The following is a 115,343-nucleotide window of genomic DNA, read 5'->3' as shown; positions in this document are numbered from 1 at the left end:
TCTAATTTATTGACTTGTTGCTTCAATTCAATCACCAAAGTTGCAAGCCGATCGAACATCGGATCTTGCTGTGATAAGTTTCTTCTAGAACCAGTTGACTGTCGTGGGGTAAGTGTTGTTCTTGAAGATGGAGACTGCCGAGTTTTACCTAGCTGAGACTCTAACTGATTTAACCGCGACTCAACACGATTCAAATCCGCTTCCAGATTATAGATGCGGGACTCTACTTGCTGCGATGAGGCAGTTTGAGAAAGAAAACTGCCCCAGATAATTGTTACTAAAATCCCGGCGATTACTAGCACCTTGATTTTTTTCATACCAATAGCTGACTTGTTAGAACAGTCTATCTAACCAGATTTGCTTGAAATAATTTACAGACTAAAAATCTGTAGATATTTCATCTCTTATCTGGTTGTAAGTTAGAAAATAAACTCTGCAAATCGATATTGACAGTATTTTCTCCCTGTTTAACCTCAAATGTGACGTTAGACGCTTTTCCTATTTTTAGCGCTTGTACGCAAAGTTCTGCCACATCCTCACGGCTGATTTTGCCTCTAATATTGTCACCTTGCTCAAATATTAATTCCTTACCACCTGTGTCTTCAGTTAAGGCACAAGGTCTAATAATTGTATAAGGAATTCCGCTTTCTCTTAAACTATCTTCTCCCTTCAATTTCCAAGTTAGAATTCCTCCCAATTGATCGTTTAATTTCACTGCTGGCGGTTCTTCATCTAAATTAATGCCAGGGCGGCCGGGACGAGTGACACCTGCTGAACTGACGAGGATAAATTGTGGTAAAGTTGTCTCGCCATAAGCTTTAATTGATTCCAACTGGAAAGCAAAACCACCTGGAGAAAATTTAGGATTTAAAGCACCATCATGTTCAAATTTGCTTAACATCAGTTGGAATGAGCAAATTCTACTTTGCTCAAGTGGCGGCGCATCTTTAACAACTTTTGCTCGAAATACGGGAATCAAATCGGCAAAGGGAATCTGAATATCTATCCAGGTATTAGCTACGGTATCGAAAGAATAGCTGTAGCCAATACCATCCCATGTTGTATCTGTCCGCAGAAAGATTTTATAACGCTGACCGTCACCTTTGACGCGCAATTTCACTCCTTCATAACCAGATAAGTTAAAGGGTGGATCAAAATTCTTCGTTCTGACAGAAGCAAATCCGCCAGAGTTAGCGGTGGATACATTACCCGCAAATAAAGCTGTATTTTCTACTAATTGGATATTACTGGCACTCACGCCACCCATGACAACATCATCCAGCGCTCCCCAGTTATCCTTTAATTCTGCTGATGGCTTGGTGAAATCAAATATTAGTTTTTCGTTTGCTTGGGGTAAATATTTTGCCGCAGCTTGGACTAAGTTTTTGACTCCTTGATATTCTACATTTTCGGGAGTGTCGCCCACAATTTCTGGTTGGTAAAATTTAACACCTTGATAATATTTGGCTCTATCTGCTGTATCTCCCTCTACTGGTTGTACGCGCACTGCTGTACAACAAATTACAGCTTGGATATCAGACAGAACTAAAGGAGTTAAAGTTTCTGGTTGCGTGATATCCGCAACTACTAAATCGATATCATTACCAAGAATTGACCGCGCTTTGTCGATATCTCGAACTAGGGCGCGAACTTTATAACCTTGTTGGAGCGATCGCTGCACTACTCGTTTACCGACACCACCTGTTGCACCTGCTACTAATATTACACCCACGTTTCTTCCTCCATTGGGTCTATATTGATTATCCTTAGGACGACCTTGGATTAATTGCTGTACCCAGTTAAGGAAAGGAATTACCTCAAAGTAAGTCAGGGTTTCGATAAACCTGCCTAAGTCCCATTGAGAACGATTTTTGTCAGTCATATTTGCGTCCTCATAACTTTATTTACTCTAACAATTTTAGAGGGAGTGGCGAGTCAATACTTTTTGGGTTTTGGGGGAAAGGGGAAAGGGAAAGGGTTTGATATTTACCTTTACCCGCAAACCCATTAACCTTTACCCAGACCAAAAGAGAGATTGTTGGATTTATCCGAAAAGTATTGAGTGGCGAGTAGTGTAGTTCAATTACTTGAAAAACGCTGTCATTTTTTCAGAGCGCAAGAGTATGATCAGCAATATCTAGAGAAGCATGGACGCGCTTCTTACAGAATAGGCTAATCTTTCATTGGATTGAGGGAATATATAAGCGCTCAGTTAGAATATTTGTACTTCATAAACATTACAAAAGATTTTGTTAACCTCTTTCGTAATTGAGATAGTCTAAACTTGGACTTGAGGGATGGTGGTAAGTCTTGAAAGTTAACGGATACAAAACCTCTTTGAATGTAAAAATTCACCAATTGATGTTTTAAGCATTTTAAATAAAGCGGTTGACTAGCTTGAGTAATTAAATGCTGCATTAGAACAGTCCCTAAACCACAGTTCCGCCAAGCAGGTGCAACAAATAAACTACCTAGTTCTTGTGCTAAGTGAAAGTTTCGGATCTGCCCGAAGGCTACTAAATGCCCATCACATTCAATGACCCAAAATTGCTGCCATCTGAGTTGACTGGGATCTAGCTTTGCTTTAAACACAAAAAATACTATTAACCACATATCAAAAGGCTTGGCCTTACGAAGAACATACTCAGGTGGCAACGAGACATTAGACTGTATCATCTATCCAGCAATAATTAGACAATCCCAATTTACCTTGACTGGTTGAAATTTTTTGAGCAAAACAGGGTGTGGGCTGTAGGGGAAAGACGAAATGGTAAGCTGAGATTGTAGTTATCTCCAACAACAGGCATCAATTAGTATCGCTACCAGAGCAGTAAAGCAGGCAAAATATAGCTTCCGGGCAATAATGCAAAAACTCCTTTTTAATGACAAAGATAGATTTAGAGCGCAGGCCCTATTCCTTGGTAAAGGTATTAACTTAAAGACGCTGGATAATTACGTTTCCTTGGCGAGTATGCCACTAATGATTAGAGCCGGTGAAGAAGGCTACGCTGTATTGCTGGCCTATGGTGCAGTCGTCCTGTTTAACCTTGAACCTGGAGAAAAGGTAGCCTTTTTGACCAAACTATCCTCTCAAATCAGCGGCCCTTTTGCCGACCCAGAAACAGAAGAGGTGGAAGTTCATCTCAGTATTAGTGAGAGCGAACGAGCTAAGGAAGGAAAAATTTTACTGCATGAATTGAGTATAGAACGCTTGCAGATAGTGGCTGATATTCTCGCTAAGAGTGTTGTGCTGTCTCACTATGAAACCAGCCTAGCAACTGTATTCGATCAAATTGAACCGTTTGCAGCTAGTCTCCAGCGTGAAAACAGGAGTAGACAACAAAGCCGGGAATTACTGCGTCAACTTGGGACTACTCTATTAGTTCAACATAAGATTGTAGGTCAAGTAGAGATTATCGATAAGCCGGAGTTGCTTTGGGAATCTCCACAGCTAGAAAATTTATATCTGCGCTTGGAGGATGAATACGAAATTCGCGAGCGTCACCATGCTCTAGAACGTAAACTAGACCTAATTTCCCAAACCGCCCAAACAGTACTGGAGTTCATGCAGCATAGCAGTAGTCAGCGAGTAGAGTGGTATGTGGTGATTCTGATTGTGGTAGAGATTCTGCTGTCACTTTATGACATCCTTTTCAAAAACTAATCCTAAATTTGGGGTTGTGAGATGGCGAGGGAGCGATCGCAACTACTCAAAATTCAGTGCGAGAAATCGCTCCTCAGAGCGACACTGTTAATAAGTTGCAAGCTCGGCTACGAACTAAAACTAGGCAGAAAAAAGCAGCGATTGCCTTGCTTGATAATGCTAAGTTGAAGTATCAACTCCTTCTCAAGTCGTATATGTGAGATATGACTAATACCTGAAAATTGCTTTAAGAAGAGGGGTAGTGGTAAATATGTAGTGAAAACTGATATTTACCACTACCCAGCAATGTTCTTGCTAACTTACTGGCAAACTGGAATACGGATTTGAAACTCCGCTCCCTCGCCGGGTTCTGAAGTGCAAGAGAGCGAACCACCATGTTTTTCGGTAACGATTTGGTAGCTAATCGACAAGCCCATACCTGTTCCTTTACCCACAGGTTTTGTGGTGAAGAAAGGATCGAACAGGCGACGGCGAACAGGCTCTGGTATACTCATCCCATTGTCTGCAATCCGAATTTCGACTCGATCGGCATCAATTTGCTCAGTGTGAATAGTAATGGTTGGAGTTGTAATTTGTCCTTGATTGTTCGTTAATGACTCTTCTAAAGCATCGATCGCATTACTCAACACATTCATAAATACTTGATTTAGCTGCCCTGCATAGCATTCCACTTGAGGCAAATTACCGTAGTGTTTAATAAGCTCAATAGCGGGACGATCTGACTTGGCTTTGAGGCGATGTTGGAGAATCATTATGGTACTGTCAATGCCCTCATGAATATTAACAGCTTTAATTTCGGCTTCGTCCATACGTGAGAAAGTTCGCAGAGAAGCGACAATTTGCCGAATCCGGTCTGCCCCAACCCACATAGAAGACAGTAGCTTCGGCAGGTCTTCTAGTACGAATTCTAAATCGATCGCCTCTGCTTCCTCCTGAATCTCTGGATGGGGAGATGGGTAATGCTTCTGATAAAGTTCCAGCAGTCTTAGCACCTCTTGGGTGTAACTGTTGGCATGGGTTAGATTGCCAAAGATAAAATTGACTGGATTGTTGATTTCGTGAGCAACCCCAGCTACCAGTTGACCCAAGCTCGACATTTTCTCGGTCTGCACAAGTTGAGCCTGAGTTTGTTGTAGTTTATACAGAGATTTTTCGATTTGTTCGGCTTTTTCTCGCTCTCGCGTTTCGGATGCTTGCAAAGCTTCATTTTTAGTTTCGAGTTCTTGTGATTTAGCTTCCAGTTGTTCTGAGTAAGCTTGCAGATTGGTGTAAAGACGGGCGTTGTCGATCGCAATCGAAATTTGTGCTATCAACAGACTCAGCACATTCACCCGTTCTGGGGTAAAAGCACCAGAAATGAGATTATTTTCCAGGTAAATAATCCCAGTAAACTTGCCAGAGTGAATCAGCGGCAAACACAAAATTGACTTGGATTGGTAAGTGGTGATATAAGCATCAGCCACAAAACGGGAGTCTTTAACAGCATTGTCTAAAACCAGATTGTTTCTAGTTCTTTCCACATAATTGCATAAGGCAACCGGGAGTAAGGATGAATTAGTTTTATCCTCTGTGTTAACAACAACGCTAACCTCGTTACCTATAACTATTCCCGTCGCTTCTAATATCCATTGATTCTCGTGCTTGGCAATAAAGTAACCTTGTTGAGCGCCAGCATTTTCGACGACAATCCTCATCAATTTTTCGAGCAACTGAGTTAGCACCATTTCTTCTGACAGCACCTGTGCAGCTTTCATCACTGTCATGAAGTCGAGAATATGAGCGCCTCCTGTAGTCGTAGAGCTTGTTTGAAGAGTGTGCAGGTAATTCGTTTCTATTTTTTCTGTATTTGACCGCAAAATTAATTGCGGATAGCGTGTTTCTAAATCTTTGACTTTAGCAACAGCACCCCAATGACTATAGGCGTAGTAAGCATTAGTCATGTAGGTTTGAGCGATCGCTTCTTTACCCCATGACAAATAGAATTTGGCTGCGAGTTCGTGGGCGAGAGCTTCCTCGTTGATATACTCGTTTTCTTTAGCAAGTGCGATCGCTTTTTCATACATCTCGATCGCTTCGATTTTTTCGCCTAAAACCCGATGCCGTTCTGCCTCTACCAAATAGAATTTGTGTAAATGATTCATTGGGGCATAATCCGCCCATTTTTGGATTTTTTCTTGATTAGCTTGGACGCGATCCAGGATGGCCTTTTGCTCTGATTCTTGGCTATTGGGATACACCGCTAGCCGCACTAAAGAATCGTAAAAATTCAATACAGGAACAAGGGGCATTCCTACCACTGCATCTAAATACTTCTCTGCTATAGCGAGATTCTCAATCGCTTCTGAGTAATTTTCAAACCAATAACAAAGCAAAAATTTGTTCAAATATATGTAGCCAACTCCCCCATTGTCGTTTGCTTGCTGGTGCAGTGGCAACCTTATTTGTTCATCGCAGGCTTCACCCTTGAGAAGGCAGGGATTTTCATTTTTTCCCAGTAGATTTAAGATAGCCTGCCAATAGATTTCTATATAATAAAGCGCTGTTTCTTGCTTGGTTTTATAAATAGCATCTCTGCTTCTTGCTATTTCTCTTTCAAGGACAGTTAGTTCTTTACCGCTAAAGTAAGCTAAACAGGAGTACTGGAATAGACTATAGCCTGCATATTCTAAATCTCCTGTCTCCATTCCGCTAGAGTAAGCTGACAGCAAAGGCTCTAAGGTTTCTCTCAGATGCTCTTTCCAATGTCGGATAAATAGATTTACGATAAAAACTGTCTTGGCTTTGATTTCTTGAGCATTTAACTTTGACACTAGATTTAAAGCCAACTGACCAAATTTATAACCTGAATCAATATCTCCCACAATGGCACAAAGAAGAAAACCATAATTGGCATAAGCAAAAGGAGAAACGGCAGCATTACCATATTCGACGGATAATTGTACTTGTTTGCACACCGTCAGGGGCAACAGTGCAGGAGCAACAATATATGCAGGAGCAAAGATACTTGACAAAAGTCTAATGGCTGCTAATCTATAGCGATCGCTCATTTGAGGTAGTTCAATTAAATCCTCAATTCGCCTTCCACTCAAAATTGCCGCAGTGTCCGCCAATCCTTGCCCAATGTCTGACGCGTTCGGTTCTTGAGGAAACTCTACCCCTAACAGCTTTAAAACTTGTAACGCTGTGTTAACCGCTTCTAGTAGCCTGTTCTGCGCCATATAAGCTTGCATCTGGACTTCATACACTTTAATTTTGTCCAATAGCGTCACAGCACGGTTTTGGACGATCTCAAACAATCTCTGCATTTCTTCAAAATCACCGCTCAAAAAAGCTGCCTCTGCCGCTTCTGAGTGCAGTGTTAATGTCAGTTCATATTCACACTTCCAGCTTTCTTCTGCTAACAGTCCCAAACCCACTTGTAAATATTTGATGGCGGAATCGTGCGCTGTGGCTGCTTTTGCTCTTTGACCTGCGATGAGATTTAGTTCTGCAAGTTGGCATTTTTCTGCTTCAGAAATCAGTAAATCAGTACCATAATTGAGTTGATTAACTAAAGCAAATATATTTTCTTTGCGTTCTTCTGGCGTCGTATTTTGCAGCAGTAATTGACCAATTTTCAGATGCGTTGCTTGTTTGCGATCGTCGGGAATTAGAGAATACGCGGCTTGCTGTACTCTGTCATGTAAAAACTTGTAATCAACTTTGATATCAGTTAAGGTAATGCCACCTGACTCTTCTTGACTAAATGCTAAAGGAATTTTGTAATCCTGACTTAACGGTAGAATTAACCCAGCTTGCAGGGCTGACCACAATTGCGCCGCAGTTATTAGAGAAGATACTTCGTTGACGATCGCTAATACATCTAAGTTAAAAGTATTACCAACACAAGCAGCCAGTTTTAGAACTTGTTGCGTTTCTAATGACAGTTTGCGAATATTTCTCGCTGTCAGTTCAACAACATTCAGGTCAGTAATGCCGATCGCTTGAATATGTTGAATATTCCATTGCCATACTCCTGAATGGAAGTCATACGTTAACAAGTCTTCTTGGTATAGGGTTTTCAGCAATTGTGTTAAGAAGAAAGGGTTCCCCCCGGTTTTATGGAATAGTAATTCTGCTAGTGGCTGACTGTGTTCTATGTGATTCAATGTATCGCTAATTAACGCTTCCACATCCGTTAACTGCAATGATGACAAGACGATGTTATTCACCACCGCACCAGAAGATTGAATTTTGGACAAACTCATCATCAATGGATGGGTGGATGACACTTCGTTATCACGGTATGCCCCGATTAGCAATAAATATTTGCGTTCAGTATCGGTCATCAATAGCTCAATTAAGTTCAGTGATGCCGAATCTGCCCACTGCAAGTCATCCAGAAAGACAACTAAGGGATGGTCTTGGTTCGTGAATACCCCAATGAATTGCCCAAAGACGCGATTGAAACGATTTTGAGATTCTGTCGCTCCCAATTGTTTTACAGGTGGCACAGTTCCAATAATGAGTTCGACTTCGGGAATCACATCAATAATTACTTGCCCATTTTCTCCCAACGCAGCTAACAGTTTCTCTTTCCACCCTTGAATTTGGGCAACGCTTTCGGTGAGTAATTGCTGAATCAAAGATTGGAACGCCTGAATCAACGACGTGTATGGAATATTGCGTTTGAACTGATCGAACTTGCCTGCAATGAAATAACCTCTGGCTCCGACAATCGGTTTATGAACTTCATTGACGACACTCGTCTTGCCAATGCCCGAATAACCAGAGACGAGCATGAGTTCGCTGCTACCACCTGCCACACGCTCAAATGCAGTCATTAATGTTGTTACTTCTGCTTCGCGTCCGTAGAGTTGTTGTCCAATCAAAAAATGTCCAGATTTGTCCCGTCTCCCGGGTACGAAGTTTTCAATCTTGCCAATCACTTGAAGTTGAAACAAGCATTCCTCTAAATCCGCTTTCAGTCCCCAAGCGCTTTGATACCGCTCCTCTGCTGTTTTCGCTAACAGTTTCAAAATAATTGCACTAATCGCCTCTGGCACATCTTCCAGAACACGGCACACGGTTTCACTACAGGGTGCGACTGGCATTTTGGCAATGTGACAGTGGATCAACTCCATCGGGTCATTAGCATAAAACGGCAGCGTACCAGTTAGCATTTCATACAAGGTGACACCCAATGAATAAAAGTCGGTGCGATAGTCGCACACCCGGTTCATTCTGCCTGTTTGTTCAGGCGACATATAGGCAAGAGTACCTTCAAGCAAATTTGGATTGCTCAAAGTAGGATTTTCTCGATCGAGGCGAGAGGAGATACTGAAGTCAATCAGTTTTATTTCTCCTGATTCGGGATTAATTAGAATATTGTGCGGCTTAATATCTTTATGTATAATTTTTTGGGCGTGTAGCTCTCCTAAAGTGTGCGCCAAATTAATCGCCACCTTAAGAAAAGTAATCAAGGTAGTTTTTTGAGTCACAATCATTTCTTTGAGCAAGCAACCCGGAATATCTTCCAAAACCAAAGCCAGACCATGCTGATAATTCTTTAACTCGTAGGCTTTAACAATGCCAGGAATTCGCAGGGACTCAATGATTTGATATTCGTGGCGCAGTCGAGCAATATCTTCCAGTGGTGGATGTTCGCACAGAAGAGTTTTAATCGCCACAGAGACATTATCGGTTTCTCGCCGTCCACGATAAATGACGGTTTTACTACCGGAGTGAAGGGTTTCGAGGAGTTGATAACCAGATAAAGTAGCTGTCATTGTTTTTTCTTGCAATATAAGCATTCTTAATTTGCCCATGCAAGTTTAGCTTTGTAACATCTGAGACAAAAATAAGCATATTTTTACGAGATGTTACATAATTAATTTTGATTAAAAGTGTTTATTATGACTTGATTTTCACGGTATTTTGCATGTTTTTGACCTGTAATGAACTAACGCTTATCTTATCGCAGCCGCAAGTAAAGACATGACGCAACGAATCAAAGCCAACGCCTATTTTCTCTGCAACAGAAGAATCGTTGGATTTTCGTGGGAGTCAGCTTCTCGATAAAAGATATTTGTAGGATAAAAACTGGTGATATGGTCGTTATCCTCCAGTTTCTCAAAGATTGAGATCGGACAATCCAGGCTAATCATCAAGACGACGGCCCAGTATCCAGTGGTATTTGCGAATAAACAAGCAGATATTCCTTAATCATACAGTTTTTTGAAATGAGGCGATCGCATTCGTGTATTCTCCAAGTATGAATACTGCACCAAAACCAGCAAAAAAGGTGGATGTGTGGCATGAATATGTCGGATATTGTAAATTCAAACCATAATTTTATATCTAGCAAAATTAACGAAAATTAGTCAGAGGGTAAACACATTTTGGAGATTACTTTATATAGTATTTATCTAGAAGTTTAAAATATCTAATGATTCTTCTATTTCTAAATCTAATATTATTTCTCGTGTATCTTTGAGTGCTTCTAGCTTACCTTCTTTACGATAGATATCTGCCGCTTTTTGAAAATCTTCAATTGCTCCCTGTTTATCTGCAATTTCTAAATGAATATTACCACGGTTATAATAAGCATCAGCATAGCTAGGATTAATCTGGATTGCCTGAGTATAATCTTCAATTGCACCCTCAAAATCTCCTAAATCTGAACGAGCATTACCACGGTTGTAATAAGCATCCGCATAACTAGGATTAATCTGGATTGCCTGAGTATAATCTTCAATTGCACCCTCAAAATCTCCTAAATCTGAACGAGCATTACCACGTTTTTTATAAGCTATAGCATCTTGAGGATTAATCTTGATTGCTTGAGGAAATCCGGGCTGAGAATTTAATAAATAACGAGCAATCCCACGGTTTTTATAAGCATTAGCATAATGAGGATTAATTTTAATAGCCTGGGTATAATCCTCAATTGCTCCTTGGTTATCTCCAACATGAGAACGAGCTTCCGCGCGATTTTTATAGGTTACGGCAACATTAGGATTAATTCTAATAGCTTGAGTATAATCATTAATCGCTTCCTCTAATCGCCCCAGTTGATAGAGAGCTAAACCTCGTTTATTGTAAGATTTAGCATCATGAATATTCATCTGGATTGCCTGGGAATAATCTGCGATCGCGGCTTCGTAATCTCCTATTTGATAGTGAGCTAAACCTCGTTTATAATATAAAACATCAATATCGCCTTGATTAACTTGTAAGGCTTGATTATAGTTAGTAATTGCATTTGTATATTCTCCTTTTTGAAAGCATTCATCACCCAGTTTTACATAAAATATATTTAAATCTCCATTATCATATTCAGGCTGGAAAGGAGACTTGAGTATCTGATGATTGGTTGATTTAGATAGAATTTCCTGTTTCGGAAGATATTTATAAATAGGTGGTTGTTGGCGAGAAGAATTATTTATAGAAGATTGTAACTGTTCTAGATAGCACCATAAACCACCACCATATAGTAATTGTTCTATTCCAAAAGAAATTTTACCAGTCTTCAACTTAATCATCCGCGTTGGGAGAAAGCCAGCCACAAAAAGGTGATACTCAGATTGTGCTTCACTCACATCTTCTTGAATTAAAATGCAAACTACAACTGCATTTTTTTCAACTTCTTCAGAACTAATTGACCATCTTACTCTGTCAATTCGACCATGACGAGATTTTACCTCGATACCAATAGATGGGTCAGAAGTCAAGGTAAAATCTATATTACCATCACCGCCAAATCGCTTTTCATAGTCGACTTCGGTAATAAAATCAGCTAAACGTTCTTTGACAACTTCCTCACCCAACTTCCCTTTGAGATAGCTAAGAAAAACATCACGGACTGGTAAAACACGCTTATATTTCTCAGCCATCAACCAGCAAAATTCCCGTAGTGCCTTTAACCTCTCTCCAGAAATTATAGTTAATTCACTATATTGACCTTCTGTTTCACAATGAAGCAGACAACCAGATGCTAACCTTTTAATAAAATCAGACTGTAGCGATCGCAGTAGTGTAATCCAGTCCATTTATGTTTCTGCGAATCTTTTGATGAGATTATTCTATTAAAATATCCATTCGGCGTAAAGCTTTTAATTAGCTCTTTAGGCGCAGCCATGTCTAATTATGCCAGAGTTTTGAAGAGTTGGGAGAGTGCGATCGCTGGGAATAATACATGAAATATTAATTAGCTAACCACCCAATACGGTTCGGTTAAAGGGGAAAGGGAAAAGGGAAAGGTTTTGAATACATCCTTTACCCTTTACCCCTTCCCCTTTTCCCAGACCGCAGGGTGGTTTCATACAAGCAGAGAATAAATTAAAACTGGGCTTCAAAGCCCCCGTGGGGGAGAGGAATGGAAGTGAGGGAAAAAACCTGGACACAAAACGAGAAATCAAGACTTATGTATTTTTCTTTTTTCGTATGAAACCACCCTGCTCCTCGCAAGCGGGGAGAGGGTTGGTGGTGGGATTCTAAGAACAACTAGTGAGGGCTGCACCACATTGTTCTTCCCTTGTCAACCAACCCTTAACACCTTGATATTCTACCTGCGCCCAATCTCCCTGACAGCCTAACAATTTGACGGGCATATTAGCAGGAATTCTTCTCAGTTTTTGGCTTTTTTGACTGCTACTAGCATAGAAATCTACGCTGTTAGTACCGTAGCCTCGCGTTGTTAAACCTAACTTTGGCACAAATACCCATCCAGTTCCTTGAAAACCATTGCTAGCATTAGTAATCTGCACCCAATTTCCAGCAGCACCAATAACATGAACTGTTTCCTTAATGGGTATTTGTCCTATAATTACGTTATTTGTACTTGCACCACTCCGCACATTTAACCCTTGGGAATCTGTATCAGTGACGTAGGCAAAAAGATTGCACTTTTGAGAATTACTTGATTTCGCTAAACTTATTTCACTAGCTATACCAGTATTGAGTATCACACTAATACAACTGAATGCCAATCCGATCGCTAACTTTGATGCTGGATTTTTCACTTTTTTTGTCATCATTTCTTCAAGTTTCTGGCATCAGTACCCAAGGCTGGAGTTTTATTGATATGTCCGAATCTACCTAAACAAATTCTGGTTAACTTTGTAAGGTAGTTCTATTCAAGAAATTTTAGTACTGCATAACACTTTTAATTTTACAAAATTTAGTCCTGCGATCGCAGATGGCTGCAATCCAATGTTAAACTCACCATCCCAGGTTTTTACGGTGCAAAGGTTATCTGACTTTGTTGGGCCAACTGCTGGTTTTGAGTTGTAAATTTTTAATCGTATACATTTACTATTTTTGTTCGAGTTGTTTTATCAATTCTTCAGCTTTACGAACATCATATTTACGTCCTTGCTGCTCGAATAAATCTCGGCAGCACCGCATATAAGCTAGACCTTCCGCCTTTTGCCCAGATAGCACTAGAGCGTTACCTAAGTTTCCGTATGCTTCGGCAAAAGTTGGATTGAGGCGAATTGTTTGTTTATAAGCTGCGATCGCGCCTGCTAAATCGCCTTGTTGGTCGAGGGCAACTCCCAAGTTGTAGTAGCCTTTCCAAGACGAAGGATTGCTCTTGATTTCGCTTTGATAAGAAGCAATTTTATCGGCAAGTACGCCAAGACCTTCCGGCAATCCTAATTCCAAACTGAGTGCAGAGCGTTTGGAATCTGGGGCAGTTGGGAGTTGTTTGGTAAACTCAGCAGTTGCAGCTTGTAAATCCCCTTTTTTTTCTAAAGTAAATCCTAAGTTAGCCTGTGCTTCACCGTAGTTAGGAGCAAGTTCTAGGGATTTACGAAAAGCAACAATGGCTTGGTCTAGTTGCTTTTGCTTGACAAGTATCACTCCCAGGTTGTTGTAAGCAGACGGCAGGTTGGAATTAGTTTTAATGCTAGAGCGAAAAGCAAGTTCAGCTTGAGCAAAATTTCCCTGCTTGTAAGCCGCAATTCCCCGCTCCAGATAGCACTTGCTATCGCACATCGGGTTGCAAATTAAAACCAGCACTAATGGCGCAATTGCGACCAATAGAATTAATTTTTGTAAAACCAAGATTAGCTTAGAAGTCATATAAATTTTTTTTCTTTTGATATCAAAAGCATCCAAAGTTGCGGTGTAGAGCCAAAGCAACTGGTATTTCCGAGATCGCCAGTAAAAATGCTCCAACAATAGTAGCCTTGCTAGCTAAGTAGTGTATGTAACTATATTAAGTTTTCAGTATTATAAATAACTTAAAAAATTTTATTAACTCGTGATCTAGATCAGTGCTAAAAGCTCAAGATACTTCCCACAATAGATCGGGGCAAAGTCTAATTTCGTAGCTAATTTGCATACCCCAAATTTTTTTGTATATTTAAACATTGGTATTAATTTTATGAGAGAAGTGATCCCAGAAGAAAAGACATATTTAGAGCTTTCCGAAGCTAGTGGAAGTTCTCACAAGTTTTATGAAGTGATAGTTCAAGATAACCAATTAACTATACGTTACGGTCGTATTGGCGACTGTGGGCAAACTCAAACAAAAGCTTATCCAACTTCTGAGAAAGCGAAAGCAGAGGCTAATAAAAAAATTAAAGAAAAGCTCAAAAAAGGTTACGAGGTAGCTGTTATGGGTGTTCGCCAGAAGCGCCCTGTGACACGCCGCCAAGTCAGCAGCACTATTTCCACCGCAAAACAAGCTCCGATTATTTGGAAGTTTGCTTCTAATTCAGCTGCTTTTGGAATTTTCATTGATGCCAAACGTTGCTGGGTTGGAAATCAAGCAGGTCAAGTTTTTGCTTTGAATCATCAAGGTCAAACGATCAATCGGTTTAAGCTTCCTGATGGCGTTAAATGTTTAGTTGCCGATGATATTTGGATTTATGCTGGTTGCGATGACGGCAATGTTTACGACCTGACTGGCAAACTACCGCGTCTGAGCTACAAAATTGATGAAAATGTCGATATTTTTTGGTTAGATATCAAAGATGGATTGTTAGCCGTCTCTGATGCCAATGGTGGGGTAACGACAATCGATCATGATGATGAATCACAGTGGACTCGTCTAAGTCAAGGCGATTCCGGCTGGATGGTACGTTGTGACCAATCTGGGATTTATCACGGTCATAGCAAAGGCGTGACAATGTACGATCGCCTTGAAGGTCGGATGTTATGGCATCAAAAAACTCAAGGCAGCGTACTGTTTGGTTGGCAAGAGGCATCAACAGTCTATGCCGGAACAAGCGACCATAAAGTTTACTGCTTTAATAAAAATGGGGAAGTTGGCTCCGTTTTCAAATGTGATGCGTCAGTTTACTCTTGCGCTACCGCACTTAACGGGAAGTATGTGTTTGCTGGAGACAATAGTTCTTCCATTTACTGCTTTGATCGGCTAGGAGAGCGTCTTTGGAAGCTTTCTACAGGGTGTGGCTCGGCTTTATCTATGCAGTTTTTCAACAACTATATTTATATTGTTACAACAGATGGTTATTTGGCTTGCATTGATGCTAGTGAAACTGCGATTGGCTCTGCTCAAACAGGCACAGTTCCTGAAGCTGTAGTAATAAAAGCACCATTAGGTGAAGGAGCAGCACCCTCATCTGTTCTAGAAACTACTACAAATACAAGCTCTGGGGTTATTGTTGAATGCTTTCGAGAAGGAAGTAAATTGAGAGTTCGTGTTGTTTCTGATGGTTACAACCACAACTGGAAAGTCCAGTTTCCCAAAGATATTCGTGTTGAAGGTGCGCGTTACCTTGTTCAAGAAATACGTGAATCAGCCAGTGGCGGATTTTACCGTACCTATGGTGATATTCAAAAATTAGTTTAACTAGATAGAGCGTCAGCTTCAGCACTACAACGCTCGGCATTTGAGACGATCGCAACGTCTCTCGAAAAGCGCCGACACTAAAGCATTCAGTCCCAGGTTAAACCGTAAAGACTGAGACTCAATCTCGCACAGCTTACGATAACCTCAAAAATGCTTTGGAAGTAGCGAATTTCCCTGTATAAATTAACTAACATTATCAACCTTTGTAATTAGACAGTTTCGAGGCGAAAACGCTTAAATGCTCTAGCTGCTTCAGGAATTAGCTCAATGTACCAATATCCATTCGTTTCATCTGCAAACCAATTAACTATTGCAAGTGCTGGTTGACCAAATTCATCATTTTTACTCCAAAAAACTTGCAAAAACTTGCACCTATATGACCAATTTGTCCAGGAGAATCACCATCATATTCAGCAGCTTCAGATAACTCCCAAGTACGTAATCTGCGATTATCTTTCATAAAGTAACAATGCTGATATAACTTATCCAAGATAGCTTTATGTCCTAGAGTTAATCCCTCATAAATTGAATGGAATGCCTCTAGATATTCTTCTTCGGAAAAAATTCAACGTTCAGCATATTTAATCACTTTATTATTCCCCTTTCTTTTTGCCAGAATACCAACATTGAGCAAAACAAAGCTTGATGCCAACGGCAATATTTACTATATCTCAGGTTTGAGATTGTCAAATCGCAGCAGAGGTTTATGATACCTTTGCTGCGATTTTAACCTTAATTGCGTGTAGCTTCCAGTAGGCGAGAAAAATAGAAGCGAGTCTTCGTCATTGCCCGTCGTTGCAAAGAAAAGCCATTGCTTTCTAAGATTTTCACCACATCAGCCTCACGATGCAAATATGCACGAGTGGCTTTACTTGGCCCAGGAAAGAAACTGCCAATTTTCTTGAGTATACTCAGGGCGCAAGTCTTCGGCGCAAAACTGAGAATTATCCGCGACTGTGCCAAAGAACAGAGGTGAGATATCATCTCATCGGCTTTTTCTTGAGGGTAATGGATGAGAACATCTAGGCAAATAACAGTATGGTAGCTACCACTCAACGATTCCAAATCCTGCACGGCAAAAGTAGGATTTTCGGTATTTCCCAAAGTTTGCTTTGCTCTATCTCTGCCTTCTTCTACCATTTTTTCTGAAATATCGGTGGCATAGACTTTGGCACCATCTACCGCCAGGGGAATGCTGAGACTACCAACACCACACCCAGCATCACAGATTGATAGCTCTGGTAAATTGTTATCAGCCTTTAGCCAACCGAGAACTGTATCCACAGTTTGCTGGTGTCCATTGCGGATGTCTAATTGGACTTTGTTGACTTCGCCATCGCCGTAGATTCGCTTCCAACGGTCAAACCCTGTGGAATTGAAATACTCGCGAACAATCGTTTTGTCGTCGGCTGCGTTCATAAACTTCGATTTTTAGGAGTTCCCAATGCTTAAAATTATCATTGATAGGAACCCATAAGAGCGGTCTTCCAGATTTTTCCAGATGATAGTTGGCCGATAAGCAAGGATACTTACGTGCACAGAAGAACTCAGGGTGTCGAATTCCAGCCCAGACGCGCAAAACTCAATAACAGGCAAAATACTTAATTTAACTTAGGTTTCATTGGAGTCAATGCAAGTAAAAACAATTGCGATCGCTTTTGTCTCAGTGATGGGAATCGACAAGAGCGATCGCGTGGTTTTATAGCTATTCTCCAAATTGCTCTTGAGATAATAACGGCTCAAATGACTGATAAGCATGATAATTATGAAAATGTCGAGCATATAAATCAACAATATCCTCAGATGAATCCAAGTCATCATACAAAACTGAATTTACGTCTACTACTTGCTGCAAATACCAAGTAATAGTTTCTCCATTTTCATTTGTATAGCTTACACTTTCATTTTTACCATAATTCAAAGCCTTAGCTTTTGCTTGCTCTAAAGAAGCAGCTTTAATCAAAACAAAGCTTTCTTGGTACAAAGGTTGACGATCGGGTTTATCTGAAGATGATTTGTAGAGAATTATAGCAATGTATAAAAATTCCGCTTTATTTGCACTTTCAGTTTTCATCTCATGTTCTCCACAGCTACTTTTTAAATCTATTATCATTCAATAATTTCCAAGCTTTTTTACCACTAGCCGATTTGTTTTTCTTGATGTCTTCTAAATAAGAGTTCAGAAACTCGCTCGGAAACTCTACTTTGGGATATAACTTAGTCCAAATAGCTTTGGCTTTATTCCAAACATCCTCACCTACTTTTTGAGATGCCCCTTCTACGACTTTCTTACCCACATTCAACAAAAATGGCAGACAGGGAGCGAGAAATTTAACAAGTAAAGCTATATCCATTAGTTTATGATGTCTATCTCAGAAATGTACATTTTTACTAAGTAAATTAACGCTTCTTTCCCTGTCACCTTGACGCGAAATTTAGCCCAATAATCGCTGCCAAGTTAGTTCTTTTGTTTCCTCATCCCAATACCAGCGTAATAAATTAGCGGCTTGACTCTTGACAATTCCAGGCAAACCAATTGCCTGTCTAGGTGCAGTGGTAGCTAGTAAAATGGCAGTCTCCACATCACAAATCCCCCACTTCACCAAATTCTGCACTCCCACTAATAAAGGTAAAGTCGTCCCCGATAAAGTGCCATCCGCCAGTCGTGCTGTACCGTTTTTAACTTCAATTTGCCGACTGTCCCAAGGATACACGCCATCGGGTAGCCCCAGAGGTGAAAGGGCATCGCTGACGAGGAACAGCCCTTTTTCTTCATAGCTAGCGCGAAGTAATATTTGCAGCATCGTGGGCGAAACGTGTTCACCATCAGCAATAAAACCACACATCACATCAGGATGAGTAATTGCTGCCCCTAATAATCCTGGTTCGCGGTGATGCAATGGTGGCATGGCATTGAAAGCATGAGTTACCATCGTTGCACCGAGTTCAAATGCAAGTTGCGCTTGGGCAGATGTTGCCTGAGAATGTCCTAAACTAACGGTAATTCCCAAAGAACGCAAATATGGAATTACTTCGCCAGTGGGATCTAACTCCGGCGCTAAAGTTATGACTTTTACGACGTGGGCATAATCTCCCAAAACCCGTTTTACCTCGTCAATTGTTAAAGGTAACAAGTACTCTGCTGGGTGTGCGCCGCGCTTTTGGTAATTCAAAAATGGGCCTTCTAAATGGACTCCGAGAATCTTGGCACCTGCTTGTTTACTGGGGATAATATCAGCGATCGCAGCAAGCGATCGCTGAATTTTTTCTACTGAAGTTGTCACAAGTGTCGGTAAAAATCCATCTACCCCCACATTCCACAAAAATTGCGTTATTTTCTGGAGTATATGAGCATTTTCAGCCGTTAAATCAGGAAATGCCAAACCCAATGCACCGTTAATTTGCAAATCAACGCCACCTAATGAAATCCAGTCACCTACAACATCGATCGCAGATGCACAGATGTCTTTCCCGACTGTATCCATTGGCAAGATTTGCTCTATTATGCCCTCTTGATTAACCAAGAGCATCTGCAAATCTTTGTAACCAGGTACTCTAGCATTGATAATATCTACAGGATTTTGTGTTGCTTGGGTCATCACACTGGCTAGGGAATAATTAAACCTGACCCGATTTTAGATGGAACAATCGGCAATTAATCCAAAATCCAAAACTTGTACTGAGCGAAGTCGAAGTATCCAAAATCCAAAATTCTATGACTCCCCTAGTTGGTATTATCATGGGCAGCGATTCCGATTTGCCCACTATGAAAGATGCGATCGCAGTTTGTGAAGAATTTGGCGTTGAAAGCGAAGTTGCGATCGTTTCGGCTCACCGCACCCCAGAACGCATGGTGCAATATGCTCAACTTGCACACCAACGCGGTATTAAGGTAATTATTGCTGGCGCCGGTGGTGCTGCCCATCTACCTGGAATGGTAGCGTCTTTAACTCCCCTTCCTGTGATCGGTGTTCCTGTACCCACTCGGAACTTACAAGGTGTAGATTCTTTGTATTCTATTTTACAGATGCCTGGTGGTATTCCTGTGGCAACAGTAGCGATCGGTAATGCCAAAAATGCCGGACTTTTAGCAGTACAAATCCTCGCAACTCATCAACCAGAATTGTTAGAAAAAGTGCAACAATATCGTCAAAGCCTATGTGAATCAGTAATTGCAAAGCAAGCAAAACTAGAAGAACTAGGCTATGAACAATATTTACAGCAGATGTTTTAATAAATATTAATACCAGAGCAGCAGAGGAGCATACTTCGACTGCGCTCAGTAACCGAGGAAGCAGAGGAGCAGCGAAAGAATTCCTAACTCTTGACTTAATGACAAATGACAAATGACAAATGACAAACCAAACTATTCAGATTGTTGCCCGTGTTATTGCTTTGCCTAACAAAGTAGAAGAACTAAAAGCTGTACTGTTGGAACTTATTGAGCCAACCCGTCAGGAAGCAGGTGCGATTAAGTATGAACTTTTGCAAAACCAATACGATCCAACAGACTTTACTTTTGTAGAAGAGTGGGCTTCTCATGAAGCCCTAAATACTCATCTAGATTCACCTCATTTCCAAACGGCAGCAGCTAAACTCGAAGGTTTAGTGACTGCTGCACCAGATATCCGCCGCTACCATCTTTTAGCATAGTGTCATCACACTAACTAAAAGCAGACTCTTTACTTTTGGGGATCGTTATGGAATATCTCAGCCTTAAATTCTAAGATTGAAGCGATCGCTCCAGAATCAATGCAGCATTCTGAAGTATCTTGATCCTGAGACCTTAGTCAAAAATTGAGAGCTAATGTGCCAATTGCTCGGAATGAATTGCAATGTTCCAACGGATATTTGCTTTTCTTTTGAAGGGTTTTCTGCACGGGGAGGAAAAACAGATGACCATAGCGATGGTTGGGGCATTGCTTTCTTTGAAGGAAAGGGATGTCGAATGTTTTTAGACGCTCAACCTTCTGTTGCTTCTCCGGTAGCGGAGTTTGTGCGGAGTTATCCCATCCACTCAACCCATGTCATAGCCCATATCCGCAAAGCTACTCAGGGTGAAATTGCCCTACACAATTGCCATCCTTTCCGCAGAGAATTGTGGGGTCAGTATTGGGTGTTTGCCCACAACGGTAATTTGCCAGATTTTGATCCAGAAAATTTGGGCTTTTATCAAGCTGTAGGTGATACCGATAGTGAAAAAGCATTCTGTACGATCCTAGAAACATTGCGATCGCGCTTTCCTAAAGGTAAGCCCGATATCAAGGAACTGTACTTTGTGCTGCAAGAAATTACTGCTGTAATTGCGAAAGTAGGTATATTTAATTACTTATTATCAGATGGAGAACACTTTTTTGCTTATTGCTCAACTAAACTCAGCTACATTATTCGCCAAGCGCCCTTTGCTGCTGCCCATTTAATTGACCAAGACATGACCGTAGATTTTCGGGAAGTGACTACTGAACGCGATCGCGTCGCTGTCATTGCTACCACGCCCCTGACTGACAACGAAGTTTGGACACAAATCCAACCAGGGGAATTACTAGTTTTTCAGGACGGTTTGCCCCTGAAATATGCATTCAGTTAATAATAAATAGTTGTTCGATTTTCCCCATTTAGATAATTTCTAAATGGGTTTTGTTTTTGATGCTCAGGACTGACTTGATTTTGTTGCCCTACATTGAGTAAAGGCGATCGCTAGAATAAACTGTCCTGAAAAATTAGCTATTCCCTAGCAAGTTGCTTGATGCATCAGATAGCTAATTGCGATGCTTACGGTGGGCTGCGCCTACGCAATTTGATAGTTGAAAGTAAAAGCATTTTTAATTTTTCATAGAACTGGTAAAATCACCATGTTCTTGATAAAGAATCTGAGGTTTTTTGGTGTTTGCAACTAGATACATGGAATCATCCAGTATTATAAACAGTATATAACCGTATTCCCATCAATTATCTGTAGATTTAGTGGAGGAAATAGAATGAGTTTGTGGCAACGCCTACTGAAAAGATTACAAGCGATGTCTTACGACAAGCTGCTTCTGTGCGAGACGCTCCGCGAACGCATCTACGCTGAACATAGAACGTATCGGTTCAGACTAAGTTCGCTCAAAGGCTTTGTATCACTCTTTTTGGTAGGTACTGTATTGAGTGTAGCCCTTGCCGCCTGCTCTGGTGGAGGAACTGGGAGTACTTCTTCCTCTGAAACCCCTGCTGCTAATGCTACTCCTGTGGCTGCAAGCAAAGATAATGTTGAACTGACTCTAGTTTCCTTTGCTGTCACCAAAGCCGCTCACGAAGCAATTATTCCTAAGTTTGTAGAACAGTGGAAAAAAGATCATAATCAAACTGTTGTCTTCAAGCAAAGCTATGGTGGTTCTGGTTCCCAAACTCGCGCTGTTATTGATGGTTTGGAAGCAGATGTTGTCCACTTGGCACTAGCTGGAGATACCACAAAGATTGAGAAGGCTGGATTAATTCAGCCAGGATGGGAGAAAGAAGTTCCCAACAATGGTATCGTCTCCAAATCAGTTGCAGCATTAGTCACCCGTCCAGGAAATCCTAAAGGCATCAAGACTTGGCAAGATTTATCTAAAGACGGTATCAAACTAATCACTGCCGATCCTAAAACATCAGGAGTTGCTCGTTGGAATTTCTTAGCTCTTTGGAATTCAGTGATTAAAACTGGTGGAGATGATGCAAAAGCGACTGAATTTGTTACTAAAGTCTATAAAAACGTGCCTTTGCTGACAAAAGATGCCCGTGAAGCTACTGATGCATTTTTCAAGCAAGGTCAAGGTGATGCCCTAATTAACTATGAAAATGAGATCATCTTGGCAGAACAAAAGGGTGAAAAGTTGACTGCGATTATCCCTGATGTCAATATATCTATTGATAATCCCATCGCAGTGGTAGATAAAAATGTTGATAAGCACGGTACGCGTGAAGTTGCCGAAGGTTTTGTCAAATATCTATATACCCCAGAGGCTCAACAGGAGTTTGCAAGATTGGGATTCCGACCAGCGGATGATACTTTGACCCTAAGTAAAGAAGTTGCAGACAAATTTCCTAAAGTGAAAACCTTGGGTACAGTTGCAGACTTCGGTGGTTGGGATGGAATCAATAAGAAATTCTTCGCAGATGGAGCTATTTTTGACCAAATTCAAGCCAAGAAAAAGTAATTAGTCATTAGTCAATCGTGGGTTGGGTGGTTAGTAGAAAAAACACCCAATCACTAACAAAAAACTTCGGTGTTGCTGAATCGAGTTATGAAGATGGATGTAGAGACGTTGTAATGCAACGTCTCTACAAAGATTTTAAAATGACGCAAAATTATTTTTCATATCCCAATCAGCAACGCCAAAACTTCTTATGAATTTTAGATTTTGAATTTTTGACTATGACGACTGTATCTCCGTCTGTGGAAGTTGAACGCAAAACACCGTTCTGGAAAAAATTGGGGCGGGTTCCTTGGACTTGGCGAATCACCATAGGATACCTGACAGTGATGTTGTTTATCCCCATAGTTGCCATGTTCTTGAAAGCAAGTACGGAACCTCCGGCGAAATTTTGGGCGATCGCAACCAGTGATATCGCATTAGCAACATACAACGTAACTTTTGTGACGGCAATATTTGCTGCCTTACTCAATGGCGTATTTGGAACTCTGATTGCTTGGGTTCTGGTTCGCTACAACTTTCCCTTCAAGCGCTTGATTGACGCCACAGTAGATTTACCCTTTGCACTACCAACTTCTGTCGCTGGGCTAACCCTGGCAACAGTTTACAGCGATAACGGGTGGCTAGGTTCGCTACTAGCACCACTGGGAATTAAGGTATCTTTTACCCGCACGGGAGTAGCGGTAGCAATGATATTTATCTCACTACCTTTTATTGTGAGAACTGTGCAACCCGTGCTTCAGGAAATGGAACATGAAATTGAAGAAGCCGCTTGGTGTCTGGGTGCTTCTCAATGGCAGACCTTCTGGAAAGTGATTTTGCCACCTTTATTTCCCACAATTTTGACTGGTGTTGCCTTGGGTTTTTCCCGTGCAGTTGGAGAGTATGGTTCGACTGTAATTATTTCTTCCAATACGCCCTATCAAGATTTAATCGCACCTGTGTTGATTTTTCAACGCCTAGAGCAGTATGACTATTCTGGTGCAACAGTAATTGGCATAGTTTTACTATCAATTTCGTTGGTACTGCTATTGGCAATTAATTTCTTACAAGGATGGGCAAGGCGATATGACAGTAGATAAGCCAAGTTTTCACTCATCATCTGGGTCTGATACAGATACAGCCAAGCCGAAAGAGCAGAAGAGTTGGGTGCCAATAGTTTTAATTGGGATAGCGATCGCCTATTTAGCCTTAGTTCAATACATCCCGGCAATTAACGTTTTTGTCCAAGCCTTCAGCAAAGGAACTGGGCCGTTTCTGTCCAACCTGACGCGACCAGCTTTTATCCATGCAGCTTGGCTGACACTGTTGTTAGCTGTGATTTCTCTACCTTTAAATACGGTATTTGGTTTATGTGCAGCTTGGGCGATCGCTCGTTATAAATTTCCTGGACGCGCCGTAGTTTTGAGCATTATTGACCTGCCCTTTTCAATTTCGCCCGTAGTTGCAGGATTAATGATTGTCCTACTTTACGGCCGCAATGGGTGGTTTGGCCCTTGGCTTCAAGCCCATGATATCAAGATTATCTTTGCCTTTCCAGGTATGGTACTGGCTACAGCCTTCGTGAGTATGCCCTTTGTCGCGCGGGAAGTGATTCCGGTTTTAGAAGAGTTTGGTAAGGATCAAGAAGAAGCTGCTAGAACTCTAGGTGCGAAAGATTGGCAGATATTTTGGCGCGTCACTCTACCCAGTATCCGTTGGGGTTTACTCTACGGTTTAATTTTGACCAACGCCAGAGCAATGGGTGAATTCGGAGCGGTTTCAGTGGTATCTGGTAACATTGCTGACCAAACCCAGAGCCTACCACTGTTTGTAGAAGACGCTTACAAACAATACGAAACGGAAGCGGCTTTTTCTGCGGCTGTACTGTTAGCGTTGTTAGCAGTAGTAACCTTGGTGCTGAAGGAGATTCTAGAACGGAAAACCCGCATTAAAGATGTTGAATAGAAAAATCAAGCAATTATAGTTATCTTTTGAATAGGATACAAGCAAATCATGGGACATGGTACGATCTACCTAGTACCTATCAGGAAATTACCGTTAGGGTTAAGAGTAGTTCTGTACCAATCCCGATTAGGGATTGAAATAACTCAGATATGGCTACTGACAATACACTTACCAATAAACGGATTCGACTCAGAATTCCTAAAGATTATCACCAGGAACCTGTCATTTCTCGCCTGGTGTCTGACTACGGACTGATTGTGAATATCACGGCAGCGATTTTGGGAGCTAATGCTGTCGGAGATGGTTGGTTTGACCTTGAACTACAAGGAACAGATGCACAAATTCAAAGCGGGTTAACTTATCTCCGCGATTTGGAATTGGAAGTCTGGGATGATACTAAAGCAAGCGATTGGTAAGAGTTATAGCAACACAAACAGTTTATTTATCTGGTTTTAAGAGTCTTGCAACCCGCAGATCCCTGACTTTATAAAAGTTGTTGGGGATCTTGTTTCTCATGAATGATTCAGAATTGCTGTAGTGATTTCTCTACAAAAGGGTATACCAAATACCGTTATTATTTTGACGTAAAATACGGTATCTTCCCTCAAGAAATTCCAGCATTTTTGGGAAATTTTTGTTGATAGTAGGCTGCTGAATATCATCAATAAAGATATAAGGAGGCTTAGATGAATCTAACTCTTCTAAAAGTTTTGTCCATTGCTCAGGCAGAAAATATTCAAGTGCCCAACCACGTAGTGATGTTGCCTGAGTTCGATTGGAGAAGTAGTAAATAGATGGATCGCCAGCTACATAAATCTTGCCAGGAAGACTTCCTGGTTGGGAGATAAATTCAGCCTCTGAACGAAGAGATGGATATTTTTCTCTAAAAACAGTCTGATATTTGAATCGTGCCTCTTCAGTTAAAGCAAAGTTATTATTAGCTAGAACAACACTCTTTTTTATCAAAGTGTGCGATAAAGGGAAGAAAAACAAAAATATCAGCAGAATTGTCGTAAATGGGGAACTCAATTTTCTTAAAGACTCCCATAAAACATCTAATCCTTTAGTAGCTAAAATACCTAAAGGTACAAATAATAGTAAATAATGGTATTCCCAAAATGCGCCACGTTGTAGAGCAATCACACCCCAAGCAAAAATACACCAAATAACAAGTAGCAAAGTCAATATATTCTTAGACTTACGTAATGATACATCTATTGCAACAGTAGCGGCTAAAATTAGAGGGTAAAAATTATTTAAGAACCATTTGATTCCTGCAAAAAGCCCACTTGGGTTAAATTGAGAATTAGCAACAATCCGAGGTGGATATAAAAAAAATGTCTCATACAAAATTGGTAAACTATTAAACCAGGCAAAATAGCTAACAATACATAAAATAGGAAATATAATTCCCATAAAAATGGGAATAAAAATTTCTACAAATACTTTTGGAATTGGCTGCTGTTTGATAAGCAAAGAATATATCAAAATAGTTAGCCAAAAGGAAAGTAATACTAGTAAAAGTATTAATTTAAATGTGATGACAATTCCACCAATCAAGCCTGATAGTAAAAGTATAAAAATTTTTTTTCTACCTTCATGTTTAAAAGATTGAGAAGTTAACCAAACACAAGTAAATAAAGGCAAACTAACTAATGCCTCTACTTGAGTAAGATGCCAAGGCTGTGAAACAGTATAGTAAACGCCAACTGTTAACAAAGGTACTAGACTTGCGATTATTGGATGCTGAAAATAGCTTTTTAGACTCAGCAACATTATTATAGATAGAAATACCATGTAAATAAGTTCAAAGAGATGGATGCCAATCTCATTAAAACCAAATAAAGTTCCTCCTAAAAAGTAAAAGCAAAAAATCCCCGGTTGCTTCACATCCCAAAAATCACGATAGAGTAACTTTCCTTGTTGCATCTCCAAAGCACCAAGCCTAAAAAATGCTTGATCTCCATCAAATGGAAAAGGTACATGGATAAGACCAATAATTACAATTGCAATCAAAACTAAAAAGTCAATTTTATTTAATTTAGTAATATTAATCATTAACCTTTATCATCAAAGTCAAAGCGACTATTCTACAGTCATTAATATCCTAACAGAGTAAAGATCAAGGCAATTTTAGGATATGAACTTAAAGTTTAAAGTTTCTGCGATCGCGTCAACACTAACTTTTCATTTTATTAAAAATTAGCTGAAGCATCAAAAATATTTAAGTAAGTAGGTAAGAATAAATTAAAGTACATTAAGTAATGTAAAAAGCATAATTTTTCTCTACTTTGAAGGCTCTAGTCCCCAAAGTAGAGCTAGAGCCGCTTAATCTAAACCTTTAATTATTAACACCGTTCTACTTCTCACAAGAGATGGCAGTTATTGCTGGAGGAAATAAGTATGAATAAAAACTTTCCTTCCAAGTAGAGCATCTAACATCGTCCACTGCCTAAGTCTCAAGTTGCGGGTGGATTACTCAAACTAGACTATCTCTGGAAAAGCTACTTCTATAGTATTTTGGTAAAAATGTCAACCGTATTAACCTCAAACCAGTCAAAATATAATGAGTTTGATTTACGTTATTTTACCCATTGTATTTTTTCAGTCTTTGTGGGAGTCTCCTTTACATAACAAGTAAGTACATAAAATCGATAGAGTTGCAGTATTTTAAAAAAAGCTAGAAATATGAAAATTTTTATGAGGCTGACATTCAAGCAGGCACAGTTGAGTTGTGAGGGTACGGCATCAGCAAGATTCTCTGCCAAACCCAAAAATTGCGATAGCTATTGGGAATTAATCTGATGTCTCAGAGTAAATCTGTAGAATCCGCTTCAGTCCACAGTCGAATTCTCGTGCCTCAACGGTATAACAGGCAACCTGTAATTTCTCGACTGGTTTCTCGTTATGATTTAACCGTCAATATCAAAGCTGCATCCCTGACATCTGACAGTGACAGCGATGGCTGGTTTGATTTGGAACTTTCAGGAAATCCTCAAAAATTGACAAATAGCCTATCTTACTTGCAAGGATTGGGAGTGAATTTACTGCAACTAGCGATCGCTAACCAAATTCAACCCAACCAGCACACTCTACCTTTCCCAAATTCAGCTATCAAACTGAGTCCCAAAGACTCTGCATGGCTGACAAATAAATGGCAAGAACAATTCCAGCAATGGATTTCTCAGGGTCAAACCAATCGATTACGCTTGCAACTGTGTATCTTAAAATCTTATTACCAAGAACCAGTAATTTCCGAGTTAGTTTCTAGTTATGGACTAACAGTCAATATTACCAGTGCTATACTTCAACCCGATACGCAAGATGACGGCTGGTTTGACTTGGATTTGTGGGGGAGAACAAAGCAACTCTACTCTAGCTTGAGTTATTTAGAAAAACTGGGACTACCGATTTGGCTAGATTTGTCTAGCGTTTATAGCGATGTCTACGACGGGCTACGCCTACGCTAATTAATAAAATTATCACTATCCAATGGCAGCACTAAATAACCAAAAAAACAATTCCCAAAACAGATTATCACTGGTTTCTTCAGTTTCTGAAAAAAGCCAAGTTACTCAGATTCGTCTGCGGATACATATTCCCAAATGCTATCTGCAAGCGCCCGTGATTTCGCAGTTAATTTCTACTTGCGGCTTAGTAGTTAATATTACCAAGGCTATGCTACAACCAAATGCAGAAGGATACTTTGACATTGAACTGCGGGGAACAGTGCCACAAATTTATCGCGGTTTAGCTTACCTAGAATCCTTGAATCTTAGAATTGTGGGCAAGCCGAATGCCGACGGCGATAGCTGGTTTTACTAAAATAATTTAAATTTCATAGTACCAAATTTCTTCTTCTCGCAACACAATTCGATGTAGGGAGAGGCGATCGATCAAGCCCTCTTGCTCAAACTGCCCAAGAACACGGGTGATAGTAACACGAGTTGAACCGAGCATTTCCGCCAGGTCTTCATGAGTCAGACGCATATCTATTAAACGTCCCTTCTCAACTTCCGAACCAAACTTTTTGGATAACCATGCCAATAGCTTGATGAGCATAGTATCCACTTTTTTATGGCTACGAATGATCATCAATTCTTGAGCCTGTTGAATATGGGCAAGTAGAGTTTCTGTTAGTTCAGTGCATTTCTCTAGAGGTAAAACTGTTGCCTCCACTTTAGTTAGGCATTCCATCTGATAAGGTTCTAATTTTGACAACCTCTTACCAACGATATCTCCAGGGCCCCACAATCCTAAAGCAACAGTTGTACCATCTTCCAGATAGCTAAAAGTTCTCACAAAACCCGTTTCAATCTTCCAAAGGTCGTTATGGTGCTCTGGCAGAAATGATCTACGGGCAAAAAGTTGCTTAGTATTGTTACTGCTTGAACTAGATAAGCTTGTGTACAAAGACACCATATTATAATACTCTTCCCCGATAAATTAACCGTAGTACTACATTTATATCAGGTTATAAGAACCTATGGGTATTTTAAAAACGGGAGTGGGGAGCAGAGGAGACAAGGAAGACAAGGGGGACAAGGGGGACAAGGGGGACAAGGGGGACAAGGAGACAAGGAGACAAGGGGGAATTATTGAACAAGTCTCTCCCTTGTCTACCCCCTCTTCCTTGTCCACCTTGTCTCTTCTCCATACCCAATTCCCTAAATTAAATTCCTGCACCATCAAGAAAATCTTCAATCATCCCATCAGAGTTTTTGCTCTTAGGGTTGTCGGTTAATTCGTCGCCAAGCTCAGTTGGGGACAAACTTGATTGTTCCAACTGCTCAAACTGTTTCTCTAGAGACTTGACGCGTTCAAATAAAGCGCGGATTACTTCAGCTTCTACGTCGCGTACTTTATCATGATCCAGAACATTGCTATTTAAGTTGTTCTGACGAGTTACGCGCCCTGGAATCCCAACTACAGTCGTGTTACTGGGGACATCTCGTAGTACCACTGAACCGGCTCCGATACGGACGCGATCGCCAATTTGAATATTTCCTAATACTTTCGCCCCTGCTCCCACAACTACATGAGAGCCTAAAGTTGGATGGCGTTTGCCGCTTTCTTTCCCAGTCCCGCCAAGGGTGACACCTTGATAAATCAGAGCATAATCCCCCACGATCGCAGTCTCACCAATCACAACTCCCATACCGTGGTCAATAAACACTCCCTGGCCAATTAATGCCCCAGGATGGATTTCAATTCCGGTTAAAAACCTACTAATATGAGAGATGAATCTTGGTATGAAGGGAATTCCAATTTTATACAGCCAGTGCGCCAATCGATGAAATACTAGAGCTTGGAGTCCAGGGTAACAGAACAATACTTCTAGCCAGTTACGGGCTGCTGGGTCACGCTCAAAAATGGTTCGCAAATCAGTTAGTAGCATACTCTGTTGAGATTTTTGTTGGTAGGTGAGGCTCTGAAAACAGAAACTCAGGATGATTCCCAGAAAAAGATCGAGTCCTTATATGGGAATTGTGTAATATCAAAATCTACGGTAAATCGATAGAGTATAGTGTTTTTGTGGGTAATAAGTGGGATGCTATCACATTCCACAGTTGAAAAAAATTAATTTCGCATAAACTGCGAAAAGTCCCTCAATTCACCGTAGTATGTTGAGTACAGTGTTGAATAGCCAAAACTACGCTCTCTTGGATCTGTCTTCCAAAGTGGAATACGCGCTGCTGGCACTATTAGAACTGGCAAGCCACCACGGAAAAAAACTTCCTTTAACTATGAGCGAGATTGTTGCCAAGCAACCCATACCTGAGCGCTATCTGGAACAAATTTTGACCAACCTCCGGCGTGCTGGTGTGGTGCAGAGTCAACGCGGCTCTAAAGGAGGTTTCGTTTTAGTTCGGGAACCTTGGCAGATTACAATACTTGAAATTGTCACTTTGGTTGAAGGCGAGCGGAAAGAGAAAGATACCTCTAACTCTCCGACTCTAGAAAAGACTCTGGTTTATGAAGTTTGGGAGCAAGCTAACGCTGCCTCAATAGAAGTTTTGGGTCGTTATACACTCCAAGACTTGTGCGAGGAAAGAGAAACTCGCGCCCAGCAGAGTCCAATGTATTATATTTAGACACGACGGAGTACCCACATGCGGATAGCGAAAGATATCACAGAGTTAATCGGCCGAACTCCTTTAGTTCAATTAAACAAGATTCCCCAAGCGTCAGGAGCGGTTGCTCGGATTGTGGTGAAGCTAGAAAGCATGAATCCAGCATCTTCTGTGAAAGACCGGATTGGCGCGAGTATGGTGGAAGTGGCAGAAGAAGCAGGCTTGATTCACCCCGGAAAAACTGTTTTAGTAGAGCCGACTTCTGGAAATACAGGAATTGCGCTAGCGATGGTAGCAGCTGCCAAGGGCTACCATCTCATTCTAACGATGCCTGACACAATGAGCCACGAAAGAAGATCCATGCTCAAAGCTTATGGCGCTCAACTAGAGTTAACCCCAGGGGTAGAAGGGATGCGAGGAGCGATCGCTCATGCAGAACAGCTTGTAGCTAAAACCCCCAATGCTTATATGTTGCAGCAGTTCCGCAACCCTGCTAACCCGAAAGTTCACGCTGAAACCACAGCCGAAGAAATTTGGAATGATACCGATGGAGAGGTAGATATTCTCGTGGCGGGAGTGGGTACTGGTGGGACGATTACGGGAGTTTCAGAAGTTATTAAAAAACGGAAGCCGAGTTTCCAAGCGATCGCAGTTGAACCAAGCAACAGTCCGGTATTAGCAGGCGGTAAATCAGGCCCTCACAAAATTCAAGGTATCGGCGCGGGATTTGTCCCAGCAATTTACCGTTCAGAACTGGTAGATGAAGTGATTCAGGTAGCAGATGAGCAAGCGATCGCTTACAGCCGCCGCCTAGCAAAAGAAGAAGGATTGCTATCGGGGATTTCGACTGGCGCTGCTTTATACGCGGCTATTCAAGTAGCACAACGGCCAGAAAACGCAGGTCGCCTCATCGTCATGATCCAGCCTAGCTTTGGCGAACGCTACCTCAGTACCTCACTGTTCAAAGACCCAGAGGAGAATGAGTGGTTGAGTAAAGTTTGATTTCTTATAGTAAGTAAGCATTCTCAGGATAAGACTCTTAATGAGGCAACTTAGAATCGTGAATTAAACTAAGTTCCAGGATTAGGTAGGGGCGGGTTTCCTTGATACGATCGTGAACTGTTAATTAGATCGTCAAATCCGCCCTTCCTTGCAGTTTGGGGAGTTATTTAATCCTGATTCCTTAGTACAAGAAGGCAACTATACTGGGCTGGAGGCACAAAGAAGTTCGAGCCGTTCAAAACCAATAACAGTATGATAATACAGAATACACCAGAACTGGGTAGGTTAAATGGATACATGGAAGCTATGAGTTGTTGCCTACAAGGTTCCAACTATGTCATCTGGTTCAGTGCCAAGGGGATAAAGCTTGAGGATGGTGATTTAGAGCCTCAAACATTGGACAAACTAGCCATTCAAAAGACTTCTCAAGAAGCAACGCCAGATTTAGAAATGCAAAGATTAATCCAATTGGCTTATCCCGGAGCAAAGCCAGAACTGGCGACCATGTGTGAGTGTTATCATGCTTCCACAGTACTGACTACCAGAATTAATACTTTTATTGCACGCATCAACCCATCTGACGGATTCAAAAATGTTGAAAAATCCAAAAAGCGCAATCTGATTACAAGTTTTTGGCGGAATGTAAATGAGTGTATTGATTACCAGAATGCAAGAGTTTTTCAATATAATCCAGCCTTTGATGTCGATGACGAACTGTGGGATTTTATTATCTGGGGATTTACATTTTTGATAGTTAATCAAGAACAAAGGCAATGTTTATTAATACACGCTGGAGCATCTGATTAACAATAGCGATCGCCTAATCTTCTGTTGTTTTGAAATATTGCGATTGCTTCGACACACTTTCCTGCTGTTCTACTGTGTACGCACAGCCGTTAGCTGATACAGAAACAGAAATTTTTTCAAATATCAATCCTTTTGGAAATTTCCGCCACATCCGTCGTACTAGTTACATTCATTTACTAGAATTTTCGCCAATTTTATCGTTACTTTCATTATTTTTCACCAAAATCATCAAACAGACACCACTAGCAGCTAGCTTTATTGGACTTAAAGCTTCACTTTTTAATACAATAAAAACCCCTAATCCGATCAGAATAAAAGGTACAAGATTATTAATATAGTGAGTCAATACATCAGCTAGGACTCTGTTGTTAATTAATTTGTATGCAACGTAGCACCAAACTCCTAACAAGAGAAAAAATAATCCGATAATTACCAAAAAATTCTCTAAGTTGCAGCTAGCAAATAAAGGCACATAGACACTAATATTATCGCTACCATTGGCAATGGTAACAACTGCCACACTATAAGCTTGGGGAGATAAAAAGCTAGTAATTGTTGATGCTTCAGCTTCTTCTGTGGCAGCTAAAACTTCTTTTGATGAATCTTCTTCCTGATTCACTAAGCTACTGATACCTATAGACATTGGTAGTAAACCAAGTAATCCAATCCAGTTTTTTGATAAAACTAACCCACCGAATAAACCCGAAAGGCTAAGGATTAACAGAACTGTAAAACCGAGAAACTGACCAGCAACTATATGCCGGGGGCGAAAGTTAGCATTTATTTGAGAAAAAAACAACAATAGAATGACAATATCATCAATGTTAGTGGCAATGAACGCAATTGCCCCTGTAGTAATTTCAGTAACTAACTCGCTCATATTTAACAGCAGTTTTCAGGTATTTAGACTACGACTGAGATGCAGAATAGGGAGTGGGGAGTGGTGTCAATACTGTTCGCTTTGTGCATTTTTAACTTGAAATTGGGTTTGGGGAAAAGGTTAAAGGTTTTTCTTTTCCCTTTACCCCTGCCCCTTTTTCCCTTAACCGAAAGGTATTGGGAGTGGTGTAGTTCAATTACTTGAAAGGTTAATTTGGTATGGTGGTAAATCGTAGATTCTAAAAATCCAGCATGAGTCAGCTAGGGACAGCCTTCAGTGAAGGGATAATTGCCTTCATCGCCACTAACATAGATGACATCATTATCTTGTTAATATTTTTTTCACAAGTAGATGCTAATTTTCGGCGGCGGCATATCTTACTCGGTCAATATCTGGGTTTTACAGCCATTATCATCGCTAGCTTACCAGGATTTTTTGGTGGATTGGTTGTACAGCGAGAATGGATAGGATTGTTAGGACTACTACCAATAGCAATTGGTATTCAACAATTAATATCTAGAAAAGAAGAAACTATAACAGTTCAGACAGTCAGTAGTGATTTTAGAGAGCCTACACCTACTAACCCGGTATTGTCTTTTATTTTGAGTATTTTGCACCCCCAAACCTATAAAGTGGCGGCAGTAACGATCGCTAATGGTGGTGACAATATTAGTATATATATCCCTTTGTTCGCTGGTCATAACCTTGCCAGTTTGGGAGTAATTTTAGGTATATTTTTTATCATGGTAGGGGTTTGGTGTGCGATCGCTTATTTTTTAAGCCGTCAACCTACCATTGCTAATATTTTAAGTCGCTACGGTAATGCTGTTGTACCTTTTGTGTTAATTGGTTTGGGTCTATTCATTATGTATGAGCGAGGTACATTCACTCTACTACCTTGGGTCAGAAGTTAATCAATATTGGATATTGAATGCTGGATTTGGAATTGAAAATCTCAAATTGGTTACACCTGATGAACTAATTTCCAACTCACCATCATTAAAATGGCGTAAATAATAAACCGTAGTGGGCGTTGCGGAGCTACTTGGCAGATTTTAGCACCTAGTAACACCCCAGGCACAGAGCCTAACCATATAGGCAGTACCAAACTCCAATCAACTGTTCCCAGGCTGAGATGACCAAGGGCTGTAAACATCAGTAAAATTGCTGCGTGTGAAATATCTGTACCCACTAGCTTCCGTGCATCAAGGCGGAAAAACCCAATCAGCACTAGGGCAAACATTGAACCTGAAGAGACGCTAGTTAGACCAACAAAACAGCCTAAAATTGCTCCCAAAGTAATTGTTATAAATCGACCAAAGTTAGTTTCTAAGTCTAACTTTGGCAGTTCGGGTAAATTAAATTTTGGGAAAAAAGTCAATAACAACAATTGCACTAGTGCTAACACTGTGACTAGCAAAATCATCCCACCCAGCAAACGGAGCAAGATATTATCCAGGCTATACTCACCTGTATGTTTAATGAAGTGCAAAATCCCCACTCCGAACAATGAGCCTGGAACACTTCCAAAGGCTAACCATTTGACAACTTCTGTATCCAGGGTTTTTTGTTCCCAATGCTTGACGCTACCAACAACCTTCATCAATGTGGCAGCTACAACATCAGAACTCACGGCGATAGAAGGTGGAACCTGAAAAACAAAAATCAGCATTGGGGTGATGAGAGAAGCTCCACCAATTCCCGTCAAACCAACTATGATGCCAACGAAGAAGCTTAAGAATGGTAGTAATAAATAGTGCATACTCTTTGGGGGTTTGAGAAAGTCAGCTAGAACTTCACTACTAGAGAGCAATAACTCAGCCGAATCACAGCCCAGTGGTAGATAGAGCTGGTCATGGCAAGTTATTGTGTTTCTCAAAAGATGAGTGACACAAGGAAAGGTTATCCAGCTAAAAGTTAGGGCAGAGGATTACTGGACAACTTAAAACCTGTCTGGAAGTTTTTGGAAGTATGACAACTGGTATTTAGCTGAAACAGACTTTGATAACTGCTTATAGGTCAGTTGTTTGACTAAAATCAACTTCTTACTGGTTTTTTTGCGGTTTTACATACCAAAGCCGGTAAAGCGATGTACTTACCGTATTTTACTTGTAAATGCGATCAAACGTCCAGCGTATTCGCTTTGTATATCGCTATATTCTCTGGATAATAGACCGCAAGCCTAATAACTCATGGAAAATTTTGTTTTTACAACCCAGTCAAAATCCTGTTTAGCAAAGCTCAAGTCGCCAATATTGCTGCTGAAATTTCTGTTGATGCCAAAATTTATCATTACTGACAGTGGAGGTAGCATCAAAACTAATAGTATTTATGACCAGGTGAAATCTGCGTTGTCTTCACTTCAAATGCCATCGTGCAAATCTATGTATACCTTGACTTCATCGAATAAATCCTTGTTCAGAACTCGGCGTTGAAAAATACTTGACCTGCAAGCATATATCATGATAATAATAAAAAAACTGTTCGGTCGGTAATTTTCAATTTACAGTAATTTTTAGTTCAGTAAATTTACAATTCTCTACTCTAATAAATCGCTGTAATGTCCAAAGGCGAAGAAACAAAAAATAGAATTCTCCACCAAGCAGCCGAACTGTTTAACCAACAGGGATATGCAGGCTCATCGATGTCAGACATTATGCGTGTAACTGGATTACAGAAAGGAGGAATTTACAATCACTTCCAAAGCAAAGACGATCTGGCACTACAGGCTTTTGATTTTGCGATCGCTCGCATTAAGAAACATACTAGATTTGCATTACGAAGCAAATTCCATGCAGTAGAACGTCTGCAAGCAATCATTGGGGTGTTTAGTAGCTTCACAGAAAATCCACCGATCAAGGGAGGATGTCCACTGCTGAATACTGCTGTGGAAAGTGATGATGCTCATCCGGCGTTGCGAGAACGTGCTCAACAAGCGATGAACTCTTGGCTACATCTAATTTGTCGAATTATTGAAAAAGGAATTGAAAAAGGTGAAATTAGCCCTGAAGTGAGTGCTGATGAAATCGCTACCATCATAATCGCAACGCTGGAAGGAGGCATAATGATGAGCAAGCTTTATGGAGATTCAATTCATATCCATAGGGTAATTAATCACCTAAATCAATACTTGGAAGCTTCACTTGAATTGAACAGACCAAGCAGTATTAAAAAATATCAAGAGAAATAATGCTAGAAAATAATAACTTACACAGACCGTTAGAAGTAGTATTAACAATTCCAGTCAAAACATACGACATTGATTTTATGGGAATTGTGAGTAATATCGTGTATATCAGATGGCTAGAGGATTTACGTCTAAAGTTTTTAGATGAACATTGGCAACTCAATCAACAAATTGAGCAAGGATATACACCAATTATCGCTGGGACTGAAATTGAATATAAACGTCCAATAAAGATTATCGATCGAGTGATTGGACGTTTATGGCTAAGTGGTTTAGGACGCTTAAAGTGGACTGTGCAAGCTGAAATTTTATCTAACAATGAGTTAGCAGCAGTGGCTAGCCAGAAGGGTGGTTTTGTTAGTCTGCAAAATAATCGTCTTATTCCCATTCCAGAAGAATTACAAAAAAAATATTTACAGTATCAACAAGGGATTCATAAAATTCAATAATTAGGAATACTTCAATATTTTTTTTAATTTTTTACAGACTGTTCGGTTTGTTTGTATGTAAACATAGTCTAGACTATAACACCGATTCTTGATGAATACGCGAAATAACCCCCATGCCTACGGCATCTCCCCTTGCTAATAGCAGATGGGGAGGTGTCTTCTCATTCCCACTTCTTGCAAAAGTGAGTGGGGTAAAGAGTCAAGGTATGGAATTTTCCCTATTATTGCCAATATCGTAAATATACGGGAACTTCTTGTTTGGAGTTTTGGTCACTTTATGTCACTTTGAACAGCAAGGCGTTTCTGACTCCAATAGATTAGGTATAGTCCAACTCAGGCATTACAGCCTTATATGTCGTTCAATTTAACTGACCCTAACTCTTCGCTAAACTACTGTACCCATCCAAAGGTATGTACCAATGCTGTTATCCATTGTCAGCATTTCCTGAATTGTCTTTATATATACAATAATTCCACTTTGTTAGTCAGATTAACGCAGACTTAAAGCACTTTTAAATCGCTAAAATGAATGTTTGCTTATAGAACAATTTCGTCATATCGAACCAAATATTACCATAATTCTTTATATGTATGCTAAAAGTTTATGAAAGCTATATCAAACGACACTTCAAACACTTTTGCACCCAAAAACCTCTATACTAGACTAGACTTTGATAAATTTGAGAGTTTTGTTAATTGCAACACCAAAAACTATCAATTTTTAGATGAAATACTAGCGTATCTTATAGTCTATAGTTTTTAAGGTTTAGTCAAAACTATATCCAGTATCATCAAAAAACTGCAAACTTCATGTGGTGCAAAAATCAAGTGGGGAGTGAAAACATGAATTTACGTAGAGATGCATTGCAAATCCTCAAAGAAACTAGCCGAACTTTTTATATCCCAATTAGTGTTTTACCGCCAGGATTGCAAGAAGCAGTAGCATCGGCATATTTGTGTATGCGTGCCATTGATGAAATTGAAGATCATCCCGAACTGGATAACGCTACTAAAGCAAAGCTGTTAAGAACCATCAGCCTGACATTGCAGGCAGGAGTTGATGGCTTCGCAGTAGATGCTTTCTTTGCAGGATTTAGTGGGTATGAGAATTCATTAGAAGAAGTCACTTTAAGGATTAGAGAATGGTCACTGCTAGCACCAGACACCATTGCACCTCGAATTTGGGATGCCACTGCTGCAATGGCAGACCGAATGGCTTATTGGGCAGAAAAAAACTGGAAAATTTACACAGAATCTGATTTAGATAGTTATACCTTTGGAGTTGCAGGTGCAGTGGGACTGTTACTTTCTGACTTGTGGGCTTGGTATGATGGAACACAAACGAACCGTACCCAGGCGATTGGTTTTGGCCGGGGTTTACAAGCAGTTAATATCTTGCGTAACCATACTGAAGATTTGGGGCGTGGAGTAGAATTCTTTCCAGAAGGTTGGAGTGCAGAAAATATGCAAGAGTATGCCCGGCGCAATCTAGCCCTGGCAGAAGCTTATATCAAAGACCTTCCTACCGGGCCAGCCTTAGATTTTTGTCAAATCCCCTTCACCTTGGCAAACGGCACTCTTGACGCCCTTGCTAATGGTAAAGAGAAACTCAGCCGCAGTGATGTTTTTGCACTTATCGAACAGCTGATTAGTGTGAACATGAAAGCTAGCTAATAATCTCTTAACGACTTATGGAGATAATTCTAAATTGCCTCCAAATTTGGGCATCCAAAATTCTACAGCGAATTTCTGTAGGGTAGCCAGTGCGGTCTTCTCCCTTCTCTACGAGACGCTCCGCGTTCGCGTAGCGTTCCGAAGGAAAGGCGTTAACCTCTCCCAAAGGGAGACGCTACGCGTAGCTTGCTTCCACAAAGTGGTACGAGAGGCTTGTCTGCGACACGCACTCGCGTTCGCCAACGGTATGGCTTCTCTACGAGAGGCTGCGCCAATGCTTAGAGCGAGTCCGCGAGCGTCTGGGGTTTCCCCAAATTAATAACTGGCGTTGGGCACTGCCCTCCAATACCTTTTAATACCAATTCTCCCATGCAAAAACCAGATTAAAGCTGATTTTTTAAATGGGATAATAGCGCGATGAACGCCACAAACCTTGAGAGAGCGTTATTAGGAATTACGAATTGCTAGAAAATAGCATAAACAGTCTTTGCCAATGTAAGTATAATAAATAATCTTGTTTAGCGATCGCTTTAGGTAATCTCAGTTAAACTTTAGGAACTCTTCAAAGGATTTCCAGCAAAAATTACCTGGCAAGAGTTGATTAATGTCTAAATAATTGGAAGGGAGTATAACACTCCCCGTGATTATTCGTGCAGCGAGTTGAGAGTGCATGAGCTACTGCTTAAATCCTACCTGTTCCAATCCAGAAAATTTGGTATATAGCCAAAGGTGTCAGTCTTGTGGCTCGCAACTACTGTTGCGCGATCGCTATCAGACGATCAAACCATTAGGTCAGGGTGGCTTTGGAGCGACCTTCCTAGCCAACGATCAAGGCTTACCAGGAGAACCGAGTTGCGTAATCAAACAATTACGCCCATCAGGAAGCGCCCCACACGTTTTACAGATGGCCAGAGAACTCTTTGAACGAGAAGCCAAAACTCTAGGTAAGATTGGCAATCATCCCCAAGTACCAAGATTGTTAGACTATTTTGAAGATCGCGAGCAATTCTACTTAGTCCAAGAATATATCAGTGGTGACACCTTACAAGAGGAGGTCAAACTTAACGGCATCTTGAGTGAAACTGGAGTTAAGCAATTTTTGAGCGAGATTTTGCCACTGTTGCAATACATCCACGAGCAAAAGGTGATTCACCGTGATATCAAGCCAGCCAACTTAATCCGCCGCACTCAAGATGCCAGAATGGTACTCATCGATTTTGGTGCCGTCAAAAACCAAATTAGCCAAAGTGCCACAGGCCCATCAGGACAGACAGCATTAACTGCGTATGCTATTGGTACTCCTGGTTTTGCACCTCCAGAGCAAATGGCTATGCGTCCAGTCTACGCCAGTGATATTTATGCACTAGGCGTCACATGCATTTATTTACTGACTAGCAAAACTCCTAAAGATTTAGATTACAATCCCAACACTGGCGAGATGATGTGGGAGCAGCTTGTGCAAGTGAGCGATCACTTGGGCAATGTGTTACGAAAAATGTTAGAGGTGTCTGTACGTAATCGCTATCAGTCTGCGGCAGAAGTTCTCAGAGCATTGGAAATAGAACCATACTTAGATAGTTTAGCAAAGGGTTTGCTGACTAAATCTGATAATCGATCTAAAGAGCGAACACATAACCACCTGGAAAATTCTGCTGTTTTATGTAACAACCCTGCTAGTACCAACACTGGAGTAGCACAGGTAGCGGCAGCGATTCGTGCTAGACGAGCCAAGGCAGCTGAAGCCGCGGGATCGCACCAGGGTTCTGGGATGGCCAAATCAACGACTTTCAGTAGCAACAGCAATGGTTCACAAGGTCAAAATTCTAAAGCTGGGCGAAAGTTAGATACCCAAGGTTTATTAACAGCTTATCTGAAGGGAAGACGAGATTTTGCCTTACACAATTTAAATTTGCTTAATCTGCAAGGTGCTGATTTATCTCAAACAAATTTCCATTCTGCGCAATTACAAAAAACCAATCTTCAGGGAGCAAATCTTCACAATAGTGACTTTGGCAGAGCCAGCCTTACTCGAGCAAATCTTAAGGATGCTAATTTAAGCAAAGCATACTTTAACCATGCTGATTTAGAAGGAGCAGACCTGCGAGGCGCAGACCTTAGCAATGCTTATCTCAGCAATGCTAACCTCCGAGGAGCTAATTTGTGTGGTGCTAATCTCACCAGTGCCAAAATTTCTGATGAGCAGCTAGCACTAGCAAAAACAAATTGGATGACCGTGCGTCCCAATGGGAAACGAGGCCTATTATGATTTGAAAGTGTGAACTACCACAATCTATAGACGGATGGAGTTTCCTAGTTTATCGGGAATAGTCTGTTTTGTCGCCGTAGTTCTATGCGAATATTCTCCTATATTAAGTTCTATACAGATTATCCTGAAGGATAAATCCTTTTTATTGAAATCAATTATTTTCGATTAGCAGAATAGCTTCAACCTCCCTGCTTTTTAGTTCTCCATTTTTATTAACAATTTTAAAACACTTATTTTATCAGAATCACGAGGCTGAAATTTTCTGATGTCTAGGAAAATTAGCCCAGATTCTTCTCGATAAAAACTTAGATTTATTCAGAATTGACCAAATATGTATAATGTTTCGGTTGAGCCATAGCCATCACTCTTATCAATATTAAGAAATATCCAAATATCTAGCAGAAATACGTAGATGTTTGTGAATTCTTCATGAAATCTTTATAATGATCATCTGTTACAAATAACAAATGATTATTTACAATAAACAATAAAGCATCATAATAATTTTCTAAAGGTATTTACATGCTTTTTCTGGCTATAAATAACGGAGAATCTCACACCTAAAATTTCTAAAACAGCACAATCCTAAACTACTAAATTTTCAGATGGCAGCAAAAAGCAAAAAATCAATTATCCCTGATTGTCGGCTAGAGATGTATATTACAAGCGAAATCAGGTAGTATAAGGTTTACGTATAATGACTGACTTTGCACAAACGGAAATAGAACGGCGATTAACTTTATATCAAGTATTCCTCAAGTTATATGAACACCACAGCAGCCTTCTAGATGAAATTCTTCAGCTAGAAAACCTATCTCAACCGTCGTTGAGGAGAGTCAAGACGACGGGTTACGTACATGGCGTAGTGGATAGTGCTGCTGTTTATTTGATGACTAACTTGGGCGACAATCAGACTCAGAGTTTACAACAGCCACAACAAATCTGGACGATAGGTCGTAATCGCACCAGTGGTATTTGCATTGCTGACAATCATCTGTCTCGTCGCCACGCTGCTATTCAGCATATTGACGAGCAAGGCTTTTACTTAATTGATTTCAACAGTACCAATGGCTCTTTTGTGAATGGTAATCGCGCTGTGAGGCCGATTAAGCTAAAAGACGGCGATTGCATCCGTTTAGGAAATATGACTTTTGATTTTTTTGTGACTTCTACCTACCGCGTTCTGCCAACTGTGGCAATAGATTTATTGATGCAGCTTGTGCATCGAAAGAATAATCATACAGTAGACATACTTACTTATTCTCAGAATAGACAAAAATCTCTAATTGAAAAACCAGATGCTAATTTAGAGGCTTTCAGAAATTTCGGCATAGTTGAGAAGCTGGAAAATTTTAATGACAACTTCAGTTCAGAACAGAAATCAGAAATTTTAGACCGCCTGTTTACCACACAATTACCGTCTAATACCAACCAGCTAAAAAATTGGAACTTCTAGCAGTTTTCAATTGCTTCAGGTGTGCTGTTAGCGGTAACGTGATAGTTAGTCTGTTAGTCTGTGCTGAGAAGGTAAGGTTTGCTGAGGCAGACAAAATAGTGAAAGTTAAAAGGAAACTCGTCAGACAATTTTGGATTTTAGATTTTGGATTTTGGATTGGCCCTATAGATAAATCTAGGGGCTTGGGAATTTTAGATTTTAGATTTTAGATTAACTCCATAGATGAATCTAGGGGCTTGTACCATCAAGGAATGTCGGTCAAAATATATAAAAAAAATTAAGAATGTGATTAAATATCATAGCAATCATTTTGGAGTGGCGTCTCTAGCTCACAATAAAAAGAAAGCGATTCAGGGATTGAGTGAGTAAGTTATGCTCTATCCTGGCAACAGGAGGATACTCAAGGTCTACCAGCAGTAGCAACAAGAGTAGTGATAGTGATTTACTTTGGTTATGTGCCTCACCGCTACGCGTTTACGGCAAAAAAACCCCCAGTGGGTGTTAACCTACTAGGGGAGTTAGTTATCAGGGTGCATCTACCAATTAAGTGTTCTCAGGTTAGAGACCATACTCCGGATAAATTTGTACAAAGGTCAATTATTTTTTAAATAAAAAACCCCCAGTGGGTGTTAGCCTACTAGGGGAGTGAGTTATCAGGGTGCATCTACCAATAATCTTTTCTAGGGGCAGCCAGCATCTTCCGGGAAAAATGAACTAAATTAGAGTTGATGGCGATGTCTATAACGGGCTGTAACGCTCGTGCCTCTATGGAGAAGCAAGCTATGTGTAGCATCTCTGAGAGAAAAAGACTCGCTAAGATTTCTCTAAGAGAGGCATTTGCGATCGCTATTGGTAACGCAAGTAGTAGAAAAAACTCCCAGTCGGTGTTAACCTATCAGGGGAGTGAGTTATCAGGGTCAGTTATTTTTTTTAATAAAAAAACCCCCAGTAGGTGTTAGCCTACTAGGGGAGTGAGTTATCAGGGTGCATCTACCAATAATCTTTTCTAGGGGCAGCTAGCATCCTCCGGGAAAAATGAACTAAATTAGAGGCGATGTCTACGATGGGCTGTAAAACTCGTAGCCTTATGGAGAAGCAAGCTACGCGTGGCATCTCTGAGAGGAAAAGACTCGCTAACATTTTTCTACAAGACGCATTCGCGATCGCGATCGGTGATGCAACTAGAAAAAACCCCCAGTGGGTGTTAACCAACCAGGGGAGTAAGTTATCAGGGTGAATCTACCAATAATCTTTTCTAAAATAAATGGGTCGCTACCGGATAAATTAGCAGAGGTTGAAGTTGTTACTGTTTGTCGATGGAAAAAAGACCTCAGAGGGGTTAGTTATCAGGACAGACCTGCCAATTAAACGATCGGTGCGCTGCTTTACAAAATCGGTGTTTCAGGGTTAATCAATAGGACTCAATTTTCATAAAAAAACCCCCAGTGGGCGTTAGCCAACCAGGGGAGCTAGTTATCAGGGTGCATCTACCACTTAAATGTTCTAGGTTTAACCACCATGCTCCGGATAAATTTATGAGAAAATTGATTGTTATCGTGTGTCAAAAAAACCAAAGTGGATATTAACTCAATTAGAGGAGTTAAAGATCGAGGGACATCCATCTATTAATCAAGTATTCTAGGATTAAGCACTATTTTCTGGTAGAGAATATCTGCGTCAGAAGTTGCTGTTGTTTGCCAAAAACAAAAAAAACCCCCAGTGGGTGTTAGCCAACTAGGGGAGTTGAAGATCAAGGTGCATCTACCAATTAAGTGTTCTAGACCCAGGTAATCCGATCCGGATAAAGTTGTAAAGGCAGAAAAACCAAAACGACACCGAATCAGAAACATTCAGGGGCAGGATGCATCTAAATTATCAGAGAGAGCGAAAAATCGACTTGAAACTTTCGCGTTTCAAACCAGATTTAGGAGGCGGACAGGAGAAGTTGTGACCCAGGAATTCCATATTTCCGTAACCCCAGTAGGGCAAAATGACTACTTGGTGCGGACGGAACAAGTCGCGCCTGGGGTACCATTGGCAGAAGAATTGGTGACTTGGCCTATAGCTGATTGGTTGATGGCTGCTGGGCATTTGATGAATGACCCGTTGAATTCGGTGTTGCAAGGAGATCCATTTACCTCTGGTGGACATGAAAGCGATATCGCCAGAAACTCTGTAAATTTGGTGGCGTTGGGTCAACAATTTTATAACGCCCTATTTCAAGGCACTCTCAGAGATAGTTGGATTACTGCCCAAGGTATTGCTCAGAACCATCAACAGGTACTACGCTTACGCTTGGGGCTAAAAGACACTAGATTAGCTCGTTTGCCTTGGGAAGTGATGCACGCAGGCGATCGCCCTTTGGCTACTGGGCCTTATGTGGCTTTTTCTCGCTTCCAAAGTGGGATTTTAGGGGCTTCTCCTCTGCGCTCGCAAAATATGCCCACACCACAAGAACAAGGTGGTGTCAGAGTCTTGATGGTAATCGCTTCCCCCTCAGATCAAGTCCGTCTTGACTTACAGAAACAAGAAGCAATTAAACTGCAAGCGGAACTTCACCGTCAAACGTCACGACCTGGTGAAGGTCGCAATCGTTTCCCCGAAATTGAACTCACTGTATTAGACCAACCAGGACGGGAAGAACTGACGCAAGCCTTAGAACAAGGTAGATACCATGTTTTACACTACTCTGGTCATAGTAACTTAGGCGTAAATGGCGGAGAAATTTATCTTGTTAGTCGCAGAACTGGGTTAACGGAAATCTTGACTGGGGACGATTTGGCAGGTTTGCTCGTCAACAATAATATCCAAATGGCAGTGTTTAATTCCTGCTTGGGCGCTTACATAGCAGCGTCCAATCCTTCTGGAGATACTGGCGAACGAAACTTAGCGGAAAGTCTGGTGAAGCGAGGAATTAGAAGCGTTTTGGCGATGTCAGAACGGATTCCTGATGAAGTGGCGTTGACACTCACACAATTGTTTTACCGCAACTTAAGTCAGGGATATCCAGTAGATTTGTGTGTCAGTCGGGTGCGCCAAGGATTAATTTCTGCTTATGGTTCTCACCAGATGTACTGGGCATTACCGATTTTATATCTCCAGCCAGAATTTGACGGTTTTCTGAGTCAGGAAACTGAGGTAGCCACAAGTAGGGAGTCGCTGAATCAGTATAGTTCGCCTTTAGGGGTAACTTCCACGATGTACCCTGGTATACCTGATGATAGCGAGATGCCTTTAGGAATGGAAGATATGATTCCTTCTGGTTTGACGCGGGACTCTTCTGGGTTGGACTGGCTGGGTGAAGATACTTGGGGCGATTTGGTTGATGAAATTGAGTATGATGACCCAAGCTATGAAGAAGATTCTGCGATAGTTTCGGATTTGTTTCGTCAGCTAGATAACCAAAAACCTGCAACTGAACCGGATCGACAAATTCGCGAAAATAGTCTTCACCAAAGTCAAGTTTCAGAGGAAATGACTTCCTCGGAAGAGTCAGCAGATTTGTGGGGAGAAGTTCCACCACCGCCACCTGCAACTCCTGGAAACCTTGAAGAAAATTGGCAAAATTCTAATTTTTCGCAATCGCAACCACCCCCACCAAGAAATCGTACCCGTCGCCGCCAGCTGTGGCCGATTGTCGGTGTTGTGGGGATCGGTGCGATCGCCGCTGCGATCGGTTTAAATTGGTGGTGGCAAAATCGCCCCCAAGCACTGCCTAAAATACCGGAAATTCCTGCCCAGTCTTTACCTGATTCTCGACCGATTCAAAAGCAGCGGAACATCGATTTAGGAATAGAAGCGACTGGAATTGTCACCGCTACTGCTACGGAAAAATTGAGTCAGGGTGACTTGCAAGGTGGGTTATTGGCTGTAGAAGAATTACTCAATCGAGGCGCACTGGCTGCGGCTGAAACTTCTTTAAAACTAATTCCTAGTAAACAAGCTGACGATCCATCTGTAAACTTTTACAAGGGACGATTGGCGTGGCAGTCTATCCAAACTGGAGACAATAACTATAGCGTCGATGATGCCCGCCGTTACTGGGAAACTGCTGCCAAAGCTAAACCCGAATCGTTTTTATATAATAACGCTTTGGGATTTGCCTACTACACAGAAGGCAATCTGAATCGAGCCAATGATTCTTGGTTCAAGGCTTTGAATTTAGCTCTCAAAGAACAGAACACAAAATCAACATCCAGAAACACAGCAGTTCCTCAAGATGCTTTAACTTCTTATGCTGGTTTAGCTCTTGGATTGTATAAATCTGCACTTAGTCAATCTAATGGAAAGGAGACGCAATATTTGAATGAAGCGATTAAGTTGCGGCAAACGGTTCTCAAGTCCGATCCAGAAAATTTCCAGGTAGATAAATTAGCTAAAAATTGGCTGTGGACGGAGAAGGCGATTGAAGATTGGCGATCGCTCCTTCAGGAAAAAGGTGAAGAACAGTAGGGGTGTAGGGACGTTCCAATACAGTTCGGTTAAAGGGGAAAGGGGAAAGGGGAATAAAAAAACTTTAACCGCAAACCCATTCCCCTTATTCCCAAACCCTATTCTGAGTTCAAAATACTTATCCGAACCGTATTGCGGGGCGTCCCGCAGGGATGGAATATTTTTTTAACATCAGTTCGGATTAAAGATTAAAATTCGATCCATTGGACAAAAGAATAAGGGTTTCACACTGTGAAAACTAACGATTAAATCAAGGTTTCAGCTTATCTCGAACTCAGGTTTTTTTTAACTGGAAGTCCCTAATTGTTTTTGACTCAGAAGAGGAGGCGATCGCAAAATAGCAAAAGTAGATTAGTTAAAGTAATTTTAATTGCTAAATTTTTCGTGATTTAGGATATAGTTAAAAGCTAAACAAACGGCTAACTCTCGGCATGACAACAATTGTGATTATGATTTTGAGACTGATAACTATATAGTTTCAATCCCTAATAGGGATTTAGATTAATTGCAATAAAATATGGATTGTCATCAGAATAGGCGTTAGCATAGTTTCAATCCCTAATAGGGATTTAGATTAATTGCAATAATATTGGCGGCAAGGCTGCGGCTGCTGGTATGGCGTTTCAATCCCTAATAGGGATTTAGATTAATTGCAATGATATTTTGGTTTTGAAATAGATATGATTAAATTTTTGTTTCAATCCCTAATAGGGATTTAGATTAATTGCAATAGCGGGAGCCTGAAAGCCAAGCTATATTTAGTTTTCAAGGTGCGGTTGCGCGATTCTGGAGCAATCATAGCATTAGAGAATTCCTTTGGGAAGAGTGCCGGGAAAAGTTAAAGGCTGACATCCTAGTTTTTGTAAGCATTTCAGAGATTGCGCGGATGATAATTGGGTAATGAGTGGGGTGAAATGCTTGCTGGTATTGAAATAGAAGCAATTTTTTGAGGGTGTGGAATTTGTACACCTACCCATTCGCGCATTTGACATACAGAAATTCTGTGAGAAACGCGATCGCTAATAAATAATCTAATGGTGATGGGGGGCGCGATCGCTGCCTTCGGAGCCAGAAATCCCAGTCTTTAATATGCTTATAGCCTCCCACATCACACACAACAACACTTGTAATGCTAGTCTTGAGACTCCTCAGAGATAGATTCTGATTCGGTTTCAAGTTCTTCTGTTTGAACTTTGGGGGCTGGAGGTTTAACGGGTTTTGGGCCACGCGCTAGTGCAGGATTCACCGGTTGTCTGCCTTCATCCCTATATGACGATCCTTTTTTACCTTTGTCAGAGGAGCGTTGGCGCAGCCCGCCTTCGGCATTGCGGCTCGGTTTTGAGTTTTTGGGGTTGGATTCAATAGGGGTTACAGAATCCGAATTTTCGGAATTGCTGTCAGTGCTTTCTTGAGGCTGACGTTCCGATTTCTTGATTGGACGTTCTACCATTGTTGATTTTTGTAAATTTATCTGTATGGTACATCGGTTTGGTGACTATCAGACTGTTGAGTAGCATTTTTAAAGATTTGATTGTTGGAATTTCTGAGTAGCTGTGGAGAGTTATTTTGACAAAAAAGCAGCCAACAAACTTGATTAATTAACTCACTAAATCAAAATATGGGTGCGTTTAGCTATGGATAACGCACCCAACAACTATTAAACAAAATCAGGTCGTGCCTGTTGCCTTGATTTGAACTTTTCCTCTAAAACTGCCCAATTTTCTTGCTCAATTAAGTTAGTCAACTCATCAAGACTTTGACGATATTGTTGTAGCGATCGCAGCAATGCTTGACGATTATACCGTGCCATCATCACGCCCAACTCTGGATTCCCGCCACCTACACGGCTGGTATCCCGGAAGCCTGAACTAGCTAACTTTTGGGCTAATTGCAAAACATCGGGGTCAGTTTCGCTCAAACAAGCAGCAATCAACGAGGAACTGACCATTACAGGTAAATGAGAAATCCAACTCACAGCGCGATCGTGTTGTTCTGGTTGACAATAATAGATATTAGCTCCAAGCGATCGCACAATTTCTTCCACAACTGTAATTGCATTAGTTGGGGTTGTCGCTATCGGTGTTAAGACATAAGGTTTATCAACAAATAAATCTCGCTGTGCAGCTTCTATCCCACTGTCTGTTCTGCCCGCCATTGGATGACCGCCGATAAAATTATCCCAAAGGGGAGTAATATCTTTAACTATCTGTGCTTTGGCCGAACCGACATCAGTCACGATTGTAGTGACAGGCAAATGAGCGATTAACTGTTCAAATTGGGGCACAATAAGCGCTAGAGGTGTACAAATAAATACAACTTCTGCGGCTGCTAATAGGCTCAGATCGACTGATGCTTCATCAACACTGCCCAAGGTAACTGCCTTTTGACAGGTTGCTTCACGGCGACTAACTCCTAAGATATGATGTCCTTGCGATCGCAAATCAAAACCCAAAGATCCGCCTATCAGTCCCAATCCTAAAATTCCAATATTCATTTTTGATTTTGACATTCCGTTTTTTATGACTTTACCAACTATTAAAGTTGGCATCCAAGGGGTAGCATCGATGACTGTAGAGGAATTACTGGAACAATACGCAGCAGGAGTCTTAAACTTTAGTGGTGTTGACCTCCCAGAAGCCAATCTGAGTGGAGTAAAACTCAGTGGCGTAAATCTGAGCGATGCTAATTTGAGTATAGTCAACCTGAGTGGCGCGAATCTGAGTGAAGCTAACTTGAGCAATGCAAAGCTGAATGTAGCTAGACTCAGTGGTGCAAATCTATGTAGCGCTATCCTCAATAACGCCAGTCTCAACGTCGCTAATTTGATTCGAGCGGATTTAAGTCGCGCTCAACTCAGAGGAGCCTCATTAATCCGCACCGAATTAGTTCGCGCTGACCTCAGTCGCGCTGATTTGTCGGAGGCCGATCTCACCAGTGCTGATTTGCGAGAGGCGACACTCCGCCAAGCGAATCTCCGTCACGCGAACTTGAGTGAGGCTATCTTGAGAGGTGCTTCCTTAACTGGAGCCAACTTGGAGATGGCTAACTTAAACGCCAGTGACCTCAGTCGTTCTGACTTGAGCGGTGCAAATTTGCGAGATGCCGAACTCAGACAAGCCAATCTCAGCCATACTAACTTGAGTGGGGCAGATTTGAGTGGGGCGAATCTCCGGTGGGCAGATTTGAGCAGCGCAAATCTCCGGTGGGCAGATTTGAGCGGTGCAAAATTGAGCGGGGCTGATTTAATTGGCGCAGATTTAAGCAATGCCAATTTAACAAATACAAGTTTAGTCCACGCCAATTTAACTCAGGCAAAATTAATTAGGGCAGAATGGATCGGTGCTGACTTAACAGGAGCAACTTTAACGGGAGCCAAGCTTTATGCCACTTCCAGATTTGGTTTAAAAACCGAAGGCATGGTTTGCGAATGGGTCGATCTTAGCCCAAATGGCGATCGCTCCATTGTCCAAAACTTCCATTCTGAAGAGTCACGAGATTTTTTTAACGAAACACCGCCAACAATTCGGATTATTGTTGATGCAGCCCTAGAACACGAAGCCAATTTTGCGATCGCTGGTGCTTACTACCAAATTGCTCAAGAATATCGAGGGCTGAAACAACCTCCAAGCATCGAAAGTGGCCGTCGCCGGACTATTTTTACCTTTCATGTAGATAGCGACGAAGCATTATTTCCCACTGCTTACATTGTCATTCTTCCCTTTCTAGATGCAGTATCTACCCAAAAAAATATTTCCAGTATAGTGGAAATGATTAATAGTGAAGTTGTTGCAAACCAAAACTTAAAATCGCCTCATCTAGTGAAACAATTAAATACTCTTTTAGAACAAGCGATAAGTCAGGCTACAAAAATTAAACAGATGAAAAAAAATATCGAAGTAGCCGCAAAATTAAATTTTTGTAAAGCCCCAGCCCAAATAGTTTTAACCAATTCCAGTGCCCACACTTTGATTGTTTATGACCATCCCAACTTTGGCAAAAGATTTATTAATCGCTCTGTTCTCAATGCTTCAGCTTATGATATATCCAGTGATTTAACAAAAAATATATTACCTTCATTAGATATAGTGATAGATTTTGTCAAAGGGTTTCATTATATTAGTCATTAGTTATAGGGTATTGGGCTTTAGGCATTGAACTAATGACAAATTACAAATTACAAAAAACAAAATTTTGGAGGAAAAAATGAGCAATTTTTTTAATAAAATGATTGGTCGAACTCGCTATGTAGTGTTTCGCCTATTTCTGCACTTAGGGGGAGGTGAAGTAGCGCCAATTTTGGGAGTATTAAATAGTGCTGGACGGGATGCGATCGATGCCGATGGCGACTTAGAAGTTTTAGGAGAAGGATTAGTAGAAATTAGCCAAACCCTGCTGCAATATGATGAATATTGGCTTTCTGCTGCCAACGAAGGTGATGTATTTTTTGATGAGGGCGAAGCGGGGGATTACGTGAATGAATTATTTACTGACTCTGCCGAAAGATATCTCAGCGAACCAAATTACAGTTCTGACTCTGGGTTGAATGAACCTTTATCTATACCTGTAACCCGCAACGTCATTGTGATGATTACAGTAGCTTATGAAGGAGAAGTACCAGATTTGGAAACCGATCTTTCTAACGTTCAGGCGCTCAAGGAAGGATTGAAAGCATTGATAAATTTGCATTATAAACATAGATTAAAGGCAATCCAAGTGCATTTCTCACCAGCACAGTTAGGCGATGAACTCACTAGCGATCAACTGCTGCAATATTACCCAGAATTAATTCCTTTGTAGTCTGTTGGGTAGTCCGTACTTACTACTTAGATGATAAATTGTTAAGCTCAGAGATAGGACAATAATCCAATGATCATGACCATAGTACGTAAATTTACAGCCGTTTTTTTAGCTCTGAGTTTGTGTATCACAACTGTTGCTTGTGGTGGCGAGAACCAAAGTACTCCTCCAGCTAAGAACGTTAGCCAAACCTCTACTAACACCAAGTTGAGTGATGGTGAGTATCAAATACAACAAGCCACTTATGACGATGCAACTGGTGAGTACAGCTTGTTTTTACTTAACAATAATCCCCCAACCTTTGCAACTGAAAATTTGCAAATGGCACGGTTAACTGATGATGAAATCAAGCAGGGTAAAAAAACCTATCTGAAGGTAGAAAAAGGGCAACCAATTTTATATCTGACGGAAGATTTTAAAATTGAGTACGTCCACAACGTTACCGAGAATAGAACCAATCCCCAAACAGGACAACAAGAGACGGTTGTAGTCCGTCGAGAAAATAACTTCTGGGCACCATTTGCTGGGTCTGTGGCTGGTAGCTTGGCGGGACAGGCAATTGGTAGTATGTTGTTTAGACCCCAGTATTATGTACCCCCTGTCTATCAATCAGGACAAGGATTAAGTGGCTTCGGTGGATATGGCGGAAGCTATGGTCAAGCAGTTCAAAGCTACCAAACTCGATACAATACGCAACCCGCAGCCGTGAGAAATCGCACTGCGTTCCGCAATACAGGGACAATTAGAAGGTCATATCCTGGAAATTCAAATATACGCAATACACCGCGTAGCACTACAGGTAATAACCGTCCTTCTGGTTCTGGTTTTGGTGGTAGCACATTGCAACCTTCTGGTAGAGCCACTTCACCCAGACGCAATTCTGGCAGTGGTTTTGGTAGTGGGCGTAGTTCAGCACCCCGCCGCTCAACTGGTTTTGGCAGCAGACGCCGTTAATCAATTCCAAGTTTAATAAATAGACTGCCTAACAAGTAAAGGTAGTTGTGCATAAAGAAGCCGGAGGTTAACAAGTCAAACCTCCGGCTTCTCTTTATATGTATGCAATTTGTGAGGAGGAATTATTAATTATTCGGTTAAATAATATGAAATACTAAATACAAATATTGCTAACAGAACAGGAATCATTTTACTAAAGTCTATGCGCTTTTGTTGAACCATTTCTAAACAAGATATTGGAATCATCAGAGGCCAGAAGATAGTTGTCACCACAAACATCACAACCGAGAAAAATTTATCTTCTGGGTTGGAAGCAGTCTGACGTAGGGAAAATATTAACCAATTAGTTAAAAAATAGCATGTCATTAATAAGTAACCAATAGTCAAAGTCAGTTGGATCTGATTCACCGTGAGTACTCCTGAAGTTATGTAAGCTTTATTAATCATCATTCGTACAAAGTTATAACATATACATTCGGAACCTCACCCCGTATTTGCTGAGGCAAGCACTCCCCTCTTCTTAGTGAGGAGAGGCGTTGGGGTTGAGGTTAAAAGATGTACTTTATATAAACGATAACTGCTAGAGCTGTAGCTATTAAAGCAATCATTAAGTGGTCTTAAAAAATCGAATAATTTCGCGGACATGATCGAGAAATTGCCCGTCGGTGGAAAGTTGCGCGATCGCATTTCTGGCTTCTCTCCCCAAACGCTCATGTTCTGTTTGATTTGTCGCCCGTAATTCTTCTAAATTAGCCGCAATTCGAGCTAAATCTCTACGAGTTTCTTCGGCAAAACGTTGTTGAGTTGCGGGTAAGGAATAGGGTTGTTCAGGGTTGAGTTGATCTTCTAATGACTGGATTTTTTGCTCCAATATCGAGAAGCGATCGCGCAGTTCAAAAATATCTTCACGGGGATACTTCCATTCTTGGCGAATCATTGCTAACCGCGCATATAAATACTCATAAGCGCGAATCGCTGGACGCAGAATTGTTAATAACAAAGCTGCACCAGAACTTATATATCCCACCGTACTAATACCAGTGGCAGCAAGAGTATAAAGACCAACGGCTGAGAATAAGTGTAAAGCAATGGCAACCCAAAGCGATCGCTTTGCCAAAAGTGTGACATACTTCACCTGTTTCTCATCGACTGGAATTCCTTTCTCAGTTGATTGTGCTGCTTCTGCTAAGACTTCTTTGGCTTGAAAATGCACATTCCACGGTACGGTAACAATTACCAACAGCCACCAAAAACTAGCACCACCAATCACCCAATCAAGAAAGTTACCTGTAGGTATGTGCAACCATTGCAGTAAGCCAAAAGCCACCAGCACCGGAACCACAATTCCAATAATGGAACTGATGAAAAAGTTGATATACATCTTACCCTGTCTCCGATGAAACTATCACCTCGATTATGGCTAGTGGTTCTCAATTATACAAATATATTTGTGATGCTTTTTCTAGTTGCACATATCCCGATGTACGTAATTCAAACTTAAAAAATTTTTGTGTTCAGAATCTTGGTGATAGTTTTTCTAGTAGCACATATATTCACTGTACGTAATTCAAAATTTCAAAATCCTTAATATAGTTTTTCCGCAACGGCGATAAACTTAGCTTTATTTATTGAACTTTTTAAGTGTTAATTACCGATAAAAAGTTTCTCCATCCTAAAACTTCGGAACAATAGCCTGATGCAACCATTTATCAAAATTTGGCAGAGGCGGCGCACAACTTTAACCGTGATAAAAAATTTCAATTTATCAAGCAAAACTTAAATAAAAACCTCATATTCAGTATCGTTATCAACTGTCAACTAGCTATTGGTAGATTGACAGTTTTATCTTTTATAAGATATTTTGACGACTAACTATTTAAATATACTCACAAATAAAAATTAAACAGGTAAGATACCTGAGCTATTACTTGATACCTCACTTTCTATCTAAACTCTAGTAATTAACAATTTGTAAAAAATCACTATGTTAATCTTTTTTTTAAATCAAAAAATTCCTAAATTATTCACTAGATTATCAGTTGTAACAGCTAAAACTGCCTTCAGCTTAATACTATTATTCAAAATTGATTCTGCTCAAGCCTTTGCAGCTAAATTCAACATTGACCCCAGTGCAAGTTTTATTTCTTCATATACATTTAGTCCTGATAGCGTACCTTTTTCTCTAACAGACTTGGGAATTAATTCAGGGGAAACAATTAAACTGGAACGGTTTGGCAGTTTTTCACCCTTTGGCGATCCCACTAACGAATACTTTGCTTCAATGTGGGCTACTTTCAGCACAGACAATAGATTGCTACCAAGTAGCGGAATATATAATGGCGCAACGACTGATAGAGTTCCTGGGGCTATTAATGCAATTCTTCCCAACGGTTGTCTTCCATCTCAGTGTTTAGACAATAGTATTTTTTATATATCACGTGGAGATTTTAATGGTGCTATTGTGCAAGTTCCCATTGATGCAAAATTTATATTTATTGGTGCTGCCGACAGTTCATTTGATGATAATGTAGACTCGAATAAAGACTTTGCTGTAGGTATCAATTCTATATCTACTGCTAGTGTTCCTGAACCCAATTTTATGTCAGGTTTACTAGCATTTGGTGTTTACGTTACTGGTTTGCAATTCTTACGTAAACGAAAACAAGCACTGTGATAATACAGTTTTACTCAACTAAATAGCTACGCCAAATTGATTGAGTATTTTTACTATCTTTTTCTGGAAGCAGCAATCGCCAAGTTTTACCTTCTTGCTGAATTTGTAGATAAACATCAAAGGGTTTTTTGGGTTGCGTTAAGCGTCGTTTTGGCAACTTAACAATCAAATCGTAGGTTCCCAGAACGTGAAAAGCTGGTAAATTGTCAATCGTCAGGGGTTGTTCTTGGGTAATTGATAGCCGCTTGATTTCAAATCCTTGAAAATCTAAATCCAACTGTTGGCTAAGTTTTTGTTGAGTTTGTTCTAGCCCAAGTGCGATCGCTTTTTGCACTAACTCGCTAGTTGGTAGCAGTCCAATACTGCCACAAGCTGTCACTAGCACCAGCAATATTGCTGTCAAAACTAACCGCACCATGTTATTCCTGAGATTCCCCTTATCAGCGATAGTATAACTGTAGATTCTCTCAATTCTCTCATCTATCATGCCAAAACAGTCTATAGGTCTTGATAACCAACTCTACAATTATCTTTTATCCGTTTCGCTGCGAGAACCAGAAATTCTTGAAAAGTTGCGCCAAGAAACCGCCAATCATCCCCGGAGTGGAATGCAGATTTCACCAGAACAAGGGCAGTTTATGAGCCTTCTGGTACAGTTAATTGGAGCGAAGAAAACCCTAGAAGTTGGAGTGTTTACGGGTTATAGCTCACTTTCTGTAGCTTTGGCACTACCGGCTGATGGGAAAATTATTGCTTGTGATGTGAGTGAAGAATTTACTGCGATCGCTCGGCGGTATTGGCAAGAAGCTGGGGTTGCTGATAAAATCGATCTCCGATTAGCACCAGCTTTGGAAACTTTAGATCGGTTATTAGCAACTGGGCAAGCCGAAACTTTTGATTTTGCCTTTATTGATGCTGATAAAGAAAATTATGATGGATATTATGAGCGATCGCTGCAATTAGTGCGTCCAGGTGGATTGATTGCGATCGATAATGTTTTATGGTCTGGACAAGTAGCTGATGAGCAAAATCAAGATGAAAGCACCCAAGCAATCCGAGCGCTCAACGAAAAGTTACATCATGACGAGCGAGTTACCCTCTCCCTTGTCCCCATCGCCGATGGACTTACTTTAGCAATCAAGCGACCTTAATACAGCAAGGGCGCACAACTAACTGTGCGCCCTTATTGCATGTTCTACTTCTATTTATCTGAAGTTATAGCCAATTCCTAACTGTAGTCCGACATCAGTATCATCTACAAAAGCAGCATTTACACCACCTGTTAGCGTAAGTTTAGAACCGAGAGGAATGTCTACACCACCTGTTAACAGTAATCCAATATCAGTATTAGCATTAGCTTCAATTGCTACACCAGCACCTATGTAAGGAGATATACTATAGCTTCTGTCACCTACTGAACCTGCTCTGCGGGGAGAAAAATCTAAAGTCACAGGAACTAGAAATATTGTATCGTCCCCAAAGATCACCGATGGTCGCACTGATAGATAGTTTGTCAGACCAAGTTTGCTGATCACTGTAAAGTTAGTGTCGCTCAGAGCTGTATCGTTGCCGCTCAAACCAATGTTACCACCAACTCCGATATAGCTTCTGCCACCACGAGTAGCTCTACCTACGTTAACATCAGGTGTCCCATTTCCTGTTGGTGGCTGATTTAACTGACTGATATTAACATCAGGCGGAATCAGGACTTGGTTAATTGCATGGATAATACCATTGCTAGCTTTCACGTCCGCCTGGAGAACTCTGGCATTATTCACCGAGACTTGACTGTTAGCGGAATCGATTTTAACATTTACAGGTCTTCCTTCATCGGTTGTCAATTCCCCTGCCGAGAGTTGACTAGCAGTTACCGCACCAGGAACCACATGATATCTCAAAATCTTAACTAACGCTTCTCTGTTCTCTGGTTGCTGTAACTGTTCTAAGGTAGCAGCAGGTAAAGCAGCAAATGCGTCATTGGTGGGAGCGAAGACTGTATAAGGGCCTGGCTGTTGAAGAATATCTGCTAGACCAGCTGTCTTCAATAAAGAAGTCAGAGTTGTAAAAGAACTACTGGATGCCGCTAGGGAAACAATATCAGTACTTGTAGGAGTTCCAGCTACAACGTACTGACTAGCTGGAAGATTGCTAGCAATGGGTTGTAACCGTCCTTGTTTAACTAAAGCTTGATATAAAAGTGCTGCTGCTTCAGCACGAGTCAAAGACTGTTGCGGATTGAGTTGTTTTACATCTGGATAGTTGACAACAAGATTACTTACTGTCGCTGCTGCCACACTGCCAACAGCATACTGTGGGATAGCTGAGGCATCGTTGTAGTAAGTAGTGAGAGTACTTGTATCGCCACCAGTTAAACCTAAGCCACTACTTAAAGCAACGATCCCCTGTACTCTCGGAATTTCTTGATTTGGTCTAAACACGTTCCCAGGATAGCCTGCCAAAAATCCAGTTTCGTAGGCGTTTTGAATTGCCGCAGCCGCCCAGTAGTTAGCAGGAACATCACTAAATCCACCCGCACTTAATTGCCGGACTCGGTTTTGGTTACTGAAAGCTTTTTGAATCAAGGCAGCAAACTCAGCACGAGTCACAGGCTGATTTGGTCTATAAGTGCCATCAGGAAAGCCACTAATCACGTTATTCTCAGCTAGGGCTTGAATGAAGGGACGCGCCCAATAATCTGAGGAAACATCAGACAGGTTAACTGTTGAAGTCGGTGATGGTGTCGCAGGTGATGGTGTTGCAGGTGATGGTGTCTCAGGTGATGGTGTCGTAGATGGAACAGGAGTTTGAGATGAAGCTGGGGCAGAAATTACGATGGGAGTTATTGTAGCAGCTGTCATTCCCAGAACTAGCAAAGCAACCTTTGTTGATGACCAACGAGACAAACTAGACATGGAAATATCCTCTTTTCAATTTCTTGGGTTGATTATGTGAAAAATACTGGATGCAAGGTTAAGTGAATACAAATATCTGAGATGATTATTTGGTTCGCCTCGACATGAAAACCAGAAATGAAACCTGTTAGCTCTGGAAAATTAAAATTCTGAACATTATGAGTAGCTGCTTTGATATCTCATAACGTTTATCCTCATGTGCACCACACATAGTATCGAATTCCTATTTTTTTTTAAGAACCGCAGAGCATACTAAAAATAAGCATGGCTCCTGTGGTAATATAATATGTTGCAACAATAAAGAGAATTAATGCAAGTAGGCGATTTTATTCAGTTCTAAAATTGCAGTCAAGCACTAAAATCATTGGCTTTTAATAGCCGTCTCTTTATAATTGCCGAGGAGGGTTAATGCCGTCAAACTCAATGTATCATGATCTTTAGCAATATTTAAGAAATAAAATCAATCTTGGCGATATGGTGTATTGTTAATCTTTTATCGAAATTATACAACTAACTCAGGGCTGGATTTTGAAGAAAAACTTTCACTCTTTAGATAGTTGTCATTGATGGTAAATTTTCAAATACTAGACTGGAAATTAGCGATCGCAATCAAAAATTTCGAGCCTGATTGCCCCAAGATTTTTGCCTAGTAATTATTTTTTTACAAAAGACTATTTTATAAAAGGGAACCCAAAGATAAAATAGGATTTTTGAACGATGGCTAATCTGTATAAATTTTGCTCACAACTCCTCTGGAGGTAAGGCAACAAATCCGGTTTTTAGTCCGCGCTTGAATCCTGCTTTTTCATAGAAGTGCAACGTCTCCTCGTTTTTTGAGCCACTTAGAAGCATCACTTTATAGCACTGTTGCTGCCATGCTAAAGCTAAGGCATAATGTAACACTTTTGTACCAAATCCCTGTTGTCGAAAATCGAGATGGGTGACAACATTTTCAATAATGCCGTATGGACGTGCGCCACGCGTCAAGTTGGGAACAATGGTTAAATTACATGTTGCTACTAGCTGGTTATCAACATCAGCTACAACGTAATACAAACGGGGATCGTGTAAAATCCCATCCCAAATAGATTGTAAAACATCATCAGCAGGTAAAGGCGCATCGATAGGATTTAGGTGGTTATATAAAACCAAAAGTTGGGGAAGTTCGTCGCGTTTAATTAGGCGAACGGTAATTATCGGTTTAGACAAAGCTGTATCAAGGTAATTATTCCAGGAAGTATGTTTGACAATTTCAAATGTCAAAATTAGGGGAATGTCAATTCAGTGCGAGCAACTCCAGCACGTTCATGACGGGCTAGGAGTTTAACTGTACTACCTGAAGGGGCACGCACCACCCATTCAACCTTCGCCCGATCTTTGGTAGGATCGCTGTGCCGTCTAATGGGAGTTGAAGGCTTGTAGGCTCGTCCTTCTAATTGACCTAACTCTTCACGAAGCTTACCCGTTACCAAAGTTCCCCCAGGAGGCAGTTCAATTTCACAGATACAGCCCCGCACCAGCTTTTTTTCTAAGGCTTTTTGGGTAACATTAGTGGGCAACCAGCCTGTATTATGCACAACTAATTGCACCCGATAAGTATCATCACCCAAGCTGTGGATACTGGCTTTGTAAATTTCTAAACGCGGAGATATTAATAGATGCCAAACTAGCCATTCTGGGAAGAGGGCTATTTCTTTCTCCAGAAATTCAGGGGGTGGATTTGTCCAAGCGTACATGGTATCCCAGCCGCCTAGTTCAATTTGACCGAGTTGAGGATGCTCGAAGGGATACCAATCTACGTAGCCTTTACCTGCAAGTTTTTCATCGTTCCAACGCAGCAACTTCAGGTCATCTTCTATAGGGTGTTCTCGTTGCCAATCGATGTATTTATAATCATTAATTCCAGCTTGGCGCTGCGGACTCCAGACTTCTACTGTCCAGGCAAATAGACCTTGATATTCATAAGCCCAATCGTCAAATGTACCTGTAATTACCTCTTTGGGGTCATAGCGGAAATCATGAAAGGCGGAGATGGCTGGGTATTGAGTAAGTTCAGTACCTTTTGCGCCAATGCGTTGATAGGTGCGGAGGTCATTGACGGGGAATTCGTCATCGCTGAGGTGGGTGTAGGGACGGATGAGAACACCGCTAAAGGTATGAAAGGCGATCGCTCCTGTAATATTAGGATGTGTAGTGATAAATTGAACTAGCGATCGCACTTCTGTTTCAGATGTCGGATAAGGGCCAGCCCCCGATTGCTCAGATTCTTGCCGCCACAAAAATGGAAAATTCCGGTTTAAATCTAGTCCTTCTTTAGAAGGCTGAATTTTAATCTGAACTCCGTCATAATTTTCGATATTTCCTTCTGGTAGTACGCGATAATACTGACCACCTGTTTCTGTTGGTTCGCGTCGCACCAGCAGCCGTGGTTCAGTCGGACAAACTTTCCAAGCCCCATTGTCATCGGGGATTCGCATCAGCAAAATCCGACCATCACCATCGATATCTTCCATCACTAACCCGTCGTTGCCTTCCTCATCATGGGGATAGGGACGAGTAGCGGAGCGAATAAATTTCGGTTTGTCAGCCAATGCCAACTCAGCACCATCAGGATTAACGCGGGGGCAAATGTAGAAGGTGCGGGTATCTAAACAACGGGTAATTTCTGGGTGAGTACCGTAAGCTGTCACTAATGTTTGCAATAGGTATAAACAAACACTTGACGGTGCTAGTTCAGTGGCGTGGATGTTCCCATCAACCCAAAGGGCAGGTTTTTCTTGATGTGCGCCAGTGGCAAAGTTGCTAACTGTTAATACCCAGATGTCACGTCCTTCGTAACTTTTGCCAATGCTTTCTATGCGTACTAGTTGGGGAAATTCCTTCGCATAACTGTGTAGAATGCGCGTTAAGTCTTCATAACGATAGTATTTATCAAACCGAACATCTGGCATAATAAACCCTTCAGTACGAATTATTTTAAACCTATTGCCGTTTCAATTCTTGTATCAATAGCTGACAACGCTTACTAGCCTCTTTAGCTTGTTGTCTGAACTGTTTAGCTTGTTCCCGATCTGTCAAACACACTTCAGTTGCTTTTTTACTAAATTTTACAGCTTGACTACTGAGTTCTTTGATCCGAGTTTTTAATTCTTCAATTGTTTTCATTTCTACTCCAATTCTGAGATGATGATTTCTAAATTTTCGACTTCTTCATAAAGTCTATCTGCTCGACTAGCCAACAAACTAGCATCGTCAAAATCATTGTTCTCTATTGCTCTATCATGAGCTTCATATAATTCTTCAATGATCTTATGTAGTTCTGCGTAAGCTTTAAGTAATATATTTCTGGTTTCTGATTTCATATTTATTTTGAATCTTCACTCCTGCCAGAAACTTTCAGACCACAGTGAATTAATACAATTTTTGTATATAATTAAACTAATTTACTGATGATTGAACTTTTAGAAAAGTGAAGCTAAAAATAAGTATTTAGCTAATTTTATGGCTAGAATCAAAGTTTCAAAAGATTAATTCGGCTTACCCGTAATCGTGAATGCTGCCCAGTAATAAGGATGATTATAAAGATTTTTATCTGATGCCATTTTACTATTTCTATATAGTTGTGTCGCTAAATAAGTTTGAATTCTTACTTCTTCTGGATGCAGATTATTCAAAATATCTTCATACCATTTTGTTAGTTCTCCAGCAGTTAGTTCTTTTAGCCATCGTGTGGCTTCCGCTAAGGCAGTAATTGCAGATTTATTAGGCTGTAATCGTCGGTAAAACTCGATCATCACCAAGGCACTAGCCGAAGATTCTACACTCCAGAGAGTACTCACTACATGAGGTACGCCCTGAGTTACAAAACCACTGACTAAACTTACATATTCGCTGCTGATAGTGTAGTTGTTAGTACTTAAATTTTCACACGCAGAGAGGGTAATAAGGTTATAACTATCTAGATTTTGTTGGCAGATTTCATCTAGAGTAAGTCTATCTTCACCCGCTAATGCTAATTCTGATTTTTTCGGTTCAGCTAAATTATTAGTAACATGACCCGTAAAATGCAAGATATTATAATTATCAGATAGGGCATTTTCAACAATACTTTTCGTAGCTTCTGTCCCCTGAATTCGTTGGATATTATTGAACATCTGACTAACAATTTCAGACTCCAATTTGGCAAATTTCAGTGTGGGATAACCTGTACTTTCAGGATGTTCAACACTCAGTAAGAACTTATTTTGCCACTGCCAAATATCCTCAGTTCTGATTGATAAACCTATTTGGGCGCTAGGTAGATAAGTGACACTGAAATTTGATTCCACATTCGGTAACTCTTCCGAATATGGGGAAGAAAGATGGAAAAGTGTATGAATGGGCAATCTGTACAAGTCACGATGAGGAATTAAGACAAGTTGGGTAATGCCTTCGAGTTCTTGTGCAATTGTGGCAATATTCAGGATTTCATACAGTTGCAACAGCTTCTCTTCCATCTCAACTCGCCAAGAATGATGACTTTTACTTTCTTTGTCGTGGGCTGTGCTGCGATATTCTTGGTATTGTTGATGCCAATCTTCTAGCCAAATTTCAAATTCAATTAGGCGTTGCACTGCTTCGGGTAGAGGCAATTCATTGAGACGGATAGCGTCTTCTCCTAAAGGTAATACCCCAGCATCTTGCATGGGTGTAAACAGGAGAATTGGTGATGGCGCTTGGTCTTTGAGAATGAAAGTATGTAGGGCAACTGGACTAATATGCCAGTAAATAATTGCTGTTGTGGGATTGAATAGTTGTTGAATTGCGCCATAGTAAGGCGAGTAAATATTATCATTCCAGCCAGAAAGCAGCCAGTTTAAACAAGCATTTTTACCTTGTTCGGCAATCTCCCAAGCTTCTACTAAATCGCCCGATTCCACAGCTAAATCAACTGCCAATTGATCGAAGCCGGCAAATTTTAAAGCTAGCTGTTTTTTACTTTCATCTGAGCGAGTTTCTTCACTCAGTAATTGTCGCAATAAATCTGTCCCACGTTGCAGCAATTCTTGAACTTGTGTGGTTTGTCCCAAACCCATCAACACTTTGCTTAGAGATTGTAAAACCTCTAAATGCAACTGGGGAAAATATTCTAATGTCAGGGTTAACAGCGCTTGATGGTACTCAGATGCAGCTTTGCGCCAATAATCGCGCGTGTTGGTATGTTTTTTACCTTCTTCGTAGTAAGTATTAGCGATCGCAAAATGCAATCTACCCCAACCTTCTGGATGGGTATCTGTTCGCAGATGCCTTAACCCTTCCTCATAACTGGCTAATTTTCCTTCGTAGCCGCCCTGTTGTAAGGCAGGATTTGTCGCTATGATATTACTCGACAAGTTCAGCAATTCGTCATAATTCACTAAATGACCGATCGCAGTTCCCCGACCAATCCAAGCTTCCCAATAATCTTGTTTAATTTGCAAAGCGTTGTCATAACAAGCGATCGCTTCAGCAAATTGTTCTAAATGAAACAGTGCTATTGCCTGATTATACCAAGCTAAATGGAAGTCGGGTTTAATGGCGATCGCTTGTTGATAGGAGGCGATCGCTTCTTGTCTCCGTCCTAAGTTGTCTAATGCTATACCCCGGTTGTACCAAGCTAAGTAGAAGTCGGCTTGAACTGAAAGTGCTTTATCCCAGGAGGCGATCGCTTCTGACCACCTGCCTAAATTAAACAGCACTACACCCCGATCTATCCACACTTCGTGGTAATCTGGGTTAATTTCTATAGCTCTGTCGTAAGATATAATCGCCTCGGCAAATTGTTCGCTGACAGCTAGGGCTATGCCTCGGTAATACCAGTTTTCCTGGTCTTCTGGTTGGAGTTGTAGCGCTTGGTCATAACTAGCAATAGCTTCTGGTAGCCAACCTAATTTCAGCAGTGCCAAACCCTTGCTAGACCACGCTTCTTGATAGTCTGGCTTGATTTCTATAGCTTTGTCAAAAGAAGCGATCGCTTCTTCAAAGTATCCTAATTCTCCGAGAGTTCCACCTCGGTTGTACCAAGCTTTGTAAAAGTCTGGTTTCAATTCTATGGCTGTTTCATAAGACGCGATCGCTTCATCAAAACGTTCTAAATGGAACAGCGTTAAGCCTCGATTAAACCAATATTCAGAAAATTCGGGTTGCATTTCAATGGCTTGGTCATAAGATGCGATCGCGCCTAGCAAATCGCCTGTTTTCGCTTGCTGAAGACCTTGGTAAAACCACCCTTGAGCGTGGGTAATCGGATTATCGTTATGCCGCTCAATAATACCAGGAGAATTACTGCTTTGAACTGCCAAATCTGAAGCAAGTTGCTGGACTAAATTGGTACTTTGATCCAACTTCACCCACAACTCATCTAAAGTATTAGCCACATTTGGCTCTAAATTCGTCAAAGTGTTATCCCAGGTTTCCACCGAGGGAGACGTTGCTAATTCAGTCTTTTGTCTCGTAGAAAGGAGATTTGCTGGTGTTGTAATTTTAACAACTTCTTCTTCGTCGAACCGAAGTTGGGTTAACAAGCTGATTGAATCTTCCGCTGCCGGCAGAGGGATATTTTCTGGTATTGTGGTTTGGGCGTCTTCACTTTCATATTCTGATACCAGTTCCTCGAAGTTTTTGGGCGATGTCTCCTCAAAAGAGGCAGTTTGAGGTGCTGACGTTATTGGTTCAACATCTGGCACATCATATTCCCATAATTGTTCGCCAAAGCTAACGATTAGCTCTTGTCCAGGAGAAGTTGGGATAATTTCTTCATCGATTGTAGTTTCGATTGCATCTGGCTCATCATACTCCCATAACTGCTCGCCCAAATCGCGGATCAGTTCTTGCCCAGGAGTAGTTTCGATTACATCTGGCTCATCATATTCCCATAACTGCTCGCCCAAATCGCGGATCAGTTCTTGCCCAGGAGTGATTTTTACATCATCTTGTGCCTGATTGTCAGGGTAACTTTCTATTTCTGTAGGTAAGTTTTGCATTAGCCGAATGCCAATGTCATAAGCAACTTCTCCAATTCTGCCAACACCAAGTTCCCCCAATTGCACCATCTGTGTTGCTAAAAGAGGATTTGGTGTAGGTGAAGCTAGTAAGCTTTCACCAAACATCACCAACCAGTCTATCCAACGTTCAGCCGGAATGCGATTTTCGATCCGTTGCAGATACCTCAATGCCCACTGTCGTCCTCGTGCTTGATGCACGCCTTCTAACAATTGGATAAACAATTGTTCCAGATCCGCATTGGTTAGTTCTGGTGGTACCCCCACCAGATTGCGTCCTCTCGCACCCTTGAGAGAAGTATTCTGTTTACTTGCAATGAGGCGCTTTAAAAACCTTTTAAGCGACTGCGATATCCGCCTGAGCATCTGCCACACTCTTGGATTTTGTTTTTCTAGATTGTAGCCATCGTTGTCTTAAAAAAATCATCAATTACGTAAAAACCCATTAGATTCGGACAGCGCTTCCGTAGCAGGTTAGCAAAAAATATACAAATCTTCAAGAGCATAGCATTACAACGTAACAATTCCCAGATTTAACTCTTGAATTTAACTCTCTCCAGCAGTTAATTTTCAGTTTGCTCTGTAGTCGATTGACCAGCAGGATATAACTGACTAATTAATGCCTGGACAAGCACTTGTGGATCGTCTGTTTCAACGGCAAGCTGTTGAGCAATTTGCTGACGTAAATTTTCATCCTCCTGTAACATTACAAACAACTGTTCTAGAGTGACAGTTTGGTATTCTCCTTCTGGGAGGTTCTCTGGCGCATCTGCTGACTCTGATACTGAGGCAGCTACCTCAGAGGGCAAAGAAGTGCTAAAAGCATCTGGCCCTTCATATTCCCAAATTGGTTCGCCTTCATTGCGTGTCAACAACTGCATCCCGATATTATAGGCAACATCTCCAATTTCTCCGACGCCTAACTCACCCAATTGCACTAACCGCGCCGCCATTTCATTATTCGGTGTCGGAGATGCAAGCAATCTGTCGCCAAAGCGCCCTAACCACTCAACCCACTCTTGAGTTGTGATGCGATGTTCGATATTATGCAGCCACTTCTGTGCCCATGCTTCCCCTCGTGCTTGATGTACTCCTTGCAACAGTTCGTTGAAGAGAAATTCCAGATCCGTATCGCTCAAGGGTGGTGGTGGTTCTTTTTCCACCTTCCCCCTAGATTTTGAGGTAGTCTGTTTTCCACCAAACAAGCTCTGAAAAAGCTTTTTGAGCCATTGAAATAGCCGCTTGAGCATCTGCTGCACCATCGAGTTTTACTTTATCTATAAAATTGTAGCGATCGCACTGGACTATGGCGTTAGTTCAGTCAATAAAACGTATAGTCATTTGTCATTAGTCATTAGTCATTTGTCAAGAGTTATTCTTCTCTGCTTCCCAGTCTTCTTTAATAGAACAAATGTACTAAATGATATGCTATAATTCCCATACATTGATGTTGAAATCATAGTAGAGGATAAGCTCTGGTTGCTTGCTTTCCTGAGTGCCAAAATTTACGGCATTAGTTGAGTGCAAGAGCTATGGCAACATCGATAAATAAAGCCAGGTACGAGAGTTTAAAATAATTGAATCCTCAACTCGACTCGGTGCTACTAATTAACGTTGAAAGGCATTGAAGTCTATATTTCCATGTCTTACGAACCCCTGCACCACAAATATCGCCCCAAAAGTTTTGCTGAACTGGTGGGCCAAGAGGCGATCGCCACCACCCTCACGAACGCGATCGGCACATCTAAAATCGCCCCTGCCTACTTATTCACCGGGCCAAGAGGTACGGGGAAAACTTCTAGTGCCCGGATTCTGGCTAAATCCCTCAATTGTCTCAAAGGCGATCGGCCCACGGCTGAACCCTGCGGCGTGTGTGAGGTTTGTCAGGGGATCGCTAAGGGGTATGCCTTAGACGTAATTGAAATTGATGCCGCTAGTAACACTGGTGTCGATAATATCCGCGAGTTGATTGAAAAAGCCCAGTTTGCTCCTGTCCAGTGTCGCTACAAGGTTTATGTAATCGATGAATGCCTAACTGGAGATTCTCTGGTTTTGACTGATGAGGGACTTCACAGAATTGACGATCCCAAAATTAAAGGCAAGAAAGTACTGAGTTACAACGACTCATCTTTTAAGTGGGAATTCAAGAAAGTTGTCAGGTGGTTAGACCAAGGAGAACGGCAAACCCTGGTTATCAAGACAACTAACCGAGAAATTAGATGTACGGGTAATCATTTAATTAGGACAAATCAGGGATGGCTACCAGCAAGGGACGTAAAAGAAGGAGTGAAGATACTATCCCCTGTGAATAGGGAGCTGGAAAACCTCTCTCCTTTTAGGCTACGGTGTACACACAAGTCTGAAACAGTTCACTCATCTGAGTTTAAGCGTAAGTTTTACCCCTCCCTAACCCTCCCCTTGGAAAGGGGAGGGAACTATATTTCTAGTTTCCCCCCTTTCCAAGGGGGGATTAAGGGGGGTAATTCGACTTGTGTGTACACCGTAGCCCCTTTTAGGGGAGAGACTTTGAATTCTTCCTATTCCTTAGTAGAGAAGGGGGCTGGAGTTTCACTTGACGTGAAAAGTCAGGTGAATGTGGATGTGGCATCCTCATGGATTACAAGTTTGGAGACAGTCGAATCTGTTCACCTCGCTGGAGTTGAGCGAGTCTATGACATTGAAGTAGCAGATAATCATAACTTTGTGGCAAATGGGCTTTTGGTGCATAATTGCCATATGCTCAGTACCCAGGCATTCAACGCGCTACTAAAGACACTAGAGGAACCACCGAGACACGTGGTTTTTGTATTGGCGACAACAGACCCGCAAAGGGTGTTACCAACAATTATTTCGCGCTGTCAAAGGTTTGATTTTAGACGCATTCAGTTAGAGGCGATGGTGAAGCATTTAAGTGCGATCGCCTTTGAAGAAAACATTCATATTTCACCCGATGCTGTCACCTTGGTAGCCCAACTTTCTCAGGGGGGATTACGGGATGCCGAAAGTCTACTCGATCAATTGGGTTTATTAGCAGGTGAAGTGACACCAGAGCGAGTTTGGGATTTAGTGGGTACGGTAAGCGAACAGGATTTGCTAGCGCTTTTAAATGCGATCGCTCAAGATAAACCGGAAGCAGTTCTAGACTGTACTCACTACATTTTAGATCGTGGTCGAGAACCCCTAACTATTCTGCAAAATCTCGCTGCTTTTTACCGCGATTTACTCATAGCGAAAACAGCACCCAACCGCCACGATTTGGTTGCTTGTACTCAACAAACTTGGACAGCGCTGGTTGAGTTTGCTCAATACTTCGATATGAGCGTGATTTTGGCGGGACAGAAACACTTGCGAGAAGCTGAAGTACAAATTAAAAATACCACCCAGCCACGTTTGTGGTTGGAAGTAACATTACTAGGATTGTTGCCTAGTGCGACGAATATTCAGCCACAAGCCTCAAGTGTCGCACCACGAGTTAATACACCTGCTGTATCTCCAAGCTATCCTCCAGTCGTTGCCCAAAATCACCCAGTTTCTTCTGTACCTTTAGCTGAATCGCAAACAAATCATAATTCTGCATCTGCCAATCATCAAGCGGCTGCTCAAAATCAGCTCGTCACTTCATCTCCCCCAGAACCACAAACAAATCATAATTCTGCATCTGCCAATCATCAAGTGGCTGCTCAAAATCAGCCCGTCACTTCATCTCCCCCAGTTGAACAGCAAACAAATCACAATTCTGTTGCTAAATCAGTTTCACCACCAACCCCAGAACCTGTTGCTGTTCCTGTACCACCTGCGAACATGGAACCAGTAACTTCAGAAGTTGTTGACGAAGCAGAATATGACTTAACTCAGATTTGGCAACAAGTGCTTGCCAACCTCCAGCCAAAATCAAGGCAAGAAATGCTGCGTCAAATGAGCCAACTCATAGAGTTTGACGGTGTTGTGGCTCGAATTGCGATTAAACAGGCATGGTATGACAAGGGTAAATCTTATCTACCGATGATTGCGGCAGCTTTTCAGCAGACTTTCCAGCGTGAAATCCAGATAAATATAGAAAAAGGAATTTCTTCAAACTCTACCTCAGCTAAAAAAAATCCTCCGCCAAAAGATTCTACTCGCGTTCAGCAACCGCCAACTCCCAGTTACAACCAGCAAATTTCGCCTCCAGCGCCAGCACCACAGCCAACTAATCCACCACCAGCACCGACAGCAGCAAAAAATGGAAATGGTGTAAATGGAAATGGCGTAAATGGAAATGGGGCAAATAGAAACGGGATAAATGGAAACGGGATGCAAACTTTGCCTCCACCCCCAAAACAAACACCCGCACCTGATTGGGAACCAGACGAAGTAGCGATCGCAGCTCAACGTGTAGCAGAATTTTTCAATGGACAAATTATTCGTTTTGCAGATGATTTCCCAGAATTCTCCGATTCCATAACTACACCAGAATGGGTAGAGGAGGCAGACGTGGATGATGAATAAGGGACTTCCAAGGAATAAATTACTCAACAAAAATCAGAAGACGACATTCAAACAATAATGATAATCATTATGATGAAAGAGGTGGCGTAAGCCTAAGCTAGCCTAATCTTATTCTCAACAAGCAGCTGATTTAATCACATGGATAAAACCGCAATAATTCACTTCGATGGCGGCGCTGTGCCCAATCCAGGCAAAGCCGCTGCTGCTTGCATTATCCAGCTAGGGCAAACACACACCTTTAGCCGATATCTCGGTGAACCAATCAGCAATAATGTAGCGGAGTATTGCGGATTGCTTTTGAGAGTAGAAGAAGCACTGAAATGGGCGTAAAACAAGCCAAAATCTACGGTGATAGCCAGTTGGTAGTCAAACAGTTAAACGGCATTTACAAGGTAAGAAAACCTCGTTTACAACCGCTTTATGAGGAAGCGCGATCCCACTGAATCAAAATTTGTCAAGTACGAACTGATTTGGATACGGCGCTCAGACAACGCCTTGGCTGATGCTGCGGTAGGTGAATGTATCGGGAGGGCTGGCAACTAATACATAATCTTCGTTCGTTAGCTCATTGCAGAGTTGAGTAAGATTATCAGTGTCTGCCTCGTAGAGATAAGCCAGTGGTTCTTCATGGGCATCGACCAACGTGAGTCCATAACGCTTGGCGATCGCGCGCCTTTTATCTCTATCCGAAGTTTCTACGAATTGGACAATTATATCTGAGGTGGTCGCAGGCATTTTTCCCTTATAGATTGTTGTCGCTATCTATTATAAGCGCTTAGTCAACGTAACGTTACGCTGACTAGCTTGGGAGTATGGAGGAAGGAAGGTCAAAAAGATTGAGCAATGGGAAAGATTACCAAGCGAACCTCAAAAAGCCTGGTTTGGATTTGTTGCTTAAGGGACTTTCAGTTAAAAAAAGCTCCCTTTGTAGGGGCGCAAGGCCTTGCGTCCCTATAAATGTAGAAATAATTTTGGATAATTTATTTTTTGTTAGTCTCTAAAAAAAAATGCAAAATTATTTTTGGTAATTTTGCATTTTTAATTTTTAATTTTTAATTCCCCAAAGGGGCTATTCCCCATTCCCTGTATGCAAGGTTTTCACCCATTTCAGGCGCTTTGGTCTTACCGACATCCGGGCAGTAGTACTGCTCATGACGACTAACCAGTGCAACATATATAAACTGCCACGTAGGGTTTGCACCAGCATCGTCAGATATGTAGAAAGTGGGAATTTTTGATCTTGACGTACCCGCTTCAGACCTGTAAACATCCCTACCATCGACATAGAAATGGACAAACCTGTGATCGGACTTAACATTGGTGGACGATGACGAGCGATCGCCATTAATAAATCTGGGACTGCTGCTGTCGGTAAGATATACATAATCAGCATAAAAATCAGCAAATCCCAGCTTTTACGCGTTCCCATCCGGTTTTTGAGAATTAAATCCCAATAATCCAAATAGCGCTGATAACCGCCTTCTGCCCAACGGTTGCGCTGATGCCAGAGTGAAACTGCATTTGTCACTCCTTCTTCTTGCACTGCTGGATGGAAAACACACTCAATATCCCATTTATCCAAATGTAAACGGATTGTCAAATCCAAATCATCGGTAATGGTTTCTTCATTCCAGCCACCGCAGCTTTCCAAGGCTGAACGCCGGACAAATTGACCATTGCCCCGCAGTTCGCCAATGCCACCAAGGGCAGTCCGCTGTTGCTGAAACCAGGTATCAAGTGCCATTTCGGCCATTTGACCCTTAGTCCAAAAGTTTGCTTTAGCGTTGGCGATCGCTTTTCGCACCTGCACCGCCCCCACATTTTCTCTTTGAAATAAAGGTACTACCTGTTGCAGCAAGTCTGGTGTTACCTGGGCATCAGCATCAAACACTGCTATAATATCGCCCTTTGTCAGCGGCAATACCTGATTCAACGCCCCCGATTTGCCACCAGTAGCTTCTGCTGAACGCCTTAGTACTTTTAGCTGGTCGTATTTCTGTTCGAGTTCCGCTAATAAATGTGGCGTGCTATCACTGCTGCGATCGTCAATTATCCAAATTTCGTACTGCCCACCTGGATATTCCAGATTACAAAGATTTTTGACTAATTTAGCAATTACCGCTTCCTCATTTTTCGCAGCCACTAGCACCGAAACAGAAGGTAAATCTCCCTGTATTTCTTTTGGATAGCGACGGGATTTTGTAAACACCACCACCAAAGCATGAAATCCTAGAATGGTGGTCAGTCCTAGAATAAAAATGGAAGCCCAAGAAACTAAATGTAGAGCGATCGTGCCACTCCAGACGATAGTCAAGACTAGAGCTGCTTTGCCTCTACGACCTTGAAACCGGGATGGTAGAGACATAGAATCTGTCTCTAACACTGACTCCTCGTCTACTGATAGGTCAGACAACAAGGAGTTGAGCGGATCGAGCTCTTGATAAGAATCTTCTTCGGGCCAGGAATTCGCTGGCATAGGTTAGGTTGCTTGATTCAAAAACCACTATTTGTCTACAGTTAGTAATTTTACGGACAAATATCCCTAAGCTACTTTTTCCGGTATTAATCGGAATGGGCAAACTGCAATACCCGCTATCCCTAAGCCAAAAGCCGCTGGGACTAACTTTGTTGTCACCGCCACTGTGCGTAATTACCTCATATTAACCGCGTTTACTACTCTTAGACAGAAGCTTGATTCCTTTGATAGCCATTTCGGCAGGAAGCTTGTAGAGTCGGACTTTCTCCAATGAGAACTCCGGTTTGGGTAAAGTAATAGCAAGGTAGCAGCAGCTTTTTGTTGGGAAAAACTGCAATAACGGCATCCACCACTGTACAGTAGGGATTTTTCGTGTTAACGTTCCCAGATTCGCTAACAGTTAATGCAGCATCATTGTAACCGAAATTTTAATATTTCTTAGTAGTAACTTCATTTATTAAGCATGGGGCATGAGGCATTGGGCATAAGGGATAAGTCTTTGAACTCTACTCCTCTGCTCTCCAGTCTCCCAGCCCCTATTTCCTATGCCCCATTCCCCATTCCTACTATGTGCTTTAGACACATCTTTGGGGAATACTACTAACATCCACTAATATCCCCAGTTGCTAACTAACTTGAGGAATATTTAACTATGTCTATTGAGCAACTCCAGCCTGCAACTCAACAACAAGCCAGTGTTTACTTACCTTATGTTCAGGGCGCTAGGCGCAATTTCTTACCCTATGCCATCAGTCTTTATCAAAAAGGGGTCTTGGAGGGACATCGGAAGATCGAAGCCAGCGAACATGTCCCCTTTGTCGCCTCCTGGAATGTTGCTACTTTACCGTCAGACTTAACCCGTTGCCGAATTCAGTTTGATGGCAATGCCGAACTGAGTTATGAACTGATGATGGCTAGTTTCGAGTTTATTAATTTTTTAATTGAACTTATGGATAACTATAAACGTTATCGTATAACTGATTTTTCACAACCGTTTTACCGCAAGCTATTGCGTATAGATGATTGATTAAACTCAGCCGGATTTGCAAAAGTCCGGCTTATTTTAAATTGATAGATAAATAAGTTCGTAGTAAGGACTTTAGTCCTTATTCTCTCAGATTATTTGCTAACAAGGCGCTGAATTGTAAATATCAGCGCCTTGTTAGTTTTGTTACAACAGGCTTTCAGTTTTAAAACGTCTTCGTAAGTCTGCTGTCTTTTCTTCTTTTCAGAACGATACCAAAACTAGCAACCATCAGAGTTCCGAGAAGGCTAGCTGGTTCTGGAATAGAAGTTTCATTTATAGGTACTTTGATTCTTAAATTTGCCAAACTAGCGTTAGTTATGGTCAAAGATGTTACACCTGGAAAACCTGGGATATCGGACTGGAAATCAAAGACCGTGGGAGTTAAATTTCCATTGGGATTACTATATCGCTCTCCATATCCACTCACTTCAAAAGTACCTTGATATTTCTTTCCGGTATCTGGGTCGGTGACAGTACCAGTGTAAAAAGCTTTTGTCAGATTAAATTCATCTTGAACTACTCCTTGAAATGTAGTTCCTGGCAATTGTCCCTGGTAAAGAAAGGTAGTCAATTGACCACCAGAAAGAACCGGCGATGTCAGAACACCATTAAACGAGACAATCGGAATACCTTTAAAGTCAACAAAGTAATGCAGACTTCCATCGGAGCGTGTTTCTACCTGTAAATAGTCTGACTGGTATACAGGAACATAATTAGGATTATTATTAGTACCTAAGTTCCGGTAATAAGTTCCAGTATTATCCGTATCAATACGAGTAATACTGTTATTGAAATTGGGATTATTTCTGGGAAGTTCGATAGTTCCTGATAATGTGCCAGTGCTTTCAATTGTGATGAATTGAGCAGCAATTGCACTTGCTCCACTCATAGCGATCGCGACTGCTGCAAGACAACTGCTGCTAACAGCTGCAAAACCTAACTTAATCCCTAATGAACTCACTTTCATTAACAACTTTTTCCTTTATTTGTCGATAGTAAACACACCTAATATGCTGAGATTAATTGCAAGTTTACCTCATGCATGATTTATTATTCCCAAGCTAGTAATGGAAATTTCATCGACAAAAAAAGTCTTATCAGTTGCTATTTTTAGCAAAACAGAATAAAGGCGTCAGAAGTTAGAAAACAGACATGAATTTTGTGCGACTGTTGGATGAATTCAGGGGTTTAACACCTCAACTCAATCTGCATATTTAGTGTTAAACAAAACAGTGGCAGGTCTGAATCCCCCACTGATAGCGAAGCGTTAGCGAGTCATCGAGCGTCTTCATTCTGACCGGAGGCGGAGCGTCTTCGGCTCCGCTCCCGAATTTAGAATAGCTGAATTCTTCTTCATATCGCAAAAAATCAGTGATGTTGGAGTGTTTTGACGAGCAAAATTTTGCCACTCAATTTGCAGGTAGCTTTCAAAGTAGCAGTAATTAACTAATTAAGTTAGTTCATCTAAACTAGAGAGGACTGATAACTGTTGATTTTCTTGTTTCAATCGTTCAACATGAGTATTATTGAAATGCTCACTTTTTTTGAGATATTGTTGGAAATATAAACGATATAATTCACACGCAGGAGTACTGCGTAGGCGTAGCCCGTCGTAGACATCGCCTTCTAAATTAATTAGCCCTATACTTTGTAATTTATATGCCAATCTTGGCTCTAATTTTACATAATTTGTAGTATTAATCACTTCATAAAAAGCATCTCCCAATTCTGGCTCATCTCGAAGTGCTATTACATACTGTCTTAGACACTGGTTATAGATTCCGGCTTCTGTGGGTGCCTGTTGCAATAACTGCCCTAAATCCCCTTTTAATCCACCTTTACCCACAAGGTGATACAATGCCAATCGCACCAAATAAGGATTTCCTCCCACCATTGCCATTAAACTATCGGCATCTTTACCATCTGTCCAATCCAAGCCGTGACGTTGTGCTAAGTCCTGCACTTGCTCTTTCGTAAAGGAAGGTAAATTAATTGTCAAACCAATATTAAATGGCGATCGAGTCAGTTTTATGGGAACAAGAATTTCCGTTGAATAAACTAGAACCAGACGCAATTTTTGCCAAATTTCTTCCCTTTTGGCTTGTTCGTGCCACGATCGCACTAATGGTAGGAATTCTCTAGCAATTTCCTGATACTCAAATACCCAATCCACCTCATTTAATACTAAAACCAGGGGACTTGAGAGCGCAGCCAGTAAATATTTTTGGAAATAGATAGAGCAGCTGACTTTGCTACCCATATTTTCATCCCAATAATCATTGAGTTTTGTTTCTAGCTGTAACTCCCGACTAACATTCGCACAGAACCAGTGCAAAAATTTATCCAAACTGGCAAATACTGCTTTGTCTGCTTGCTGAAAGTCCAAAGTTACGGAGCGAAAGCCTTGCTTGTTAGCGCGTGCAAGCAACCGCAAAACCAGAGAGCTTTTCCCCATCTTTTTGGGTGCTTTGATGCAAATTACACTCCCAGGTTCAGCCATTTCTGCGTAAGCGAGTTCTTCAATTGGCGGGCGAGGGATGTAAAATCTGGAATTAAGAGATACTGGGCCACTAGGAAATTCTAAGGATGTCGCTGTGGCGGCTCGGTTGAATTCTTTAATTAATTGCTGATGCGCAACGCTTTGAGGGTGATTTTCTAAAGTCTGGCGAAAGTTGGATTTATCTATTGGTTCTTTGTAAAAATTACTCAGTACTTGCCATAAATGAGCAGCGATTTTCTTGACACGTTCCTCGCCGTAGTGCGCTTCACTGGCTATGTTGGCGTAGGTTTGTCCTTCCCACGAAGAACGCAATATCAACTCTTGGAGCGTCGTTAAACCGGTTGCTTGACTGGCTTTTAGTAGCAATACTAGTTCATCTATAGTCATTACTCATTGAGTCTATTTCAGTATGATCTTTTCTCACACCATTAAGCTTTGGAAGTCAATGTCGGCTGCCTTGTATGCATAGCAGCCAGCCGTGACTCAAAAAGCTACAAAAAAGCCTTGACAATTTTTGCATCCTGAAATTATTTAGCGTGATTCAATCATAGAATTTTTTTTACAAACTTTTCGGGCTTTTTAGGTAATTATATGTGACTTGAACTACTTTTTTTAGACATATCTTAGAATGTAGATGCACAACAATGTAGCGATTTTTTCTAAAAGATTGCTATTGCGATCGCAACAGAGGTTATACTCGTCCGTTTACTTTTTTCTAAACTCCATCCCAATTTATGATATGGGCTGATATATCCCTGACCTAAGCTACAGCCTTATAAACCAACTAGGCAATTTGTCCATAACTGAATCGTCAGGGTGCTAAAACAGCGTAGAGAGAAAGCTACAGAATATCTTCCTCATCGTACCAGCAGCTATGCATATCCAAGAACCCGCTACCCATGAATCAGAAGCTCCACTTTCAGTACAAGATTCTCAAAGTTTCCCAGAAACCAAAGACTTATCTCTAGAAAATTTAGATCCTTGCCAATGCTCACAAGCCGCCTTACAAATGGCATTAATCGCTAGTGGCTTGGGGTTGTGGGATTGGAATCTGGTAACTGACAAAACCTATTACGATCCCCAGTGGAAAAGTATTCTGGGATATAAAGTAGACGAAATCGACAACGATTATAAATCCTTTGAACAACTGGTACATCCACAGGATTTACCAAGAATTCGTCAGGTATTGCACGATTATCTCCAAGGATGCATACCTGTGTTTGAAGTCGAATTGCGAATGTTGACTAAATCCGGGGAGTGGAAGTGGATTTTGACTTGTGGCAAAGTATTTCAGTGGGATAAATTCGGTAAACCAGTGCGGATGGTGGGAACGCACAAGGATATTAATCAGGATAAGGCGATGTCTACGACGGTCACTGAGCGCAGCCGAAGTGCGGGCTGCGCCTACGCTACTCAACAATACCAACTATTTGAACAACTCCAAACAGAAATTGCGCAACGCCAGTCTAGCGAAGACCAAGTTAAGGAAAAATCACAGCAGCTAGAAACTACTCTCGATGAACTCAAATATACCCAAAAGCAGTTATTGCAGAACCAGAAAATGGCTAATCTCGGTCAACTGGTGGCGGATATGGCTAATGAAATTAACAACCCCGTTAGCTTTATCTCCGGCAATCTCCATCCTGCTAGTAAATACGCTGAAGATTTAATCAGAATTATTGAGCTTTACCAATATTGCTATCCCACACCTAGCCCAGTTATTGCCTTACATTTGCAACACCTTGACCTTGGTTTCGTGAAGACAGACTTTTTAAAATTACTGTGGTCAATGCGAGCCGGTTCTGAGCGCGTCAAAGATATTGTTTTCGCTTTGCGGAATTTTTCCACCTCTGACGAAGGTCAAATGAAAAAGGTTGACCTGCATGAAGGATTTAATAGTGTTCTCAGGATTTTGCAGCATCGTCTCAAAGAAAAACCTGATAGAGCAGAGATTAAAGTAATTAAAACCTTTGGTGAATTACCTTTAATTGAGTGTTATCCTGGTGAACTAAATCAGGTATTCATGAACATCTTAAGTAATGCCATTGATGCTTTAGAAGAGAGGATGAAGCATGATTATTCTTTTACTCCCAAAATTTTGATTCATACAGAAGTTGTTAGCAGTCATTTATCATTGGTCAATAATCATGAATCTTGGGTAAATGACAAACTACTAGGGAAAAAACACAAAGTTATCATTCGCATTTTTGACAATGGCAAAGGTATGCTTCCCCATATCCAAAAACATATATTTGAACCGTTTTTTACAACCAAGCCAGTAGGCAAAAGTCAAGGACTAGGGCTATCAATTAGTCGGCAAATTATTGTTGAAAAACATCAAGGTAAACTTAAGTGTAATTCTCAATTAGGTCAAGGGACAGAGTTGGTGATTGAGATGAATACAACAGCAAGACACTATGCCGCGATTAGAAAACACGCCAGCGTTTAGATAATGAACTTTGGCGAGGAGGTGTTAATTTTTGCAAGTCGATGCATTAACAAGGCGGCCCCTGCATTCACATATCTGATACTAATTCAATTAATGATTGCAACACATCCTTGGGTAAAGATGCGATTGATATAGCACGTGGCGCGACTACACTGCGCCACTTGCTTGTGTAATTTGCATAAGTCCTGATTAAGCAATTTGCTGCAATCCATTAAGAGGTAGATCGAGAATCACTGCTGAATTTGGAGAATAACCAATATCTAGAGAAACACTAGCTTTTATCGTCTGAGAACTACCAATTATAGGAGTTGTAGTACCTAGTGAAAAAGTCCTATCTACTGTTAGATTAGACACTAAGGGAGATGGTTTAGGATTGTCATTTGAGTTAATATCAACGTCAATAATCTGTCCGGGGGTTAACTTTAAGGTACTAAAAACAGCCTGGGCCTGAGCTTTAGCATCTTTAACAGCTTCACTCAGAACTTGCAGGCGTGCCTGCTGCAATACTTCGTCTGAGGCAGTGAAGCTGATATTCTGTATGACATTTGCACCTGCTTGGATAGCTTTGTCAATTGCTGCCCCAGCTTGATTTGTTGGTAACTCAAACTGAAGTGTGTTGAGGCCTTCAAAGCCGGTTAGGGTTTGAGTACTATTTTCAAAACTATAGACAGGATTTAGTTGAATAGATGTAGTTTGAAGTTCTTGCGCCCCAAGCTTTTGCAGTGCATCAACTACCGCTGTTGAACGTTGAGCAACTTGTTCTTGAACTGCGGTTGCAGTTTTTGCCTGGACTTTAATCCCCAATTCTACCTCAGTTAAAGTAGTGGCAACGCTGACCTCTCCTTGACCAGTAACTTCCAATATCTGAGGAGTTTTTGCAGCAGTGCCACCAATGAGGGAATTGGCGATCGCAAGACCCAAATTTCTCACACCGATAAGATTATCAGTAGCCGAAGCAAGAGTCCCTGCTGAATTCGGAGAATAACCGATATCTAGAGAAACACTAGCTTCTATTGTCTGAGGACTACTAATTATAGGAGTTGTACTAGCTGCTGCCAAAACCCTATCTCCTGTTAGATTAGACACCAAGGGAGATGGTCTAGGATTGTCATCTGAGTTAATATCAATGTCAATAATCTGTCCGGGGGTTAACTTTAAGGTACTAAAAACAGCCTGAGCCTGAGCTTGGGCATCTTTAACAGCTTCACTCAGAACTTGCAGACGTGCCTGCTGCAATACTTCGTCTGAGGCAGTGAAGCTGATATTCTGTATGACATTTGCACCTGCTTGGATAGCTTTGTCAATTGCTGCTCCAGCTTGATTTGTTGGTAGCTCAAACTGAAGTGTGTTCAAGCCTTCAAAGCCAGTTAGGGTTTGAGTACCATTTTCAAAGCTATAGACAGGGTTTAGTTGAATAGATGTAGTTTGAAGTTCTTTCGCCCCAAGCTTTTGCAGTGTATCTACTACCGCTGTTGAACGTTGAGCAACTTGTTCTTGAACTGCGGTTGCAGTTTTTGCCTGGACTTTAATCCCCAATTGCACCTCAGTTAAAGTGGTGGCAACATTGACTTCTCCTTTACCAGTAACTTCCAATATCTGAGGAGTTTTTGCAGCAGTGCCACCAATGAGGGGATCGGCGATCGCAAGACCCAAATTTCTCAAACCTATGAGATTATCTGTGTTAGCCATCTTATTTTCCTTGTTTAAATGATGTTTGATACCTGTTGATGTCTTAATCTTAATCGTATCGGAACACTCACTCGTGACAACCAGCATTTTCAACATTCTCATGCTTTGAAGTGTTTTATTAGTCGTGTTCGTCAGCGTGTAGAAGGTGTTTTTCATGAAATTCAAAACACTGGAGTCTCAACCGATTTAATTCACATTAAGCGTAATTTAGCTGCGAACAACCCTAGCCATACCTAAACTGACAGTTAAAACAGCAGATGGTAGACCATTAATGTCAGAATACTGAATCTAATGATGAGAAAATAAAGGTAAGCAATGCCCACCTCCAAACTTGCTGGGCTATTTACCCAAGACAGATAAACAACAAATTTTATCAGTCAAAATTTATGACCTCCAACGTTCCCTCTCCAACTCGAAAGCGACCCACTCAAGCAATAGGAGCCAAAATTTTCCACTGGTGTAACATCATTAGTCTATTTATCATGCTCACCAGTGGACTACAAATTTACAACGCCAACCCTGTTTTTGGTGGACGCTCAGGTTTACACATTCCTCCGATATTTACTTTAGGAGGTTGGCTTGCAGGAGGTAGACACTGGCATTTTGCAGCAATGTGGCTATTCTCGCTGAATCTGTTGTGGTATGGAATTTACATTTTAATTACCCGACGTTGGCGACATCGGTTTGTCGGTGTTAATGACTTGAAAGCATTACAAAAAACTCAAAATTCCCAACGTCTAATTTATGCTTGGCATCGGATTGCTTATACAGCAATTATTCCTATTTTGCTGCTGGCATTATTTACAGGGATAGGAATGTATAAACCTGCTCAATTTCCCTGGATTGTGGATTGCTTTGGCGATTGGCAAGCATTGCGAATTGTTCACTTTGCCTCAGTGCCGATGGTTATCTTATTTGTAGTAATTCACTATCAATTAGGGCGTAAGTCTGGTGGGACTGAATTAACAGAATCAATGTTTTGAGCAACAATCCTTTTTAAACAAAAAAATGAACTTTTTTGATAAATTGAATGGAAATATCTTACAAAATCAAAGCTTACTATTTGTAGGACTCGATCCAAATCCAGAGATGATGCCTGGGCGTTATGAATCTGAAGAACTCATCACTGGTTTGGAAAAGTGGTTACAATTCATTATTGCGGAAACTTCTGATTTCGTTTGTGCTTATAAACCGACACTTGGCTTTTACGAAGCTTTAGGTATTCCTGGTTTAGAACTGCTGTACAAAACTTTAGCAGCTATTCCAGCCCATATCCCAGTAATTTTAGATGCCAAACACAGTGACTTAAATACTAGTACCATCTTTGCCCAGACTGTGTTTACACAATGGCAGGTGGATGCAATCACTCTCAGTCCCTATACAGGACAAGATCACGTAGCACCTTTTTTAGTCTATCCTGATAAAGCGGTGTTTATTTTATGCTGTACTTCTAATCCAGGTGCAGAAGCTCTACAGCAATATCCTACAAACGAATCACCCCTTTATTTACAGGTAGTAAAAGAATCCAAAACCTGGGGAACTCCCGAACAATTGGGTTTAGAAGTGGGAACTACAAATCCTGAAGTTTTAGCACTGATTCGAGCAGTTGCACCCGAACGAATTATTATGGCGCGTAGCATCTGGGCGGAGGGACAAAACCTGAAACAAATTTTAGAAGCTGGCTTGAATAGTAACGGTGATGGTTTACTGATTCCTGTTCCTCAAGATATGTTGGGAAATACGCAATTATCAGAGGAAGTGCAGTCTCTACGTGCAGAAATTAATCAAATCAAAACTGAAATTATTCACGAAAATTCTACTTGTTCTGTGTGGTTTCCTGATGTTTGTTTTCTCAATCAGCACCCCCACCAAGATTTGATTTTACAACTTTACGATATTGACTGCATTATGTTTGGCAGCTTTGTCCAAGCATCAGGAGCGATATTTCCTTATTACATCGACTTACGCAAAATTATTTCCAACCCCCAAGTCTTTAATCAAGTTCTCACAGCTTATGAGGATATTTTGAAGAACCTTAATTTTGATAGATTAGCAGGTATTCCCTATGGTTCATTACCAACTGCGACTGGTTTAGCTTTGCGCCTTCATTGTCCGATGATTTTCCCGCGTAAAGAGGTGAAGGCACACGGAACTCGGAAAGTAATTGAGGGTAACTTTCATGCTGGTGAAACAGTTGTAGTGGTTGACGATATTCTCATTAGCGGCAAAAGTGTCATGGAAGGAGCAGGAAAGTTGGAATCAGCTGGATTAAAGGTTAATGATATTGTGGTATTTATCGATCACGAACAGGGGGTGAAAGATAGGTTACAGCAAAATGGTTATCGTAGCTATGCGGTTTTAACTATTTCGGAAATTACTAATACTCTGTATCAAGCAGGGCGAATAAATGAGGAGCAATTTTCAGCTTTCGCTGAAAGTTAATCATTTCAATAATGGGAAGTGGAGAATCTGGAAATATTTTTCTTATCTACTTCCTGTTGAGCAGATTTAATTAATCGGTTCAATCTAGTAACTAGAATAATTTTAGCCTTGAAATTAATTATGAATTTTCCCCTGAATCAACTACTTAGATGGTTAATTTTTACGTTGTTATTTCCTCTAGTATTTCTCAATGGTTGGCTAGCCTTTTTGCTGGTGAAAAACTTTCAACCTGTCGTCACAATTCTTGTCTTGGCTACCTTGCTTGCATTCGTTTTAAACTATCCTGTTTCGATTCTCCAACAGCGAAAAGTTAAACGCAGCTATGCAGTAGCATTAGTTTTTATATTAGCATTGGTAATTGTTGTAGCTCTGGGTATCACTTTAGTACCCATTGTTTTAGAGCAATTTAATGAAATGGTTAAAGTCTTTCCCCAATGGATTGATTCTAGCGAACAAAAGCTTCAGAGTGTCAATAATTGGTTTTTGAAACATAAAGTGAATGTGAATTTAAGTCAGCTATTAGCACAAATTACTGACCAATTACCTAATGAGTTAGAATTTGTTTCAGATAAACTTTTAAGCATTATCATAGATACAATTGATAGTATTTCTGAGGCGTTAATCACAGTAGTGCTAACTTTTTACTTGTTGTTGGATGGCCCAAGAATTTGGGAGGCAATATTTAAGAAGTTACCTGGAAATCTTGCCCAGCAGATAAGCCAGTCTATTCAGCAAAACTTCCAAAATTACTTAATTGGTCAGGGAACTTTGGCTTTGCTGATGGGTGTTTCAATAACATTATTGTTTTTAGGTTTTCAAGTCCAGTTTGCTTTGCTCTTTGGTTTGGGAGTTGGACTTTTGAGCTTAATTCCCTTTGGTGATGTCGTCAGTCTGGTTTTAATAACTTTAATCATAGCGTCACATGACTTTTGGCTAGCAGCTAAGGTGTTTGCGGTAGCTGTTGTTATCGATCAGTTAATCGATCAAGCGATCGCACCCCGTCTTTTAGGTAAAATTACTGGTATTAGACCAATATGGGTATTAATTGCTCTGCTTGTAGGAACCAATGTTGGCGGAGTCTTGGGTTTACTAGTTGCGGTACCCATAGCTGGTTTTATCAAAGATGTAGCAGACGGTTTTTCTAAATCTGTTAATTCTGATAACCTGGGTGAGGGTGAAGCAGGATCAGAATTGTTGGTAGAAAAATCAATATCGCAATAAGTTATGGATAAAAATTGCTATCTCTAGCGTTAAAAGTAAGTAGCAACGGTGTAATTTAGGTCGTAATTCACTCAAGTCAACCTTATTCCCAAACCTTGTAAATTGGCTAAGGAATTAATATGGACAAATTGCCCCTAAAACAGTTAGTCAAAAACATTTATCAGGAACTACTGCCTAGATTACAGATTGAAAGTGTCAATCCCTGCGATCCAATTAAGGTAAGCTATCTTCCACAACCTTGGCGGCTGCTTGGCAGAGGAAATTACGCCGCAGTAGTTTATCACCCCGATTCTCCTGACTATGTAGTTAAGATTTATGCCCCAGGACGGCCAGGCTTTGAAGAGGAAGTAGAAGTTTACCATCGTCTAGGTTCTCATCCAGCGTTTTCTGAGTGTTTCTACGCTAAAGATGAGTTTTTAGTCTTGAAACGGCTTTATGGAACAACCCTCTACGATTGTATGCACTTTGGTTTACTAATTCCCAAGCAGGTAATAAAGGACATTGATGAAGCTCTTGACTATGCACGAAGTCGTGGACTCCACCCTCATGATGTCCACGGGCGTAATGTCATGATGTACCAAGGCAGAGGATTAGTCGTAGACATATCAGATTTCTTGCATCAAGAAGCTTGCTCAAAGTGGAATGACCTAAAAAAGGCTTACTACTGGTTATATCTGCCCGTGTTTTACCCACTGCGACTGCGCATACCATACCTTGCCTTAGATATCGTCCGCAAATTTTATCGTCTGGGAACTTCTATTAAAACTTTTTGCTGCCAACTACCCTTAAGATTAACTAAAATTAAGTATTTAAAACGTTAAGAGCGATGGATAGACAACTTTTGTGCGATCGCTTCAAGGATATCTTTATTAAGATAGCAGTCTTATCAATAGACCTCTTGCAAAAGTGCTTTTTGCATTCTTGGGGAAAAGGGTAAAGGTTAAAGGGGAAGGGGACAATACACAACTTTTTCCCCTTCCCCCTTCCCCTTTTCCCGACTTATGCAAGAAGTCTAATAAAGCCTAGTATTAATTAAAACGCTGACAGTGGTCTAAGAGCTTTTATCAATAGACCTCTTGCAAAAGTGCTTTTTGCATTCTTGGGGAAAAGGGTAAAGGTTAAAGGGGAAAGGGACTTTTGCAGAACCTTTTCCCCTTCCCCTTTCCCCTTTTCCCGACTTATGCAAGAAGTCTAATATAAGCACTCAAAAATACTAGTTGGTTTACCATCTCCTCAGCCGAACGAGTAGCAACTAACTTGAGCAACCCTTGTAACTGTTGCCCTACGGAATAGCGTTGTTGCTGCAACAAGATAATGCCAGCATGATTTCTTCCTGTGGCTAAAAACTCGTTATGTAAGCAGCAAAAGTCTCTTCGGTTGTAGCTATAGATAACACGCCCTTGCTCTGTTGCCCAAATTAGCTGCTCATCATCAGAATAACTCTGCCTGCTCACATCGGCCACTGTCACAACATCCAAGTTTGCATTACAGAAAGCTTTGATTAGGGACTTCTCAACACTGTCCTCATCTAAATACAAACGAATTTGGCTCACTGTCTCTTCGCCGTGTACTCAGCTTCCAAACGGTCGTATTCTTCAATTTCTGCGGCAATCTCCGTGTCAATTACTTCCTGGTTAGCATAGTAGTAAGCTAGCGCTGCATAAACTTGTGCCAACATTAGCTGTGGTCTTTGGACAACTATCTCTTCCGGTTTCATGCCTGCGTTGAAATCGATCGCAATATTATGTACCGTAATCCGGTGTCCCGCAATCCGAGGACGACCACCACAGGTTCCGGGTGTGCTGACAATCAGCGTGCCAATGTCGGTAATTGTTTGCATAGCTTGTTTACTAAATTTTGCTCTCATAGACAACTGAGCAATTTTAAACTTCTTCTAATCTAGAAATATAAATATCCAGTTGTTTTTTTAGCTATCTACAGCAAAATAAAACATTTATCCCTAATAATTGGGAGTCTACCCAATACTTGTCGGGTTTTGGGGAAAAGGGGAAGGTGAAAGGGGAAAGAAAAAACCTTTAACCTTTACCCTTTAACCTTTTCCCCAAACCCAATTCTAATTTAAAATGCTTAATTGAGCAGTATTGTGAGTCTACCATTAATCCCAAAATACCAAACATCCTGCCTGCATTGGAGACGATAGACTTTTTATAAGAGTAATTTTGGCAAAAACTCGAATTTTCTAACATTTCAAAGCAGGTATGGGGCAATGGTGCGATTAAAACTGTGGCAGTGGGTGGTCTTAGCAATCCCGATCGCGTTTATCATCATTTTCTTACTGGTGTCTGCCGGTTCACAAATTCATGCGTGGGGCATTAATTGGATTTGGGGTGTATTCACCGTTTTATTTGTTGGTTGGCGTTGGCTGCTAGTTAAATGGACTCAACCAGCTGTTAACGAGGTGGAAGCTGTATTAACTCAAGTCCGTGAAGAATTGGAATCGACAGCAGAGGATACAGTAGAGCAACCAGTGGGAAGTGACACCACAAAGCTTGCAGAAACCGCCCTTCAAGAAATTCTCCAAGCAGCACAAAGCGATCGCCCGATTTGGGAAGACTGGCAAACTTTTTGGACGCGATGTCAGGATTTAGTGGTAGCGATCGCTCGTATCTACAATCCTCAGATTCAATATCCCCTGCTGAATATTTACGTTCCCCAAGCTTACGGGCTGATTCGGGGAACGGTAGATGATATGGATCGGTGGATGCAAAATTTATCCCCGATCCTCAATCAGGTAACGGTTGGACAAGCATACCAAGGATATGAGGTCTACCGGAAGTTGGAACCATCGGCTCGGAAATTCTGGAAAGTTTGGAACTGGGCACAGTGGATCTTAAATCCGGTGGCGGCGGTGGCAAAACAAGCCAGTCAGGGTTCTAGTAACCAAGCAACTCAGCAATTATTGGGAAATTTGAGCCAGTTATTTCGGGAAGCTGCCCTGAGAAACTTATGCCTACAAGCGATCGCACTTTACGGACGTAGCACATTACCAGTTTCAACAACCGTAGCTTCCACTCCAACTTTACCCAAGGCAAAAACCCAAACACTCCGAGAAATCCTGACTCAAGCTCAACCAGCCGAGGCGGTTGAGCAAAAACCCGTGAATATTTTGCTGGTGGGGCGCACGGGATCGGGAAAAAGTAGCCTAATTAATACGCTCTTTCAGGCGGATCTTGCAGCAGTTGACGTTTTACCCAGTACCGATCGCATTCAGAATTATCAATGGCAAACTGAAAGTGGCGAAACTCTGACGCTTTTGGATACACCTGGTTACGAACAAGTCAACCGTGCCGAACTCCGAAACTTGGTGCTTGATTATGCTATAAATTCCGATTTGCTGTTGTTAGCCACCCCTGCCCTCGATCCTGCCCTGCAAATGGATGTGGACTTTTTGCAAGCCATCAAAGCAGAAATTGCAGATTTACCTGCGATCGCGATCGTCACCCAGGTAGACCGGCTGCGTCCAATCCGCGAATGGCAACCGCCTTATAATTGGGAATCGGGCGATCGCCCCAAAGAAATTGCGATTCGCGAAGCCACTGAGTATCGCGCTAAACTGCTAGGAAACTTCTGTAATCTAGTTTTACCCGTGGTTACAAGTGACAGCAAAACAAATCGAGTTGCCTGGGGAGTAGAAGCGCTATCGTTGGGATTAGTGGATGCGATCGCACCTACCAAGCAACTCCGTCTCGCCCGCTTTTTGCGTAACCTAGAAACTCGCATCGTCGCTGCCGCCAAAATTATTGACCACTACACCTTCCAAATGACGACAACACAAGGATTAACGACATTGCTTAAAAGTCCTGTCCTTCAGTTTGTTTCTACGCTCTCAACCGGATCTCCGGCTTTAGCGTATATGCTGGCGGAGCAAATTCCTGTGGAACAGTTGCCAATTGTGATTGGTAAACTACAAATGGGATATGAGCTTTTCTCACTCTTGAACCCCAACTCGGTCAAATTTGAATTGCTATCCCTTTGGCCGCTGCTGCTGGAAAACACCGCTGCACCCGATCGCAACGCCTGGGCATTTGGTCACGCTCTAGTGGAGTACTGGACTCAAAATCTGACGGTTGAACAACTCCGGGAGCGATTTGAGTATTATTTAGCGATCGCCAAATAATTTGCATTTGCTTGCGATCGGCGATGTCTACGAAGGATTGTGACGCATCTTCGATTTTCTTGCAAATACTACGTCTAAATAACGAGTTTAAGCTGTTACGTAACCACCGTAGATTAAATACCAAAAGTTGCATTAATAAACAAAAGTAAATTACGAATATTTACTTAGCACTTTTGAAGAATTTCATCCTATATAAGGAAAAGTAAAAATGCGGTAACAGATGGTAATTTCAAGATCGAGGTTAAGATTACGATTAAGAGTAGGTGTCTACTGAACCTACCCGCTTTACCTAAGTTTTTATACAGACATCTTTTTGTTCGGAGTTTTTATGAAAAATATACTACAAACCTCCATCCCTCAAGAACAGAATTCAGATCCGAGCTATAGCATTTCCTCTTACAACAGGCTGCTTGCCGTTGTGAAGGATTTGGCTTGTGTGCGAACTATTGAGGAAATTATTGAGATTGTGCGTTTGGCTGCTCGCGATCTCACAAATGCTGATGGAGTAACTTTTGTATTGCGGGATGGTGAATGTTGCCACTATGTCGATGAAAACGCCATTGGCCCACTTTGGAAAGGTATGCGTTTTCCGCTCAAGTCTTGCATCTCGGGTTGGGCAATGCTGAATAAAAAAGCAGCCGTAATTGAGGACATTTACCAGGATGCGCGAATTCCGATTGAGGCGTACAAGGTAACTTTTGTCAAAAGTTTAGTGATGGTTCCCATTCGGGTTTCCGATCCGCTAGGTGCGATCGGAGCCTACTGGAGTACACGACACTTAGCCACACCCCAAGAGATCGGACTTCTTGAGATTTTGACAGATACTACAGCAGTTGCGATCGCTAACGTGCATCTTTTCCAGAAACTAACGAACCAAAATGCTCTAAAAGACAAATTTATTGCCATGCTGGCTCATGAACTGAGGAATCCCGTTGCCCCCATCTCCAACGGCGTTCAGCTACTGAAGTTGAAGCTAGGACAGACTGGTGCAGTTGGGGAAACAGTTTTAATGATGCAAAACCAGATTAAGCACCTCTCGAAATTGATCGATGAGTTACTTGACGTATCGTCCATCACATACGGGAAGATTTCATTAAATCTTGAGAAGGTTAATCTGGTGGAATTGGTTCGCCAGAGTCTCAATGACCATGCACAAGCAATCAAAAAATGGAACCTTAATGTAATAGAAGACCTGCCAAACACGCCCGTGTGGGCTTATGTTGACTCCACTCGCTTCTTCCAAATCTTTGGGAACCTTCTTGATAACGCCTTAAAGTTTTCCCAGCCAGATGGGACGATCTGGCTGGATTTCTCAGTTATTCCAGGTGAAAATGGCTCAGGTAGTGTAGCGGTTTTATCTGTAAGAGATACAGGCATCGGGATAGACCCGACAATATTACCAGAACTTTTCGAGCCGTTTACCCAGGCCGATCGCAGTTTAGATCGTTCGCGGGGCGGGTTAGGTTTGGGACTTTCGGTAGTAAAAAGTCTTGTAGAACTTCATGGTGGTAATGTTGAAGCTTCAAGTAGAGGGATAAATTTGGGAGCAGAATTCAAAGTCACTCTCCCCGTATGCGAAGAGATTGCAGCCTCGGACAACGAATTAGAGATTACAGAGGCGGCGAAAAAATCGTTGAAGATTTTAGTCATCGAAGATAACGAGGATTCAGCCGTATCATTACAAGCGGTACTTGAGTATTTTGGGCATGAAGTTTCCATTGCCGAGAATGGAATTTTAGGGGTAGAAACTGCAAAGAAACTTGAGCCTCATGTGATTATTTGTGACATCGGACTTCCCGAAATGGATGGATTCGCCGTTGCACAGGAACTGAGTAAAGACTCCAAATTGACTCGCTCAATTCTGATTGCGCTTACCGGCTACGGTAGCCAAGAGGATCGGCAGCTGGCACTGAAGTCTGGTTTCAAATGCCACTTGACCAAGCCTGTAGACTTTGAAATTCTGATAGCAGAAATCGATCGATACTTTGATGAAGTATTATCCAGTTGACATTTGCTACTTGTGGATTTTGACTGAGGAGTATTAATCCATTAAATCATCTGTGATAGACTCACCGGGATAAAAGCGATCGCTCAGAATTCCCTCCAAAGTATATAAACATTGCTGGGGAAAAGTTGAAAATGGCAGATTTGTTTCTCCTGATGCTAAATCCCTACCATTTTCATAAGATTCCTGGAGTGCTTCTTCAATGTAAGGTTTCAGACTAGGATTTTCGTTCAGCAACTTGAGAATTTCCCGTCGTTGTACTCTAATTGTTGCTAACCAACTACGGCTGCGTTGCTTTGGTTGATATTCCCATTTGAGTAAATGTGCAATTAACACACTAAAACGATTTCTCAATTCTTGGCGTTCCTTTCTTCCCAAAGATTCAATTTCCTCAATTAAATTAGGCAGGTCAAGCTGGTTCCATTGATGATGACGCAAAAAGTTAGCCTGTTCTTGAGTCCAAGTGTAAAAGTCTGTTTCATAGGAGTTTGGCATCAGTTTTTTTGCCTTTTTTCAGATTTGTAGTGTCTACATAATTTAAAAACTCATCATTCATAATTATGTTTCAGATAGAGATTTAAACCTTATTTGAAACCAATACAGTTTAGTTAAGAAAAATTGTAGGTTGGGTTAAGCAAAGCGCAACCCAACAAAGTCCTGCAAATGTTGGTTTACCCTGCGGGAAGCAAGCTACGTTCCTCAAACGCCACTTGCTTCAAGTCGGGAAACCGCAAGGGCGCAGTGGCTCCCCAACCTACGTAGTTTAAGGTTTTTGGGGCTAACCCAAGCGTATTGTATTTGAAACAGGATTGTCTGCGTAAGCGTCAGGTACAAATTACGAATTACGAATTACGAATTACGAATTAGAAAGTCACCACACTGCGAATTGATTCACCTTTGTGCATCAATTCAAAAGCATCATTAATTTGCTCAATGGGCATCACATGGGTAATCAAATCATCAATATTTATCTTACCTTCCATATACCAATCAACAATTTTTGGCACATCTGTACGCCCTCTAGCACCACCGAAAGCTGAACCTTTCCAAACGCGCCCAGTTACTAATTGAAAAGGACGAGTACTGATTTCTTGCCCAGCACCAGCAACACCAATAATCACACTGACGCCCCAACCTTTATGGCAGCATTCTAATGCTTGACGCATCAATTTAACATTACCTATACATTCAAAGCTATAATCAGCACCGCCTTTTGTTAAATCAACCAGATAGGGAACTAAATCACCCTCTACTTCTTGAGGATTGACAAAGTGCGTCATACCAAACTTTTCCGCCAAGGCGCGTTTGTTGGGATTAATATCTACCCCGACAATCATATTTGCCCCTACCATCCGCGCTCCTTGGATGACATTTAAGCCAATACCACCCAAACCAAAAACCACAACATTTGCTCCAGGTTCCACCTTGGCAGTATTTATGACTGCACCAATACCAGTAGTCACACCGCAACCAATGTAACAAACTTTATCAAAAGGAGCATCTTCCCGAATTTTTGCCAAGGCGATTTCCGGCAGCACCGTATAGTTAGCAAAAGTGGATGTACCCATATAATGATGAATCATTTGCCCATCAATACTAAAGCGACTAGTGCCATCGGGCATCACACCGCGTCCTTGAGTTAGGCGAATGGCTTGACAGAGATTAGTTTTGAAACTCAAACAATATTCGCACTGACGACATTCGGGAGTGTAAAGGGGAATTACACGATCCCCTGGTTTGAGACTGGTGACACCAGCGCCTACTTCCACTACCACGCCAGCACCTTCATGTCCCAAAATAGCTGGAAACAAACCTTCGGGATCGTCACCAGACAAGGTAAAGGCGTCAGTATGACAAACCCCGCTTGCTTTCACTTCAACTAAGACTTCGCCGGCTTGTGGCCCTGATAGTTGAACGGTTTCAATCGTCAATGGCTTACCTGCACTGTAAGCTACTGCTGCTTTAACTTCCAATGTCAGCGCTCCTGTATAGTTTTGTCATTTGTCATTTGTCATTGGGCGAAACAGTTCCGTTAGCGGAAGCGAGGCGTTTAGCCCATTCTGAGTTCCGAGTAAATAAGTGAGATTCACACCTCAGCACTCAGCACTCCTGAAGGGCATTGGGCATTAGGATTAGGGGAGAGGTGACAGGTGATAGGCAAGAAATAATCTTTACCCTGTAACCTGTAGCCTATTCCCTTGTTTACTCTCCACTCCCTGATAAATATTAAACGCATGATAAACTTTTGTATTACTTCATCGTATTTACTAAGCACGATCGCGGCTAGAACGATAAATATTATTACCTTTGTTAAAATGTCATTCTCTCGCTAGATTGGTTAAAGGCGGCAACAGCTGTTTTGGCAACGATGTAAACTGGATGTCAGCAGCAAACCCCAAATAATTTGTCCACCCTCAATTAATATATTTTGTCACAGCTTATGAACCCTGCCCTAACTCAAATTGGCGCTCAAATGTCCAACCTGACCGGCGTCAGAGCAATCATGAAGGATATTATCGAAACATTACGAGCAGGTGCAGGGCAGCAGTTTATTAATTTGAGTGCTGGTAATCCGTTGATTTTGCCAGAGGTAGAGCAATTATGGCGGGATTGCACTGCACAGCTTTTGGCTAGTCCAGAATATGGTGAGGTAGTTTGCCGCTACGGTTCAAGTCAGGGCTATGCACCATTTGTTGAAGCGATCGCCAACGACTTTAACAAACGCTACGGGTTAAAATTAACCGATCGCAATATCCTGATCACCCCCGGTAGTCAAACCCTCTACTTCTACGCTGCTAATACCTTCGGTGGCTACACCCCTAGCGGCGAGTTAAAACAAATCGTTTTACCCCTCAGCCCTGACTACACAGGTTATGGCGGTATCTGCTTAGTTCCAAAAGCCTTAACTGCCTACAAACCAACTCTCGATATTGATGCAGCTGCCCACCGATTTAAATATCGCCCCGACTTCAGCCAACTTACGATTACAGAAAATACGGGTTGTGTTCTCTTCTCTCGCCCCTGTAATCCTACTGGTAACGTCCTTACCGATGATGAGGTGAAAAAGATTGCTGCCCTAGCTGCGCCTTACAATTTACCCGTGTTAATTGACTCGGCTTATGCGCCTCCCTTCCCAGCATTAAACTTTACCGAAATGACACCAGTCTTTGGTGATAACATTCTCCACTGTATGAGTTTATCGAAAGCCGGATTACCAGGAGAAAGAATTGGTATTGCCATTGGGGATGAAAAGTGGATTGAAGTGCTGGAGTGTTTTCAGGCAAACATGAGTCTCCATTCTTCACGTTACGGCCAAGCGATCGCAGCTTATGCAATCAATTCTGGCGCTTTAGTGGAAATTTCCCACACTGTCATCCGTCCCTTTTACCAAAAGAAATTTACCGTTTTAGAAACCAGCTTAGAACAAGCGATGCCCAAGGATTTACCTTGGTTCCTCCATCGCGGTGAAGGAGCAATTTTTGCTTGGTTGTGGTTACAGGATCTACCCATGAGTGACTGGGAATTTTATCAGCAACTTAAGCAAGTAGGTGTGATTATTGTCCCTGGAAGTACCTTCTTCCCCGGTTTAGACGAAGAGTGGGCGCACAAGCACCAATGTTTCCGCATCAGCCTCACTGGTACAGATGAAGAGATAGCCACTGCTATGCAACGTTTAGCAAAAGTGGCTGAAGAAGCTTATAAAGGTGCGGCTGTGACTGCCTAGTAGCGCCAGGCGGAATTAAAAATTAAAAATTAAAAATTAAAAATGAATACAGCGTAAGCGTTTCATTAATTTGGAATGGTGAGGCAGTCTCATCTTGGGGGTTCCCCCTATGAGGAACTGCGTTACCCGTTAGCGCAGCGTTAGCGAGTCTTCGAGCGTCAGGGGTGGTTTATTTCCGCCGTGTTGTACTAGTAGGGAAAATGGAAATGAAACACGAAGAAGCTAACAAAGAGAAGGGAGGTAGAGGGGCAGAGGGGCAGAGGGGCAGGGGGGCAGAGAGACAGAGAGGCAAGAGACTAGGAGGAAATTCAAAAATTCAAAATGTCCAATCTCCAGCCCCTAATCCCAAACCCTTAGTTCCCAGTACCCAATCCCCAGTTCCCAATCTTGATGATTGGCTAGAAATTGGCAAGATTGTTGCCCCTCAAGGATTGTCTGGAGAATTACGGGTTTATCCTGTATCGGACTTTCCTGAAAGATTTGAGGTGCCGGGAAAACGTTGGTTGTTGTGTTCAGGTGACACAGAACCGCAACCAATCGAATTATTAACAGGACGTTATATCAGTAACAAAAATTTGTATGTAATCAAATTAGCTGGCGTGGAAAATTGCGATCGGGCGGAGGCGTTGCGCGGTTGTACGTTAATGGTGCCAGCAAGCGATCGCCCCCAATTAAGCGAAGATGAATATCATGTCCTCGATTTGATTGGCTTGGAAGTCTTCATGCAAGCATCTGGCGAACTCGTGGGTACAGTGGTAGACATCATCCCCGCTGGGAATGATTTGTTAGAAGTCAAATTGCATGAATCATTTGCTACTGACAAAAAGCAAAAGACTGTTTTGATTCCATTTGTGGAAGCGATCGCACCAGTAGTAGACTTGAAATCTAATCGCATTGAAATCACGCCGCCGCCTGGGTTATTAGAAATAAATAATTAGGTCATTAATTGAACTGTCTCTAGCTAGTTTTGCTGTACTCAACAGTTCAAGATAAAGCAAAGCTTGAAGCATGAAAAAATTAGAGTACATACTCTATTTATCAATCTAGGAAATGTGGCAATGCCAGAAAAACCAACAGCAACTATTCACAAGCAACTACTAGAAATATTGTCCCAATTGCCCAAGTCTAGTCAAGAAGAAGTATTAGATTTTGCTATCTCTCTCCAGAAAAAAAAACTAACTCAGCATTGGGATGCTATTTCTGATGTCGATGCTGCTGCACTGAAAACTGAGTTTGCTAATGAAGATTTAGCTTTTGCAGAATCCGTTTTAACTGATTATCTCTCCCAGCTTCAGCAAGAGGACGCAATTTGATGCGAGGAGATGTTTATTTAGCTGATTTGAATCCGAGTAGAGGCTCAGAGCAAGCAGGTATCCGACCAGTTATTATTGTTCAGCGAAATCGACTAGCTCAGTTTACAACAACATCTGTAGTAGTTCCTTTAACCACTAATTTGCGACGCGCTATTATACCAGGTACAATTGTCATACCTTCAGGTGAAGGCGGTTTAACGCAAGAGTCAGTGGTACTTTCTTATCAAATAGTTGTTATCTATAGGCAGCGATTAATCCGAAAATTAGGAACTCTTTCTGCTAATTATTTATTAATGCTAAAAGTGGCATTAGATTACACTTTACAACTAGATAATTATGACGAAGAAAATGCCGATTGATAGTGTTAATTAATAGCTTTAGATGTAGCCCATAGTAGACATGATTTTCCATCCTGTGCCCAAAACCAAGGAATTTAGTCACAAAGGCTGAAAAAGTTCATCATCGGTTAGATGGCCATAATTTTAAAAATAAGTAGAATTACATACTGGTGAATCCGTCCAAATCCTTTTGTAATGGAGTGTCGCAATGACATTAGCCAGTCCTCTACAAACAAAGCCTTTAACAGATGAAGAATTACGTAAGATAAACGCCTACTGGCGTGCAGCTAACTATCTTTCGGTTGGGCAAATATATCTACTCGACAATCCGCTACTGAGAGAACCGTTAAAGCTGGAACACGTTAAACCCAGACTTTTAGGCCACTGGGGAACAACACCAGGGCTGAACTTGATCTATGCTCACCTGAATCGGGTCATTAAAAAATATGACCTCAACACGATCTATATTGCTGGCCCTGGTCATGGTGGCCCTGGACTAGTAGCCAACACCTACCTAGAAGGCACTTACACCAAGTATTATCACAACATCTCCCAAGATGCTGAAGGAATCCAGAAACTCTTCAAACAGTTCTCTTTCCCTGGTGGGATTCCTAGCCACGTTGCGCCGGAAACCCCTGGTTCGATCCACGAAGGCGGGGAACTAGGTTATGCCCTCGTCCACGCTTTTGGTGCTGCCTTTGATAACCCTGACTTGATCGTTGCGGCTGTTGTGGGTGACGGTGAAGCCGAAACAGGTGCTTTAGCAACTAGCTGGCATTCCAACAAATTTCTTAACCCCGTGCATGATGGGGCTGTACTGCCGATCCTGCACCTGAATGGATATAAAATTGCCAATCCAACAGTATTGGCAAGGATCGGCCATGAGGAATTAGAAAGCTTATTTGTCGGCTACGGCTACAAGCCCTACTTTGTCGAAGGTGACGATCCCGCAGATGTCCACCAGCAGATGGCGGCGACTCTAGATATAGCGATCGCTGAAATTCAAAGCATCCAAAGAGAAGCCCGCGTACATGGTTTCACCAAACGTCCGCAATGGCCGATGATTGTCTTGAAAACCCCCAAAGGTTGGACAGGGCCAAAGGAAGTTGATGGTAAAAAAACGGAAGGTTATTGGCGATCGCACCAAGTTCCCTTAAGCAACATCGCCAAACAGCCAGAACATCTGAAACTCCTAGAAGATTGGATGAAGAGTTACAAACCAGAAGAACTCTTCGACGCTAACGGCACACTAATTCCCGAACTAGCAGAACTGGCTCCCAAAGGTCATCGACGCATGGGTGACAATCCCCACGCTAACGGCGGTCTTCTGCTGTGCGACCTGAAGATGCCCGATTTTCAAAAGTATGCCGTAGATGTTCTCAAACCAGGGCAAGCGATCGCTGAAGCTACCCAAGTTGCAGGAATTTTCCTCCGGGATATCATACAACTTAACCAAGAAAGCCGCAACTTCCGCATCGTCGGCCCCGATGAAACGGTCTCAAATCGCTTGGGCGCTGTGCTAGAAGTCACAGACCGGGATTGGGCAGCCCAGATCCTCCCGGAAGATGACCACCTTTCCCCCGATGGTCGAGTGATGGAAATTCTCAGCGAAACTAATTGTCAAGGATGGTTAGAAGGCTATCTCCTCACCGGACGCCACGGGTTTTTCTCTTGCTATGAGGCGTTCATCCACATCATTGACTCGATGTTCAATCAGCACGCCAAATGGCTGAAAACTACCAGACATATTCCCTGGCGCAAACCAATTGCTTCCCTCAATTACCTACTCACCTCTCACGTTTGGCGGCAAGACCACAACGGTTTCTCTCATCAAGACCCCGGTTTTATTGACCATGTAGTTAATAAAAAAGCAGAAATCGTTCGCGTGTATTTGCCCCCCGATGCCAACACTTTGCTATCGGTAACTGACCATTGTTTAAGAAGCCGCAACTATGTCAATGTCATCATTGCCGGAAAGCAACCAGCATTGCAATACCTAAATATGGATGCTGCTATCAAGCACTGCACCAAAGGCATCGGTATTTGGGAATGGGCAAGTAACGACCAAGACGGCGAACCAGATGTAGTGATGGCTTGTGCTGGGGATATTCCCACCTTAGAAACTTTAGCGGCTGTGGACATTCTGCGTCAGCATTTCCCTGAGTTAAAGGTGCGGGTAGTGAACGTAGTCGATTTGATGACACTACAACCAAAAAGCGAACATCCGCACGGTTTAAGTGAAAAAGACTTTGACACGATTTTCACTACCGATAAACACATTATCTTTGCCTTTCATGGCTATCCTTGGCTGATTCATCGCTTAACCTATCGCCACACTAATCACGATCAGTTGCATGTGCGTGGCTACAAGGAAGAAGGAACCACCACCACTCCCTTTGATATGGTTGTGCTTAACGAGCTAGATCGCTTCCATCTAGTGATGGATGTAATCGATCGCGTACCAAAGCTAGGATATAGGGCAGCTTATGTCAAACAGCAGTTGCAAGATAAGCTGATCGAACACAAACATTACATTGAGAAGTACGGCGACGATATGCCAGAAATTCGCGATTGGAAGTGGCCCTATTAAAAGGGAATGAGGATACAGAGGCAGAGGGGAAACTCTTCTCCCTGCTTCTCGCTTTTTAAGGAATTACTGTAATAAATTGGTACTGAATTACAATTTTCTTAAAATACGATTTAATCTAGGGTTCTAAGTTGTGAAATTTACAACTTCTGGATAAAAAACCACCTTTTGACATATTGGGACTAGTACTGGCTTATCTCAAGTTGCCATCAGTTGCTTTTAAAAGAACAGTTGCACTTGTAGGTTCTTCATGTCAGTATCTAACCAACTTCATCTACCAATAGAAAATCAGCTCCTTGCTGCTCTTTCAGAGGCTGAATATCAACGCCTAGTTCCCTATCTAGAGCGAGTCGAGCTTTCAGTTAAGCAAATCCTCTACAAAGCCAATGAACCAATAACACACGTCTATTTTCCCCATCATTCAATGGTTTCTTTGATCTGTACCCAGAAAAATGGCTCGACAGTCGAAGCTGGCATAGTGAGCAATGATGGCATGGTAGGTGTTCCTGTAATTTGGGGCAGTAACACTACAAATACAACTGCGTTTGTGCAGATTACAGGCAGCTCGATGATGATGAAGACAGAGTTGCTCCAAGCCGAGTTTAACCGAGGTGGAGAGCTTCAAAGTTTGCTGTTGCATTACACTCATGGGCTATTCGCTCAGGTTACACAAACACTCGCCTGCAACAGCCTCCACACTATAGAACGACGGCTGGCTCGTTGGTTGCTCTTCATCGGTGACTGTGTACAATCAGATACATTCGCGCTAACTCAGGAATATATTGCTAAGACGCTGGGCTGTCGTCGCACTAGTGTTACGGAGGTAGCAGGTAGACTCAGCCGAGCCGGAATGATTCGCTACAAGCGAGGAGCGATCGCCATCCTGAATCGGTCAGGCTTGGAAGATACATCTTGCGAATGTTATTTGATGATTAAAGGGGAATACGCTCGATTGCTTGGCGTACCGAGCCAGTCTGCTCTCGAAAATGGGAGCAGGAGGCAGGAGGCGGGGAGAGGTTAAATAGACTTGTCGTCACGTTAATAGACCTCTTGGCATTTGTGCTTTTTGCACTCTTGGGGAAAAGGGTAAAGGTTAAAGGGGAAGGGGACAATACAGAACTTTTTCCCCTTCCCCCCGCCCCTTATCCCCAGAGGGGACCCCACCTTCCCCTTTTCCCCAGAGGGGGCCCCACCTTCCCCTTTTCCCGACAAATGCCAAGAAGTCTAATGTACAGTCAAAGGAATCCCGTTATCTTTGGGTTTCAACTTGAGAATAAATGGCACAGCTTTCAATACCCAATCTGACACGGGTGTATAATTAGCAGCTTCTTCTCCAAAGCTAATAGAGAGCATATCTGTATGAATGATCCCTGGATTGAGGGGTATAGCTGCCATACCAGTCGGCAATTCTTGTGCCAAAGAACGAGTTAATCCTTCTATTGCCCACTTGGAAGCACAGTATGGTGCAACTTGGGGTGAAGTAGAACGTCCCCAGCCAGAACTAAAGTTAACAATAATACCCCGTTTGTTTTTCACCATTGCTGGTACGAAATGGCGAATTATATTCACTACTCCTTTGATATTGATATCTATTAAATCGGAAAAATCTTCGGATGGTATTTCCCACAAAGGTGCTGGGTAATTAGTAATTGCCGCATTATTAATTACTATATCTGGCGGTTCATATTTGTGAAGTATACGTTCTGCCCATTTTTCTACAAGATGTTCATTTGCTACGTCTACAGATGTGAAATCGTTAGGTGCGCTAAACTTCTGGCTTATTTTCTGGATAGCATCTGATGAACGAGCGCAACCAATAACAGTATGTCCCTCTTGAATAAAACGCTCGGTCATCGCATAACCTAGACCTTTGCTTATGCCTGTAATTAAAATGAGCTTAGTCATATTTTTCCACTATTAAACGTATCATTTGTAAACTTTTCGTGCGGAGCTATTTTTACTAAATGCCCTGCATATTGTAAATCAATAACTAATGCACAACCCGGCTTTGCGTCTTCTCTTAACCCTACTGCCAGGATCGTTATATAAATTGCAGCGACACGTCAACAACAAGCAAGTGCGATCGCTCCTTCTAACACTTTGCTAAGATAACTTGCTGAAATTAGCAATTTTCGGCTAGTTGAGTACTAGTGAAACCCAAAAGCATTTACATAATTATTTAACTTTGTAGAGAGAAGTACTTAAAGTTACTTAATGCATCAAAGGCTACTCACTTTCATAGTTAGCGCTAGGATAGCTATGTATTTTATCCAAGTATAAATATGGCTCAAACTTTTTACGTAAATCCAGTATCAGGCAGCAATAACAACCCAGGTAGCCAACAAGCTCCATTCAAAACTATTACGCAAGCCCTTAAGGTAGCTACTGTTGATACCAAGATTCAACTGGCAGACGGTAATTACAATGCTGCTAGCGGTGAAGTCTTTCCGCTAACGATTCCATCTGGCGTGACAGTGGTGGGTAATGAAGCCAATAAGGGCAATGGTATTTTAATTGAAGGAAGTGGTACCTATCTGAGCCGTACTTTTGCTGGTCAGAATGTCACTTTTGTACTGCTGGATAAAGCAGAACTGCGGGGAGTAACTGTAACAAATTTGGCTAGCCGTGGTAGTGGTGTCTGGATTGAATCAACTGCCCCTACTGTTGCTAATAGCACCTTCATCAATAATAAGCGGGAGGGAGTATTCGCTACAGGGGATGCTAACCCTGTGATTTTAGGTAATGTGTTCAGTGAGAATGCAGCGAATGGAATTGCGATCGCTAAAAATTCTAAAGGTCAAATTGAAAATAATACCTACTTCAAAACAGGTTTTGGCATTGCCATTAGTGATACTGCATCACCCATCCTTCGAGATAACAGAATTTATGAAAACCGTTCCGGGATTGTCATCTCTGGTAGTGCCCGCCCCGTATTACGTAATAATGTCAGTGAAAATAACACTGATGATGGGATCACAGTAATTGGAACTGCTCTACCAGATATCGGTAGTATCAATAATCCGGGGGGCAATACTCTACGCAATAACGGTAAATTTGATTTGCAAAATGTCAGTTCCAACAAGCTGATTTCTCTAGGAAATAAAATAGATACGTCTAAAGTCGCCGGAAACATAGAGTTTGCAGATAGTTCGGTTCCAACACCGACACCCACGCCAACGCCAACGCCAACCCCAACTCCAACACCGACACCCACGCCAACTCCAACACCAACACCGACACCCACGCCAACACCGACACCCACTCCAACTCCAACTCCAACCCCAACCCCAACGCCAACGCCAACCCCAACACCTACTATTGAATTAACTGATATTGCAAATCATTGGGCAGGTGGGTTTATTCGGGAATTAGTCAAATTGGGGATAGTTAATGGTTTTCCCGATCGCACATTTAAACCCGATGCGACAATGACACGGGCACAATTCGCAGCAATAGTGGTAAAAGCTTTCAATCCACCACCAAGCCGTGCAGCGATCAAATTCAAAGATGTACCAGCAGACTTCTGGGCAGCCAAGGTCATTCAGCAGGCATATCAAGGTTTATTTCTCTCTGGTTTTCCCGACAATACCTTTAGTCCCAACAAAAATATCCAGCGCGTGCAAGTGATTGTCTCTCTGGTAAATGGACTGGGGTTATCTAGTGATGGTACGGCAACTATTAAAGTTTTCGATGACCAAGCTAAGATTCCTGAATATGCTAAGGATGAGGTAGTAAAAGCTATAGACAAAGAAATTATCGTCAATTACCCAAATCTGAAACAACTCAATCCTACCCGCGATGCTACACGTGCTGAGGTAGCAGCGATAGTGTATCAAGCTTTGGTAGATGCTGGTCGTGTAGCAGCGATCAATTCGTCTTATATAGTGACTGCTTGAGGGAGGCAGGGGGCAGGGGGCAGGGGAGCAGGGGAGTAGGGGGGCAGGGGGCAGAGGAGCAAATTATTTATAGGACAATACAGTTGAGTTAAGCATTTCTTCCTTCTCTTTCTTTACGTTCTTCTCTACGAAACCCAACGCGTAGCTTGCTTTTCCGTAGGAGTATGCATTCTTTGCATTAGCTTACGGCAGTTTTGCATTTACGTTAAAAAAATTGACTTTGCTCCCCGCAATGAAGACTTTAGCTGAACTCACTAGTGGCAGACTCAACCCATACATGGAACAGCATTTTCAAGACTTCGCCCCGCGATTGAAGAGTTTTTTGTTCGCCCAAATCCCACTGCTGTACTAGGACTTGTGGGGGCTTTTGCTACCAAGAAGCCACAGGTGTTGGTGAAAAGTTAAAAGCGAACGCTGGGAAAATGAGCGTTCGCTTGACTGTACTTGCCTAATATGATGGTTAGTTGCTTGTTATTAGCATACCTTGACTTGCTGTTTTTACTTGCTCCACTTTCTTGAAAACCTAAATTAAATCAGGCTTTCTTAATTTTGAATTGGTATTATTACCATATTCCAGTAATAGAATTGATAACGAAGGCTTGTAAAGTCTTCAACTATCAAAAGATAGAAGCTCTAGTAGCAGATTTTACTTGTAAAGAAACGAAAATCTGTATTCAAAGTAAGCTTGTAGCATATAAAACGCTTGTAAGATTTTTATGACTTCCCGGATTCGCTTTTTAATGTGCCCTCCTGACCACTACGACGTGGACTATGTGATTAATCCTTGGATGGAAGGGAATATTCACAAATCATCGCGCGATCGCGCCGTGGAACAGTGGCAGGGACTACATCAAATCCTCAAACAACACGCCATTGTCGATTTAGTACCACCTGAAAAAGGCTGGCCTGATTTGGTTTTTACCGCCAATGCTGGCTTGGTTCTGGGCGATAATGTCGTCCTCAGTCGCTTTTTGCACAAGGAACGTCAGGGAGAGGAGCCTTTCTTCAAGCAATGGTTTGAGGCAAATGGTTATACAGTCAATGAACTTCCCAAAGATTTGCCCTTTGAGGGAGCAGGAGACGCACTGCTAGATCGGGAAGGACGCTGGTTATGGGCAGGATACGGTTTCCGCTCGGAATTAGATTCACACCCTTATCTAGCTAAATGGCTGGATATTGAGGTGCTATCTCTACGATTAATAGACGAACGTTTCTATCACCTAGATACCTGCTTTTGTCCTTTGACAAATGGCTATTTGCTATACTATCCCGGCGCTTTCGATTCTTACTCCAACCGCTTAATTGAAATGCGAGTCGCATCAGAAAAGCGCATCGCAATTGAAGAAGCTGATGCAGTCAACTTCGCTTGTAATGCGGTGAATGTGGATAGCATTGTCATCATGAACAAGACGAGTGATGCTTTGAAAACCCGCCTTGCAAATGCAGGTTTCCAAGTGCTGGAAACGCCACTCACTGAATTTCTCAAAGCTGGTGGTGCAGCTAAATGCTTAACTTTGCGGGTTACAGAACCAGTTAGAGATGAAATTCATGCCAATGTCTCGGTAGAAAGCCGTGTCATTCGCATGGAAGGACATTTGTTAGATGCTGGCTTAATTAACCGGGCTTTGGATTTGATTATAGATGCCGGCGGAAGTTTCAAAGTCCTGAATTTCAACTTGGGAGAACAACGGCAAAGTACTTCAGCTGCCGAGGTGAGAGTATCAGCACCATCCCATGAGGTGATGGAAGAAATTATCTCCCGATTGATTGATTTGGGTGCTGTCGATTTACCGCATGATGAGCGAGATGCCAAACTGGAGCCGGTAATTCAAGATGGCGTTGCGCCTGATGATTTCTACGTCAGTACCATTTATCCCACCGAAGTGCGAATTAATGGTCAGTGGGTGAAGGTAGAAAATCAACGGATGGATGGTGCGATCGCCATTACTCAAACTCCCACAGGTTTAGTTGCTCGGTGTAAAATACTCCGCGATTTAAAAGTTGGCGAACAAGTAATTGTAGACGTATTAGGTATCCGCACCATCCGCAAAACTGAATCGCGCGAACTCCGCAGTACCCAAGAATTCAGCTTTATGTCGGCGGGAGTTTCTAGCGAACGGCGCGTGGAATTAGTCGTTGAGCAAGTGGCTTGGGAATTGCGTAAAATCCGCGATGCTGGGGGTAAAGTAGTTGTCACGGCTGGGCCTGTGGTGATTCACACTGGTGGTGGCGAACACTTGGCGCAACTGATTCGAGAAGGATATGTACAGGCGTTGCTGGGTGGTAATGCGATCGCAGTTCACGACATCGAGCAAAATATCATGGGCACTTCCTTGGGTGTGGATATGAAGCGGGGTGTCGCCGTACATGGAGGACATCGCCATCACCTCAAGGTAATTAATAGTATCCGTCGTTATGGCAGCATTCCCAAAGCTGTGGAGGCGGGAGCAATTAAAAGTGGCGTCATGTATGAATGTGTCCACAATAATGTACCTTTTGTGCTTGCGGGTTCCATTCGGGATGACGGGCCTTTGCCTGATACCGTAATGGATTTGATTCAAGCACAGGAGCAATATGCCAAGCACCTAGAAGGTGCAGAGATGATTTTAATGTTGTCATCGATGCTGCACTCAATTGGGGTGGGTAATATGACTCCGGCGGGGGTGAAGATGGTGTGTGTGGATATTAATCCAGCTGTAGTGACAAAGTTAAGCGATCGCGGTTCTGTAGAATCGGTGGGTGTGGTGACAGATGTGGGATTATTCCTCAGTCTGTTGATTCAGCAGTTGGATAAGTTGACAAGTCCGTATGTAAATAAGGTAGGTTAAGAAAACGTAGACGTAAAGGCGCAGACAAAGGGAGATGACAAGAGTAGCTTTCAGTGAAGAGTTGCAGATTAATTGGGTCAGTTTTATAGCTGATTTCTTGTTGGTAGGGATGGTTTTTGGCCCGCCTATCGCTCCTTTTTTGGCTGCGTCTGGAGTGTCTTTCCTTCCTGGGATTGCGGACATCATTTATTTCATGGGTAATCATGTCTGTCCGCAACCAGATATGGGGTTAGATTTAGCACCACCGTTTATTATGGCTGTGTGTATGCGCTGCTATGGCACTGTAACGGGTTTGCTGATTACTCGTCTGCTGTATGGGATAACTGGTGGTAAAGGATTTTACTGGTTAAATCAGTATGGCTGGAATGGTGTGGCGATCGCCAGTGTGCTGATGATGGCTTATCCTTTGGAATTGGCAGCGCAGGTTTTCGGTTTGTGGAATTTTAATAACTATCTGGTTACGCCTTTTGGGTTAATTACAGGTTTGGCGTGGGGATTGTTTACCATGCCTATCTTACACGGGTGGCATGGTGCTAAAACTAGCTTACGTTATGTGCAACGCCAAAAAAAATAGATAAAATAGCCCAAAATATTTTAAATTCTGGGCAAAGGATTAAGATTTAGCTAACGGCTTTCACCTTTGTTTAAGTTTTCTCTCAGAATCGGGCTAATGTTTCTTTCGCTCCAAACTGATACAACCTGCTTAAATGGTTCGTAACTGCATCAACAAAAAGCGGTGACTGGGACAAATCGCCAAAAATCTCAGTGAGGTTGAGTAATGGTTTGGCATCGGAGCCACTGGTACGAGCTAGTTGTGTCAGAGTACCTGCTATTGGGTCATCAATAGGAATGGTATTACCTTGGTCATCGTTTCCATTGAGATAACGGAACCAAGCAGCAACCGTTAGGCTCATGTAATCAATTGGACTTCCTTGATGCAGCGCGTCACGGACTGAGCCTAAAACAAATTTTGGCATTTTAGCGGAGCTATTCAGACAAAGACGCGGGAGTTGATCTCGAATCTTGGGATTGGCAAAGCGTTCAATTAAGGTTTTTTTGTAATCGTCCAAATCAATCCCAGGTACAGGTTGGAGTGTCGGCGTAACCTCTGCCATCAAACGATCGACGGCTTGCCGAATTAATGGATCGGCCATGACCTCATGAACGTAGGTGTAACCTGCCAAGGAGCCAAGATAGCCAATCAACAAGTGACTGGCGTTGAGCAACCGGATTTTCATCATCTCGTAGGGATGAACATCGCTCGTCATCTGGACGCCAACTGATTCCCAATCAGGTCTACCTGCGCTGAAATTGTCTTCGACTACCCACTGAAGAAACGGTTCGGCAACAACTGGAAAAGCATCATCGATGTTAAACTGTTCCGCCACCATTTTGATATCGGCTGGGGTTGTGGCAGGGGTAATGCGATCGACCATGCAGTTAGGAAAAGCTACCTGTTCGGCAACCCAACCCCCTAATTCTGAATTCTGCATTTGGGCAAATGCGGTTAACATTTTTTGGGCAATATTGCCGTTACCTTGCAGATTGTCGCAGGACAATACGGTGAACGGTGCGATTCCTTGTTGGTGGCGGCGATTAAGGGCTGCTGTTAAAAAGCCATATACTCCAATTGGCTCGTCGGGATGCTGCAAATCGTATTGAATTGTCGGGTGATTGGCATCGAATTCACCGCTACCTTCAATATAGTAATAGCCTCCTTCGGTAATGGTGAGGGTGACGATGCGGCATTTGGGATCTGCTAAGGTGTCAATTACAGCTTGGCGGTTATCTGGGGCAAACAAATATTTTGTAATTGCTCCAATTACACGAGCGCGATCGCCTTCTGTGGATCTTTCAACTAAGGTATACAAACAATCTTGTGATTTCAGTGCATCCCGCATTCGTTTGTCGAATTCTAGTAGCCCAACTCCGCAGATTCCCCATTCACTACCGGGATTTTGATGAAAGTAATTATCCAGGTATAACGCCTGATGTGCGCGATGGAACCCACCCACACCGATATGGACAATACCGTTAGTAATTTGATGGCGATCGTAATTGGGTACGCGAATATTATTTCCTAAATGAGACAGAGATGCTTCATTCAGCTTGATTGCTGATCCTGTGCTGATATTGCTGTTCATGGGATTCATTCTGGGTTAGGTGGTGACGATGAACTTTGGGGATGGCTTCACCGTCGCGATCGAATAAATGGCAAAGCTCACCATTAATGTAAATCGGAACATAATCGTGCATATTGGCTGGATTATCTCCGTCTGTTTGCACAACTATGGTTTCGCCACCCGCAATTTTGATGTAGAGAAAGGTTTCTCCGCCTAATCGTTCTACGACTAATACTTCACCATTCACGCTTGGGTTGCTTTGATCGAGCCGCAGATGTTCGGGACGAATCCCTAATGTTGCTCTATCCCCAACTGAGAGGGTTTTGGGTTTCACCGGAATTGTTACGGTTGCGTCGCCAGGGAGTCTGACTGTTGCCCCAGAGTCGTTGACGGCTGAAACTGTCACCGAAATAAAGTTCATTTTCGGCGAACCAATAAATCCGGCAACGAATAGATTGCGGGGATGATGGTACAGTTCCAGGGGAGAACCCATTTGTTCGATGATGCCGCCTTGCAACACCACAATTTTGTCGGCAAGGGTCATTGCCTCAACTTGATCGTGGGTAACATAAATCATGGTGGCTTGCAGGCTGTCGTGTAAACTGGCAAGCTCAATCCGCATCTGGACTCGTAATGAAGCATCCAGGTTGGACAGTGGCTCGTCAAACAAAAATACTTTGGGATTACGCACCAAAGCACGACCGATCGCTACACGTTGCCGTTGTCCTCCTGATAGTTCTTTGGGCTTCCGGTTCAAAAGTGGCTCCAGTTGTAGGATACGAGCGACTTCACGCGCTCTTTCATAACGCTGGGCTTTCTGCATACCCGCAAGTCGGAGGCTAAAGGCCATATTTTCTGCCACTGTCATGTGGGGATATAAGGCGTAGGTTTGAAACACCATTGCTAAACCACGTTTATCGGGTGGTACATCATTGACTTTTTGTCCATCAATGAGTAAATCGCCGGAGGAAATTTCTTCTAGTCCAGCAATCATGCGGAGTAAGGTTGATTTTCCACAACCGGAGGGGCCGACGAAGACGACGAATTCGCGATCGCCCACATCGAGATCGATGCCTTTGATGATCTCTGTGTCAGCGTAGGTTTTATGGATATTTCTTAAAGCAACTGTTGACATAAAATGTTTCCATTAATGAGTTTAAGTTTTTCTCACGCACAGACGTAGAGGTGCAACATTTAATTAATTCGTAGCAAATTCTCTGCGTACCTTTGCGTTTACCTCTGCGCCCCTACCCTACGGGAAGGCGAAGCGCCTATGCGTTTAAATTTAAAACCTCAATTCGCCAAGATTTTACGCAAAGCTGTAAGAGTGCCTGCCTTCTACTTCACAGCACCAAAAGTCAGACCTCGGACTAACTGTCGTTGACTCAGCCAACCGAAGATTAGGATGGGTGCGATCGCTAGTGTTGATGCTGCCGAAAGTTTTGCCCAAAATAATCCTTGAGGGCTAGAAAAGGAAGCAATAAAGGCTGTAAGTGGTGCGGCATCTGCTGTTGTCAAGTTCAAGCTCCAAAATGCTTCGTTCCATGACAAAATAATCGAAAGCAAGGCTGTGGATGCAATTCCGGGTACTGCTAATGGCAACAACACATGCACAAGTTCTTGCTGTGTGGTTGCTCCATCCATGCGATCGGCTTCGAGAATTTCTTTGGGAACTTCTTTGAAGAAGCTGTAAATCATCCAAACGACGATTGGCAAATTAATCAGGGTATAAATGATAATCAAACCGATGTGAGTATCCAGCAGTCCGGCGTTGCGACACAAAATGTAGATTGGCACTAGCACACCAACGGGTGGCAGCATTTTGGTGGACAGCATCCAGAGTAAAGTGCCCTTGGTACGTTTGGTTGGGAAGAATGCCATTGCGTAGGCGGCAGGTACAGCAAGCAGCAGCGCGACTATAGTCGATCCAAGGGAAATCGCTACGCTGTTAAACGCATAATTAAAATAATTTGCTCGGTCTTGGATGGCAATATAATTCTCCAATGTCGGGCGGAAAAATAACTGCGGGGGAGTTGAAACTGCCGCTACTTCAGTTTTGAAACTGGTGAGAAACATCCAGAAAATTGGAAAAAATAAGATGCAAGCGGCAAGCCAGCCGAGTAATGTCCATAGCCAAATCTTCGAGGTTTTACGTGCCATGTTAGGTATCCAAATTACGAGCAACACTACGCATCAAAAAGATTGCCACGATGTTGGCAAGGATTACGGCAATTAATCCACCGGCTGAAGCACCGCCAACATCGAATTCCAGCAAGGCTTTTAAGAAGATGTAATAAGCTAGATTAGTGGTTGCAAGTCCTGGGCCACCGCCTGTGGTGACAAAGATTTCGGCAAAGATGGTCAGGAAGAAAATTGTCTCAATCATGGCAACCACAGAAATGGCGCGGCTCAGATGCGGTAGCATGACGAAACGAAATAGAGCGATCGCATTTGCGCCATCCATCCGCGCAGCTTCTAACTGATCGCGATCGAGTGACTGAATTGCAGTCAACAAGATCAGCAACGCAAAGGGCAGCCATTCCCAGGACACAATAATAATGATGGCAAGTAAGGGAACACTAGCAAACCAATCGATCGCCCCTAAACCCAAACCTCTGGTGATTTGAGCAAACAGCCCATTCACTGGATGCATGAGCATATTTTTCCAGATTAGGGCGCTAACTGTGGGCATCACGAAAAATGGTGAAATTGCCAGCACCCGCGCCACTCCACGACCATAAAAGTCTTGGTCAAATAGTACTGCTAGTAATGTACCTAGACCAATTGTGATTACTAAAACAGAAACAACCAAAACTATTGTGATAGCGATCGATGTCCATAAAGCTGAGTCACTGAGGATGAAAGTGAAATTTTCAATCCCGATGAATTTGCGTGCATCTGGATTCAGCAAGTTATAGCGCTGAAAAGAAAACCATACGGTCATCACCAGAGGCACAATCATCCACAGCAGTAGGAGAACGACTGAAGGCGCAACCAGAGGTAAGGTTGATACTTGCCGCGTAGTCCGTTGCTTGGTGGGAGGTGGCGTTTCGTGTTGAGGTTTTACCGCTAATGAAGAAGACATAACCTAAAGGAATTTTAGATTTTAGATTTTAGATTTTGGATTCTGAATGTTTTGTAGTTGAGCATTGGCTCTTTTTACCCATGCCCAATGCCCCATTTCAATCGATATAACCCGTGTGTTTCATGAAACGTTCAGTCGATTTCTGCGATCGCTGCAACGCTTGGTCTACTGAAGTTCGATTGGTCAACGCTGCCGCCAAAGTTTGTCCGACTGAAGAACCGATCGCCTGAAATTCTGGAATATCAACGTATTGAACTCCCTTATAAGGAGTTGGTTGTGCAGATGGATGGGTAACATCAGCAGATTGAATTGCTGCCAGCACGATTTCTGCAAAGGGTGCAGCTTTTCGATAGTTGGGATTTTCATAAGTGGAAGTTCGAGTCCCTGGTGGTACAGCAATCCAGCCATTTTCCTTAGCAACCAGTTGAATGTATTCCTTTGATGTTGCCCAAGCAACGAATTTTTGCGCGGCTTCGGGTGATTTTGAGGTTTTTGGAACCGCTAACGCCCAAGCCCAAAGCCAATTTGAACCGTTGGGATATTTTTCAATTGGCGCACGGGCGAAGCCAACTTTGTCATAAACCTGGGATTCTTTCGGATTGGATAACAACCCCGCAGCAACGGTTGCATCTACCCACATACCGCATTTACCAGTCGAGAATAATGCCAGATTCTCGTTAAATCCATTGGAACTGGCTCCCGGCGGCCCGTATTTGTTGAGCAGATCGACATAAAAAGCGATCGCCTCTTTCCAAGCTGGAGTATTGATCGTTGGTTGCCACTTCATATCAAACCACTGTCCACCATAGGTATTAACCAATGTGGAAACAAATGCCATGTTTTCACCCCAACCGGGTTTTCCGCGCAGGCAAACTCCATAAACCCCATGCGCTGGGTCGTGGATTTTGCTTGCCCATTCTCTCATTTGGGGATAAGTTGGCTGTTGAGGAACCGCAATCCCGGCTTTTTCAAACAAGTCTTTGCGGTAGTACAGCATGGAACTTTCCCCATAGAATGGCACGGCATAAAGTTTGCCGTTATTGGAAAGTCCTTCTCGTATGGGCTTTAGCAGGTCATTTACATCATAGTTTGCGCCTAGATCCAAGGGTCTTAACCAATCCCGTCTAGCCCAGATTGGTGTTTCATAAGAACCAATGGTCATGACATCAAACTGCCCACCTTGGCTTGCAACATCTGTAGTTGTGCGTTGGCGTAACACATTTTCTTCTAGCACAACCCACCGGAGTTGAATATCGGGATTAGCTTCTTCAAATTTGCGAGAAAGCCCTTGCATCACCACCATGTCGCCATTATTTACAGTGGCGATCGTTAGTTTAGTTTTCTCTGCGGCTTGGGAGCGCGGTGAGCAAGCACATAGCAGATGCACCAGCATTACTCCAGCGAGAAATGCAGCTAGCACTTTAGCGAAGCGGTGGATACGCATCGCATGACTCCTTTAAAGTAAAAAACCGAACGAAATAAATTTTGGATTTTATGCTCTAAGTTTGGGCAAAAGCTCAATAATAGAAATCATACCAATCTGATTTCCATCACGGTCATTTGCAACAATTCTTCAATAAGAGGTTGAATCTATGACGGCTAAAGCAACTTATCAGTTTGCAGGTAAGACGATCCTAATTACGGGCGGTGCAGGAGATATTGGCAAGGCAACTGCACACCGTTTTGCTGCTAATGGGGCAGGAATAGCCCTGTTAGATTTGAATGAACCGAAGATAGCAGATGTGGCTCAGGAATTAAAAGAGTACAACGTTCCAGTTAGCACGTTTACCTGTGATGTTACATCTAGTGATGATGTTGCCAAAGCCTTTACTGGCGCTGTAAAGCAGCTTGGGCGGATCGATTATGTATTTAATAATGCAGGTTATCAAGGAGTGTTTGCCAAGACTGACGAATATCCTGAAGATGACTTTCAAAAGGTCATTAACATCAATGTTGTCGGCGTTTTCCACATTCTCAAGGTGGCTGCACAGCAACTACGCGATGCAGGTGGAGGCGCGATCGTTAATATGGCGAGTTATGCAGGCGTAGTCGGGCCGCCGAATATGTTAGCTTATGCCGCTTCTAAGTTTGCAGTGATTGGAATTACTCAGACGGCAGCAAAAGACTTGGCTCCTTACGGCATTCGGGTGAATGCACTCTCGCCTGCGTTGATTGGCCCTGGTTTTATGTGGACGCGGCAAACCGAATTGCAAGCAGCAGTGGGGTCACAATACTTTGATGCCGATCCCAAGGTAGTTGAGCAACAGATGATAAATTCAGTGCCAATGCGACGTTTAGGAAGCCTGGAAGAGGTAGCAAATGGAGTAGCGTTTCTGATGAGCGAAGAGGCAAGCTACATTACTGGGTTTAACTTGGAGGTAACTGGGGGATAATAGAAATTTAAAAATAGTTGAGCAAAGATTATTTCTTTGGGCATATAGTCTAAATAATGCAAACATACCTTTGACAGATACATAGTTTTTGCGGGTAGTATATGGGACAACCTTTTTTAGAGCGGCGCGATGCCACCCCCCTTCGGGCGCGCAAATTAGACTTGGCTGCTCATGCTGCTTGGCTCTATTACATCGCTGGTAATACGCAAGAAGAAATTGCCGTCAAGCTCAATGTGTCCCGGCAAGCTGCACAACGCTTAGTGGCACTAGCAGTCAGTGAAAAATTGATTAAATTTCGACTCGATCATCCCCTGAGTGAATGCATTGCTTTGGCTGAGTCGTTACGCGATCGCTTTGATCTGTCACTTTGTGAAGTAGTACCAACTGACGCAGGCAATGGTGATACATTATACGGAATTGGTGTATGTGCTGCTACCCACCTAGAGGCTTACCTGATGGCTAAAACCCCAAGTATACTGGCGTTGTCATCAGGTCGCACATTGCGAACAATGGTGGAGCAGATACCCTCAATGAACCAACCCCAACATAAAATTGTGTCAATTATTGGGAATATGTCTCATTCTGGGCGTGCAGGTCGCCACGAAGTGGTCATGCATTTATCCGATCGCGTCGCTTCTCAAGCTTACCCAGTGCCGACTCCCGTTGTTGCAACCAGTATCGAAGAACGAGAACTTTTGCAGACTCAGCGATCGTTTGTCGCCGTCAAAACTCTTGCAGAGCAAGCCAAAGTAACCTTTGTCGGAATTAGCCACATTGCTTGGAATGCTCCGTTACATCAAGACGGCTTCATCAATGACGATGAGGTGGCTGAATTGATTGAACTGGGAGCAGTCGGAGAAATTGCAGGTTGGGCTTATAGCGATCGCGGAGTATTGCTGCAACAGGGGACAAACAGCCGGGTTGCCAGTGTAGCCCTCGAACAACCCGCTCATCGACTGATTATTGGTGTGGCGGGCGGTGTGAAAAAGGCGGAGGCGATTTTGGCTGCTCTGCATGGCAAGTTAATTACAGGATTGATTACCGATGAAGCTGCTGCCCAAATGATTCTTTCTAAGATTTAGTAAATACTTGGAATTAGGTTAAAGATTTTACACTACTTATCTAACAAAGGGCGACTGTTAAGCCTGCCCTTTAGCTTTAGTGTTCTTGTCCTGTTGGTCGGATGAGGATTTCGTTGACATTAACGCGCGGTTGTATAAGGACATAAACGATCGCAGCAACAATGTCTTCGCTTTGCAGAGGTTGAATCGACTTGCGTCGTTCTTCAATCCGTTGTTTGGCAACGGGATTGGTAATTTGGCTGTCAATTTCCGTATCCACCAAACCAGGTTCGATGATGGTGACGCGGATGTTGTCCTTGTGGACTTCTTGGCATAATGCTTCGGATAGGGCATCGACACCCCATTTGGTAGTTGAAGCAGTCGAGCGATCGCCTTCCTTAATTCTCCCCTAGTTCTCCCCGATTGCACTTTAATCTTAGAAGTCTAGAAGACTTGAAGCTCTAGGCGCTCTCAGGAACGAGGAGAACAATGCAACTAAAACACAGCCACATTTTCCGTCAAGAAGCCTTGGAGCGACTATCTTCACCAGAACAACTGGATCAAGCGATAAATGTAGTTAAGCCTCAAGCTTGGTTGACTCTATCTACTTTAAGTTTTGTCGTTGCTGTAGCTGGCGTTTGGAGTGTGTTCGGCAGAATTCCTCTCACGGTGACAGGCCAAGGTATCTTGATTAAACCGCACCATGTTGTGGAATTTCAAGCACCCAGTTCTGGCCCGTTACTAACTCTGAAGGTCAAGGCGGGGGATATTATTAAACAAGGTGATGTACTCGGTATTATCGACCAATCAGCGCTAAAGCAGCAACTACAGCAAGAGCAAGTAAAGTTGCAACAACTGCAAACCCAGAATCAAGAAACTGATAGGCTACAAAAGCTGCTGATTGACCAACAAATCATCACTCTTGGACAGCAGAGAATGGATTTGGAAAGTAACCTGCGCCGAGAGCAAGATGCGCCCAAGTTACGCGATCAAACCCAAAGAGCGATCGCTCAAAAACGCCAAAGCATTAATTCCCGCAAACAACAAATTAATTACTTACTCAAAACTCTCAAAGGACGGGTTGATAACCGTCGTCACCTTTTTGAGCAGCATGTCATCAGCCAAGATATGCTGGTGCAAGCTGAACAAGAATATTTTAATACTCAAAGTGAACTGTCAGATATTGACGTGCAACTCAAGGATCTTGAAATCCAAGAAACTACTACGCAACGAGAATATCTAGAAAATCTCAACAGAATTGATGAAATTAAAACCAAAATTAAAGATATTAATACTCAAAATACTAAATTACGCGAACAAGACTTAAAGCAATCAATTGACAAAACAAATCAAATTCGGGAAGTAAAGCGACGAATTGCCCAATTAGAACTTCAATTATCTCAAGAAAGTAGAATTATTAGCAAATATAATGGTCACATTCTCGAACTGAGCGCTGTCCCTGGACAAATTATGAATCCGGGTAGTCGCTTGGGGTCAATTGAAGCTGAACAGCCAAATTCAAAACTTATGAGTCTTGTTTATTTTGCGAATAAAGATGGTAAGCAAATTAAGCCAGGGATGGCTGTACAAGTGACTCCCAGCTTTGCTAAACGCGAGCGCGAAGGTGGTATTGTCGGAACCGTTGCAGATATTTCTTCATTTCCGGTAAGTACACAAGATATTACAGCGATCGTTGGTAATAAAGAAATTGCCGCCAGTCTTGCAGGTAAAGGTGAAAATCAGGTGCAAGCTTTTATCCAACTCCAAGAAAACCCTACATCAGTTAGTGGCTACAAATGGTCATCCTCTGATGGCCCAGCCCTAAAAATATCTTCCGGCACAACTACATCAGTCCAAGTGAAAGTTGGAGAAAAAGCACCGATTTCTTATATTATTCCTATGCTACGCTCTTGGACGGGGATTTATTAATTTGGGTATGGGAAAAGGGAAAAGGGGAAAGGGGAAAGGGGAAAGGGAAAGGGAAAAGGAATGGAAAGCAAAAAAATTGAAACTTTGAAGATTTAAGAGTATGGCAAAAAGGTATTGACTTAGTTAAGCAGATATATTTAAGGACTAAAGAAGGTGAACTCAGCAGAGACTTTGGTTTAAGGGATCAATTAAGACGTGCAAGCGTATCAATACCTACAAATATTGCAGAAGGATTTGAACGATATTCTCGCAAAGAATACTTAAACTTTCTAAATATTGCCAAAGGGTCTGCCGGGGAAGTTCGCAGTCTTTTAAGAGTAGCGTTAGAAGTGGGCTATTTAGACCCAATACGGTTCAGTTAAGGCTGAAAGTCGTGTAAATTAAGCATTGTCCAAGAATGAAAATGAGCGTGTGGTGCATCTCAAAGATTTCTTATTGG

94 protein-coding genes and 2 pseudogenes (1 of these 96 running past the window's edge) are annotated in these 115,343 nt (G+C 42.0%); 51 read left to right on the top strand and 45 right to left on the bottom strand.

Going from position 1 to position 115,343, the window contains the following annotated elements; all coding sequences use genetic code 11:
* The 3 genes from V7K45_RS09790 to V7K45_RS09780 all read right to left on the bottom strand — a co-directional run.
* Nucleotides 1-317: the 5' portion of a hypothetical protein gene (locus V7K45_RS09790; protein ID WP_335002773.1), read on the bottom strand. 31 nt of this gene lie to the left of the window's left edge; 317 of the gene's 348 nt are visible here — the first part of the coding sequence; it begins with the start codon at nt 315-317; its stop codon lies beyond the left edge, outside the window.
* An 80-nt stretch (nt 318-397) separates the two neighbouring features.
* Nucleotides 398-1,882, bottom strand: a complete 1,485-nt coding sequence (locus V7K45_RS09785; protein ID WP_335002771.1) for a CIA30 family protein — start codon at nt 1,880-1,882, stop codon at nt 398-400.
* 326 nt (nt 1,883-2,208) lie between these two features.
* Nucleotides 2,209-2,676, bottom strand: a complete 468-nt coding sequence (locus V7K45_RS09780; RefSeq protein WP_335002768.1) for a GNAT family N-acetyltransferase — start codon at nt 2,674-2,676, stop codon at nt 2,209-2,211.
* A gap of 187 nt (nt 2,677-2,863) precedes the next feature.
* Here V7K45_RS09780 and V7K45_RS09775 point away from each other — a divergent pair, with 187 nt between their 5' ends.
* Nucleotides 2,864-3,664, top strand: coding sequence for an RMD1 family protein (locus V7K45_RS09775; protein ID WP_335002766.1), 801 nt, complete (start codon nt 2,864-2,866; stop codon nt 3,662-3,664).
* Between the two features lie 299 nt (nt 3,665-3,963).
* Here the strand turns inward: V7K45_RS09775 and V7K45_RS09770 are convergent, their stop codons facing one another.
* From V7K45_RS09770 to V7K45_RS09755, 4 genes are all read right to left on the bottom strand, one after another.
* A complete protein-coding gene (locus V7K45_RS09770) occupies nt 3,964-9,432 on the bottom strand; it encodes a trifunctional serine/threonine-protein kinase/ATP-binding protein/sensor histidine kinase (RefSeq protein ID WP_335002764.1) in 5,469 nt (1,822 codons plus the stop codon).
* A 639-nt stretch (nt 9,433-10,071) separates the two neighbouring features.
* On the bottom strand, nt 10,072-11,694 hold the full coding sequence (locus tag V7K45_RS09765; protein ID WP_335002762.1) for a tetratricopeptide repeat protein: 1,623 nt from the start codon (nt 11,692-11,694) through the stop codon (nt 10,072-10,074).
* Between the two features lie 444 nt (nt 11,695-12,138).
* The gene (locus V7K45_RS09760) at nt 12,139-12,678 is read right to left on the bottom strand and encodes an SH3 domain-containing protein (RefSeq protein ID WP_335002818.1); all 540 of its coding nucleotides are present in this window, start codon (nt 12,676-12,678) and stop codon (nt 12,139-12,141) included.
* Between the two features lie 280 nt (nt 12,679-12,958).
* On the bottom strand, nt 12,959-13,729 hold the full coding sequence (locus tag V7K45_RS09755) for a tetratricopeptide repeat protein (protein WP_335002760.1): 771 nt from the start codon (nt 13,727-13,729) through the stop codon (nt 12,959-12,961).
* A gap of 316 nt (nt 13,730-14,045) precedes the next feature.
* Here V7K45_RS09755 and V7K45_RS09750 point away from each other — a divergent pair, with 316 nt between their 5' ends.
* Complete coding sequence (locus V7K45_RS09750) at nt 14,046-15,467, top strand: WGR domain-containing protein (RefSeq protein WP_335002816.1); 1,422 nt, start codon at nt 14,046-14,048, stop codon at nt 15,465-15,467.
* A gap of 307 nt (nt 15,468-15,774) precedes the next feature.
* Here V7K45_RS09750 and V7K45_RS09745 read toward each other — a convergent pair whose 3' ends face one another.
* From V7K45_RS09745 to nagA, 5 genes are all read right to left on the bottom strand, one after another.
* Nucleotides 15,775-15,927, bottom strand: a complete 153-nt coding sequence (locus V7K45_RS09745) for a hypothetical protein (protein ID WP_335002758.1) — start codon at nt 15,925-15,927, stop codon at nt 15,775-15,777.
* A gap of 272 nt (nt 15,928-16,199) precedes the next feature.
* Nucleotides 16,200-16,886: a magnesium protoporphyrin IX methyltransferase gene (gene bchM, locus V7K45_RS09740; RefSeq protein ID WP_289797917.1), complete on the bottom strand. Its 687-nt coding sequence runs from the start codon at nt 16,884-16,886 to the stop codon at nt 16,200-16,202.
* A gap of 286 nt (nt 16,887-17,172) precedes the next feature.
* Nucleotides 17,173-17,580, bottom strand: coding sequence for a DUF4288 domain-containing protein (locus V7K45_RS09735; protein WP_335002755.1), 408 nt, complete (start codon nt 17,578-17,580; stop codon nt 17,173-17,175).
* Nucleotides 17,558-17,821 (bottom strand): hypothetical protein, encoded by a 264-nt coding sequence (locus V7K45_RS09730; RefSeq protein WP_335002753.1) that lies wholly within the window; start codon nt 17,819-17,821, stop codon nt 17,558-17,560. Before V7K45_RS09730 ends, V7K45_RS09735 begins: the two co-directional genes overlap by 23 nt.
* An 81-nt stretch (nt 17,822-17,902) precedes the next feature.
* A complete protein-coding gene (nagA, locus tag V7K45_RS09725; protein ID WP_335002751.1) occupies nt 17,903-19,066 on the bottom strand; it encodes an N-acetylglucosamine-6-phosphate deacetylase in 1,164 nt (387 codons plus the stop codon).
* 116 nt (nt 19,067-19,182) lie between these two features.
* Between nagA and purE the strand changes: the two genes are divergently transcribed.
* The 7 genes from purE to V7K45_RS09690 all read left to right on the top strand — a co-directional run bounded on the left by purE (nt 19,183) and on the right by V7K45_RS09690 (nt 25,005).
* Nucleotides 19,183-19,701 (top strand): 5-(carboxyamino)imidazole ribonucleotide mutase, encoded by a 519-nt coding sequence (purE, locus tag V7K45_RS09720; protein WP_335002749.1) that lies wholly within the window; start codon nt 19,183-19,185, stop codon nt 19,699-19,701.
* 119 nt (nt 19,702-19,820) lie between these two features.
* Nucleotides 19,821-20,120 carry a putative quinol monooxygenase gene (locus V7K45_RS09715; protein WP_335002747.1) on the top strand — a complete coding sequence of 100 codons (300 nt, stop codon included), beginning with the start codon at nt 19,821-19,823 and terminating at the stop codon, nt 20,118-20,120.
* A gap of 154 nt (nt 20,121-20,274) precedes the next feature.
* A complete protein-coding gene (locus V7K45_RS09710; RefSeq protein WP_335002745.1) occupies nt 20,275-21,054 on the top strand; it encodes a class II glutamine amidotransferase in 780 nt (259 codons plus the stop codon).
* Between the two features lie 391 nt (nt 21,055-21,445).
* A complete protein-coding gene (locus V7K45_RS09705; protein ID WP_335002743.1) occupies nt 21,446-22,645 on the top strand; it encodes a sulfate ABC transporter substrate-binding protein in 1,200 nt (399 codons plus the stop codon).
* Between the two features lie 218 nt (nt 22,646-22,863).
* Nucleotides 22,864-23,724 (top strand): sulfate ABC transporter permease subunit CysT, encoded by an 861-nt coding sequence (gene cysT, locus V7K45_RS09700; protein ID WP_335002741.1) that lies wholly within the window; start codon nt 22,864-22,866, stop codon nt 23,722-23,724.
* Nucleotides 23,711-24,589, top strand: a complete 879-nt coding sequence (cysW, locus tag V7K45_RS09695; protein WP_335002739.1) for a sulfate ABC transporter permease subunit CysW — start codon at nt 23,711-23,713, stop codon at nt 24,587-24,589. Before cysT ends, cysW begins: the two co-directional genes overlap by 14 nt.
* A gap of 149 nt (nt 24,590-24,738) precedes the next feature.
* Complete coding sequence (locus tag V7K45_RS09690; protein WP_289797696.1) at nt 24,739-25,005, top strand: NIL domain-containing protein; 267 nt, start codon at nt 24,739-24,741, stop codon at nt 25,003-25,005.
* A 130-nt stretch (nt 25,006-25,135) separates the two neighbouring features.
* On the opposite strand, the gene V7K45_RS09685 is transcribed toward V7K45_RS09690, so the two are convergent.
* Nucleotides 25,136-26,647 carry a hypothetical protein gene (locus V7K45_RS09685; protein ID WP_335002737.1) on the bottom strand — a complete coding sequence of 504 codons (1,512 nt, stop codon included), beginning with the start codon at nt 26,645-26,647 and terminating at the stop codon, nt 25,136-25,138.
* A 746-nt stretch (nt 26,648-27,393) separates the two neighbouring features.
* On the opposite strand from V7K45_RS09685, the gene V7K45_RS09680 reads away from it, so the two are divergent.
* Nucleotides 27,394-28,059, top strand: a complete 666-nt coding sequence (locus V7K45_RS09680; protein WP_335002735.1) for an NIL domain-containing protein — start codon at nt 27,394-27,396, stop codon at nt 28,057-28,059.
* A 22-nt stretch (nt 28,060-28,081) separates the two neighbouring features.
* A complete protein-coding gene (locus tag V7K45_RS09675) occupies nt 28,082-28,414 on the top strand; it encodes an NIL domain-containing protein (RefSeq protein WP_335002733.1) in 333 nt (110 codons plus the stop codon).
* Nucleotides 28,415-28,420: 6 nt separating this feature from the next.
* Here the strand turns inward: V7K45_RS09675 and V7K45_RS09670 are convergent, their stop codons facing one another.
* Both V7K45_RS09670 and cysE read right to left on the bottom strand, forming a co-directional pair.
* Complete coding sequence (locus tag V7K45_RS09670; protein WP_335002731.1) at nt 28,421-29,011, bottom strand: Crp/Fnr family transcriptional regulator; 591 nt, start codon at nt 29,009-29,011, stop codon at nt 28,421-28,423.
* A gap of 250 nt (nt 29,012-29,261) precedes the next feature.
* Entirely contained in the window at nt 29,262-29,987 is a 726-nt protein-coding gene (gene cysE, locus V7K45_RS09665; RefSeq protein WP_335002729.1) for a serine O-acetyltransferase, read from the bottom strand.
* Between the two features lie 226 nt (nt 29,988-30,213).
* On the opposite strand from cysE, the gene V7K45_RS09660 reads away from it, so the two are divergent.
* From V7K45_RS09660 to V7K45_RS09650, 3 genes are all read left to right on the top strand, one after another.
* Nucleotides 30,214-30,684: an RrF2 family transcriptional regulator gene (locus tag V7K45_RS09660; protein ID WP_334875083.1), complete on the top strand. Its 471-nt coding sequence runs from the start codon at nt 30,214-30,216 to the stop codon at nt 30,682-30,684.
* A gap of 18 nt (nt 30,685-30,702) precedes the next feature.
* Nucleotides 30,703-31,665 carry a cysteine synthase A gene (gene cysK, locus V7K45_RS09655; protein ID WP_335002726.1) on the top strand — a complete coding sequence of 321 codons (963 nt, stop codon included), beginning with the start codon at nt 30,703-30,705 and terminating at the stop codon, nt 31,663-31,665.
* A 252-nt stretch (nt 31,666-31,917) separates the two neighbouring features.
* The gene (locus V7K45_RS09650; protein ID WP_335002724.1) at nt 31,918-32,472 is read left to right on the top strand and encodes a hypothetical protein; all 555 of its coding nucleotides are present in this window, start codon (nt 31,918-31,920) and stop codon (nt 32,470-32,472) included.
* Between the two features lie 169 nt (nt 32,473-32,641).
* On the opposite strand, the gene V7K45_RS09645 is transcribed toward V7K45_RS09650, so the two are convergent.
* Complete coding sequence (locus V7K45_RS09645) at nt 32,642-33,352, bottom strand: cadmium resistance transporter (protein WP_335002722.1); 711 nt, start codon at nt 33,350-33,352, stop codon at nt 32,642-32,644.
* A 251-nt stretch (nt 33,353-33,603) separates the two neighbouring features.
* On the opposite strand from V7K45_RS09645, the gene V7K45_RS09640 reads away from it, so the two are divergent.
* Nucleotides 33,604-34,266, top strand: a complete 663-nt coding sequence (locus V7K45_RS09640) for a cadmium resistance transporter (RefSeq protein WP_335002720.1) — start codon at nt 33,604-33,606, stop codon at nt 34,264-34,266.
* Nucleotides 34,267-34,316: 50 nt separating this feature from the next.
* On the opposite strand, the gene V7K45_RS09635 is transcribed toward V7K45_RS09640, so the two are convergent.
* The gene (locus tag V7K45_RS09635; RefSeq protein WP_335002814.1) at nt 34,317-35,114 is read right to left on the bottom strand and encodes a sulfite exporter TauE/SafE family protein; all 798 of its coding nucleotides are present in this window, start codon (nt 35,112-35,114) and stop codon (nt 34,317-34,319) included.
* Nucleotides 35,115-35,537: 423 nt separating this feature from the next.
* Here V7K45_RS09635 and V7K45_RS09630 point away from each other — a divergent pair.
* From V7K45_RS09630 to hetF, 7 genes and pseudogenes are all read left to right on the top strand, one after another.
* A pseudogene (locus V7K45_RS09630) lies at nt 35,538-35,709 on the top strand (NADH-dependent alcohol dehydrogenase); the annotation flags it as partial.
* 203 nt (nt 35,710-35,912) lie between these two features.
* The gene (locus V7K45_RS09625) at nt 35,913-36,542 is read left to right on the top strand and encodes a TetR/AcrR family transcriptional regulator (protein ID WP_335002718.1); all 630 of its coding nucleotides are present in this window, start codon (nt 35,913-35,915) and stop codon (nt 36,540-36,542) included.
* The gene (locus V7K45_RS09620; RefSeq protein ID WP_335002716.1) at nt 36,542-36,988 is read left to right on the top strand and encodes an acyl-CoA thioesterase; all 447 of its coding nucleotides are present in this window, start codon (nt 36,542-36,544) and stop codon (nt 36,986-36,988) included. The genes V7K45_RS09625 and V7K45_RS09620 overlap by 1 nt, the downstream gene beginning before the upstream one ends.
* Nucleotides 36,989-37,831: 843 nt before the next feature.
* Complete coding sequence (locus V7K45_RS09615) at nt 37,832-38,662, top strand: phytoene/squalene synthase family protein (protein ID WP_335002714.1); 831 nt, start codon at nt 37,832-37,834, stop codon at nt 38,660-38,662.
* Nucleotides 38,663-39,332: 670 nt separating this feature from the next.
* Complete coding sequence (locus V7K45_RS09610; protein ID WP_335002711.1) at nt 39,333-40,928, top strand: serine/threonine-protein kinase; 1,596 nt, start codon at nt 39,333-39,335, stop codon at nt 40,926-40,928.
* A gap of 697 nt (nt 40,929-41,625) precedes the next feature.
* Complete coding sequence (locus V7K45_RS09605; RefSeq protein ID WP_335002709.1) at nt 41,626-42,384, top strand: FHA domain-containing protein; 759 nt, start codon at nt 41,626-41,628, stop codon at nt 42,382-42,384.
* A 1,947-nt stretch (nt 42,385-44,331) separates the two neighbouring features.
* Entirely contained in the window at nt 44,332-46,836 is a 2,505-nt protein-coding gene (gene hetF / locus V7K45_RS09600; protein WP_335002707.1) for a cell division protein HetF, read from the top strand.
* A gap of 1,132 nt (nt 46,837-47,968) precedes the next feature.
* Here the strand turns inward: hetF and V7K45_RS09595 are convergent.
* Entirely contained in the window at nt 47,969-48,286 is a 318-nt protein-coding gene (locus V7K45_RS09595) for a hypothetical protein (protein WP_335002705.1), read from the bottom strand.
* 207 nt (nt 48,287-48,493) lie between these two features.
* The gene (locus V7K45_RS09590) at nt 48,494-49,330 is read right to left on the bottom strand and encodes a prephenate/arogenate dehydrogenase (RefSeq protein WP_335002703.1); all 837 of its coding nucleotides are present in this window, start codon (nt 49,328-49,330) and stop codon (nt 48,494-48,496) included.
* 70 nt (nt 49,331-49,400) lie between these two features.
* Between V7K45_RS09590 and V7K45_RS09585 the strand changes: the two genes are divergently transcribed.
* From V7K45_RS09585 to V7K45_RS09575, 3 genes are all read left to right on the top strand, one after another.
* Nucleotides 49,401-50,963, top strand: a complete 1,563-nt coding sequence (locus V7K45_RS09585) for a pentapeptide repeat-containing protein (protein WP_335002812.1) — start codon at nt 49,401-49,403, stop codon at nt 50,961-50,963.
* Between the two features lie 76 nt (nt 50,964-51,039).
* Complete coding sequence (locus V7K45_RS09580) at nt 51,040-51,633, top strand: DUF1517 domain-containing protein (protein ID WP_335002701.1); 594 nt, start codon at nt 51,040-51,042, stop codon at nt 51,631-51,633.
* Nucleotides 51,634-51,702: 69 nt separating this feature from the next.
* Nucleotides 51,703-52,587, top strand: coding sequence for a hypothetical protein (locus tag V7K45_RS09575; protein ID WP_335002699.1), 885 nt, complete (start codon nt 51,703-51,705; stop codon nt 52,585-52,587).
* A gap of 129 nt (nt 52,588-52,716) precedes the next feature.
* On the opposite strand, the gene V7K45_RS09570 is transcribed toward V7K45_RS09575, so the two are convergent.
* Entirely contained in the window at nt 52,717-52,995 is a 279-nt protein-coding gene (locus V7K45_RS09570; RefSeq protein WP_335002697.1) for a hypothetical protein, read from the bottom strand.
* A gap of 199 nt (nt 52,996-53,194) precedes the next feature.
* Nucleotides 53,195-53,968: a hypothetical protein gene (locus V7K45_RS09565; protein WP_335002695.1), complete on the bottom strand. Its 774-nt coding sequence runs from the start codon at nt 53,966-53,968 to the stop codon at nt 53,195-53,197.
* Between the two features lie 603 nt (nt 53,969-54,571).
* Between V7K45_RS09565 and V7K45_RS09560 the strand changes: the two genes are divergently transcribed.
* On the top strand, nt 54,572-55,261 hold the full coding sequence (locus tag V7K45_RS09560) for a hypothetical protein (RefSeq protein ID WP_335002693.1): 690 nt from the start codon (nt 54,572-54,574) through the stop codon (nt 55,259-55,261).
* Between the two features lie 10 nt (nt 55,262-55,271).
* Here the strand turns inward: V7K45_RS09560 and V7K45_RS09555 are convergent, their stop codons facing one another.
* Entirely contained in the window at nt 55,272-55,679 is a 408-nt protein-coding gene (locus tag V7K45_RS09555; protein ID WP_335002691.1) for a hypothetical protein, read from the bottom strand.
* 67 nt (nt 55,680-55,746) lie between these two features.
* On the opposite strand from V7K45_RS09555, the gene V7K45_RS09550 reads away from it, so the two are divergent.
* Nucleotides 55,747-56,412 carry a class I SAM-dependent methyltransferase gene (locus tag V7K45_RS09550; protein ID WP_335002689.1) on the top strand — a complete coding sequence of 222 codons (666 nt, stop codon included), beginning with the start codon at nt 55,747-55,749 and terminating at the stop codon, nt 56,410-56,412.
* Nucleotides 56,413-56,466: 54 nt separating this feature from the next.
* Here the strand turns inward: V7K45_RS09550 and V7K45_RS09545 are convergent, their stop codons facing one another.
* From V7K45_RS09545 to V7K45_RS09515, 7 genes are all read right to left on the bottom strand, one after another.
* Entirely contained in the window at nt 56,467-58,173 is a 1,707-nt protein-coding gene (locus V7K45_RS09545; RefSeq protein WP_335002687.1) for a fasciclin domain-containing protein, read from the bottom strand.
* A 741-nt stretch (nt 58,174-58,914) separates the two neighbouring features.
* Nucleotides 58,915-59,436 (bottom strand): GNAT family N-acetyltransferase, encoded by a 522-nt coding sequence (locus tag V7K45_RS09540; RefSeq protein WP_335002685.1) that lies wholly within the window; start codon nt 59,434-59,436, stop codon nt 58,915-58,917.
* Nucleotides 59,437-59,438: 2 nt separating this feature from the next.
* Nucleotides 59,439-61,124, bottom strand: a complete 1,686-nt coding sequence (locus V7K45_RS09535; protein ID WP_335002683.1) for a M14 family metallopeptidase — start codon at nt 61,122-61,124, stop codon at nt 59,439-59,441.
* A gap of 31 nt (nt 61,125-61,155) precedes the next feature.
* Nucleotides 61,156-61,338 (bottom strand): hypothetical protein, encoded by a 183-nt coding sequence (locus V7K45_RS09530; RefSeq protein ID WP_335002681.1) that lies wholly within the window; start codon nt 61,336-61,338, stop codon nt 61,156-61,158.
* Nucleotides 61,339-61,340: 2 nt separating this feature from the next.
* Nucleotides 61,341-61,535 carry a hypothetical protein gene (locus V7K45_RS09525; RefSeq protein WP_179065490.1) on the bottom strand — a complete coding sequence of 65 codons (195 nt, stop codon included), beginning with the start codon at nt 61,533-61,535 and terminating at the stop codon, nt 61,341-61,343.
* 165 nt (nt 61,536-61,700) lie between these two features.
* Nucleotides 61,701-65,558, bottom strand: coding sequence for a CHAT domain-containing protein (locus V7K45_RS09520; RefSeq protein ID WP_335002679.1), 3,858 nt, complete (start codon nt 65,556-65,558; stop codon nt 61,701-61,703).
* Between the two features lie 197 nt (nt 65,559-65,755).
* Nucleotides 65,756-66,442, bottom strand: a complete 687-nt coding sequence (locus tag V7K45_RS09515) for a hypothetical protein (protein ID WP_335002810.1) — start codon at nt 66,440-66,442, stop codon at nt 65,756-65,758.
* A gap of 391 nt (nt 66,443-66,833) precedes the next feature.
* On the opposite strand from V7K45_RS09515, the gene dnaX reads away from it, so the two are divergent.
* From dnaX to V7K45_RS09500, 3 genes are all read left to right on the top strand, one after another.
* A complete protein-coding gene (dnaX, locus tag V7K45_RS09510; protein WP_335002676.1) occupies nt 66,834-69,680 on the top strand; it encodes a DNA polymerase III subunit gamma/tau in 2,847 nt (948 codons plus the stop codon).
* A 138-nt stretch (nt 69,681-69,818) separates the two neighbouring features.
* On the top strand, nt 69,819-70,010 hold the full coding sequence (locus tag V7K45_RS09505; RefSeq protein WP_335002674.1) for a hypothetical protein: 192 nt from the start codon (nt 69,819-69,821) through the stop codon (nt 70,008-70,010).
* Nucleotides 70,001-70,123 carry a hypothetical protein gene (locus V7K45_RS09500; RefSeq protein ID WP_335002672.1) on the top strand — a complete coding sequence of 41 codons (123 nt, stop codon included), beginning with the start codon at nt 70,001-70,003 and terminating at the stop codon, nt 70,121-70,123. Before V7K45_RS09505 ends, V7K45_RS09500 begins: the two co-directional genes overlap by 10 nt.
* Before the next feature lie 40 nt (nt 70,124-70,163).
* On the opposite strand, the gene V7K45_RS09495 is transcribed toward V7K45_RS09500, so the two are convergent.
* Both V7K45_RS09495 and V7K45_RS09490 read right to left on the bottom strand, forming a co-directional pair.
* A complete protein-coding gene (locus V7K45_RS09495) occupies nt 70,164-70,415 on the bottom strand; it encodes a hypothetical protein (protein ID WP_335002670.1) in 252 nt (83 codons plus the stop codon).
* A gap of 334 nt (nt 70,416-70,749) precedes the next feature.
* Entirely contained in the window at nt 70,750-72,156 is a 1,407-nt protein-coding gene (locus V7K45_RS09490) for a glycosyltransferase (protein WP_335002668.1), read from the bottom strand.
* 652 nt (nt 72,157-72,808) lie between these two features.
* Here V7K45_RS09490 and ebsA point away from each other — a divergent pair.
* The gene (gene ebsA / locus V7K45_RS09485) at nt 72,809-73,183 is read left to right on the top strand and encodes a type IV pilus biogenesis protein EbsA (RefSeq protein WP_322678892.1); all 375 of its coding nucleotides are present in this window, start codon (nt 72,809-72,811) and stop codon (nt 73,181-73,183) included.
* A gap of 163 nt (nt 73,184-73,346) precedes the next feature.
* On the opposite strand, the gene V7K45_RS09480 is transcribed toward ebsA, so the two are convergent.
* Both V7K45_RS09480 and V7K45_RS09475 read right to left on the bottom strand, forming a co-directional pair.
* Entirely contained in the window at nt 73,347-74,150 is an 804-nt protein-coding gene (locus V7K45_RS09480; RefSeq protein WP_335002664.1) for a PEP-CTERM sorting domain-containing protein, read from the bottom strand.
* Nucleotides 74,151-74,633: 483 nt separating this feature from the next.
* Nucleotides 74,634-76,070, bottom strand: a complete 1,437-nt coding sequence (locus V7K45_RS09475; RefSeq protein ID WP_335002662.1) for an AAA-like domain-containing protein — start codon at nt 76,068-76,070, stop codon at nt 74,634-74,636.
* Nucleotides 76,071-76,557: 487 nt separating this feature from the next.
* On the opposite strand from V7K45_RS09475, the gene V7K45_RS09470 reads away from it, so the two are divergent.
* On the top strand, nt 76,558-78,132 hold the full coding sequence (locus V7K45_RS09470) for a PAS domain-containing sensor histidine kinase (RefSeq protein ID WP_335002660.1): 1,575 nt from the start codon (nt 76,558-76,560) through the stop codon (nt 78,130-78,132).
* Between the two features lie 189 nt (nt 78,133-78,321).
* Here V7K45_RS09470 and V7K45_RS09465 read toward each other — a convergent pair whose 3' ends face one another.
* Nucleotides 78,322-79,821 (bottom strand): SIMPL domain-containing protein, encoded by a 1,500-nt coding sequence (locus tag V7K45_RS09465; protein WP_335002658.1) that lies wholly within the window; start codon nt 79,819-79,821, stop codon nt 78,322-78,324.
* Between the two features lie 386 nt (nt 79,822-80,207).
* Between V7K45_RS09465 and V7K45_RS09460 the strand changes: the two genes are divergently transcribed.
* The 4 genes from V7K45_RS09460 to V7K45_RS09445 all read left to right on the top strand — a co-directional run bounded on the left by V7K45_RS09460 (nt 80,208) and on the right by V7K45_RS09445 (nt 84,305).
* On the top strand, nt 80,208-80,804 hold the full coding sequence (locus tag V7K45_RS09460; RefSeq protein ID WP_335002655.1) for a cytochrome b/b6 domain-containing protein: 597 nt from the start codon (nt 80,208-80,210) through the stop codon (nt 80,802-80,804).
* Between the two features lie 25 nt (nt 80,805-80,829).
* Nucleotides 80,830-82,263 (top strand): bifunctional orotidine-5'-phosphate decarboxylase/orotate phosphoribosyltransferase, encoded by a 1,434-nt coding sequence (locus tag V7K45_RS09455; protein ID WP_335002653.1) that lies wholly within the window; start codon nt 80,830-80,832, stop codon nt 82,261-82,263.
* A gap of 120 nt (nt 82,264-82,383) precedes the next feature.
* Nucleotides 82,384-83,484: an AI-2E family transporter gene (locus tag V7K45_RS09450; RefSeq protein ID WP_335002651.1), complete on the top strand. Its 1,101-nt coding sequence runs from the start codon at nt 82,384-82,386 to the stop codon at nt 83,482-83,484.
* Nucleotides 83,485-83,603: 119 nt separating this feature from the next.
* Nucleotides 83,604-84,305, top strand: coding sequence for a serine/threonine protein kinase (locus V7K45_RS09445; RefSeq protein WP_335002649.1), 702 nt, complete (start codon nt 83,604-83,606; stop codon nt 84,303-84,305).
* Nucleotides 84,306-84,662: 357 nt separating this feature from the next.
* On the opposite strand, the gene V7K45_RS09440 is transcribed toward V7K45_RS09445, so the two are convergent.
* A complete protein-coding gene (locus V7K45_RS09440) occupies nt 84,663-85,037 on the bottom strand; it encodes a DUF5615 family PIN-like protein (RefSeq protein WP_335002647.1) in 375 nt (124 codons plus the stop codon).
* A complete protein-coding gene (locus tag V7K45_RS09435; RefSeq protein ID WP_317616110.1) occupies nt 85,034-85,351 on the bottom strand; it encodes a DUF433 domain-containing protein in 318 nt (105 codons plus the stop codon). The genes V7K45_RS09440 and V7K45_RS09435 overlap by 4 nt, the downstream gene beginning before the upstream one ends.
* 360 nt (nt 85,352-85,711) lie before the next feature.
* Between V7K45_RS09435 and V7K45_RS09430 the strand changes: the two genes are divergently transcribed.
* Nucleotides 85,712-87,622 (top strand): GTPase family protein, encoded by a 1,911-nt coding sequence (locus V7K45_RS09430; RefSeq protein ID WP_335002645.1) that lies wholly within the window; start codon nt 85,712-85,714, stop codon nt 87,620-87,622.
* 328 nt (nt 87,623-87,950) lie between these two features.
* Nucleotides 87,951-89,630: a hybrid sensor histidine kinase/response regulator gene (locus tag V7K45_RS09425; protein WP_335002643.1), complete on the top strand. Its 1,680-nt coding sequence runs from the start codon at nt 87,951-87,953 to the stop codon at nt 89,628-89,630.
* A gap of 33 nt (nt 89,631-89,663) precedes the next feature.
* Here the strand turns inward: V7K45_RS09425 and V7K45_RS09420 are convergent, their stop codons facing one another.
* Together V7K45_RS09420 and V7K45_RS09415 are read right to left on the bottom strand one after the other, a co-directional pair.
* Nucleotides 89,664-90,122: a DUF29 domain-containing protein gene (locus V7K45_RS09420; protein ID WP_335002641.1), complete on the bottom strand. Its 459-nt coding sequence runs from the start codon at nt 90,120-90,122 to the stop codon at nt 89,664-89,666.
* Between the two features lie 368 nt (nt 90,123-90,490).
* Nucleotides 90,491-91,600: an S-(hydroxymethyl)glutathione dehydrogenase/class III alcohol dehydrogenase gene (locus tag V7K45_RS09415; protein ID WP_335002639.1), complete on the bottom strand. Its 1,110-nt coding sequence runs from the start codon at nt 91,598-91,600 to the stop codon at nt 90,491-90,493.
* A 467-nt stretch (nt 91,601-92,067) separates the two neighbouring features.
* Between V7K45_RS09415 and V7K45_RS09410 the strand changes: the two genes are divergently transcribed.
* The 6 genes from V7K45_RS09410 to V7K45_RS09385 all read left to right on the top strand — a co-directional run bounded on the left by V7K45_RS09410 (nt 92,068) and on the right by V7K45_RS09385 (nt 98,610).
* Nucleotides 92,068-93,351: a valine--pyruvate transaminase gene (locus V7K45_RS09410; protein ID WP_335002637.1), complete on the top strand. Its 1,284-nt coding sequence runs from the start codon at nt 92,068-92,070 to the stop codon at nt 93,349-93,351.
* A gap of 206 nt (nt 93,352-93,557) precedes the next feature.
* On the top strand, nt 93,558-94,289 hold the full coding sequence (rimM, locus tag V7K45_RS09405; RefSeq protein WP_335002635.1) for a ribosome maturation factor RimM: 732 nt from the start codon (nt 93,558-93,560) through the stop codon (nt 94,287-94,289).
* Between the two features lie 120 nt (nt 94,290-94,409).
* Nucleotides 94,410-94,664: a hypothetical protein gene (locus V7K45_RS09400; protein ID WP_335002633.1), complete on the top strand. Its 255-nt coding sequence runs from the start codon at nt 94,410-94,412 to the stop codon at nt 94,662-94,664.
* Nucleotides 94,664-95,023 carry a type II toxin-antitoxin system PemK/MazF family toxin gene (locus V7K45_RS09395; RefSeq protein WP_335002631.1) on the top strand — a complete coding sequence of 120 codons (360 nt, stop codon included), beginning with the start codon at nt 94,664-94,666 and terminating at the stop codon, nt 95,021-95,023. Before V7K45_RS09400 ends, V7K45_RS09395 begins: the two co-directional genes overlap by 1 nt.
* Nucleotides 95,024-95,210: 187 nt before the next feature.
* On the top strand, nt 95,211-97,592 hold the full coding sequence (locus tag V7K45_RS09390; RefSeq protein WP_335002629.1) for a phosphoketolase family protein: 2,382 nt from the start codon (nt 95,211-95,213) through the stop codon (nt 97,590-97,592).
* A gap of 247 nt (nt 97,593-97,839) precedes the next feature.
* Nucleotides 97,840-98,610, top strand: a complete 771-nt coding sequence (locus V7K45_RS09385; protein WP_335002627.1) for a Crp/Fnr family transcriptional regulator — start codon at nt 97,840-97,842, stop codon at nt 98,608-98,610.
* A 203-nt stretch (nt 98,611-98,813) separates the two neighbouring features.
* On the opposite strand, the gene V7K45_RS09380 is transcribed toward V7K45_RS09385, so the two are convergent.
* Nucleotides 98,814-99,494, bottom strand: a complete 681-nt coding sequence (locus V7K45_RS09380; protein WP_335002625.1) for an SDR family oxidoreductase — start codon at nt 99,492-99,494, stop codon at nt 98,814-98,816.
* A gap of 377 nt (nt 99,495-99,871) precedes the next feature.
* On the opposite strand from V7K45_RS09380, the gene V7K45_RS09375 reads away from it, so the two are divergent.
* The 3 genes from V7K45_RS09375 to V7K45_RS09365 all read left to right on the top strand — a co-directional run bounded on the left by V7K45_RS09375 (nt 99,872) and on the right by V7K45_RS09365 (nt 104,887).
* Entirely contained in the window at nt 99,872-101,485 is a 1,614-nt protein-coding gene (locus V7K45_RS09375; RefSeq protein ID WP_335002623.1) for a DUF1565 domain-containing protein, read from the top strand.
* Nucleotides 101,486-102,201: 716 nt separating this feature from the next.
* Nucleotides 102,202-104,313, top strand: a complete 2,112-nt coding sequence (gene argZ / locus V7K45_RS09370) for a bifunctional arginine dihydrolase/ornithine cyclodeaminase (protein WP_335002621.1) — start codon at nt 102,202-102,204, stop codon at nt 104,311-104,313.
* A gap of 34 nt (nt 104,314-104,347) precedes the next feature.
* Nucleotides 104,348-104,887, top strand: coding sequence for a DUF2085 domain-containing protein (locus V7K45_RS09365; protein ID WP_335002619.1), 540 nt, complete (start codon nt 104,348-104,350; stop codon nt 104,885-104,887).
* A gap of 82 nt (nt 104,888-104,969) precedes the next feature.
* On the opposite strand, the gene V7K45_RS09360 is transcribed toward V7K45_RS09365, so the two are convergent.
* The 5 genes from V7K45_RS09360 to V7K45_RS09340 form a co-directional block, all read right to left on the bottom strand.
* Complete coding sequence (locus V7K45_RS09360; RefSeq protein WP_335002617.1) at nt 104,970-106,457, bottom strand: mannitol dehydrogenase family protein; 1,488 nt, start codon at nt 106,455-106,457, stop codon at nt 104,970-104,972.
* Nucleotides 106,414-107,571 carry an ABC transporter ATP-binding protein gene (locus V7K45_RS09355; protein WP_335002615.1) on the bottom strand — a complete coding sequence of 386 codons (1,158 nt, stop codon included), beginning with the start codon at nt 107,569-107,571 and terminating at the stop codon, nt 106,414-106,416. The genes V7K45_RS09360 and V7K45_RS09355 overlap by 44 nt, the downstream gene beginning before the upstream one ends.
* A gap of 203 nt (nt 107,572-107,774) precedes the next feature.
* Nucleotides 107,775-108,596: a carbohydrate ABC transporter permease gene (locus V7K45_RS09350; protein ID WP_322645705.1), complete on the bottom strand. Its 822-nt coding sequence runs from the start codon at nt 108,594-108,596 to the stop codon at nt 107,775-107,777.
* A gap of 1 nt (nt 108,597) precedes the next feature.
* Complete coding sequence (locus V7K45_RS09345; protein WP_109008729.1) at nt 108,598-109,521, bottom strand: carbohydrate ABC transporter permease; 924 nt, start codon at nt 109,519-109,521, stop codon at nt 108,598-108,600.
* A gap of 97 nt (nt 109,522-109,618) precedes the next feature.
* Nucleotides 109,619-110,965, bottom strand: a complete 1,347-nt coding sequence (locus V7K45_RS09340) for an ABC transporter substrate-binding protein (RefSeq protein ID WP_335002611.1) — start codon at nt 110,963-110,965, stop codon at nt 109,619-109,621.
* Nucleotides 110,966-111,113: 148 nt separating this feature from the next.
* Here V7K45_RS09340 and V7K45_RS09335 point away from each other — a divergent pair, with 148 nt between their 5' ends.
* Both V7K45_RS09335 and V7K45_RS09330 read left to right on the top strand, forming a co-directional pair.
* Nucleotides 111,114-111,914 carry an SDR family NAD(P)-dependent oxidoreductase gene (locus V7K45_RS09335; RefSeq protein WP_335002609.1) on the top strand — a complete coding sequence of 267 codons (801 nt, stop codon included), beginning with the start codon at nt 111,114-111,116 and terminating at the stop codon, nt 111,912-111,914.
* A gap of 101 nt (nt 111,915-112,015) precedes the next feature.
* Nucleotides 112,016-112,996, top strand: a complete 981-nt coding sequence (locus V7K45_RS09330) for a sugar-binding transcriptional regulator (protein ID WP_335002607.1) — start codon at nt 112,016-112,018, stop codon at nt 112,994-112,996.
* Nucleotides 112,997-113,072: 76 nt separating this feature from the next.
* Here the strand turns inward: V7K45_RS09330 and V7K45_RS09325 are convergent, their stop codons facing one another.
* On the bottom strand, nt 113,073-113,378 hold the full coding sequence (locus V7K45_RS09325; RefSeq protein WP_335002808.1) for an SDR family oxidoreductase: 306 nt from the start codon (nt 113,376-113,378) through the stop codon (nt 113,073-113,075).
* 86 nt (nt 113,379-113,464) lie between these two features.
* Here V7K45_RS09325 and V7K45_RS09320 point away from each other — a divergent pair, with 86 nt between their 5' ends.
* Both V7K45_RS09320 and V7K45_RS09315 read left to right on the top strand, forming a co-directional pair.
* A complete protein-coding gene (locus V7K45_RS09320; RefSeq protein WP_335002605.1) occupies nt 113,465-114,904 on the top strand; it encodes an NHLP bacteriocin system secretion protein in 1,440 nt (479 codons plus the stop codon).
* A 98-nt stretch (nt 114,905-115,002) separates the two neighbouring features.
* A pseudogene (locus V7K45_RS09315) lies at nt 115,003-115,266 on the top strand (four helix bundle protein); the annotation flags it as partial.
* Nucleotides 115,267-115,343 lie beyond the last annotated feature (77 nt).

Source organism: Nostoc sp. (assembly GCF_036917375.1).
GTDB lineage: Bacteria > Cyanobacteriota > Cyanobacteriia > Cyanobacteriales > Nostocaceae > Nostoc.
The sequence above is the reverse complement of the archived record's forward strand: the minus strand, read 5'-3'. Positions and strand labels throughout refer to the sequence as shown.

Bases quoted from the DNA above. Each gene is read 5' to 3' on its own strand.
- V7K45_RS09730 (WP_335002753.1), bottom strand. From the start codon at position 17,821: ATGGATATAGCTTTACTTGTTAAATTTCTCGCTCCCTGTCTGCCATTT.
- V7K45_RS09675 (WP_335002733.1), top strand. From the start codon at position 28,082: ATGGCAGCACTAAATAACCAAAAAAACAATTCCCAAAACAGATTATCA.
- V7K45_RS09715 (WP_335002747.1), top strand. From the start codon at position 19,821: ATGACAAACCAAACTATTCAGATTGTTGCCCGTGTTATTGCTTTGCCT.
- V7K45_RS09780 (WP_335002768.1), bottom strand. From the start codon at position 2,676: ATGATACAGTCTAATGTCTCGTTGCCACCTGAGTATGTTCTTCGTAAG.
- V7K45_RS09320 (WP_335002605.1), top strand. From the start codon at position 113,465: ATGCAACTAAAACACAGCCACATTTTCCGTCAAGAAGCCTTGGAGCGA.
- V7K45_RS09455 (WP_335002653.1), top strand. From the start codon at position 80,830: ATGAACTTTTTTGATAAATTGAATGGAAATATCTTACAAAATCAAAGC.
- V7K45_RS09660 (WP_334875083.1), top strand. From the start codon at position 30,214: ATGTTGAGTACAGTGTTGAATAGCCAAAACTACGCTCTCTTGGATCTG.
- V7K45_RS09620 (WP_335002716.1), top strand. From the start codon at position 36,542: ATGCTAGAAAATAATAACTTACACAGACCGTTAGAAGTAGTATTAACA.
- purE (WP_335002749.1), top strand. From the start codon at position 19,183: ATGACTCCCCTAGTTGGTATTATCATGGGCAGCGATTCCGATTTGCCC.
- V7K45_RS09760 (WP_335002818.1), bottom strand. From the start codon at position 12,678: ATGACAAAAAAAGTGAAAAATCCAGCATCAAAGTTAGCGATCGGATTG.
- V7K45_RS09505 (WP_335002674.1), top strand. From the start codon at position 69,819: ATGGATAAAACCGCAATAATTCACTTCGATGGCGGCGCTGTGCCCAAT.
- ebsA (WP_322678892.1), top strand. From the start codon at position 72,809: ATGTCTATTGAGCAACTCCAGCCTGCAACTCAACAACAAGCCAGTGTT.
- V7K45_RS09340 (WP_335002611.1), bottom strand. From the start codon at position 110,965: ATGCGTATCCACCGCTTCGCTAAAGTGCTAGCTGCATTTCTCGCTGGA.
- V7K45_RS09410 (WP_335002637.1), top strand. From the start codon at position 92,068: ATGAACCCTGCCCTAACTCAAATTGGCGCTCAAATGTCCAACCTGACC.
- V7K45_RS09435 (WP_317616110.1), bottom strand. From the start codon at position 85,351: ATGAGAGCAAAATTTAGTAAACAAGCTATGCAAACAATTACCGACATT.
- V7K45_RS09395 (WP_335002631.1), top strand. From the start codon at position 94,664: ATGCGAGGAGATGTTTATTTAGCTGATTTGAATCCGAGTAGAGGCTCA.
- V7K45_RS09355 (WP_335002615.1), bottom strand. From the start codon at position 107,571: ATGTCAACAGTTGCTTTAAGAAATATCCATAAAACCTACGCTGACACA.
- V7K45_RS09375 (WP_335002623.1), top strand. From the start codon at position 99,872: ATGGCTCAAACTTTTTACGTAAATCCAGTATCAGGCAGCAATAACAAC.
- V7K45_RS09610 (WP_335002711.1), top strand. From the start codon at position 39,333: ATGAGCTACTGCTTAAATCCTACCTGTTCCAATCCAGAAAATTTGGTA.
- V7K45_RS09500 (WP_335002672.1), top strand. From the start codon at position 70,001: ATGGGCGTAAAACAAGCCAAAATCTACGGTGATAGCCAGTTGGTAGTC.
- V7K45_RS09475 (WP_335002662.1), bottom strand. From the start codon at position 76,070: ATGACTATAGATGAACTAGTATTGCTACTAAAAGCCAGTCAAGCAACC.
- V7K45_RS09530 (WP_335002681.1), bottom strand. From the start codon at position 61,338: ATGAAAACAATTGAAGAATTAAAAACTCGGATCAAAGAACTCAGTAGT.
- V7K45_RS09745 (WP_335002758.1), bottom strand. From the start codon at position 15,927: ATGAAAGATAATCGCAGATTACGTACTTGGGAGTTATCTGAAGCTGCT.
- V7K45_RS09640 (WP_335002720.1), top strand. From the start codon at position 33,604: ATGAGTCAGCTAGGGACAGCCTTCAGTGAAGGGATAATTGCCTTCATC.
- V7K45_RS09545 (WP_335002687.1), bottom strand. From the start codon at position 58,173: ATGTCTAGTTTGTCTCGTTGGTCATCAACAAAGGTTGCTTTGCTAGTT.
- V7K45_RS09460 (WP_335002655.1), top strand. From the start codon at position 80,208: ATGACCTCCAACGTTCCCTCTCCAACTCGAAAGCGACCCACTCAAGCA.
- rimM (WP_335002635.1), top strand. From the start codon at position 93,558: ATGAAACACGAAGAAGCTAACAAAGAGAAGGGAGGTAGAGGGGCAGAG.
- V7K45_RS09550 (WP_335002689.1), top strand. From the start codon at position 55,747: ATGCCAAAACAGTCTATAGGTCTTGATAACCAACTCTACAATTATCTT.
- V7K45_RS09680 (WP_335002735.1), top strand. From the start codon at position 27,394: ATGTCTCAGAGTAAATCTGTAGAATCCGCTTCAGTCCACAGTCGAATT.
- V7K45_RS09565 (WP_335002695.1), bottom strand. From the start codon at position 53,968: ATGTATATCAACTTTTTCATCAGTTCCATTATTGGAATTGTGGTTCCG.
- V7K45_RS09365 (WP_335002619.1), top strand. From the start codon at position 104,348: ATGACAAGAGTAGCTTTCAGTGAAGAGTTGCAGATTAATTGGGTCAGT.
- V7K45_RS09615 (WP_335002714.1), top strand. From the start codon at position 37,832: ATGAATTTACGTAGAGATGCATTGCAAATCCTCAAAGAAACTAGCCGA.
- V7K45_RS09350 (WP_322645705.1), bottom strand. From the start codon at position 108,596: ATGGCACGTAAAACCTCGAAGATTTGGCTATGGACATTACTCGGCTGG.
- V7K45_RS09590 (WP_335002703.1), bottom strand. From the start codon at position 49,330: ATGAATATTGGAATTTTAGGATTGGGACTGATAGGCGGATCTTTGGGT.
- V7K45_RS09430 (WP_335002645.1), top strand. From the start codon at position 85,712: ATGGTGCGATTAAAACTGTGGCAGTGGGTGGTCTTAGCAATCCCGATC.
- V7K45_RS09480 (WP_335002664.1), bottom strand. From the start codon at position 74,150: ATGAAAGTGAGTTCATTAGGGATTAAGTTAGGTTTTGCAGCTGTTAGC.
- V7K45_RS09595 (WP_335002705.1), bottom strand. From the start codon at position 48,286: ATGGTAGAACGTCCAATCAAGAAATCGGAACGTCAGCCTCAAGAAAGC.
- bchM (WP_289797917.1), bottom strand. From the start codon at position 16,886: ATGAACGCAGCCGACGACAAAACGATTGTTCGCGAGTATTTCAATTCC.
- V7K45_RS09345 (WP_109008729.1), bottom strand. From the start codon at position 109,521: ATGTCTTCTTCATTAGCGGTAAAACCTCAACACGAAACGCCACCTCCC.
- V7K45_RS09450 (WP_335002651.1), top strand. From the start codon at position 82,384: ATGAATTTTCCCCTGAATCAACTACTTAGATGGTTAATTTTTACGTTG.
- V7K45_RS09575 (WP_335002699.1), top strand. From the start codon at position 51,703: ATGATCATGACCATAGTACGTAAATTTACAGCCGTTTTTTTAGCTCTG.
- V7K45_RS09625 (WP_335002718.1), top strand. From the start codon at position 35,913: ATGTCCAAAGGCGAAGAAACAAAAAATAGAATTCTCCACCAAGCAGCC.
- V7K45_RS09735 (WP_335002755.1), bottom strand. From the start codon at position 17,580: ATGATAATAGATTTAAAAAGTAGCTGTGGAGAACATGAGATGAAAACT.
- V7K45_RS09525 (WP_179065490.1), bottom strand. From the start codon at position 61,535: ATGAAATCAGAAACCAGAAATATATTACTTAAAGCTTACGCAGAACTA.
- argZ (WP_335002621.1), top strand. From the start codon at position 102,202: ATGACTTCCCGGATTCGCTTTTTAATGTGCCCTCCTGACCACTACGAC.
- V7K45_RS09330 (WP_335002607.1), top strand. From the start codon at position 112,016: ATGGGACAACCTTTTTTAGAGCGGCGCGATGCCACCCCCCTTCGGGCG.
- V7K45_RS09650 (WP_335002724.1), top strand. From the start codon at position 31,918: ATGATAATACAGAATACACCAGAACTGGGTAGGTTAAATGGATACATG.
- V7K45_RS09445 (WP_335002649.1), top strand. From the start codon at position 83,604: ATGGACAAATTGCCCCTAAAACAGTTAGTCAAAAACATTTATCAGGAA.
- V7K45_RS09775 (WP_335002766.1), top strand. From the start codon at position 2,864: ATGCAAAAACTCCTTTTTAATGACAAAGATAGATTTAGAGCGCAGGCC.
- cysT (WP_335002741.1), top strand. From the start codon at position 22,864: ATGACGACTGTATCTCCGTCTGTGGAAGTTGAACGCAAAACACCGTTC.
- V7K45_RS09685 (WP_335002737.1), bottom strand. From the start codon at position 26,647: ATGATTAATATTACTAAATTAAATAAAATTGACTTTTTAGTTTTGATT.
- V7K45_RS09785 (WP_335002771.1), bottom strand. From the start codon at position 1,882: ATGACTGACAAAAATCGTTCTCAATGGGACTTAGGCAGGTTTATCGAA.
- V7K45_RS09420 (WP_335002641.1), bottom strand. From the start codon at position 90,122: ATGCCAAACTCCTATGAAACAGACTTTTACACTTGGACTCAAGAACAG.
- V7K45_RS09380 (WP_335002625.1), bottom strand. From the start codon at position 99,494: ATGACTAAGCTCATTTTAATTACAGGCATAAGCAAAGGTCTAGGTTAT.
- V7K45_RS09645 (WP_335002722.1), bottom strand. From the start codon at position 33,352: ATGAGCGAGTTAGTTACTGAAATTACTACAGGGGCAATTGCGTTCATT.
- V7K45_RS09360 (WP_335002617.1), bottom strand. From the start codon at position 106,457: ATGAACAGCAATATCAGCACAGGATCAGCAATCAAGCTGAATGAAGCA.
- V7K45_RS09635 (WP_335002814.1), bottom strand. From the start codon at position 35,114: ATGCACTATTTATTACTACCATTCTTAAGCTTCTTCGTTGGCATCATA.
- V7K45_RS09770 (WP_335002764.1), bottom strand. From the start codon at position 9,432: ATGACAGCTACTTTATCTGGTTATCAACTCCTCGAAACCCTTCACTCC.
- V7K45_RS09465 (WP_335002658.1), bottom strand. From the start codon at position 79,821: ATGGCTAACACAGATAATCTCATAGGTTTGAGAAATTTGGGTCTTGCG.
- V7K45_RS09705 (WP_335002743.1), top strand. From the start codon at position 21,446: ATGAGTTTGTGGCAACGCCTACTGAAAAGATTACAAGCGATGTCTTAC.
- V7K45_RS09670 (WP_335002731.1), bottom strand. From the start codon at position 29,011: ATGGTGTCTTTGTACACAAGCTTATCTAGTTCAAGCAGTAACAATACT.
- V7K45_RS09385 (WP_335002627.1), top strand. From the start codon at position 97,840: ATGTCAGTATCTAACCAACTTCATCTACCAATAGAAAATCAGCTCCTT.
- V7K45_RS09690 (WP_289797696.1), top strand. From the start codon at position 24,739: ATGGCTACTGACAATACACTTACCAATAAACGGATTCGACTCAGAATT.
- V7K45_RS09515 (WP_335002810.1), bottom strand. From the start codon at position 66,442: ATGCTCAAGCGGCTATTTCAATGGCTCAAAAAGCTTTTTCAGAGCTTG.
- V7K45_RS09585 (WP_335002812.1), top strand. From the start codon at position 49,401: ATGACTGTAGAGGAATTACTGGAACAATACGCAGCAGGAGTCTTAAAC.
- V7K45_RS09470 (WP_335002660.1), top strand. From the start codon at position 76,558: ATGCATATCCAAGAACCCGCTACCCATGAATCAGAAGCTCCACTTTCA.
- nagA (WP_335002751.1), bottom strand. From the start codon at position 19,066: ATGACCCAAGCAACACAAAATCCTGTAGATATTATCAATGCTAGAGTA.
- V7K45_RS09605 (WP_335002709.1), top strand. From the start codon at position 41,626: ATGACTGACTTTGCACAAACGGAAATAGAACGGCGATTAACTTTATAT.
- cysK (WP_335002726.1), top strand. From the start codon at position 30,703: ATGCGGATAGCGAAAGATATCACAGAGTTAATCGGCCGAACTCCTTTA.
- V7K45_RS09490 (WP_335002668.1), bottom strand. From the start codon at position 72,156: ATGCCAGCGAATTCCTGGCCCGAAGAAGATTCTTATCAAGAGCTCGAT.
- V7K45_RS09390 (WP_335002629.1), top strand. From the start codon at position 95,211: ATGACATTAGCCAGTCCTCTACAAACAAAGCCTTTAACAGATGAAGAA.
- V7K45_RS09580 (WP_335002701.1), top strand. From the start codon at position 51,040: ATGAGCAATTTTTTTAATAAAATGATTGGTCGAACTCGCTATGTAGTG.
- cysE (WP_335002729.1), bottom strand. From the start codon at position 29,987: ATGCTACTAACTGATTTGCGAACCATTTTTGAGCGTGACCCAGCAGCC.
- V7K45_RS09710 (WP_335002745.1), top strand. From the start codon at position 20,275: ATGTGCCAATTGCTCGGAATGAATTGCAATGTTCCAACGGATATTTGC.
- V7K45_RS09425 (WP_335002643.1), top strand. From the start codon at position 87,951: ATGAAAAATATACTACAAACCTCCATCCCTCAAGAACAGAATTCAGAT.
- cysW (WP_335002739.1), top strand. From the start codon at position 23,711: ATGACAGTAGATAAGCCAAGTTTTCACTCATCATCTGGGTCTGATACA.
- V7K45_RS09555 (WP_335002691.1), bottom strand. From the start codon at position 55,679: ATGGTGCGGTTAGTTTTGACAGCAATATTGCTGGTGCTAGTGACAGCT.
- V7K45_RS09535 (WP_335002683.1), bottom strand. From the start codon at position 61,124: ATGCCAGATGTTCGGTTTGATAAATACTATCGTTATGAAGACTTAACG.
- V7K45_RS09765 (WP_335002762.1), bottom strand. From the start codon at position 11,694: ATGGACTGGATTACACTACTGCGATCGCTACAGTCTGATTTTATTAAA.
- V7K45_RS09520 (WP_335002679.1), bottom strand. From the start codon at position 65,558: ATGCTCAGGCGGATATCGCAGTCGCTTAAAAGGTTTTTAAAGCGCCTC.
- V7K45_RS09335 (WP_335002609.1), top strand. From the start codon at position 111,114: ATGACGGCTAAAGCAACTTATCAGTTTGCAGGTAAGACGATCCTAATT.
- V7K45_RS09400 (WP_335002633.1), top strand. From the start codon at position 94,410: ATGCCAGAAAAACCAACAGCAACTATTCACAAGCAACTACTAGAAATA.
- V7K45_RS09495 (WP_335002670.1), bottom strand. From the start codon at position 70,415: ATGCCTGCGACCACCTCAGATATAATTGTCCAATTCGTAGAAACTTCG.
- V7K45_RS09755 (WP_335002760.1), bottom strand. From the start codon at position 13,729: ATGACTTCTAAGCTAATCTTGGTTTTACAAAAATTAATTCTATTGGTC.
- dnaX (WP_335002676.1), top strand. From the start codon at position 66,834: ATGTCTTACGAACCCCTGCACCACAAATATCGCCCCAAAAGTTTTGCT.
- V7K45_RS09560 (WP_335002693.1), top strand. From the start codon at position 54,572: ATGTTAATCTTTTTTTTAAATCAAAAAATTCCTAAATTATTCACTAGA.